Here is a 114,585-nt window from a genome sequence, read left to right as displayed (position 1 = left end):
GCCGGACACCCGCGTCGTGGTGCTGGAGAAGGAGCGCGGCCCGGCGCGCCATCAGACGGGCCACAACAGCGGCGTGATCCACAGCGGGATCTACTACGCCCCCGGCTCGCTGAAGGCGCGGTACGCGGTCAGCGGGTCGGCCGAGATGGTCGCGTTCTGCGCCGAGCACGGCATCGCCCACGAGGTCACCGGCAAGCTGATCGTCGCGACGCGCCGCGACGAGCTGCCGAGGCTGCACGCGCTGGCCCAGCGCGGCAGGGAGAACGGCATTCCGGTGCGCGAGCTGGGCCGCACCCAGATCGGGGCGTTCGAGCCGCGGGTACGGGGCGTCGCGGCGATCCACGTCGGCTCGACGGGCGTGTGCGACTTCGTCGCCGTGGCGGCGCGGCTGGCCCAGGAGGCGGCGGCTGCGGGCGCCTCCGTGCGGTACGGCGCCGATGTGACGGCCGTCGACCGGCGCCCCTGGGGCGTCGCCGTCCGTACGGCGGCGGGCGAGGTCGTCAGGGCCCGCGCGCTGGTGAACTGCGCGGGGTTGCAGAGCGACCGGCTGGCGCGGCTCGCGGGCGACGACCCGGAGATGCGGATCGTCCCGTTCCGCGGGGAGTACTACGAGCTGGCCCGCCCCGAACTGGTCCGCGGGCTGGTCTATCCCGTGCCCGACCCGGCGTTCCCCTTCCTGGGGGTCCATCTGACGCGCGGTGTCGACGGCGGGGTGCACGTCGGGCCGAACGCGGTCCTGGCGCTGGCCCGTGAGGGCTACGGCTGGTCGGTGCTGCGCCCCGGCGAGCTGGCGGACACCCTGAGCTGGCCCGGCTCGTGGCGTACGGCACGGAGGCACTGGCGGTACGGCGCGGGCGAGCTGCACAGGTCGCTGTCGAAGCGCGCCTTCGCGACGGCGGTACGGCGGCTGCTGCCCGCCGTACGGGACGCCGACCTGCTGCCGTCCCCGGCCGGGGTGCGCGCCCAGGCGGTCCTGCGGGACGGCACGCTGGCCGACGACTTCCTGATCCGCGAGGCACCACGCACGGTCCACGTACTGAACGCCCCGTCCCCGGCCGCCACGGCGTCACTCCCGATCGGCCGCGAGGTGGCACGCCGAGCGCTGGCGGCGCTGGCGGACGCCTGACGGCTCGGGTGCGGGCCTGGGTTGCGGCCGTCGCCGGGAGCGGTGTCGCCGTCCGGCGGGGTTCGGGGTTGCGGGCCTGGGTTGCGGTGTCGCCGTCCGGCCGGGTTCGGGGCTGCCGGTCTCGGTCGCGGTGTCGCCGTCCGGCCGGGTTCGGGACTGCCGGTCTCGGTCGCGGTGTCGCCGGGGGCCGTTCCGGGGTCGGGGCTGCGGGCCTGGGTTGCGGTGTCGCCGTCCGGCGGGGTTCGGGGTTGCCGGTCTTGGTCGCGGTTGTCGCCGTCCGGCCGGGTTCGGGGTCGGCGCTGCCGGCCTTGGTCGCGGTGTCGCCGTCCGGCCGGGTTCGGGGCTGCCGGACTTGGTCGCGATGTCGTCGTCCGGCCGGGTTCGGGACTGCCGGTCTCGGTCCCGGTGTAGCCGTCCGGCCGGGTTCGGGGTCGGCGCTGCCGGTCTTGGTCGCGGTGTCGCCGTCCGGTCGGATTCGGGGCTGCCGGACTTGGTCGCGGTGTCGTCGTCCGGCGCGGCTCGGGGCTGCCGGTCTTGGTTGCGGTGGTTGCCGGGTGTCGTTCCGGGGTCGTGTCCTGCGCTGCATGATTTACGGCGCGGTACACGCCCGACGCGGAGCCACCGCCGAGTCGCGCCACAAATCACGCTCTACGCTCCGGACACCACCCCTGCACGACCCCCTTCAGCCCCCGCCCCACGGGCGCTCTCGGGCCACCGGACGGCCGCCAAGGTCGCGGGTTTCTCGGTCGCTTCGGCGCTCCGTAGAATCGACCGCATTGTGTCCGAGCCTGAGAAGACCGAGATGACCCCGCTGATCCCCACCGAGCCGGAGGACCGGCTGCGTGCCGCGAGCCGGATGTTTCCTGACGGGACCGGGCCGGCCGCCGATCCCGCCGGGGCGCACTTCGAGCGGCGGATCCGCAGCTTCCAGCCGCGCCGCAGCCGGGTCACGACAGGTCAGGCCGACGTGCTGCGGCGGCTGTGGGCCGACTGGGGCCTGGACATCGACGGACAGCGGGTCCTCGACCTGCCGGAGATGTTCGGCGGGCTGCCGGTTGTCCTGGAGATCGGCTTCGGCATGGGCGAGGCGACGGCCGCGATGGCCGAGGCCGACCCCGGCACCGGGATCCTCGCCGTGGACGTGCACACCCCGGGACAGGGCAACCTGTTCCGTCTCGCCGAGCAGAACGGCCTGTCCAACATCCGGGTCGCCAACGGTGACGCGGTGATCCTGCTCAGGGAGATGCTGCCGAGCGCCTCGCTCGCCGGGATCCGCGTCTACTTCCCCGACCCGTGGCCCAAGAAGCGGCACCACAAGCGGCGGCTGATCCAGCCCGAGTTCCTCGACCTCGCCGCCGCCCGGCTGAAGCCGGGCGCCGTGCTGCACTGCGCGACCGACTGGGAGCCGTACGCCGAGCAGATGCTGGACGTCATCAGCGCCCATCCCGGCTTCGAGAACACCAGCCCGGACGGCGGCTACGCCCCGCGCCCCGCGTTCCGGCCGCTGACCCGGTTCGAGGGGCAGGGGCTCGACAAGGGGCATGCCGTGCACGACCTGCTGTTCCGCCGCACGGGCACCGACGCGTAACCTCGCCGGCCATATCCGGCCGCACCCGCTCCAGGCACCATCGCGGGTGTCGGCGGCGCTCGTTAGGGTCAACAGGTGCCAGAACCGTCCCCGCAGAGCGTCGAGCCGCAGCCCCCGATCCCCGTCGCCGAGGTGTGGGACCGCAGCGGTGAGCTGTGGGGCGCGGTGCCGGAGCCCGTGCGCCGGCGGCGCTACTGGCCCGGCCGGGCGTTCTGGCACAGCAAGGCGGTACGCGCCGGTGTGGTGATCACCCTGCTGGCGCTCTGCGGTCTGGTGATCCTGACGCTGGTCAGGCACGAGACGGGCACCCAGGGCTTTCTGGTGGGCCTCGGCCTGGCCGTGCTGCCCGTGCCGCTGCTGATGGCGGCCTTCCGCTGGCTGGAGCGGGTCGAGCCGGGCCCGTGGCGCAATCTGCTGTTCGCCTTCGCCTGGGGCGCCTGCGCGGCCGCGCTGGTCGCGATCATCGCGAACTCCTTCGCGACCCACTGGATAGCCACGGCGACAGCCGACCCCGCGGGTGCCGAGTCCCTCGGCGCGACGGTCGTGGCGCCGGTCGTCGAGGAGAGCGCGAAGGCGGCGGCCGTCCTGCTGATCTTCCTCTTCCGAAGACGCGACTTCACCGGCCTGGTGGACGGCGCGGTGGTCGCCGGCTTCACCGCGACCGGCTTCGCCTTCACCGAGAACATCCTCTACCTCGGCAACGCCTTCGGCGAGGACCGGGACTTCGGCCAGACGGGCTTCGCGACGTACACCGTCGCCACGTTCTTCGTACGGATCGTCATGTCACCGTTCGCGCACCCGCTGTTCACGGTCATGACCGGCATCGGCTTCGGGCTCGCCGCGCTGGCGCCCCCGCACCGCAAGCTCCGCCGCCTCGGGCTGCCGCTGCTCGGCCTGCTCCTGGCGATGGGCATGCACGCCCTGTGGAACGTGTCGTCGTCCGCCTTCGGCCCGTACGGCTTCTACGCGGTCTACGGCATGTTCATGTTCCCCGTCTTCGGCCTGGTGACCTGGCTGGTGATCTGGGCCAGACAGCGCGAGCTGCGCACCGTCGCCGCGCAGCTGCCCGCGTACGCGGCGGCGGGCTGGCTGGGGACGGCCGAGCCGGCCGCGCTGTCCTCGATGCGGGCCCGCACCATGGCGCGGGACTACGCGGGCCGTACGTACGGCACGACGGCCGCGCGGGCGGTCACCGAGTACGAGGTGACGGCGACCTCCCTGGCGTTCCTGCGCCACCGCGCCGGGCGCGGTCTCGCCGTCGGCGACTTCGCCGAGCGCGAGCGGGAGCTGCTGGACCGGCTGTGGGAGCGGAAGGAGCTGGCGGGGCCCGCGCTCACCTACGCGGCGCGGGCCACGGGCCGGGTCTGGGTGCCGCCGCCGTACGTCGACTACGACGGCTACAACCCGTACCGCCAGTACTGAGCCCGGATACCCGGGCCGCGGCGCCCCTACGCCGAGGCCGCCGTCAGCTCCGCGAGTTCTTCCGGCGTCAGTTCGAGATCCGCGACCGCCAGCAGCGACGGCAGCTGCTCGACCGTACGCGCGGAGGCGAGCGGCACAGCGACGGTCGGCTGCGCGGCCAGCCAGGCCAGCGCCACGGTCGCGACCTCGGCGCCGTGCGCCCCCGCGACCCGGTCGAGCGCGGCGAGGACCCGGGGACCACGGTCGGTGTTCAGATATTCGGCCGCGCCCTCGCTGCGTACGCTCTCGACGGTCGTGCCGGGCCGGTACTTGCCGGTCAGGAAGCCGCGGGCGAGCGAGAAGAACGGCACGGCGGCCAGCCCGTGCCGGGCGACGACGTCCCGCAGTTCGCCCTCGTAGCTGTCCCGCGAGACGAGGTTGTAGTTGACCTGGAGCGCCGCATAGCGGGCCAGGCCCTCCTTCTCGGCGAAGGTGACGGACTCGGACAGCCGCTCGGGCCCGATCTGGGAGGCGGCCACCGCGCGGACCTTGCCCTCCTTCACCAGCTGGTCGAGGGTCGTGACGATGTCCTCGACGGAGACGCTCGTGTCGTCGACATGCGTGTAGTACAGGTCGATGTAGTCGGTACGCAGTCGGCGCAGCGAGTCCTCGACCGCCGCCTTGATGTTCGCCGGCGCGAGCCCCTTGCGCTTCGGGTGGCTGGCGACCTTGGTGGCGATCAGGACGTCGGAGCGGTTGCCGCGTGAGGCGACCCAGTCGCCGATGATGGTCTCGGACTCGCCGCCCTCGTTGCCGTCGACCCAGGCGGTGTACGAGTCGGCGGTGTCGATGAAGTTGCCGCCCGCCGCCGTGTACGCGTCCAGTACGGCGAAGGACTGTGCCTCGTCGGCGCCCCAGCCGAAGACGTTGCCGCCGAGGGCCAGCGGGGAGACGTGGAGGTCGGAGGTGCCCAGCTTTCGCAGATCGGTCATTCGTCCATTGAACGCCGAAAGACCGACGACTCCGACGTCGGGGGGTGAGCGCCGGAGCCGCCGGGGTCTGGTGGGGTCAGGGGTTGATGCCCCTGGCCTGCAGCCATCCGTTCGGGTCGATACCGGTGCCGTCCGGGGTGTGCACCTCAAGGTGCAGATGCGGCCCGGTCACGTTGCCGGTCGCGCCGACGCGGCCGATCACATCGCCGGTGGTGACCTTCTGGCCCGCTGTGACGGTCATCGAGGACTGGTGGCAGAACCACAGCTCCGTGCCGTCCTCCAGCTCCAGGACCGTGCGGTAGCCGTACGAGCCGGCCCAGCCGGCCGACTTGACGGTAGCGCTGTGGATGGCCTTGATCGGGGTGCCCGTGGGCGCGGCGAAGTCCAGTCCCGTGTGGTAGCCGGAGGCCCACATGGAGCCGGCCTCACCGAAGGTGGAGGTGATCGTGTACGAGGCGACGGGGAGGGTGTAGCTGGAGGCGAGCTTCGCGAGCCGGAGCTCCTCGGCCTTCTTCTTGGCCGCTTCCTCCGCCTTCTGCTTCGCCTCTTCGACCTTCTTCTGGGCCTCGGTCTGCTGCTTCTTCGCCTCGGCCTCGGCCTGCTTCGCCGCGGTGGTCTCGGCGGCCGCCTGGGCCGCCTGGTCGGCCTCCGCCTGCTGGTGCTCGGCCTGCTGGAGGATCCGGGCCCGCAGGGCCTCGCCCGCGTCGCCGCCGGCGGTCGCGCCGTGCTGGACCGCGGAGCTCGCCACCAGGTCCGTGCCGCCGAGGGGGGCGCTGGCCAGGATGTTCGGCTCGGTCTCGTCCGGCAGCAGCGCGCTCACACCGGGCAGCGACTTGGCGTCCGGGATGTGGTCGGTTATCGCGTCCGGCAGCGAGATGGAGACCGCGGGCTTCTCCTGCGCCGTGGCGATACCGCCGGCGCCGACGGCGGCGATGACACCGACACCGAGGACCGTGGAGCTGCGGGCGAGTCCGTTGCGCTGCTTGGCGACGCGATGCCTGCCGCGTACCGGGAGGACGGACTCCTCGGTGGGATTCCACTCACCGGTGGGATTCCAGTCGCCCCAGGCCCCGTCCGGCGGGGCTTCGGTGGCGAGGCCGCCGAAGGGAGATGTTTCGAGGGAGGCCTCGGGGGCAGGCTTGTTGGACGCCACTGGGGCGCTCTCCTTTCCTTCCTTCTCGCCTACCGGGTTAGCTGACGGGTTCGGAGCAGGAAGGTCTCCTACGGGTGCGACTCGCTGCTTTGCGGCAGCAAGAAACTCCCGATTCACCCCAATTGTTGGTTCCCCGGTTCCCTTGCGGGATTCGGCGCGTGCGCACGGCGCCATCTCTGACGACGGCTGGGACGACCGCGCTGCGTTATCGAACGTTAATAGAGACCAGGCCGTTATTCCAAGCTGTTCCCGGTGATCGTTAACAAGTTCGCATCGGACGTAACAGGACACATGCAGGCGCAAGTGGGCGAGTTGACGGGTTTACGGACCCACACGTGTTTCTGATGGTGTGTCAGTAGTTATGCGCAGGGGCGCCGTTCGAACACGGAAGGTAGCGGGACGGGATCCGGACAGGATCCGGCGAGCGATACGCGCGATCTACGGCACGACCAGCGCGGCCCTACGGCACGACCGGCATCGTTCTGCGCCGCTCGGGCTGCCCCTCCGCCGGCCTGCTGACCGCGAGCAGCGCCATGTCGTCGTTGGGGCCGCCGCCCGTGTGCACCCGTACGTCGCCGATCATCGCGTCGAGCAGTTCGTCGGGCCCCGGGAAGATCACCCCGTCCAGCCGGCCGCGCGGGTCGTAGAAGACGCCCTGCCGGTCACGCGCCTCGGAGAGGCCGTCCGTGTAGAAGAGCAGCGTCGCGCCCGTCGGGTAGTCGATCTCGTCGGCGCGGTCCGGCCACCCGCCCAGCTCGGCCATCCCCAGCGGCAGCGCGAACTCGGTCGGCGAGAGCATCAGCGCGGCGCCGTCGGCGAACAGCATCAGCGGCTCGGGGTGCCCCCGGTTGATCAGCCGCACGACGTCCTTGCCGTGCGGGATCTCGGCCAGCACGGCGGTGGTGAACCCCTCGAAGAGATCGATGGTGCCGCGCCGCGCGCCCTCGCGGGTCATGGCGCGCTCCAGCCGCTGCGCGACCCCCTCCAGCGAGCTCTCCTGCTCCGCCGCCTCCCGGAAGGCGCCGATGACCACGGACACCGTCTCGACGGCCCCGAGCCCCTTGCCCCGCACGTCGCCGACGACCAGCCGTACGCCGTGCGGGGTGTCCTGTACGGCGAACAGGTCTCCCCCGATGAACGCGCCCTCCTGCGCCGCCTCGTACCGCGCGGCGATGTGCAGCCCGCCGATCCGGTCGGCGGGCGTCGGCAGGACGGCGCGCTGGGCCGTCTCGGCGATGATCCGGGCAGAGGTCAGCCGCTCGTTGGTGCGGCGGACGATGCGGTTGATGGCGAGCGCGAGGACGGAGACCACCAGGATCGTCAGCAGCTCGGTGAACGCCTGGAGTCTGAAGAGCCCGTCCCCGAAGACGCGCAGCACGATGTCGATCGCCACGGCGGCGGTGCCCGTCAGCAGGGTGCCCGTCAGGGTGAAGAAGGGCGCGGCGACCAGCGGGGCCGCGGCGAAGAAGGGGGACGCGGTGAAGCGGGTGGGGGTCGCCGAGTCGAAGACGACCCCGACGAAGATGACGAAAGCCGGCATACAGCGCACGATCCAGCGCGCGCGGGGGCTCTGGTCGCCGTCCGCGCGTTGCACTCTGCGCGCTGCCGGAGTCTTACGGCTCCCAAGCATCCCCACCAGTTGTCTCTCCTGCCGCTCCGGCTACGGTCGCGGACGGTACCGCGCCCCACCAAGGCTGGCCGCTGCCGCGCCGGGCTGCGACCCGCATCGACCGAGTGGGCTACCGGCACGCCCGGCGAAGATCCGGCCGTCCACTCCGACGATCCGCCCCTCGGCCGGACGACGCAAGCTCTGACAGCGAGCTCTTGCGCCTGGTCGGGCGGCGGAATCACCGAAGGCCCGGATCCAGTGTGGATCCGGGCCTTCGGTGGTGAGTAGCGGGGGCAGGATTTGAACCTACGACCTCTGGGTTATGAGCCCAGCGAGCTACCGAGCTGCTCCACCCCGCGTCGGTAAACCCAACTCTACGGCATCCCGATCAAGATCATCTCCACTCTCGGGCTGCCACGGTTTTCAGGCCGCCGTCACGACCTCGGCCTTCACCGCCGCCGACCACTCCACCAGCAGTCGCTGATAGCGCTCCTGCTCGGCCGGCGAGAGGCCGGCACCTGCCTGCGCCCAGAGGGCGCGGATCTCCGAATTGACGACGGCCGCGGACCGCACGGAACCGCGGGCGCGGGAAGAACGCGAAGAAGCGGACGGATAAGCGAACATGGGAGCAAGGCTACGGCCAGCCACTGACAATCGGCGGAGAGTCGCACCCTAGGGTTGGACCGGTGATTGAAACCATCGTGTTCGACGTCGGCGAGACCCTCGTTCGCGACGACCGCTACTGGGCCTCCTGGGCCGACTGGCTGGGCGTTCCCCGGCACACCATGTCCGCTCTCGCCGGGGCGGTGACCGCGCAGAACAGGGAAGCGACCGACGCCCTGCGCCTGATCAAACCGGGTATGGACGTGGCCGAGGCGTACCGCGCGCGGGAGAGCGCGGGGCGCGGCGAGCATCTGGACGAGTCCGACCTCTACCCCGACGTACGCCCCGCGCTCGCCGGGCTCCAGGCGCTCGGTGTCCGGGTCGTCCTCGCGGGGAACCAGACGGTCAGGGCGGGCGAACTGCTGCGCGGCCTCGACCTGCCCGTCGACCTGGTCGCCACGTCGGCCGAGTGGGGCGCCGCCAAACCGCTGCCGGAGTTCTTCGCGCATGTCGTCGAGGTGGCACAGGCGCCGGCCGACCGGACGCTGTACGTCGGCGACCACCCCGCGTACGACCTGTTCCCCGCCCGCAGGGCCGGGCTGCGCACCGCGCATCTGCGGCGCGGGCCGTGGGGCTTCCTGTGGGCGGACGACCCGGATGTGGTCGAGGCGGCGGACTGGCGCGTCAACGGCCTGACGGAGCTGGCGGCCATCGTGGCGGAGTGAATGCGGAGAGAGACGCAGGCGTCAGCCCGAGGACGTCAGTTCGAGCCGTACTCGTGCGGGAGGCCGCCCTGCCACTCCACCCAGCCCGGATCGTCGAGCAGATCGAAGGCGTCGGGCAGGCCGGCCAGCCGCAGGAACTCGACCAGGTGGTCGTCCGAGTGGGCGAGTCCCATGATCTGCCCGCGGACGGTGACCCGCCGGCCGCCTGTCCCGGACGCCCGGTGTACGACGATCGGTGCATCACTCATAGGCCCAAGAGTGCGACGATCCTGGCCGCTCCGCAGCCTCTCGGGGCTTTTCTTTTCCCCTGGACCCCGCCGATTCCGTCACACCCCACCCGGGGCCGCCCCGCGCTCCACCCCACGTCACGGCGCCGCTACTGAGCGTAGAGCCGCCGCGCCCTGCCGCAGGTCCAGCTGAGGGCGCCGGCCGTCGCCGCCGCCACCAGCGCCGCCGAGACGACGAGCGCGGTCGGGTGCGCCGTACCGCCGGACAGGTAGTACACGGCGGGGGCCAGCGCCGTGCAGATGACCAGCGGCGCCCGTACGTACCAGAGCAGCACCTGCACCGGCGCCGTGTTGCCCATCATCGTGTCGGTCCCGATGAACAGCGCCTGCGGCATGCTCCCCCGGTTCGCCGACACCAGCGCGGCGCCCACCAGCGCGGGCGCCGACACGAGGACGGCGACGCCGGGCATGACCGGCAGCCCGAGCAGGGCCAGTACGCCGCAGCCGACCGCCGCCGTACCGGCCAGGGCGGCCGTCGGCAGCAGCGCGTGGCGCAGCATCAGCGAGGGGTACGGGTACGGCAGCAGCCGGGAGCGGCGCAGATCGTCCGCCTCCGTCCAGGCCGGTTCGACCCAGCGGCCCGCCGCCAGATAGCCGAAGACCAGCGTGGCGGCGAGGGCGCAGAGCCGCGCGGCGGTCGTGTCGGCGGCGACGGCCGTCGAGGAGGCGGCGAAGGCGGCGGTCCACCACGCCAGGCCCCAGCCCGCCTGGGCGGGGGCCGCGGTCAGGGCGACGGCGTCGCGCCAGGGGATCAGCAGGCTGCGGCGGCGTGGCGGCCGTGGGCTCCAGCGGGCCCGGTCCACGTGCGTGTCTCCCGCGCCCGCGCGGGCGGCGAGCCGCAACCGGCGCAGGTCCGCCGTGCCGACCGCGGCGGCGATGCCGTCGGCCGTACGGGCGCGCTCGCGCAGGAACTCGCCGCTGATCAGCGGCGCCTGCCGGCCCGCCCACAGCGCGCAGCCGACGGCCGAGCCGACCAGCAGCACCGCGGCAAGCAGCCAGCCCACCCCGGACACGACGGCGTTGCCGCCCGTCGCGAGGACGAGAGTGTGCGCGGCCCAGCCCCACGGCCCCGACCACAGCGCCACGTTCTCCAGCGGCCCACTGCGGTGTCCGTACCAGGCGAGTACGGCCTGGAGGACGAAGAGCACGGCGAGGGCGCTCAGCAGCAGCGTCCACCAGGCGCTCCCGCGCCCGCCGCGCACGGCGACGAACGCCGAGGCGCTCACGGTCAGTACGCCGAAGGCGCCGCCGGCGAGCGCCCCGGCCAGCAGGTCGACGGGGAACGGGCCGAGCCCCGCCAGGCACAGGCTCAGCCCGCCGAACGCGCCGAGCAGCACACCGCCGACGGCGCCCTTGGCGACGGCGGCCCGGAACTTGGGCCGCAGCAGCCGGTCCCAGCGCACCGGCAGCGGCAGCAGCCAGTCGACGGTGAGCGCGTCGAGCAGGACGGGGCCGCGCCAGCGCGCGGTGCGCAGCACGGCGAGCAGCGCGAGGACGCAGACGGCCGTCGCCGCGTACGGCAGAGCGGCCTGCCAGGGGATGTCGGGCCGGGCGACCTGCGCGTGGAACGTGCCGTCCTGGATGACCTGGATGGTGTAGAAGCCGCCGTACGTGCCGACCATCAGGACCGTGACGTACACGGCGAAGGCGGTGTCCCGGCGCTGCTGGGCCCGCGCGTCGGCTCGTATGCGGCGCAGATGGGCGAGGGTGTCGTCGGTGAGTTCGTCCCAGTACGCGTCGTGGTCAGCGGGCAGTGCCTCGTCGTCGTCCTCGGGCAGGGCGTCGCCGGCCAGCGTTGTCTCGGCCGCGCTCACAGGGTCAGCTCGGCCAGGACGGCGGCGGGGTCGCCGGAGTTGAGCACTCTGCCCTCGTCCAGGACGACCACCCGGTCCGCCGTCCGCAGGGCCAGATCCGTGTGGTGGGTGGCGACGAGCACGGCGACCCCGTCCTCCTTCTCGGCCCGCAGCTGCTCGGCCAGCCGGCCACGGGCGCCGGGGTCGAGGCGCTGTTCCGGCTCGTCGAGGATGAGCAGCTCGCGCGGCCGGACGAAGGCGGTGGCCAGCAGCAGGGACTGGAGCTGGCCCGAGGACAGCGCTGAAGGGTAACTGTCGGCGTGCGCCCCGAGCCCCCGGTCGGCGAGCGCCCGGTCGGCCCACTCCCCCGCCTCGTCGCCGACGCCCTGTGCGATGGCCACCAGCAGCAGATGCGCCCGCGCCGTGAGATCGGGGTAACAGGCGACGGTGTCACCGACCACGGCAACCCGCGCGCGGGTGGTCGGGTCCTCCTCGCGCATCTTCCGCCCGTCGAACTCGACCCGCCCCGCCGTCGGCTGCTCCCGGCCCGACGCCAGCCGCAGCAGGGTGGACTTGCCGGACCCGTTCGCACCGACGAGCGCCACGCACTCACCGCGCTCCAGCGTGAGATCGACGGGCGCGAGCGCCAGCCGGCTCCCGTAACTGCGCGCGGCACCCCGCAGCCGCAGCAGCGGCTGCCGGGCACTGTCGGCGAGGCTCCTGCCCCCTGCTGTCCCGTCGGCCATGAGCCACTTCCCGTCCGGTGGAGAGCGGGCACACGGCGGTCGGCGGCCCCACTGCCCACCAGTGTGCGCCACCGCCCTGCGGCCGCCGGCGGGGCGGGGTCAACCCAGGGCGCCCCCTGTCATCTATCCGGGCCGAAGACACACATAGCCGACGCCTGTTCGCACGTGATCTGAATACTCAGGCCCAGGACGTGCTGAGAGTGACGTGCCGAAAGTCGGGAGGCCCCATGGCGTGCACCAAGTGCGGCGGGCAGATGACGCGTACGCAGGACGGCTGGTACATCTGCTACCCCTGCGGCACCAGCCAGCCCGCCTGAAACGCGGACGGCGCCAGGTCAGACCCGTCTGACCTGGCGCCTCACGTAGGCCGTGTGGGACTTGAACCCACAACCAACGGATTAAAAGTCCGCTGCTCTGACCAATTGAGCTAACGGCCCGCACCCCGAAGCATAGTGGGGCGCGGTCAGAGCTCTTTGCGGAGGGCGGTCAGGATCTGCTTCGTGCGGGCGGCGGTCTCCGCGTGGGCGACCATGCGGTCCATGGCCTCCATGTGTCCCGCGACCTCGTCCGGCTCGTCGAGATAGAGCGCGCCCGTCAGATACTCGATGTACACCATGTCGGGCAATTCGGGCACGGCGAAGCGGAAGAGTACGAAGGGGCTGTACGTCCCCGCGTGGTGGCCGGCGGCGAACTCGGCTATCTGCAGGGTCACATTCGGCAGTTCCGTGGCCTCCAGGAGCCGTTCCACCTGTTCGCGCATGACCGCCGGCGAACCGACCGTCCTGCGCAGGACCGTCTCGTCCAGTACCGCCCAGAACGCGGGCGCGTCCTCGGATCGGGTCAGCAGGGACTGGCGCCGGGTGCGCAGTTCGACATGGCGGTCGACGCGGTCCAGGTCCAGCCGGCCCATCGCGCCGGCGATCAGCACCTCGCGTGCGTACGCCTCGGTCTGGAGCAGTCCCGGCACGAAGTGCGGCTCGTAGCAGCGGATCGTCATCGCGGCCTCTTCGAGGCTGACATAGCCGCTGAACCACTCGGGCAGTACGTCGTAGAACCGCTGCCACCAGCCCGGCTGGTTCGCCTCGTCCGCCAGCCGCAGAAAGGTCTCCATGTCGACGTCGGCGACACCGTAGGCGGGCAGCAAGGTCTGGACATACGGAATCTTCAGCGAGACCTCCGCCATCTCCATCCGGCGCACCGTCCCGACGGTCACCCGCAGCAGCTTGGCCGCCTTCTCACGGCTGAAGCCCGCGTTCTCGCGCAAGGCACGTAACTGCCTGCTGAGCACGAGCTGACCGATCGTCGGAGCCGACCTGGGCTCGCTCACATCACACCCCCGGGCGGTGAAAGATGCGCGCAGTCTGCCACAGCTCAACTCCGCTCAGTACATGGCCTTTTCGGCCGGGGCCGCGCCTTGCCGGGTCCGGGCGTGTGACCTGCTACGGCGTAAGCGGAAGGCGCAGCGAACCGCGCGCGCCGCCCCGTGCGCCGAGGGCGTACGCCGCGCCGTACACCGCCGTGGCCGCCGCCATGACGCCGAAGCTCGGCGGCACGCCGGGCACCGCGTAACTCAGCCCGAGCCCGGCCCACATCTCGGCGACGGCGAGCCCGGCCGACAGGGCGAGCGCGCGGTACGGCCGGTCGGTGAGCCGCTGGGCCGCGCCGGCGGGCGCCGCGAGCATGCCGAGCAGCAGCAGCGAACCGACGGCCTGGGTCGCCTCAGCCGCGCACGCGCCCACCAGCACCAGGAACACGAAGCCCAGCAGCCGTACGGGCACCCCGCGCGCCGCCGCGACCGCCTCGTCCACGGACGCGAACAGCAGCGGCCGGGCGATGGCGACGACGGCCGCGCAGATACCGGCGGCGACCAGGGCAGCGGTCAGTGCCTGCCCCGCGGAGAGCCCGAAGACCGAGCCGAAGAGGACGTTGACCCCGGCGCCGCCGTTCCCCGCGCTGCGCGAGGTCGTGTAGAGGGTGAGGAAGAAGACGCCGAGGCCGAGGATCCAGCTGAAGACGGAGCCGATGGCCACGTCGTCGGCCCGGCCACCGCGCCCCAGGGTCCCGAGCAGCAGCGCGACGGCGATGGTCGCCGCGAACAGGCCGAGCCGCAGGTCGTAGCCGAGGGCGAGCGCGGCGAGCGCGCCCGTGAAGGACACATGGCTGAGCGCGTCGCCGGTGAACACCTGGGCGCGCAGTACGAGGAAGTAGCCGACGAGCCCCGAGGCGGCGGCGATGGCGGTGCCGGCGAGCAGCGCGTGCTGGAAGTACGGGTGCGTCAGCGCCCCGGCCCAGCCGGGCGCGGCGATGACCTGTCCGGCGCTCGTGCCCACGCCCGTGCCCGGCCTCATGTCCGGCCGCCGGCGAAACGCACGGAGCGGGTCATGACGTACGCGACGACATAGCCGGCGAACGCGAACGTCGTCACGTAGAAACCGATCGGATAGGGGGAGTAGTACGCGGTGATCAGCCCGAGCCAGGTCACCGCCACGGCGATGGCCACGGACAGCGCGAGGCTCACGGCGGGCCGGGCGCTCAGGATCTGCGCCGTGGCCGCCGGCATCACGAGCAGCGCGAACACCAGCAGCGAGCCGGTGATCTGGCTCGCCTCCGCCGCCGCGGCGCCGAGCAGCACGAGGAAGGCCGTGGACAGCAGCCGTACCGGTACGCCGCGACCGGCGGCCACGTCCGGGTCGACGGAGGCGAACAGCAGCGGCCTGCCGATGACGGCGAGCACCGCGAGGACGGCGGCGGTCACGGCGAACAGCAGCCACACCTGGGCTGTGGTGATCCCCAGGAAACTGCCGAACAACAGCGAAGTGACCCCGCCGAGCAGCCCCTTGTACAGCGTGGTGAACAGAAACCCGCAGGCCAGCAGGAACGCCTGGACGGTCCCTGTGACGGCCGACTCGTGCCCGCCGGCCGCCCGCCCGGCGCGCGGCAGCGCGGCGATGACGAGCGCGGCGGCGACGCAGAACGTGAAGTACCCGTAGACCGCGCCGACACCGAGCAGCGCGGCGCCCGCGGCGCCGGGGAAGCCGACGGTCGCCACCGTGTGCCCGGCGAAGCTCTGCCGCCGCAGCACCATGAACCAGCCCATCACGGCGGCCCCCACCGCGATCAGGGTGCCGGCCCGGAAGGCGTTGACCATGAAGGGGAACGCCCACATCTGGCGCAGGTCGGTGAGCAGGTTCCAGGACCAGCCGCCGGGCCCGACGGACCACCCGGCGGACAGCCCGGCCGCGCCCGCCGCGCCGTACACGTCAGCCGTCAGCACGGCCGGCCCCCGCGTGCCGGTCGGTGTGGACGGCCGGTGCCTCCGGCTGTCCTACGACCACGAGCCGGCCGTCGGAGGTCCGCAGCACCTCGACGGGCGTGGAGTAGAGCCGGCTCAGCGTCGCGGATGTGATGACCTCCGCCGGAGTACCGGCCACCGCACCGCCCTCGGCGAGATACACCACCCGGTCGAGCCGGGACAGGATCGGGTTGACGTCGTGCGCGACCATGATCACGCTGACCCCCTCCGCCCGGCAGACATGGCCGACGAGCGCGGCGACCGCCGCCTGGTTCGGCAGGTCGAGGCTGTCCAACGGCTCGTCGAGCAGCAGCAGTTCAGGACGGCGTACGAGCGCCTGCGCGATGAGCAGCCGCTGCTGCTCGCCGCCCGAGCAGCGCCCGATCGGCCGGTCCGCGTACGCCTCGGCGCCGACCAGCGCGATCACTTCGGCGATCCGGTCGGCCGCCGCCCGGCCGCGCGCCCGGCCGGCGGCCCGGAGGCCGCCGAACAGTGGCACGCCCCACCGGTCGCCGTCCCAGCCGAGCCGCACGATGTCGGTGCCGCGCATCCGCAGGGACGCGTCGAAGCTGCGCCGCTGCGGCAGACAGCCGACCCGGCGCCCCGCCCGGCCCGGCCGTCCGCCGAGCACGCGTACCTCACCGGCCGCCGGGGGCAGTACCCCGAGGAGGACCTTCACGAGCGTGGACTTGCCGACCCCGTTGGGTCCGAGCACGGCCACGAACTCCCCGGCGCCGACGTCCAGATCGACCCCGGACCACAGGGTCCGCCCGCCGACCCGCACGGCGGCGCCGCGCATCGACACCACAGGGGCGGTCATGGGCGCGCCGCATCGGCCAGCGCCCGCTGGATGCCCTGGAGTTGACGTACCTGCCAGGCCTGGAAGGAGGCACCGGCCGGGGTCAGCGTCTCGGTGACGGTCGCCACCGGAATCCCGTGCGCCTCGGCCGCCTCGACCTGGGCCCGCACGTCGGGGGTCGCGTTCTGGCTGTTGTAGACGTAGACCTTGATCTTCTTATCGGCGATCTGCCGGTCGATGGCCGACTTGTCCTTGGCGGTCGGGTCGGCGCCCTCACTGACCGCGTTCAGGAAGGAGTCGGGCGTCAGCATCTTCAGCCCGAGCCCCTCGGCGAGCGGGCTGACGATCGACTCGGACGCGCCGACGGGCGTGCCGGCGTAGGCGGCCCTGATGTCCGCTATCAGCTTGTTGTACGGGGCGAGGGTCGTCGTCTCGAAGGTCTTCTTGAGCTTGTCGAAGTCGGCCGCGTCCGCCGGGTCCTTCTTCTTGTAGTCGGCGGTGATCCGCTCGACGACCTGGTGGACGTCGTCCGGCGAGTACCAACGGTGCGGATTGCCCCCGGCCTTGACGCCGACCAGCTCGCCGACGGTCAGGTCCGTACGCCCGGACGACGGGCTGGACGCCAGCAACTTGCCCGCCCAGGAGTCGTATCCGACGCCGTTGACGATCGCGTACCGCGCGTCGGCGACGGTACGCGCGTCGGCCGCCGTGGGCTCGTAGTCGTGCGGGTCGGCGTCGGGGTTGTCGATGATGCTGGTCACCTGCACATGGCTGCCGCCCAGTTGGCCGGCGATGCTCCCCCAGAAGTTCTCGGCGGCCACCACCCGGATCGGCCCCCCGCCGTCCTTGACGGCGCCGCCGGACGACGAGGAACTGGAACAGGCGGCGACGCTCGTCGCGGCCAGAACGGCGACACCGCCGACGGCGAGCCGGGTGCGGACAGCATTCATGGAACGGAATCTCCTCAGCGAGACCGGACGGCTCGGCGGGCTGCCGACGCTCCGGACGTCCATGACGCTAGATGGAAACGATTGTCAGAACCAGAGCCGGTACTGGAATATGAAAATCATCACCATTAATTGAGCCCAGCAGCTCACAACCAGGGCGCCGGACCAGAGTCGGTGTCCCGAACCGCTCTCACGCGCCGGAGACGCGGTCCAGCCAGTCGCCGAACAGCGCGCGCTCGTGGGGGGTGAGCGTCGCGAGTTCCGGCAGCGCGGCGCGCAGGGTGACGGCGGCGGCGACCGGACCGGCGGGCGCCCCGGCGGATCCGCCGGTCAGGATCGTCGCGCAGACCGCCTCCCAGGCGAGGTCCGCGAGGCCGCGCCTTCGAGGGCGCCGACCAGCTGCTGCTCGTCTCCGCGAACGAACCGGATCCGGACCGCGCCCTGGCTCTGCACCGCACCGCCGTCGAGGCCGCCGTCACCGCGGGCGCCGGGGGCGCATCCTCTACACCAGCCACCAGGCCGCCGCCTTCGACAGCCCCTTCGGCCCCGCGCACACCCACCACGCTCACCGCCGGCGCCGCGCCGACGTTCGAGGAGATCGCCGAGATCGCCTCGGAACTCACCGGGCACACCGTCGAGCTCGTCGTCACGGACGAGGAAGAGTGGATGGCCGACCAGGTCGCCCAGGGCACGCAAGAGTTCATGGCGCGCTTCCAGCTCGGCTTCTACCGGACCGCACGACAGGGCGGTTTCGCCGGCGTCGACCCCCTGCTCGGCAAGCTTCTGGGCCGGGAGCCGCAGACGGCACGCGACGTACTCTCCCGGCCCACCGGCTGACAGCCGGCAGCCGAAGGGACCTGGTGGGGTAGGCCGTGTGGGACTTGAACCCACAACCAACGGATTAAAAGTCCGCTGCTCTGACCAATTGAGCTAACGGCCCAGGCACAACAACCCGAGCATAGCCCGCCGGGGGGCGCGGGCCGATCGGGTATCCGGTCGTCGGCGGGTCATGAAGCGGGGCAGCACAGCGACAGGGCCTGTGCCCCACCTGGTCGGTGGGGCACAGGCCCTGTCGTCGTGTCAGTCAGCCGTGCCGGTCAGCGGTACGGCCGGACGGTCAGCCGTTGCGCTTCCAGCGCGGCTTGTCGTCGCGGCGGCCGAAGGAGCCGGTGCCGGTGCCCGTCGAGCCACCGCGGTGGTCGTCACGGCGGCCGGTGGGCCGGTCGTGACCGCCGGTGCGGAAGCCGCCGCCGGCCGGACGGTCGTCACGGCGGTCGCGGTTGAACGGACGGTCGCTGCTCCGGTGGTCGCGGTTGAACGGACGGCCACCACGGTCGTCGCCGCCACGGTCGTCACGGCGGTCGCGGTTGAAGCCGCCGCCCGTGCCGCCACCGGTGTTGCTGTCCCTGCGGTCGTCACGGCGGAAGCCGCCGCCCGCCGGACGGTCGTCACGGCGCTGGAACCCGCCACGGTCACCGCCACGGTCACCGCCGCGGTCGTTGCGGTCGCGGTTGAAGCCGCCACCGGTGTTGCTGTCCCGGCGGTCGTCACGGCGGAAGCCGCCACCGGCCGGACGGTCGTCACGGCGCTGGAAGCCGCCGCGGTCGCCGCCGCGGTCGTCCCTGCGGTCGTCACGACGGTCGTCGCGGCGCTGGAAGCCGCCACGGTCGCCGCCGCCCTCACGCGGGGTGTAGCCACGGGCGCCACCACGGCCGCTCCGCTCGCCGCGGTCGTCGCGACGCTCGAAGTTGCCCCGGTCGTCCCGCTTGCGGTCGTCGCGCGGCGCCGACTGCTCGGGTACGGCAGCGGCGGCAGCCGCCGCCTCCACGGCGCGCTCGGCCTCGGCGGCCACCTCGGCCACCGCCTGCTCGGGGTCGTCGCCACGCTCGCGCGCGGCACGGGCGACCAACCGGTCGGCCTCGCCACGCAGTTCGGTGGCGCGACGCTGCACGCGCTCCAGCTGCTTGGTCAGCTCGACGGCCTCGCGCTCGGCCTGCTTGGCCGCGTTGTTGGCGGAGTCGGCCTGGACCTCGGTGAGCGAACGGGCGCCGGTGATCTCGGCGACCTCCGTCTCGAAGACGCCGGTTCCGCCGACGATGTGGCGCGAGGCGTCGACGCCCGCGTCCTCCATCATCCGGAAGATCTGCCGGCGCTGGTGCGGCAGGGCGAGCGACACCACGACGCCCGACTTGCCGGCGCGGGCGGTACGGCCCGAGCGGTGCAGGTAGTCCTTGTGGTCACCGGCCGGGTCCACGTTCAGGACCAGGTCGATGCCGTCGACGTGGATACCGCGCGCGGCGACGTCGGTCGCGACGAGCGCGTTGACGTAGCCCTTCTTGAAGTCCTCAAGAACGCGCGTACGGGCACCCTGCGTCATCCCGCCGTGCAGCGCGTCGGCCTTCACGCCCGAGTCGCTGAGCTGCTCGGCGATACGGTCGGCGCCGAGCTGCGTCCGTACGAAGATGATCGTGCGGCCCTTGCGGGCGGCGATCGCCGCCGTGACGGGCGCCTTGTCCTTGGGCTTCACGACGAGCACGTGGTGGCTCATGGTCGTGACGTTGCCCTGGGCGCTGTCGACCTCGTGGCTGACCGGGTTGGTCAGGTAGCGCTTGACCAGCGTGCCGATCTCGTTCTCCATGGTGGCGGAGAACAGCATCCGCTGGCCGCCGGCCGGCACCAGGTCGAGCAGTTCGGTGACCTCGGGCAGGAAGCCCAGGTCGGACATCTGGTCGGCCTCGTCGATGACCGCGATCTTGACCTCGCTCAGCGAGGCGGCGCCGCGGTTGATGATGTCGCGCAGCCGGCCAGGGGTGGCGACCAGGATGTCCACGCCGCGCTCAAGGGCGTAGATCTGGTTGCTCATCGACGTACCGCCGCAGACGACCTTCATCTTCAGGCCGAGGACGTCGCCGTACGGCTGGAGCGCGTCGGCGACCTGCATGGCCAGCTCACGGGTCGGCGTGAGGATGATGCCGCGCGGCTTCTTCTTCTCGGTGTGGCCGCCGGTGAGGGTGGCCAGCATCGGCAGACCGAAGGAGAGCGTCTTGCCGGAGCCGGTACGGCCACGGCCCAGGATGTCCTTGCCGGCCAGGGCGTCCGGGATGGTCGCCGCCTGGATCGGGAAGGGCGAAGTGACGCCGTTCTGCGCCAGCTTGCGGACGATGCCTTCCGGCAGACCCAGGTCGGTGAAGGTGATGCCCGGGTTCTCGGCGTTGTTGTCCGTGACGGCCGGCGTCTCGGGCGTCACGGCAGCCTGCGGCGCCTCGGCGGCCGGGGTCTGCGTCGCCGGGGTCTCCGTCGCCGGGACCTGCGCGGCAGCGGTCTCGGGCGCCGGGGTCTCGGTCGGCTCGGTGATCAAGGTCTCGGTGTTCGTGGTGTTCACGGTCTCCGTGTTCGTCGTGCTCGTCGTCTGGGGGCCCGAAGCTTCGGCAGCCTCGGGGGCCGTCTCCGTACCCGTGAGGGTCTCTACGGTCTCGACAACCGCTGCGATCTCGGCGATCGCCTCGGGGGACTCGTTGGACTCGTTCTCGGGCATGACGGCGTGGTCAGTACTGGAAATGGACATGCGAAATGCGAAACCTTCCGGAGTCTCGGCACGCGCCCAAACTCCGTGATTCGCAAATCGACCGCCTCAATGCGGTCAGCCACGGCAAGGGAGAGTACGCGCCACGCGGCGCTCTTCTGTGTCGGCGCCAGGCAATGGTCAAACGATCTACTACCATACGCATCCTTCCCCCGCTTAGGCAAACGCCCTCGCTGCGACCCCCGTCACACCGGTCCCACCTGCGGCGATGCCGACGGCTCCCGGCGCAGTCCCGGGCCGCCGGCACCCGCCAGCGCGCCCGTCCGCACATCGGCCGCCGGAGAGGCCGACGGCGGCTCGGCCGGCGGCCCCGGGTCGGGGTCGGTGCCGGGCCCGGGGCCCGGATCGGGATCGGCCGGCTGCGAGGGCTCGGTCGACGGGTCCTGGTGCGGGCGGTGCGGCCGGTGCGGGCGGTGCCACCACGGCGCTACGGACGGTGCGGGCAGCTCCCCCGGCGGCGCGGGGTCGGCCGTGCCCGCCAGACCGCCACCGGGCCGGCTGTCCGGCGACGGGCCGCCCGAGGGGTGCGGCCGCGCCGAAGCCCCTTCGTCCTGCCCGCCCTTGGCGCCCTTCGGCGGTCGCGCCGAGCCGTACACCCCGTCGTCGCCCCGCCAGTCGCCCGACGGGCCGGCCACCGCGCCCGTGCCGCCGTCCGGCTCCGTGCCGGCGCCGTGGTGCCCGGCGGAGTGCGCGGGGGACGGCTTCCGCGCGTCGTGGCCGACGCTCACGCAGCCGGCCGAGGCTGCGACCGCCAGCGAGGTGGCGATCCAGAGAGCGAGACGGCCTGGGGCGGGCAAAGGGCGCACGAGTGGCACCTCCGAGGGGCACGGACGCGGTCCGCCCCGGCGGTGGCGGGGGCGGGATTTCACTGCCCAACGCGCTTTTCCCGTCCGGGGACACGCCCTCGCCCGCCCTGACCGGGCGGGTACGGGAAGCCGTCGCGCCTCAGTGCCCGAAGAACCCCCGGCCCAGCTCCGTCCCGAGGAACACGGCCCCGAGCCCCACGAACAGCGACACCAGCACATTCGCCGCCGAGAAGAACTTCCAGCCGCGCTCGGCCAGCCGCAGCGTCTCGTACGAGAAGGTCGAGTACGTCGTGAGCGTCCCGCACAGGCCCGTACCGATCAGCGCGTACGTCCCCGACGAGACCGCCGCCCCGGACACGACCCCCAGGATCAGGCTCCCGGCCGTGTTGGCCGCCATCGTGCCCCAGGGGAAGACGGAGTCGTGCCGCGCCTGGACCGTACGGTCCGTCAGATACCGCAGCGGGGCACCGACCGCGGCCCCGACGATCACCAGCAGCCAGTTCACCGGGCCGCCTCCGTACGGTGCACCAGCCGGCGGGTCACGGTCGCCGCAGCCCAGACGGCCGCCATGGCGCCCGCGAGCGTCCCTGCCGCGTACGCCAGCGCCCTGCCCGCCTCGTCGCGGGTGAGCAGGTCGGCGAAGCCGGACGCGTACGTCGAGAAGGTCGTGAACCCGCCCAGCACCCCGACCCCGAGGAACGGCCGCACCAGCCGGTGCGCCGATCTGCCCTCCTCGCTGACGAGCACCATCAGCACCCCGATCAGCCCACAGCCCAGCAGGTTGATCCAGAAGACCGTCCAGGGAAACGCGCCGGCCGGTGTCGGCCAGAGCAGGATCGCGCCGTAGCGCGCGGCGGCGCCCACGGCGCCGCCCGCCGAGATGACGGCGAGCACCGGCCCGGGATGACCGGCCGCCAGCTCCGCGCGCTGGGCGGGCATCTGGAGATCGATGTCGGGGTCGACGGGCTCCAGCGCGGCTTCGTGGGAAGCGTCATGCCGGCTGTCGTGCCGGTCGTCGTGCCCGTCGTCGGGGAGATCCTGCCGGTCGTCGTCGCTCATCCGTACCCCAGGGCGTGCAGCCGCTCGTCGTCGATCCCGAAATGGTGCGCGATCTCGTGCACGACGGTGATCTCCGTCTCCGCCACCACGTCCTCGCGCGTCGCGCACATCCGCAGCGTAGGACCGCGGTAGATGGTGATCCGGTCGGGCAGCACCCCGGCGTACCACTCCCCCCGGTCGGTCAGCGGCGTCCCCTCGTACAGCCCGAGCAGCTCACGGTCGGCGGCCTCGGGCTCGTCCTCGACGAACACGGCCACGTTGTCCATCAGCCGGGTCAGCTCCTGCGGGATCCGGTCGAGCGCCTCGGAGACCAGCTCCTCGAACTCCTCACGCGTCATTTCCAGCACGCGGCCATTCTCCCGTAGCGCGGGTACCGGCGTCCGCCAGGCATGGCGGGTACCCGGCGTGGGCATACGCGCCCAATGGTCCGTGAGGTACTCCATGTCCCGATCCGCGCCGCCCGCACCGCCCGCACCGCCCTCGTACGACTGGAACGCCGCCTCAGGCCGCCGGGCAAGGGCCCGGCCGACTCGCTCAGCCACTCGCCGCACGCGCCGCATCCGTACACGCGCTCGTTCGGCCTGGTCGCCGTGGTGCTGCTGGGCGCCTATCTGGGGCTGCTGGTCGTCGGCAGCGTACGGACGCCGGTCGGCCCGATGGACACGCGGATGGCGCTGCGGCCGTCGCTGACCGGCGGTACGAAGATCAACGTCTCGCCGCTCGGCGCGCTCGAACTGGACTCGCACACCGGGCCCCTGCGGCTCGACGTGGACGTCGACCGGCTGGACCCCGTCCGCTCCCAGGCGCTGGTCAACCACCCGGACCGGATCTCCGGGCTCCAGGAGGAGGTCGGCCGCGACGTCGCGAACGGCGCGACCGAACTGGCCGTACGCTCCTGCGTCGCCGTCGTGTCCGGCGCGACCGCCCTGGGCCTGGCCGTCTACCGCAGGCCCCGCCGCGCCCTCGCCGCGGGCGGCCTCGCGCTGACCCTGCTGGCCGCGTCGGCCGGCTGCGCGTACGCCACCTGGAACCCGAAGTCCGTGCTGGAGCCGAAGTTCTCCGGGCTGCTCTCCTCGGCACCGCAGGTGGTCGGCAACGCCCGCTCGATCGTCACTGACTTCGACGTCTACCAGAAGGAGCTGGCCCGGCTCGTCACCAATGTGACCAGGCTGTACGACGCGACGTCCACGCTCCCCGCGTACCAGCCCGACCCGGCGACGCTGCGGGTGCTGCACGTCTCGGACATCCATCTCAACCCCGCGTCCTGGCAGATCATCAGCTCGCTCGTCGACGAGTACAAGATCGATGTCGTGATCGACTCGGGCGACACCATGGACCACGGCACAGCGGCCGAGAACGGCTTCCTCGACCCCGTCGCCGACCTGGGCGTCCCGTACGTCTGGGTGCGCGGCAACCACGACTCGGACGTCACCCAGCGCTATCTGGAACGGATGAAGAACGTCCGGGTCCTCGACAACGGCAAGGCCGTCACGGTGGCGGGCGTACGGGTGGCCGGGATGGGCGACCCGCAGTTCACCCCCGACCGGTCAGTGGCGGCCAAGGGCGACCCGGCCGAGCGGCTGGCGGGCGCGCGACTGGCGTCGGCGCTGCGCGACCAGGCCCAGGCCGGCACCCCGGTGGACATCGCCGTGGCGCACGAACCGACGGCGGCCGAGCAGACCGACGGCGCGGTCCCCCTCGTCCTGGCGGGCCACATCCACCACCGGGAGAACAAGGTGCTGCCGTTCGGTACGCGGCTGAAGGTGGAGGGCTCGACGGGCGGGGGCGGGCTGCGCGCCCTGCAGAACAACAGCCCGGAGAAGGTGAACGCCTCGGTGCTCTATCTGGACCGTACGACGAAGCACCTCCAGGCCTGGGACGAGATCACGCTGGGCGGCCTGGGACTGACCACGGCGGAGGTGAGCCGCCACCTGCCGGCGGAGGCGGGAGCGCCGGGCGCGGGCGCTTCACCGTCGCCCTCCCCGTCGGCGTCCCCGTCCCCGTCCCTCTCGCCGGGCCGGACCCCGCCCACCTCCGGGAACCCCGGTCTACCCGCGCCCACCAGCGCCGTCCCCGCGCCCGCGCGATAAACCGTTTTGGCGATACCTCGGCCGATCCCATATGCTGCTCGCGCCCTAGCCCTCATCGTCTAGTGGCCCAGGACGCCGCCCTTTCAAGGCGGTAGCACGGGTTCGAATCCCGTTGGGGGCACAATTCCAGAACACTCCAGGCCGGGACGGCGTCGCCGTCCCGGCCTGGAGTGCGTTCGGCGGAAAGATCAGCGCGCGAGCGAGGCGGCGTCGCCCATGACGACCACCGGGTGCAGCGCGGGGTCGAGGGTGCGCAGCAGCGTCTTCATGTGCGGCTCGGAGAGGCTGACGCAGCCGTGCGTGGGGCCACCGTGGTCGACGTGGAACCAGATGCCGCCGCCCTTGCCCGCGCCTTCGGGGCGGGTCCAGTCGCGCGGCGAAGTCCCCGGCCGGCGGTTGTAGTTGATGGCGACGACGTAGTCGAAGGACCCGGCGAGGGGTTCACCCGCGAAGCCCGTTCCGCCGATGGAGAAGCCGACGGGCGCGTGGTCGTACGGGAGGCGCGTACCGGGATCGCCGAGCCGGCCGCCCGCGTCGGTGAGGGCGAACACGCCGACGGGCGAACGCAGATCGCCCGCCCGGTGGTCGGCGCGCCAGCCCTCCTTGGCGTTGTGCGCGGCCCATGTGGCGCCCGCGTCCCAGCCGTTGGCGGTGCGCCGGTACAACACCACCTGGGACAGCGGGGAGTTCTTGCCCCGGCCGGTCACGATCACGACCTGGCGGGCGTTGCCGGGCACCTCGGCCAGTGTCCGCGCGCCGAGCCCCGGCAGCTCGCTGGGCAGCGGGCTCACGGTCGCTGTGGCCGTCCCGCCCGTCCCGTCCGCTCCGGAGAGGGGCGAGAGCGGCGCGGCTTGTTGCGTGTGCGGCGCGGCGTCGGTGCCGCTGCCGGACGTACCGCCGGTGCCGCAGCCGGACACCGAGGCCAGTGCGGCAGCCGCCAGCACGAGGGCGACGGGAAGGCGTGAAGGCATCGAAGATCCCTTTCGGAACGGAACGGAACGGAACGGATCGGATCAGTGGTGCGGGTACCCGTCCGGCTCGGCGGACGGGACCGCGGGCAGTACGGCGTCGTCGAGGATGTCCTCGACCTGGGCGAGGGTCGACGACGACGGGCCCCTGAGACAGACGTAGGCGTTGATCACGGGCCTCTTGACCGCGGGTTCGGGGGCGGCGCCCCAGCCCATCAGCTCCTTGTACCCACCGATCGCGCGGCAACCGTCGTCCACCTGATCCGCCGGCCGGACGGTGAACGTCTTCCGCCAGGACCAGTTGTACGGCTGGTCCTCCTGCCTGAGCACCATCAGCGCCTCGCCCGCACCGAGCCGGGAGACGGGCGCGCAGGTGAAGGGGTCGCGGGTCGGCTCGTCGCACGTACTGCCGGTCAGCCGCTGCCCGTTGCCGATGAAGATCGTCACGAGCGACCGCGCGTCGGACGTGGACAGCCGCTGCCACCCGGCGGGCAGCGGCATGACGAGCCCGAGGTCGTCCGCGTCCTTCTCCGTATCCGTACCCGCGCCGCCCGGCGACGACGAGGCGCCGACCGTTCCGACGGCGGCGGGCAGGCGCGCGGGGCGCTGCGGACCCGGGTCCAGGACGCCGGCGCCGGTCAGCGTGCCGACGGCGAGCGCCACCGCCCCGACGCCCGTCACGGCGGTCAGCAGAGCGAGCCGGCGACGCCTGCGCCGTACGACGCGGCGGCGGATCTGCCGCATCCACTGCGGCGACGCGGTGAGTTCGGGGGTGGCGTACTTGAGCAGGATGCGCAGATCGTCCTCCGCCACCCGTACCGTCTCCTCTTCGTCCACCACCATTCACCGCCCTTCCACGAGCACGTTGACGGCCAGCAGGCCGCGCAGGGAGCCCAGCGCCTTCGCGGCCTGGCTCTTGACCGTCCCGGGCCGGCAGCCGAGGATTTCGGCCGTCTCCTCGACGCTGAGGTCTTCGAAATAGCGCAGCACGACCACCGTTCGCTGCCGAGGCGGCAGCGAACGCAGCGCGACCGCGAGCGAACGTTCCAGGTCGACGGCCTCGAAGACGTCGACCCCCGCCGTGTCCCGCGACGCGTCGGGCAGCACGTCGTGCGGCACCTCGCCGCGCCAACGCCGCTGCCACCACGACGCGTACGTGTTCACCAGCGCCTTGCGGGCGTACGCCTCCGGACTCCCGTCCGGGCTCCCGGCCGCGATACGGCGCCACTTGGGCCACATCTTGGCCAGCACCGTCTGCACCAGGTCCTCCGCGAGATGCGCGTCCCCGGTCAGCAGCCAGGCGGCGCGCAGCAGGCGCGGCCCGCGTGCCGTGACGAACTCCTCGAAGTCCGCGAAGTCCGCTTCCGAGTCCGTCACCGCCCTCCTCCGGCACTGCCCCGTCGCGTCAACCCCCCACCGGGTCAACCGGTTGGAGGGAGGATCCGGTTGCCTGGGTCCCGAAAGTATTTTCTACGACCGCCCGGTCGGCCCTACGGCGAGCCGCAGCGCGCGGATCGACCAGTCAAGCGCCGGTGTCACGCGCTCCGGGGCCGGCCAGCCGTTGATCACTGCGAGCAGTTCCAGGTAGCGCTCCCTGCGGGGGTCGTTCGCCGTCTCCAGCCTGGCCAGCAGGCGTCGCAGGCCGCCGTCGTGCGCGTACCGCGCCGTGATCTCCGCCACCACCCCGTCCGCGCCGGGCGACGCCGGGTCGACGCCGGCCGCCAGGGCGGGGCGTACCTGGTCGCGGACCGTCGCCACCGGGTCGCGGCGTACGAACCCGCTTCCTCCCGCGTCGGCCGCGAGCTGCTCGGCCATGCGCCTCAGCGCGGCCCGGAAGTCCGGGTTCTGGGTGAGTTCCGCCAGTTCCACCCAGCTTTCGATCTGTTCGGGTTCCGGGTGGGCGGGCAGTTCCGGGGTCAGGGTCCGGACGAGCCCGGCGATGGCCGGGGCGGTCGCCAGGTCGCCGAACACCGCGTCCAGGAAGTCCGCGATCAGGGCGCGGCGCTCGTCCTCCGACAGCTTGGCCAGCTTGTGCATGAGATCCATCTCCTCGGGTGTGGAGCCGCGTCTGGCCACCGCCGTCAGCACCGCGCGCCGCAGCCGCAGCGTCCCGATCCGGGCCGTCAGCGCCTCGGCCTGCGCCGCCGCGGCCTCCGGGAGGGTCAGCTCACCGGCCAGGACCCGGCCGACCGTGGGCAGGTCGAGGCCCAGCTCGCGTAGCGTCCGTACGAGATCCAGGCGGGCGACGGCGTCGGCGCCGTACAAGCGGTAGCCGGCCGGGCTGCGCTCGGCGGCCGGGACGATGCCTCGGTCGGAGTAGAAGCGGATGGCGGTGACCGTCAGCCCCGTCCGACGGGCCAGCTCACCGATCGAATACAGCGTCTTGCCGTCCATGGGTTCACCCTCCCGTCTCCACCCGGTGGAGACTCAAGGCCGCCCACAGCGCGGACAGGGCATGTGCCGCATTCTGATACGCTCATCTAGCGACATCGGGCCACCCCAGCGTGTCTGTTCGATCACTCAAGGACACCGTGGAAATCCCGTTGGGAGCATGTTTGACCGTGTGCGAGACTTGTCCCGCACATCAGCGAGGTCCTGTGGAGCAGCTTGGAGTGCTCGCCACCCTGTCAAGGTGGAGGCCGCGGGTTCAAATCCCGTCAGGACCGCTGCAATCGCGAGATTGCGTGGCTGGGTAGCTCAGTTGGTACGAGCGATCGCCTGAAAAGCGATAGGTCGCCGGTTCGATCCCGGCCCCAGCCACCTCGGCCCGCAAAGGCCCGAAGCCCCCTACCGAGATCATCGGCGGGGGGCTTTCTCGTGTGCGGGCCGAAATGGTTCGCCACTCTCTCGCCCCGGGTGAGATCCTGGTTCCGGTATGTCTACTTCCCTTGCCGACCTCCAGACCCTGCTGGCCGACGTCTCGCTGCGTGACGCGCAGCGGCTCGGCCGCCGTCTCGAAGGCTCCCGGCGCATCCGCAAGCCCGAGGCACGGCAGGCCGTGCTGGACGAGATCGCCGCCGAGGCCGAGAAGGCCACCGACCGGGTCCGGCGGCGTGGCGCCCGTGTGCCCGCGGTCAGTTATCCCGAGCAGCTTCCCGTCAGCCAGAAGAAGGACACGATCCTGGAGGCGATACGCGACCACCAGGTCGTGATCGTCGCCGGTGAGACCGGGTCCGGCAAGACGACGCAGATCCCCAAGATCTGTCTGGAGCTGGGCCGCGGCGTGCGCGGCATGATCGGGCACACCCAGCCGCGCCGGATCGCGGCCCGTACGGTCGCCGAGCGCGTCGCCGACGAGCTGGACACCCCGCTGGGTGAGGCCGTCGGCTGGAAGGTCCGCTTCACGGACCAGGTGAACCCGGAGTCGACCTTCGTCAAGCTCATGACGGACGGCATCCTGCTCGCCGAGATCCAGACCGACCGCGAGCTGCTCGCCTACGACACGATCATCATCGACGAGGCGCACGAGCGCAGTCTCAACATCGACTTCCTGCTCGGCTATCTCGCCCAGCTGCTGCCCAGACGCCCGGACCTGAAGGTCGTCATCACCTCGGCGACCATCGACCCGGAGCGCTTCTCGCGCCACTTCCGCAACGCCCCGATCGTCGAGGTCTCGGGCCGCACGTACCCCGTCGAGGTCCGCTACCGGCCGCTCCTGGAGGAGGACGGCGAGGAGGGCGACCGCGACCAGATCACCGCGATCTCCGACGCCGTCGACGAGCTCCAGTCGGAGGGGCCTGGCGACATCCTGGTCTTCCTCTCCGGCGAGCGGGAGATCCGGGACACCGCCGACGCCCTGGAGAAACGCAGGATCCGCGGCACCGAAGTCCTCCCGCTCTACGCCCGGCTCTCGCACGCCGAGCAGAACCGCGTCTTCCAGCGGCACAGCGGGCGCAGGATCGTCCTCGCCACGAACGTCGCCGAGACGTCCCTCACCGTCCCCGGCATCAAGTACGTCATCGACCCGGGCAACGCGCGCATCTCCCGCTACAGCCACCGCACCAAGGTCCAGCGGCTGCCGATCGAGCGGATCTCGCAGGCGAGCGCCAACCAGCGCAAGGGCCGCTGCGGCCGTACGTCGGACGGCATCTGCGTCCGGCTCTACTCCGAGGACGACTTCACCTCGCGCCCGGAGTTCACCGACGCCGAGATCCTCCGTACGAACCTGGCGTCGGTCATCCTCCAGATGACGGCGGCCGGGCTCGGCGAGATCGAGAAGTTCCCCTTCATCGACCCGCCGGACCACCGCAACATCCGCGACGGTGTCCAACTCCTCCAGGAACTCGGCGCGTTCGACGCGGCACAGAAAGACACGAAGAAGAAGCTGACGCCCCTCGGGCGCAAGCTCTCCCAGCTTCCCGTCGACCCGCGCCTCGCCCGCATGGTCATCGAGGCCGACCGCAACGGCTGCGTACGGGAGGTGATGGTGATCGCCGCCGCGCTCTCCATCCAGGACCCGCGCGAGCGCCCGGCGGAGAAGCAGACCCAGGCCGATCAGCAGCACGCCCGCTTCAAGGACGAGACGTCCGACTTCCTCGCCTTCCTCAACCTCTGGCGCTATGTACGGGAGCAGCAGAAGGCGCTGTCGTCCTCGGCGTTCCGCCGCATGTGCAAGTCGGAGTACCTGAACTTCCTGCGGATCCGGGAGTGGCAGGACATCTACTCCCAACTGCGCACGGTCGCCAAGCAGATGGGCCTGAAGATCGGCGACGAGGACACGGCGGCCGCCGACCAGTCCGTCCATGTGTCGCTGCTGGCCGGGCTGTTGTCGCACATCGGCATGAAGGACGTGAAGGACGGCGCGAAGAACGAGTATCTGGGGGCGCGCAGCGCGAAGTTCGCGGTCTTCCCCGGCTCGGCACTGTTCAAGAAGCCGCCGCGGTTCATCATGTCGGCCGAGCTGGTCGAGACGTCCCGGCTGTGGGCGCGGGTCAACGCGAAGGTCGAGCCGGAGTGGATCGAGCCGCTGGCCGGCCATCTGCTGAAGCGCACGTACAGCGAGCCGCACTGGGAGAAGGACGCGGCGGCCGTGATGGCGTACGAGAAGGTGACGCTGTACGGCGTCCCGATCATCGACCGGCGCAAGGTCAACTTCGGCCGGATCGACGCGGAGGCCTCCCGCGACCTGTTCATCCGCAACGCGCTCGTCGAGGGCGACTGGCGGACGCACCATCAGTTTTTCCATGACAATCGCAAATTGCTGGGCGAGGTCGAGGAGTTGGAGCACCGCGCCCGGCGCCGCGACATCCTCGTGGACGACGAGACGCTGTACGACTTCTACGACCAGCGGGTGCCCGAAGACATCGTCTCCGGGGCGCACTTCGACTCCTGGTGGAAGGCCAAGCGGCGGGACGAGCCGGAACTGCTCGACTTCGAGCGGTCGATGCTCATCAACGAGAAGGCCGGCTCGGTCACCAAGGACGACTATCCGGACACCTGGCGGCAGGGACAGCTCAGCTTCCGGGTGACGTACCAGTTCGAACCGGGCGCCGACGCGGACGGGGTGACCGTCCACGTACCGCTCCAGGTGCTCAACCAGGTCACTTCGGAAGGGTTCGACTGGCAGATCCCCGGGCTGCGCGCCGACGTGGTGATGGAGCTGATCCGCTCGCTGCCCAAGCCGATCCGCCGGCACTACGTACCGGCGCCGAACTACGCGGAGGCGTTCCTGGACCGCGCCGTACCGCTCCAGGAGCCGCTGCCGGTCACGCTGGCGCGGGAACTCCAGCGGATGGTGGGCGTGCCCGTCACGGGCGACGACTTCGATCTGGGCCGGGTGCCGGACCACCTCAAGATCACGTTCCGGATCGTGGACGAACGACGGCGCAAGATCGCCGAGTCGAAGGATCTGGACGAGCTGAAGCTGCAACTGCGGCCCAAGGCCCGCCAGGCGCTCTCGAAGGCCGCTGCGGCGACCGCCGAGCGCTCGGGCGGCGAGACCATCGAGCGCACGGGCCTGACCGACTGGACCATCGGCACGCTCGTACGGATCTTCGAGACGCGCAGGGCGGGGCAGCCGGTCAAGGCGTACCCGGCGCTGGTCGACCGGGGCGACAGCGTCGCCGTACGGCTCTTCGACACGGAAGCGGAGCAGCAGCAGGCGATGTGGGCGGGGACGCGGCGGCTGATCCTGCTCAACATCCCGGTCAGCCCTGCCAAGTTCGCCTCGGACAAGCTCACCAACCAGCACAAGCTGGCGCTGTCCCGCAATCCGCACGGCTCCGTCCAGGCGCTGTTCGAGGACTGCGCCACGGCGGCGGCGGACAAGCTGATCGCCGACCACGGCGGCCCCGCGTGGGACGAGGAGTCCTTCCGCAAGCTGTACGACAAGGTCCGCGCCGATCTCGTGGACGCGACGGTCCGTACCGTCGGCCAGGTCCAGCAGATCCTGGCGGCCTGGCAGGCGTGCGAGCGCCGGCTGAAGTCCACGAACAGCCTGGTGCTCATCAACAACGCCCAGGACGTCAAGGACCAGCTGGCGGCGCTCATGCCGGCCGGCTTCGTCACCCGCACCGGGCTGCCGAGGCTGCCGGACCTGATGCGCTATCTGGTCGCCGTGGACCGCCGGCTGCAGCAGATGCCGACCAACGTCCAGCGCGACACGACGCGCATGGAGAAGGTCCACGAGATGCAGGACGAGTACGCCTGGCTGCTGGAACAGCTGCCGCAGGGCAGGCCGGTGCCGCGCGAGGTCCTGGACATCCGCTGGATGATCGAGGAGCTGCGGGTGAGCTATTTCGCCCACGCCCTGGGCACGGCCCAGCCGGTCTCGGACAAGCGGATCGTGAAGGCGATCGACGCGGCGGCGCCGTAGGTCGCGCGTAACGCCGCCATCGCCCGGAGTGAGTTCGACCGGACCCTCTGAGCTGCTGTAGAGTCTGTCTTCGCAGCCGCCGCCAAGGGGCAGCGGAACAAGGTCCTGTGGAGCAGCTTGGAGTGCTCGCCACCCTGTCAAGGTGGAGGCCGCGGGTTCAAATCCCGTCAGGACCGCATCACCGAAGAGCCCGCGTTCTCACGAACGCGGGCTCTTCGCATACTCGGAGTCGCCACCCCGCAGACCGCGCAGAAGGGCCCGCATCCGATCGGATGCGGGCTCTTCTGCGTATTGACCGCCCCGGGCCGACCCGAGTAATCAAGCATCTGTAGCCAGTACGGGCGGCTGCGACGACGGCCCGGCCATCCGCCAACCACCCTCTGCCCGACGTTGGCAAGAGGCGTGCAGTGTGACGGTAGTCACCTCAGGTTTTTCTGGAATGGGCGTTCTTACACCCTTCCTACAATCCGGCAATTTAATATGTGCAATTGTACTCACCCACCAAGGGTCCCCACAGGCGCACAAAAAAGATCGCGCTGGACCCGGCGGAGTCCAGCGCGATCGACGACTTACCCATGTTGCTTGGGTACGGAGCCTGTTGGGGCAGGCGCCCGTCGTATGGAGCTGTCAGTCGGGACGACCGTGTTGGGGGAACCCGGCTGTTGTCCCTGCGTGCTTATGGTGCTGGCGGTACTGGTGGAACAAGTGGTGCGTGTGGAACAGGTTGTGCGTGTTGATCCCTAATCTGTTGATCAAGCTTCGCTACGCTGCTGCGGAATACCCGCAAGCAGTGCGCGAACCTCTGCCTCGCGATACCGGCGATGCCCACCGAGCGTGCGGATGGACGTGAGCTTGCCTGCCTTTGCCCAGCGTGTGACCGTCTTCGGATCCACACGGAACATCGTGGCAACCTCAGCCGGGGTCAGCAGCGGCTCGGCATCAGGGGTGCGAGCGGTCATGAGCGGCCTCCTCGGGAGAACCGAACCATCTCGGTTCTTTCCTCTAAATTCTGCACCTTGACCCACGTTGCCCGAAATGGCGGACGCGGGCCGAGTCGGTTATAGGACGAACGGCTTGTCCTCGGCACTACAACTACACCATCCGTCCAGCCACGTCGGCCAAACCGATGGAATTGCCCTCTGAGGTGTTCATCAACGGCGGAAGCCGATGGACCATGCCATAGCGGACAGTCACGGCACAGTAACGATCAGTCACAGAGCGATCAGGAGTCAGCAGAACCCCCGCATAGAGTGCGATACCGAGCATTCCGCCCGTACCGGCACGGAAGGAACCCTCCCCGGACTCCTTGTCCTATTTTGACACGAGGGTGGGCGATGGGCGCAAGGCCCTTGTTAGTGCGGTCCGTCACGCTTAAGGCCCTGTTAAGAAAAAAGCCCGGATCGGGACCTTCAGACGTAGGACCTCTGACGGGCCGTCGGTCTCCGTTGCCCTCAGTTGGCGAACTGGCGGTCACGGACGGCCCGCCAGCGCTCTGTGAGCCGCCCGTAGGCCTCTCCTGCCCGCTCGCCGTCCCCTGATCGCAGCGCGGCGATCCCGGCCGCCACATCGGCCGCTGAGCGGTCCTCCGCCAGCTGCTCCTCGGACAGCACGTGCACGAGCCCGCCGTAGTCCAGCTCGACCAGCGACCGCGGGTGGAACTCCTCCAGCCACCGCCCCACGTCGACGAGACCCTCGATCATCGGACCGTCGTCGATGCTGTCCCGCAGCGCCTTGAGGCCGCGCGCCAGCCGCCGCCGCGCCTGGACCATCGGCGTCCGGTAGCGCAGGACGGGCGCACCCGGGCCGGCGGCGCCGGACTCCCCCGGCTCCCCGGGCTTCGCCGGCTCACCCGGCTCGTACGTCCGCTCGTCGTCAGAGAAGAGCGTGAACCAGCGGACCGGCACCTGCCAGACACCCGTCCTGATCCACGGCCGCGCGTCCGGGTTCCGCTCGCGCCAGCGCTCGTAGTCCGCGCTCGCCTGGACCCGCACCACGGCGGGCAGCACCGCGTCCAGCAGCGGCAGCGGCAGGACGTCGGCCAGCTCCTCCAGGGCGAGCCAGCCGCGCAGCCGGGTCCGCCACGGGCAGACGCAGACCACCCCGTCCACCTCGGTCACGAACGCGTCCGCGCTCTCGTGCACCGGCACGGGCACCGGCGGGGTGGGCAGCAAGTCCGCCAGGGCGCGGCGCAGTTCGTCCTGGACGGTGGGCGTACGGCCGCGCCGGGCGTACTCGGCCCAGTGACTCCTCTCCGGTTCGGGAAAGGCGGCCAGCGGCTCGTACACCCGCAGGTAGGACGTGTAAGGGACGAGAACCGAAGACACCGCTGGCATGCCGGAATCGTCCCACGCCCAGGGCGCACGAGAGGGTGATCCTCCGCACTGCGGCTGATCTACGCCGGGGTAAGACTTACTCTCAACCCCAACTGGTCCCTCCCACACCCACGGAGGGGCCGATCCCCGCCGCTTCGTACTTGGGAGTCACCACCGTGACCGATGTGACCGACGGCGTCCTGCACACCCTGTTCCGATCGGACCAGGGGGGCCATGAGCAGGTCGTGCTCTGCCAGGACCGCGCGAGCGGCCTCAAGGCCGTGATCGCCATCCACTCCACCGCCCTGGGCCCGGCCCTCGGCGGCACCCGCTTCTACCCGTACGCGTCCGAGGAAGCCGCCGTCGCCGACGCGCTGAACCTCTCCCGTGGCATGTCGTACAAGAACGCGCTGGCCGGGCTCGACCACGGCGGCGGCAAGGCCGTGATCATCGGCGATCCCGACCTGGTCAAGAGCGAGGAACTGCTGCTGGCGTACGGCCGGTGCGTGGCGTCGCTCGGCGGCCGGTACGTGACGGCCTGCGACGTGGGCACGTACGTCGCCGACATGGACGTCGTGGCGCGCGAGTGCGCGTGGACGACCGGACGCTCCCCCGAGAACGGCGGCGCGGGCGACTCGTCCGTACTGACCGCCTTCGGGGTCTTCCAGGGCATGCGGGCCAGCGCGGAGCGGCAGTGGGGCGATCCCTCGCTGCGCGGCCGTACGGTCGGCGTCGCCGGCGTCGGCAAGGTCGGTCATCACCTGGTGGAGCACCTGCTGGAGGACGGCGCGCAGGTCGTCGTCACGGACGTACGGGCCGAGTCGGTCGCCCGGATCACCGATCGGCATCCGGAGGTCAGGGTCGTCGTCGACAACGAGGCGCTGATTCGTACCGAGGGTCTCGACGTGTACGCGCCGTGCGCGCTCGGCGGCGCGCTGAACGACGTGTCCGTGCCCGTGCTGACCGCGAAGGTGGTGTGCGGAGCCGCCAACAACCAGCTCGCCCACCCCGGTGTCGAGAAGGACCTCGCCGACCGCGGGATCCTCTACGCGCCGGACTACGTGGTGAACGCGGGCGGGGTGATCCAGGTCGCCGACGAGCTGCACGGCTTCGACTTCGAGCGGTGCCGCGCGAAGGCGGCGAAGATCTTCGACACCACTCTTTCGATCTTCGCACGTGCGAATAGCGATGGCATTCCGCCGGCTGCCGCCGCCGACCGGATCGCCGAGCAGCGGATGGCTGCGGGGCGCGCGGGCTGACCCGGGGAGACGTGACTCACCCCGGCCGGGCGGGTCGCCCTCAAGAAGAGGTTAAAATCGCAGCTGACCAGCGAGGACGGGGCGTCTCGCCGGTCGAGCGCCGAGGCGCGTCATGCGGGCGGCGTACCGTATGGCCGCGGAAGCAGGTACCGTTGAAGCCCTACGGACGGGTCTCTCCGAGGAGAGCTCGTTCTGAAACATGAACGCGTGTCAAGACTCTGGGGCCGTCGAGCCCCGTCACCGAGGGGGTCGAGCCATGGGGCGCGGCCGGGCCAAGGCCAAGCAGACGAAGGTCGCCCGCCAGCTGAAGTACAACAGCGGCGGGACGGATCTGTCGCGTCTGGCCAGCGAGCTGGGCGCATCTCCGACAAGTCAACCGCCGAACGCGGAGCCGTTCGAGGATGACGAAGAGGAAGATGACCCGTACGCACAGTACGCGGATCGTTACAACGACGACGAGGACGAGGACGACGAGTCCGGACCCTCGGCTCAGCGCCGCGGCGCTTGACGTCTGGATACCTCCAGCAGTTCCTCACAGTGGCCCGGTCCGGGGCCGTAGTCCTGGACCGGGTTCTGTGCTGCCCCGCGGCATGACGGGCGCCGTCCCGGAGGACAGCACTCGCTGATCAGCTGCGGTAGTCGCCTGTCAGGGCGGCTCCGGTGGCATGTCCACCGCGCTCGGTGATCTCTCCCGCGACCCAGGCGTCGACCCCGCGGTCGGCGAGGGTGTCCAGCGCCGCGTCCGCCGAGTCGGCCGGCACGACGGCGATCATGCCGACGCCCATGTTCAGCGTCTTCTCCAGCTCCAGGCGCTCGACCTGGCCCGCCGCACCGACGACATCGAAGATCGGACCCGGCTGCCAGGTCGACCGGTCGACGGTCGCGTGCAGCCCGTCCGGCACCACCCGGGCCAGGTTCGCCGCGAGTCCACCGCCCGTGACATGGCTGAAAGCGTGCACCTCGGTGGTCCTGGTCAGCGCCAGACAGTCCAGCGAGTAGATCTTGGTGGGCTCCAGCAGCTCCTCGCCGAGGGTCCTGCCGAACTCCTCGACCTCGCGCTCCAGCGCCCAGCCGGCCCGGTCGAAGACCACATGCCGCACCAGCGAGTACCCGTTCGAGTGAAGACCGGAGGACGCCATGGCGATCACCGCGTCACCCGTGCGGATACGATCCGCGCCGAGCAGCCGGTCCGCCTCGACCACGCCCGTACCCGCGCCCGCGACGTCGAAGTCGTCCTCGCCGAGCAGCCCCGGGTGTTCGGCGGTCTCGCCGCCGACCAGCGCGCAGCCCGCCAGCACACAGCCTTCGGCGATGCCCTTGACGATGGCGGCGACACGCTCGGGATGAACCTTGCCGACGCAGATGTAGTCGGTCATGAAGAGCGGCTCGGCGCCGCAGACCACCAGGTCGTCGACGACCATCCCGACGAGGTCGTGGCCGATCGTGTCGTACACGCCCATCCGGCGGGCGAGGTCGACCTTCGTACCGACACCGTCGGTCGCCGAGGCCAGCAGCGGCCGCTCGTAGCGCTTGAGCGCCGAGGCGTCGAAGAGACCGGCGAAGCCGCCGATGCCACCGAGCACCTCGGGGCGCCGGGTCTTCCTGACCCACTCCTTCATGAGCTCGACGGCGCGGTCACCGGCCTCGATGTCGACGCCAGCGGCGGCATAGCTGGCACCAGTTGTCGTATCGGGCGTGGCAGGCATGGCTGGAAACCTTCGTGTCGTCGTACGGAGCGTCGTACAGGGCGGGAGAGGACGCGGGACCGGGCTCCGCCCAGCCCCGCGGGGTACCGCTACGGGCGGCGCAGGGCGTCGCTCGCCGCCGTGTCGGCCGGCCCTGCGGCCAGCTCGGTCTCCAGGAGCTGCTTGCCGAGCAGTTCCGGGTCGGGGAGATCCATCGGGTACTCGCCGTCGAAGCAGGCCCGGCAGAGATTGGGCTTGTCGATCGTGGTCGCCTCGATCATCCCGTCGATGGAGATGTACGAGAGCGAGTCGGCGCCGAGCGAGGTGCCGATCTCCTCGATGGACATCCCGTTGGCGATCAGCTCGGCGCGGGTGGCGAAGTCGATGCCGAAGAAGCACGGCCACTTCACCGGGGGCGAGGAGATCCTGATGTGGATCTCGGCCGCGCCCGCCTCGCGGAGCATCTTCACCAGCGCGCGCTGGGTGTTGCCGCGGACGATCGAGTCGTCGACGACCACGAGGCGCTTGCCGCGGATGACTTCCTTGAGCGGGTTGAGCTTCAGCCGGATGCCCAGCTGGCGGATGGTCTGTGAGGGCTGGATGAAGGTCCGGCCCACGTACGCGTTCTTCACCAGGCCCGAGCCGTACGGGATCCCGCTGGCCTCGGCATAGCCGATGGCCGCCGGAGTGCCGGATTCCGGTGTCGCTATGACCAGATCCGCCTCGACCGGGGCCTCCCGCGCCAGTTTCCGGCCCATTTCCACCCGGGACAGATAGACGTTCCGGCCGGCGATGTCCGTATCGGGACGCGCCAGATAGACGTACTCGAAAACGCAGCCCTTGGGCTTCGCTTCCGCGAATCGCGACGAGCGCAGACCGTTCTCGTCGATGGCGATGAACTCGCCGGGCTCGATCTCGCGCACGTAGGAGGCGCCGCAGATGTCGAGAGCGGCGCTCTCGGAGGCGACGACCCAGCCGCGCTCGAGACGGCCGAGGACCAGCGGGCGGATGCCCTGCGGGTCACGGGCCGCGTACAGGGTGTGCTCGTCCATGTAGACGAGCGAGAAGGCACCCTTGACCTGGGGCAGCACCTTGGGCGCCGCCTCTTCGACGGTGAGGAACTTGCCGTCCTCGTCCGTCTGGCAGGCCAGCAAAGCCGTGACCAGGTCGGTGTCGTTGGTGGCCGCGACCCGCGTCGCACGGCCGTTCTCCCTGGGGAGTTCGGCGACGAGCTCGGCGAGCTCGGCGGTGTTGACCAGGTTTCCGTTGTGACCGAGCGCGATGGAGCCGTGGGCCGTGGCCCGGAAGGTCGGCTGCGCGTTCTCCCACACCGAGGCTCCGGTGGTGGAGTAGCGGGCATGGCCCACCGCGATATGGCCCTGGAGAGAGCCGAGGGACGTTTCGTCGAAGACCTGTGAGACGAGGCCCATGTCCTTGAAAACCAGGATCTGGGACCCGTTGCTCACTGCGATGCCCGCGGACTCCTGTCCACGGTGCTGCAGGGCATACAGTCCGAAGTAGGTGAGCTTGGCGACCTCTTCACCCGGGGCCCAGACTCCGAAGACGCCGCAGGCGTCTTGGGGGCCCTTCTCACCGGGGAGCAGGTCGTGGTTGAGTCGTCCATCACCACGAGGCACGCCACCGAGTGTAGGCGAGATCGACCACTGGTCCGAATTGGGGACGGGGCGCAGTGGGCGGGATCACTTCGCGGCGGGGGCCGTCTCGGCCCTGACCCCTTGGCCGTCCTGGCCGGTGAGGGTCAGCGAACGGTGAGCCAGCTCATAGCCGACCTTGCCTTCGCGCAGCAGTTCGGACAGCCGCTTCTCGACGGCCGAGGCGGGGGTGTCACAGGCCATTTTGGTCGAGGTGACCTTACCGAACGTGACCGTCGAACCCGCTACGTGCGCCGTGGTCCGCCAGGAGTTGCAGCGCAGTCCTGTGCCCTGCACCGAGCCGTCCTTGGTGAGGGTGAACGAGGGGGCGCCCGCCGCCGTCGCCGCCGGCCGGTCGGTCCTGGAGGTGACGCTGCCGTGGTCGACGAGCGAGGTCACCACCCACTTGGTGCCGGCGAGGGCGGCGTCCTTCTCCGCCGTCAGGGCGATGGTGTCGCCGTCCGCGCCGGTGAGGGTGAGCCGCTGGTCGGCGACCTTGGCGGTCAGCTTCCCCGAGAAGGCGCCGTTGAGGCGCTTCTCGAAGGCGGCCAGTTCCTCCGGGCAGCCGATGAGCGTCGACTCCTTCTTGCCGACGACGACGGTGTCGCCCTTGACGGTGACCTGTGCGCCGATGGTGTTGCAGCCGGTGCTGGCGCTCGCCCGGCCCTTGGAGTCGATCTCGACGCCGGCCCCCGCGGGTGCGGCGGTCCTCGCCCCGTCGACGGTCACGCTGTCCACGCTCCAGTGCACCCCGGTCAGCGCGGGCGCCGACTGTACGGAGCTGTCCGGGGCGGCCGGGTCACCCGGTCCTGAGCCGGTCTCCGTACCGCAGGCTGAGGCGGCCAGCGCGAGCAGGGCACCGGCGGTGATGTAGGTGATCTGCTGATTCCTCATGCGGCTGGGACGTGCCGGGCGGACGGACGGTTCCGCGGTGGCCGTGCCGGCTCAGCCCATGAGCGGCAGCAGCCCGGACAGGTCGGCGCGCTCGCCGCTGGCGCTGACCCGCGCCGCTTCGAGCGCGTCCGCCCAGGTCGTACGGCCGGTCGCGAGCCTGATCCAGGTGAGCGGATCGGTCTCCACGACGTTCGGCGGGGTCCCCCTGGTGTGCCGGGGGCCTTCCACGCACTGCACGACCGCGTACGGCGGGATCCGCACCTCCGTCGAGGCGCCGGGCGCCAGCACGGCGAGGGCGTCGGCGAGCATCCGCGTACAGGCGGCGAGCGCCTGCCGGTCGTACGGGACGGCGAGGCCCGTCGCCCGGTTCAGGTCGTCGGTGTGGACGACCAGCTCGACGGTGCGGGTGACGAGGAAGTCCCCGAGCCGCATCGCGCCGGCCCTGGTGGTGACCAGCCGGTCGTCGGCGGCGCTCGGCAGCAGCGCGGCGATCCGCTCGGCGGCGCGGGCGAACAGCTCGGCCGGCTCGGCCGAGGTGGCGATCGCCTCGGTGTCCTCCGCGATGTCGTCCGCCAGGCCGGCCGTCGCGAACGGCCAGTCGAGCAGGGCGACGACGGGCCCGGCCGGCTCGGGCTGTTCGACGGCGCGGCTGACGGCCTCGACCGCCATCGTCAGGTGCGCGGCCAGCTCCCGTACGGTCCAGCCGCCGAGCCCGGCGGGCAGCGCCAGCTGCGCCGCGGTGAGCGCGCCGGCCGCTTCGCGTACGTGCGCGAACTGGGCCAGCACGGCGGTGCGGGTCTTGGCGTGGTCGTAGCTACGCAGACGCTTCTTGGCCGGGGGCATAGCGGGGAGGCTAGCCGAGCCCACTGACAGTCTGATCGGCCCCCGCACGGTCGACACCGGCCGGCCGGAGGCCGGCCCGACGGCGTAAGGCCGGTGCCGGCCAGGGTCCGCACCGGCCTACTCGGCAGCAGCCTGCCCGGCGGCCGTCCGGTCCGCACCGGGGTCCGCCGCTTCCTCGCCCGCCGTGAACACCTCGCCGTCGGCCGGGACCCCGATGCCGTGCCAGCGGAACGGGAGTCCGCGGGCCACGTCCATGTCGGGGTGGTCCATCAGCTGGAAGTGCACGTGCGGTTCGGTCGAATTGCCGGAGTTGCCGCAGCGCCCGACGACCTGGCCCGCGCGCACCCGGTCGCCCGCCCGTACGGCGAGGGAGCCGCGCTGGACGTGCGCGTACATCGCGTACGTGCCGTCGCCGATGTCGATGATCAGGTGGTTGCCGGTGATCCAGGCGGCTCCCGCCATGTCGCGGACGGCGGCCTCGATGAGCATCAGGTAGACGAGCGCCAGCAGCGAGTTCCTGCTGAGGTGGTCGCGCCGGCTGTCGGAGGCATGCACGACCGTCCCGTCCGCGACGGCGAGCAGCGGCCGGCCGAAGGCGGGAAACGCCTTGCTCCGCCGGGCCACCGGCCAGGCCCAGGCGAAGCCGGGCCGGCTGCCGGGCTCCGGTTCGGCCACGATGTCGATCGCGTACGTCTGCCCGTACGCGTGGGTGCGGTGGCTGGGCACGCGGCTCGCCGGGCTGTTGAGCGCGGACCAGCGGCCGGTGACCGGCGCCGCCACCTCGACGGCCGGCGGCCTGGCGGCCACGTGCGCCCGTGCCGTACGCCGGCCCAGGGCGACGACGAGGGTGACCGCGATGATCTCCGGCACCCAGATCAGCCACCACGCGAACGGCAGGTCGACGAAGGCCCCCACGAAGACCAGCGCGACGAACAGCACGGTGAACAGCCGGTAGAAGATCATGACGAGTTTGCGTACGGACATCGTTCCCCCTGGGTGGATTCGGTATCGCGGTCAGGTCGGCCGGGTCGCCGCCAGCATCACCAGCAGCGGCACCACCCGGCCGCCGGGGACCTCGTACTTGCCGCGCCCGACGGTGTGCAGCCAGCCGACCGAGGTGAGCTGGCGCAGGTGGTGGTAGATCTGGCCCGTCGTGCCGAGTTCGGCCAGCTCGGCGAGTTCGGCGGCGGTACGGCGGCCACCGAGGATCTCGCGCAGCAGCCGCAGCCGTACGGGGTGGCCGAGCGCGCCGAAGGACTCGGCCGCCGCAGGCCAGTCGGTGTCCAGGACGGCGTCGGTCACCGTGCCGTACTGCCACTCGTACCGTTCGTCGGTCGGCAGCCGGACCGCGCCGGTGAAGAGCACTCCCCCGGTCGCGGCCCCCGCCTCGGCGAGCTGGTCCTTCAGCCCGTGCAGAGCCCAGAATTCGCCGCCGTCCAGCGCGGGCGCGGCCGCGGGTACGGGCGCGGTCGGCGCGGTCGGCGCCGTCTGCTCCAGCGCGGCGAGCCGGCGTTCCAGCTCGGCGACGCGTTCCTCAAGCTCCATGACATTCAATTTACGTAATTACGTAATCCCGCACAAGAGGAGGAGCGATTCGGCGCGCTGTGCATACCAGTAGGTACAATCCGGTGCGTGAGCAGCACACCGGAACGTCTCATCGAGACCACCCGCGAACTCCTCTGGGAGCGCGGTTACGTCGGCACCAGCCCCAAGGCCATCCAGCAGCGCTCCGGAGTGGGCCAGGGCAGCATGTACCACCACTTCGACGGCAAGCCCGATCTGGCGCTGGCCGCCATCACCCGCAGCGCGGAGGAACGGCTGAGCACGGCGGAGGCCCTGTTCGGCGGGCCCGGCACGGCGACCGAGCGGATCGCCGGCTATCTGCGCGGCGAGCGTGACGTGCTGAAGGGGTGCCCGATCGGCGGACTCACCCAGGATCCCGAGGTGATGGGCGACCCGGCGCTGCGCCGGCCGGTGGAGGAGACCTTCAGCACGCTCAGGGCCCGGATCGCGGGGCTGCTCGGGGAGGGGGTGGCACGCGGCGAGTTCGGAGCGGGACTCGACCCGGTGAGCACGGCGTCCACGGTCGTCGCCGTACTGCAGGGCGGTTACGTCCTGGCCCGCGCCGCGGACTCCGTCGAGCCGTTCACGGAGGCGGTCGACGGCGTACTGGACCTGCTCGCGGCGCACGCACCAGCGGCGAAGTAACACCGATCCCCCGGTGAACGCCTCGCCCGGTGAACGCCGATCGCCCGGCCGGTGTTCGCGAACACCGGCCGGGCGATCGTACCGGCGGGATCAAGCCTGCCGGGGGCGTTCCAGCGTGAGCAGCAGACCCTCGACGGCACCGGGACCTATCCGGCCCTTCACGTCGGCGGCGGTGATGGCCTTGAGGGCCCAGCCGTCGGCGGCGTGCTTGTTGAGCGTCTTCTCCAGCTTGTCGCTGTCCAGGGCGTCGCCGATGAGCGACTCCCTGAACGTCACGACCTTGTACTCGTAGGACATCGGGCGTTCCCCTCGTTCAGGCCGGCACGCACGGCGGATCCCGTGCGGGCACAGCCAATCACGCGAGGCCCGCGCCGATCACGGCGAGGCTCAGGCCAGCAGCGCCGGGATCGTCGCCTCGTGCGCCGTGCGCAGTTCGTCGAGACCGATCGTGAACTCGCCCTGGACCTCGACCTCTTGGCCGTCCACCACACCGATACGGGTGGCCGGCAGGCCGCGCGCCCCGCACATGTCAGTGAACCGCAGCTCCTCGCTGCGCGGCACCGCCACGACAGCGCGGCCCGCCGACTCGCTGAACAGGAGCGTGAACGCGTCGAGGCCGTCCGGCACGATCAGCCGGGCGCCGGTGCCGCCGCGCAGGCAGGACTCGGTGACCGCCTGGATCAGACCGCCGTCGCTCAGGTCGTGCGCCGCGTCGATCATGCCGTCGCGCGAGGCCGAGATCAGGATCTCGCCCAGCAGGATCTCCCTGTCCAGGTCGACCTTGGGCGGCAGCCCGCCGAGATGGCCGTGGATCGTGCCCGACCAGGCGGACCCGCCGAACTCCTCGTCCGTGTCGCCCAGCAGGTACAGCAGCTGGCCCTCCTCGGCGAAGGCCATCGGCGTACGCCGCGCCACGTCGTCGATCACACCGAGCACCGCGACGACCGGCGTCGGGTGGATCGCGCGCTCGCCCGTCTGGTTGTAGAGCGAGACGTTGCCGCCGGTCACCGGGGTGCCCAGCTTCTGGCAGCCGTCGGCGAGACCGCGGATGGCCTCCACGAACTGCCACATGACGGCCGGGTCCTCGGGCGAACCGAAGTTCAGACAGTCCGAGACGGCGAGCGGCTTCGCGCCCGTCGCCGCGACATTGCGGTACGCCTCGGCCAGCGCGAGCTGCGCCCCGGTGTACGGGTCGAGCTGCGCGAACCGGCCGTTGCCGTCCGTCGCGATGGCGACCCCGAGGCCGGTCTCCTCGTTGACCCGGATCATCCCGGCGTCCTCGGGCTGGGCGAGGACGGTGTTGCCCTGCACGAACCGGTCGTACTGGTCGGTGACCCAGGACTTCGACGCCTGGTTCGGCGCCGAGACCACCCGCAGCACCTGCTCGCGCAACTCGGCGGCCGTCACCGGACGGGCCAGCTTGTTCGCGTCGTCGGCCTGGAGGGCGTCCTGCCACTCGGGCCTGGCGTACGGGCGCTGGTAGACCGGGCCGTCGTGCGCGACCGTGCGCGGGTCGACGTCCACGATCTTCTCGCCGTGCCAGAAGATCTCCAGCCGGTCGCCGTCGGTGACCTCACCGACGACCGTCGCGATGACGTCCCACTTCTCGCAGATCTCCATGAAGCGCTCGACCTTCGCCGGCTCCACGATCGCGCACATGCGCTCCTGCGACTCGCTCATGAGGATTTCCTCGGGCGAGAGCGTGTGGTCGCGCAGCGGTACGTCGTCCAGCTCGACCCGCATGCCGCCGGAGCCGTTGGACGCCAGCTCGCTCGTCGCACAGGACAGGCCGGCGGCGCCGAGGTCGGAGATGCCGTCGACCAGCTTCTCGGCGAAGACCTCCAGCGTGCACTCGATGAGCAGCTTCTCCTGGAAGGGGTCACCGACCTGCACGGCGGGGCGCTTCGACGGCTTCGTCGCGTCGAAGGTCTCGGAGGCCAGGATCGAGGCGCCGCCGATGCCGTCACCGCCGGTGCGGGCCCCGTACAGAATGACCTTGTTGCCGGGGCCGGACGCCTTGGCCAGGTGGATGTCCTCATGCCGCATCACGCCGATGGCACCAGCGTTGACCAGCGGGTTTCCCTGGTAGCAGGCGTCGAAGACCAGCTCGCCGCCGATGTTCGGCAGGCCGAGCGAGTTGCCGTAGCCGCCGATGCCCGCGACGACGCCCGGCAGGACGCGCTTGGTGTCGGGGTGGTCGGCAGCGCCCATCCGCAGCGGGTCCACAACCGCGACCGGGCGTGCGCCCATCGCGATGATGTCGCGGACGATCCCGCCGACACCGGTGGCCGCGCCCTGGTACGGCTCGACGTACGACGGGTGGTTGTGCGACTCGACCTTGAAGGTGACCGCGTAGCCCTGCCCGACGTCCACGACGCCCGCGTTCTCGCCGATGCCCACGAGCATCGCGTCGCTCGAAGGGGCCTTCTCGCCGAACTGGCGCAGATGCGCCTTGCTGCTCTTGTACGAGCAGTGCTCCGACCACATGACGGAGTACATGGCCAGCTCGGCGCCGGTCGGGCGGCGGCCGAGGATCTCGCGCACCCGGGCGTACTCGTCCTCCTTGAGGCCGAGCTCCTTCCAGGGCAGCTCGATGTCCGGGGTCCCGGACGCGTGCTCGACTGTGTCCAGAGTCATGAGGCGGCTACCAGCTTCTTCAGGATCGAGGTGAAGAATCCGAGGCCGTCGGTACCTCCGGTACCGATCAGCGGCTCCACGGCGTGCTCGGGGTGCGGCATGAGTCCGACGACGTTCCCCGCGGCATTCGAGATTCCGGCGATGTCACGGAGCGAGCCGTTGGGGTTGCCGTCCGCGTAACGGAACGCGACGCGGCCCTCGGCCTCCAGCTCGTCGAGGACGTGCTCGTCGGCGACATACCTGCCGTCGATGTTCTTGAGGGGGACGGAGATTTCCTGGCCTTCGGAATAGTCGGCGGTCCAGGCGGTGTCCGCGCGCTCCACCCGAAGTTTCTGATCGCGGCAGACAAAGTGGAGATGGTTGTTGCGCAGCATCGCGCCCGGCAGCAGATGGGACTCGGTCAGGATCTGGAATCCGTTGCAGATCCCGAGGACCGGCAGCCCGGCCCGCGCCTGCTCGATGATCGTGCCCATCACGGGCGAGAAGCGGGAGATGGCGCCGGCCCGCAGATAATCGCCGTAGCTGAAACCGCCGGCCAGCACGACGGCGTCGACCTGCTTGATGTCCTTGTCGCGGTGCCACAGCGGTACGGGCTCGGCACCGGCGATACGGGCAGCGCGCAGCGCGTCCCTGTCGTCCAGGGTGCCGGGGAAGGTGACGACGCCGATACGAGCCGTCACGACTCCACCTTCACGACGAAGTCCTCGATGACGGTGTTGGCGAGAAACGTCTCCGCCATCTCGTGGATACGGGCGAGCGCGGCCTCGTCGACCGGTCCCGCCACCTCCAGCTCGAAACGCTTTCCCTGACGGACGTCGGCGATCCCCTCGAAGCCAAGACGCGGCAGCGCGCGCTGCACTGCCTGTCCCTGCGGGTCGAGGATCTCCGGCTTGAGCATGACGTCGACTACGACGCGTGCCACTGGCACTCCCGGTGGTGTGGTGCGGCTGTGTTCTCCAGGGGAATCCCCCTCGACCCCCCGAGCTTCCGTGCTTGACTCAGGGTACCCGGCTCAGAAATCTACGCGGGTAGATATCCCAGGTCACAGATCACCCGGCGATATCCTCCACCGAGAACAACCGAAAAGTCCGCGAAAAAAATCAGCGTCAGCTATTGCCCGGGGACACGCTGATGCAATTGGCTGGGCTTCACAATGCGAGGTCTTCCGCTGTACAAAGGAATACAGCGGAAAACAGCATTGCCCATTGACAGCCGGAAGGCCGGTGCCGCCGCACGTCAACCGCGATTCCCGTGCGAGCGGGGACCGGGCACGGCAGGCGGCGCCGCAGGAAAGGACCGATATCCGTGGCGCAGCGCGTAGTGGTCACGCTCTCCGACGACATCGACGGCGGAGAAGCGGCGGAAACGGTCACGTTCGGCTTGGACGGGAAGACGTACGAGATCGACCTGAACCCCGCCAACGCGAAGAAACTGCGGAAGGCCCTGGCCCCGTACCAGGCAGCGGCCAGGAAGCAGACGAACGCGGCCAGGAACGGCAAGGCCCGCACGACGTACCACCACACCTCACTCGAACCGGCTCCGGCGGCCGTCCGCGCCTGGGCGCAGTCCCACAAGATGGAGGTGCCGGCCCGCGGCAGGATCCCCAAGCGGGTCTACGAGGCGTTCCGCGAGGCCAGTTGAGCGACCCGGGCGTGTCCCGAGTTGCGGACCACCCCTGCCGATCGGCTAGAGTCTGGAGCACGCCGAGGGGCGAGGCCGAAAGGCCGGACCTCAAGCAGCGTGCGGGTGTAGTTCAGTAGTAGAACGCCCCCTTTCCAAGGGGGAGGCGCAGTGTGCGATTCCTGTCACCCGCTCGCGGACGTAGCTCAGTTGGTAGAGCGCAACCTTGCCAAGGTTGAGGTCGCCAGTTCGAACCTGGTCGTCCGCTCAGAGTGAAGGCCCTGATCCACTGGATCAGGGCCTTCGTCGTGTCACGCCCGGGAAGCGCCGATGACATGTGTCATGAGCGGCGATGACAGCGCGGTGTGAGGGTCGCCACATCGAGCCGGGGCGAACGGTCCGACTGCCGCCTCAAGCGGCGGTATAGTGGTTCTCGCGCTTCGGCGCTTGCGGACGTAGCTCAGTTGGTAGAGCGCAACCTTGCCAAGGTTGAGGTCGCCAGTTCGAACCTGGTCGTCCGCTCATAGTTCAGAAGTCACAGAAACCCCCGGCCGACGCGGCCGGGGGTTTCCTCGTGTGCGGCTACTGCCGGCCTACTGCTGCCAGGGGGTGCCGGTCAGGCGCTCGTACGCCTCCACGTACTTGGCCCGGGTCTCGTCCACGACATGCTGCGGCAGCTCGGGCGGCGGCAGCTCGCCGTGCCGGTCCCAGCCCGAGGTGTCGGACGTCAGGTAGTCGCGGACGAACTGCTTGTCGTAGGAGGGCTGGCTGTGTCCCGGCTCCCAGGACTCGGCGGGCCAGAACCGCGAGGAGTCGGGGGTCAGCGCCTCGTCGGCGATGACCAGCCGGTCACCGTCGAAGCCGAACTCGAACTTCGTGTCGGCGAGGATGATGCCGCGCTCACGGGCGATGTCCCGGGCCCTGCCGTAGACGTCGAGCGTCGCCCTGCGCAGCTGCGCGGCGGTCTCCGCGCCCACCTGGCGGGCGACTTCCTCGTAGCTCACGTTCTCGTCGTGGTCACCGACGGCCGCCTTCGTGGCGGGCGTGAAGATCGGCGCGGGGAGTTCGGAGCCGTCCACGAGCCCTTCGGGCAGGGCGAGTCCGCAGACGGTGCGGTGCTCGTCGTACTCGACCAGACCTGACCCGGTCAGATAGCCGCGGGCGACGCACTCCACGGGGACCATCCGCAGCGACGTACAGACGAGGGTGCGGCCCGCCCAGTCGGCGGGGGCGCCTTCGGGCACGTCGGTGGAGATCACATGGTTGGGGACGAGATCGGCGAACTGGTCGAACCACCAGAGCGAGAGCTGGGTCAGCACGCGGCCCTTGTCGGGGATCGCGGTGGGCAGCACCCAGTCGTACACGGAGATACGGTCGCTGGCGACCATGACGAGGTCGCCCGCCTCGTTCCGGTACAGGTCCCGCACCTTGCCTGTGTGCAGATGCACAAGGCCCGGCACCTCAAGGGGTTCGGGTTTTTCGACGAATCCGGGCACGGTTCCTCCGCGTCGTTCGATTCGATCCAAGAGATCCGAGAGTTGGGTCCTGGAGTTCGGTCCTGGAAGTCGCCTTTATTCTCCCGTATGCCCGGTGCGGAAGAAGTGGAGGGGTGCCGTTCCGGATCGGCGTGGCGAGTCGGTGACCGCCGTGGCGGACGGCTCAGTCCCGTTTGCAGATGCGGTCGAGGAGATTCGCCGTGGCGCGCTGGATACGGGCGTCGACGTGGCCGGGCCGGTCGAGCGCGGGGGACCAGGCGAAGGTGCCCGAGGCGAAGACGAGCGCGCCTGACGGGGCGCGGTAGAGCGAAGTCTCCTGATGGCGCTTGGCGTTCTCGGTGTCGCGGTACGGGGAGTGCGCGAGCAGGATGCGGTCCTGGTGGTCGGGCAGTGCCGTACGGGGGAAGTAGCGGTCGGCCTCACCGGCGACGAGCCCCGCGATCTCCTCACCGTCCACGGCGCCGGTGGAATCCCACAGCCAGTGATCGGCGTTGCGCACGATCAACGGGTGCGGCTCGGGGACGCGGCCGGCGTACTGAATGCCGAGGAGCTGCTGCTCGGGCCGGTCCACCTCGCGCCAGAGAGCGGGCTTTCCGGGGCCGTGCCGCTTGCGGCAGTGCAGCATCCGGTCGGGGACGCCGGAGGCCGAAGGCCCCAACTCCACCTGCCAGTACATGGTGTTGGCGGAGAGGAAGACGAGCGACGTGCCGTGCTCACGGGCCAGCTCGACGTTGCGGCGCATCGGCACCGACCAGTACTCGTCGTGGCCGGGGAAGACGAGGCCGCGGTAGCGGGTGGGGTCGACGCGGCCCGCGTGCAGGTCGCGGGTCTCGGCGTACGCCAGGTCGTACCCGTAACGCTCGGCCCAGCGGATGAAGTCGTAGGCATGGCCCACGTGGAGGGGCAGCCCGGCGCCGGCGTACGGGCGGTCGAAGGAGACGGTCGTGGCCGCGTCCTCCTCGCCGAGGAGCGTGCCCTGCTCGTCCCAGGCGTGGTAGAGGCTGGCGCCGGTGCGGCCGTCCTCGGGGTAGAGGTTGTACGCCTGCCAGGTGATGTCGGGCAGCAGGAGGAGCAGGTCGGCGGGGTGGGTGTCGCGGACCGTGAAGGGGATGTGGGACCGGTAGCCGTCGACGGTGGTGAGCACGGCCACGTACGCGCCGATCGCCCAGTGCGCGGGGATCTGGAGCCGCCAGGAGAGCCACCAGTGGTGGCAGGAGACCGTGCGGTCGGCGGCGAGCGGCGGCGGCTGGACGAGGCCGGAGATGCGCGGGCTGGTGATGATCTTCCGGGCGCCCTCGCCGTTGTAGTGCCCGATCCGGTAGATGTCGATGAAGAACTGCTGCGGCGGGTCGACGGTGACGTGGAAGTCGATCGCCTCGCCGGGGGCGGCGGCGCCGGTCGAGACGAAGCCCTTGATCTGCCGCCCGACATCGTCAGCGGTACGCGGCCCGCCGCTGCGCCCGCCGCCGGTGAGGGTCTCGTCGGCGTACCAGGGCACGAGATGGCCGGTGTCGTCGAAGTAGTTCTCACTGCCGCGCAGCCAGGGCAACGGGCCCTGGCCGAAGGGGTCGGAGACGGCATGGGCGAGAGCGCCCGAATCCCAACGCCGGATCGGCTCAGCCCCCATGGTGCGACCCTCCTTCGAACCTCCGGCTCCGGGCTGTCGATTGGCGACGGCCGGAACACCGGTGGCGCGATCGTTCAAACGCCGGCTGTCAGCGCCGGTCCCCAGCACATCACATAACGCACGCACTCCGTCACCGTTCGTCGCGAATTGGCGTTAACGGAAGGGGTAGTTCCGGCTCTTGGGTGGGATTGTCGGGGTTGTTGGTGACCAGGGTCACAGAGGGAAGGGCGGGCGGAGGACGGGAGTTGGGGGCGCGACGGGTTTTTCGGCGGCGCGGCGGGGGTGGCGGGTGCGGCTCGGCTGGCCGCGTCGGCGGCACGTGTCGGCTGCCGCAGCGGGGGCGGCACGCGTCGGCTGCCGCGGTGCGGCGGTACGTGTGGGCCGTGAGGACCGCGGGACGAGCCGGCCCGTAGCGCCGAAACCGGCCGCTACAGGTCGGCCGGTACGTATCGAGCCGGCCGCCACGGGGCGGCCGCCAGGCCCGTCAGACAGGTCCGGGCCGACGGACGGAGCCGTCCAGGGCGTACGGACCGGCCGTCACGGACCGGGCGGTTGGCCCGGGACCCGCGACCACCGGCCCCACTAAGGCCTGACGTTCGGATCAGGCCGGATCAGGGAGCGCGCCCGCCCGCGGACGCGGCGTGTGTCGCGTTGGTGCCGTGGATCGCGCGGCGGACCGGTCCTAGGGGCCGGGCGGTCCGGGCCGGGCGTGCGGACCGGACGGTCCGAGCCAGCCGTTACCGAGCCGGGCAGTGCAAACAGGGCCGGCCGTCGCGCGCCCGGCCGTTCGGGGCCGGCTGCCGGGCCGGGCGGCCGCGTACGGGCAGGCCGTCAGGCCCGTCAGACAGGACGGGCCGAGCGGTGCAGACCACGCCGTGGGCGTCGGCCACTACGGACGGGGCCGTCCAGGACGTACGGACCGGCCGTCACGGACCGGGCGGTTGGCCCGGGACCCGCGACCACCGGCCCCACTAAGGCCTGACGTTCGGATCAGGCCGGATCAGGGAGCGCGCCCGCCCGCGGACGCGGCCGGTGTCGCGTTGGTGCCGTGGATCGCACGGCGGACCGGTCCTAGGGGCCGGGCGGTCCGGACCGGGCGTGCGGACCGGACGGCGCGAGCCAGCCGTTACCGAGCCGGGCAGTGCGAAGAGGGCCGGCCGACACAGACCGGCCGCCACCCCGCCCGGCCGTTCGAGCCGACCGCCACGGGTCGGCCGCCAGGGCCGTCAGACAGGGCCGGGCCGACGGGCGGGGCCGTCCGGGACGACCGGCACAGGCGAGCGTCAGACGAGGCGGACCGGTTTCTCCGGGCGTACGCCCAGCGCCGCCAGCCACGCGCGCAGGGGCTCGGGGTCGCCTTCCTCCACCAGACTCAGTACGTGGCCGCCCAGGTCCGCGCGGCGGCGGCCGTCGACGATGAGGGCCGGGCCGTCCAGCCAGTCGAGGCCGGGGACGGCGCCCGCCGTGTCGACGGCGGAGCAGCAGACCATCGCCGTCACGTGATCCGCGAGCAGATCACGGCCCGTGCGGGGCGGCTGGAGCGGGAGGAGCGGCAGCGGGTCGGTCCCCCACGGGGGCGCCGACGTCTCGCCGCCCGCAGCGGCAGGCGTCGCCGCCTCCTCGCGGGCCACCTCGGCGCTGATCCCCGCGGCCAGCATCGCTCCCCACCCGTCGCCATCGTCATCGCCATCGGCGTGGCTGCCGCCACCCTCATCCGCCCGGCCCGCCTGGGACAGGTGCTCCATGACCCGGCTGAGCGTGGGGCCGCCGGGGCCTGTGGGGCCCACGGGGCGGCGTACGCCCATGTCGTCCAGTACGCGATGCAGCCTGGACGCTTCCGTACGCCACTTACGGTCGACAACCTCTTCCGGGTACTGCTGCCAGTCCACCGGGGCCCAGTCAGGGCCCGCGCCGGCCGGACCGCCGTGGAACAGCCGGGCCGCGAGCAGCGACGTGGCCTCGTCCATCGCGCCCGGCTCTTCGAGCAGGTCGCAGGCGGGCCGCTCGCCGAGCCGGGACGTGAACCCGTCGGCCAGGCGGTCGCGGCGGGACAGCTCGGTCAGGGCCGAGACCACGCCCGCGTCCAGCCGGGACGGCCAGCGGCCCATCCGCCAGGCGGGCAGCGCCACGCGCGTCAGCAGCCGGTCCCAGCCCGCGTAGGCGAGGCCGACCTGCTCCTGGGCGACGATCCGCAGTCCGTAATCCACAGCCTGTGCACGCTCCGAGGCGGCCGAGGCCACCCCCCGCTCCATCAGGGCCGCATGCTCACCGCAGCCACGCAGCAGCAGCCGGGCGACCCGGCCGACGACCCGGAGCGGTGCGCGGCGTATCGGCCCCAGGTCCGTCCTGCCGCCGAGCGCGACGGCCGCGTCCAGCCCGCGCACGAAGCGGCGGGCGGCGGCTATGTCGGGCTGCGCGGCCGGACCCGTACCGGCGACGACGGGGGCGAGCACCGCGCGCAGCTCGGCGACCCGCATCCACCACAGGAAGGGCGAGCCGATGACGAGAACGGGGGCGGCGGGTGCCTTGCGGCCCCGCCCGCCGGCCCGCACATCGGGTCCGGTCTGCGCGGTCGGTACGCCCTGCGCGTGCGCCGGGTGCGTACGGTCCTCCAGCCAGCTGTCGCAGTCGGGGGTGAGCGCTATCGCCGAGGGCGCCGGCACGTTGAGCCGGTCCGCCAGGTCTCTGACCAGGCGGTAGAGGTCCGGCGCCGACCGCTCATCGACCTCGACCGTGGGGCTCAGGGCGGGCCTCGCCCTCGCCACCACGACGGCGACGGCCGCCGCGAGCAGCAGTACGAGCACCGCGCAGGCCGACACGGCCCAGCGCGCCGCGTCCCAGCCCGCACCGGTCAGATGCCCGGTCGCACCGCCGACGAGCAGCACGACGGCGACCGCCGCGGGCAGCAGCGCGACGGCGAGCGCCCGGCTACGGACGCGCAGCACGCCGAGCGCCCGGGAACGGGCACCCTGAGCGCCCATCTCGACGCCGATGTCTGAGCCGGCGGAACCCGTGGAACCAGCGGAACCGAACATGGTCGACCTCACCCCCTCTGCCCTGCGGCGGCGTTGCTCACTCCCCCACTGTGGCACCCGCCACCGACATCGCAATGCCGGTGGGCCATGTGCCCGAATGCTTGCGCCGCACCCTAGTTGGGGCCCTCGCGGCAGTCATCCGGATGGCCTAGCCGTCACCCGATGGAATGGCTTTGGCTAAAGCTGCTGACGCGGCGGGGTTGAGGAGTTCGGGGTTCTACGGGGGTCCGAGGACGCGTGCCCGGGGGCTGGTCCGAGGACGCGTGCCAGGGGAGCTGGTCCGGCGACGCGTGCCCGGAGGTAGCTGGTCCAGGAACGCGTGCCCGGAGGAGGTAGCCGGTCCGGGAACGCGTACCCGAGGGGGAGCCGGTGCCGCAGGCTCAAGCCCGCGCGTCAGCCCCGGCGCCCGAACGGGCCCCGGCCCCGGCCCCCGCCTCAGCCTCCGACTCCGCGGCGCGGCGAGCGATGTCCGTACGGTGCTGGGCACCGTCCAGCCGGATCCGGTCCACGGCGGCGTACGCGCGCTCCCTGGCCTGCGCCAGGCTCTTGCCCGTACCGGTCACGGACAGGACGCGACCGCCCGCGCTGACGACCGCGCCGTCCGCGAGGCGGGTGCCGGCGTGCAGGACGTACGCGTCGGGTCCATCCTGCGCCGCGATCTCGTCGAGGCCCAGGATCGGGTCGCCGGTGCGCGGGGTGTCGGGGTAGTTGTGCGAGGCGACGACCACGGTGACCGCGGCGTCGTCGCGCCAGTTGAGCGGGAGCAACCCGGCGAGCGTGCCCTCGGCCGCCGCCAGCAGGACACCGGCGAGCGGGGTCTTCAGCCGGGCCAGCACCACCTGCGTCTCGGGGTCGCCGAAGCGCGCGTTGAACTCGATGACCCGTACGCCGCGGCTGGTGATCGCGAGACCCGCGTACAGCAGCCCGGCGAAGGGCGTGCCGCGCCGGCGCAGCTCGTCGACGGTCGGCTGGAGGACGGTCTCCAGGACCTCGTCGACCAGCTTGGGATCGGCCCACGGGAGCGGCGAATAGGCGCCCATGCCACCGGTGTTGGGGCCTTCGTCGTTGTCGAGGGCGCGCTTGAAGTCCTGCGCGGGCTGGAGCGGGAGGACCGTACGGCCGTCGGTGACGGCGAAGAGGGAGACCTCGGGACCGTCGAGGAACTCCTCGATGACGACCCGGCCGCAGGCGAGCGCGTGCGCGCGGGCGGCGGCGAGATCGTCGGTGACGACGACGCCCTTGCCCGCGGCGAGCGCGTCGTCCTTGACGACGTACGGGGCGCCGAACGCGTCGAGCGCGTCGTCGATCTGCTGCGGTGTCGTACAGACGTAGCTACGGGACGTGGGGACGTTCGCCGTGGCCATCACGTCCTTGGCGAAGGCCTTGGAGCCTTCGAGCATGGCCGCTTCCGCCGACGGGCCGAAGCAGGGGATGCCCGCTTCCCGTACGGCGTCGGCGACCCCGGCGACCAGCGGCGCCTCGGGCCCGACGACGACGAGCCCGACCGCCAGCTCCGTGGCGAGCCGGGCGACGGCGGCGCCGTCCATGGCGTCGACCGGGTGCAGCTCCGCGACCTCGGCGATGCCGGCGTTGCCGGGGGCGCAGAAGAGGGAGGTGACGTCGGGGTCGAGGGAGAGAGAGCGGCACAGGGCGTGTTCGCGGGCACCGCCGCCGATAACAAGGACCTTCACGGGAGGCAGCCTAGCCGGGCGGCCCGGAGGCCATTGCCGCTGCCCGAGCCGGGCAGACGAGCCGGCCAAGATCCAAAGGGGCGGCCCGAGCCGGTCAAGCGCCCCTGGTCGTTGGTGTACTCGTCAGTCGTTGGTGTACTCCTCCACGACCGTGGCACCCAGCTCGCGCACGATCAGATCGTGCCCGGAGAGGGCGGAGTCGACGAGATCGGGATCGTCCGCCTCGGCGGTGTCGTCCTCGGGGGCGACCGGGGGGCGGGCCGAGGGTCTGGACGGCTCCGGGGGCGGCGGGGTGCGCTGCGCCTGTCCGTTCTGTTGCGAGGGCGAAGGCGAGGACGAGGACGGGGGCGGCGAGGACGGGGGGCGTTGCTGCTGCTGTCCCGGCTGCCCCTGCTGTTGCTGCGGAGCCGGCCCGCCGGGGGCGGGCGCTGACGAGGGGCCCCCGCCGAACGCACCTCCGCCGAACCCTCCGCCACCGGCACCACCCGGCCCGGGGGCTCCTCCCCCGCCGTTCCCGCCTCCGTATCCGCCCGGAGGGGGCTGCGGGGTGCCGCCCGACGGGTCGACGATCGCTTCGATCTTCCACTGGACGCTGAAGTTCTCCGACAGCGCCTGCTTGAGCACGTCCTCGCTGCCGCTGCTCACGAAGGTGTCGCGGGCGCCGGCGTTGATGAAGCCGACCTGCAGCGTCGTCCCGTCGAACCCCGCCACCTGCGCGTTCTGACTGAGCAGGATCCAGGTGAAGCGCCGGCGGCCCTTGACGGCCTCCAGGACGTCCGGCCACATGTTCCGCACCTGGCCGGCGCCCTGCGCGGCGCCGGGACTGGGGGCAGCGGCAGGCCCGGCGGGCGCGGCAGCGGGCTGGGGTGTGGCCGCCGGTGCGGCGCCGGGCGCGGAGGCGGTGGGCCACCCGCCGGGACGCCGGCTGCCGGGGTCGGCGGAGGCGGCGGGCGCGGCGGAGGCAGCGCCGGGCCAGGCACCGGGCCGCGAGGGCTCGGGAGCGGGGGACGGCGACGGTGTCTCCTGTACGGGAGCCGGAGACGGAGCCGGGGCGGGCGCGGGCGCGACAGGAGGCGCGGGGGCAGGCGCCGGTGCGGGCGCGGGGGCATGGGCCTCGGGCCCGGGAACGTACCCGACGGCGGGCCCGGCGGCCGGCCCCGGACCGCCGACCGAGAACGCGGCGGTGGCGACCCCACGCTCCAGCCGGTCGAGCCGGGCCTGCACGGACCGCTCGTCGTCGAAGGCGGCGGGCAGCAGCACCCGCGCGCAGATCAGCTCCAGCTGAAGCCGCGGCGAGGTGGCGCCGCGCATCTCGGTCAGCCCGGTGTTGACGAGATCGGCGGCGCGGCTCAGCTCGGCGGCGCCGAGGACCGAGGCCTGGGCCTGCATCCGCTCGACGACATCGGCCGGGGCATCGATGAGCCCCTTCTCCGCGGCGTCGGGCACGGCGGCCAGAATCACCAGGTCCCGCAGCCGCTCCAGCAGGTCGGCCACGAACCGCCGCGGGTCGTTGCCGCCCTCGATGACCTGCTCCACGACCTCGAACGCCGCTGCCCCGTCACCTGCCGCGAAGGCGTCAACGGCAGTGTCGAGCAGCGACGCGTCGGTGTATCCGAGCAGGCCCGTGGCCATGGCGTACGTCACACCGTCCTCGGCGGCGCCGGCGAGGAGCTGGTCCATGACGGACATCGAGTCACGCACGGACCCGGCCCCGGCCCGTACGACCAGCGGCAGCACCCCGTCGGCGACGGGGATCTGCTCCTGGGCACACACCTGCCCCAGATAGTCCCGCAGCGTCCCCGGCGGCACGAGCCGGAACGGATAGTGGTGCGTACGCGACCGGATCGTCCCGATGACCTTCTCGGGCTCGGTGGTCGCGAAGATGAACTTCAAATGCTCCGGCGGCTCCTCGACCACCTTCAGCAGGGCGTTGAACCCCGCCGGGGTGACCATGTGCGCCTCGTCGATGATGTAGATCTTGTACCGACTGCTCGCTGGCCCGAAGAACGCCTTCTCGCGCAGATCACGGGCATCGTCCACACCTCCGTGGGACGCGGCGTCGATCTCGATGACATCGATCGACCCCGGCCCATTCCTGGCCAGGTCCTGACAGGACTGGCATACCCCACAGGGCGTCGGCGTGGGCCCCTGCTCACAGTTCAGACACCGGGCGAGGATCCGCGCGCTGGTCGTCTTCCCACAGCCTCGCGGCCCGCTGAACAGGTAGGCGTGATTGACCCGGTTGTTCCGCAGGGCCTGCTGCAGCGGGTCAGTGACATGCTCCTGCCCGATGACCTCGGCGAAGGACTCGGGGCGATAACGGCGGTACAGCGCAAGGGACGACACACCTACGACGATATCGGCCCCCACCGACAACGCACCCGAACCGCCCCCACAACGCAGACGCCCCCCACGCACCCGCCAGAGCCAACCTACCCTTGCTGCCTTCCGGCCCTGGGGGAGTTCAGTCAGATAGCGCCACGTGAGGGGCTCCGCACACAGTACCTGATCCCCACCCCCACGAACGAGTTCGCGAGCACCGCTCCCCATCTTGTATGGTTCGTCGCGGAGGATTCGCCTAGTGGCCTAGGGCGCACGCTTGGAAAGCGTGTTGGGGGCAACCCCTCACGAGTTCGAATCTCGTATCCTCCGCCATTGCTCTCACCGGGCAATACGTCGAAGGCCCCCGCAGCTCGCTGCGGGGGCCTTCGACGTTGGTGGTCTCAGTTTTGGTCTCAGTTGCTCCGAGGCGACGCGTCGGCTCGGTTGCCGGTCCGCTCTCCTCCGCCGCGCACCCCCTCACGGCCGACGAGCCGGAGCGCGCTCCCGTTGATCATGGGTACGAGTGGATGTCGATCCCACGGGCCCGATGCTCCGCAGATGGAACAGATCACTCCGTTGAGCACGAGCGCCCCTGTGGATAACTCTCGTGGCCGAAATCCTCCCTAGTAGTGTCAAGACGTGGCCACTCCCCTGTTCTTCGACACCGCCCTCCACACCCTCCCCTCAGTCCCCGAGGAGGCCGTGGAGCACGGCGAGGTGTTCACGCGGCGTTGGGTCGTCGATCTGATCCTCGACCTTGTGGGCTACACCTCTGACAAAGCCCTCTGCGACCTGAAGCTCGTGGAGCCGGCCTGCGGTTCAGGAGCCTTTCTAGGAGCCGTGGCTTCGCGGATCAGCGCATCCTGCCGCGAGCAAAACCGTCCCATCAGTGACGCAAGCCATGCCGTGCGTGCGCTCGATCTACTGGAACGCAACGTCCGCAGGAGCCGCGAAGTCGTCGAGCAGCACTTGGTCGACGACGGCTGGAACCCCACAGATGCCCAGCAGGTGGCGGCGGCCTGGGTCGAGCAGGGTGACTACCTACTCCAGCCCGAAGGGACCCAGCACGCGGACTACGTGGTCGGCAACCCGCCCTACATCCGCCTGGAGGACGTTCCCGCGGACAGGATGGCGGTCTACCGTCGTGCGTGCCCCACCATGGGCGGCCGCGCAGACATCTACGTTGGCTTCTTCGAAGTCGCACTCCGAAGCCTCGGGGCAGGCGGACAGCTGGGCTTCATCTGCGCGGACCGTTGGATGCGCAATCAGTACGGTCGGCAGTTGCGCCAGCTGGTGACCAAGAGCTTCAGCATGGACCTGGCACTGGTCATGCACGATGTGGACGCCTTCGACGACCAGGTCTCCGCGTACCCCGCCATCACCCTGATCAGCAAGCGACCCCAAGGCACCGCTGTGGCAGCGGACACCACGCGAGCCTTCGGTGCTCCTGAGGCCACCGCCTTCGCACGCTGGTACGCGACTGCCCAGACGGAGTCGGTCACGACACCAGCGTTCCAGGCCGCTCGGATGCCGCACTGGTTCCCGGACGAGGACTCCTGGCCGAGTGCTTCACCTGCACGACTGGCAGTCCTCGAGGAGCTGACAGAGCGCTTCCACCTGCTTGAGAGCAAGAAGTCCGGTACCCGAGTCGGCATCGGCATCGCCACGGGAGCGGACAAGGTCTTCCTCACCGACGACGGCACGTTGATCGAAGACGACCGGCTCCTGCCGATGGCCATGGTCCGCGACACCACGAGCGGCACGCTCAACTGGAACGGCACCTACCTGGTCAACCCCTGGACGGACAAAGGCGATCTGGTCGACCTCGCCGCGTATCCCCGGCTTGCCAGGTATCTCGACGAACACGGAGCCGCGTTGCGTAAGCGCTACGTGGCGGTCAAGCAGCCACACCGCTGGTACAAAACCATCGACAAGGTCGATCACGCGCTGACTCGGCGGCCCAAGCTGCTGCTCCCGGACATGAAGCTGACGATCCATCCGGTACTCGACGAGGGCGGACTGTACCCTCACCACAACCTGTACTTCATCGTCTCGGACGTCTGGGACATGCGCGTGCTGGGTGGTCTCCTACTCTCCAAGGTCGCGGAAGCATTCGTGGAGGCGTACGCGGTCAAGATGCGAGGGGGGACCCTCCGCTTCCAGGCTCAGTACCTCCGCAAGATCCGGGTCCCAGACCCGGAAGCGATCAGCGAGCGCGACCGAGAAGCCCTGGCGGCAGCTTTCGACAAGCGAGACGTGAGGGCCGCCACGGAGGCCGCCCTGCGCGTCTATGGACTTGCCGAGCTTCCTGACTAGGAGAGCGGATCTTGACGGTCACCCGCCAGGACTTCGAGGACGCGATAGCGACCTATTGGGGCGCCAAGCAGCTGCAGCGGGAGCAGTCCGCGATCAAGGCCGCGGTCGGCGCCGGCACCGCCGGATCCGTGCGCGGTGGTAAGCACTTCGACGCGATCGCGATCCTCCTGTCGAAGTTCTTCCTCGAAGCCGGCTACCCGCCCGAGAGCATCCGGGTCACCAAGAAACAAGGGCTGGAACTCCCCGGTTACTACCGCCCCCAGAAGCAGTGGGACCTCGTGGTGGTCCACGAGGGCGTGCTCGTTGCGGCTTTCGAACTGAAGGCCCTCGGTGGGCCGTCGTTCGGAAACAACTACAACAACCGGGTTGAGGAAGCACTCGGCAGCGCGGTGGATCTGCGACGGGCCGCCTTGGCCGAGCTGTATCCGAAGGAGAAGCCCTGGCTCGGCTACTTCTTCATCATGGAGGACGGCAGCGGCTCTCGGAGGCCGGTCAGTATCGCGAAGGGCGCGCTGCCTGCCGATTCAATCTGGCACGGCACCTCGTATCAGGACCGGTTCGGGATGTTCTGCGAGCGCCTTGTGGCCGAGCAGCTGTACGACGCCGCTTGCTATGTCACATCCTCAGCCGAGGACCCCAAGCCCGTCGAACTGGTGAACAGCCTTGACTGGCGGCACTTCTCGGCTGCCATAAACGCCCGACTCACGTACCTGAAGGAGCTCGGGATCCCCGGCTAGGAAAGACGAACGGGGCCCCGACCGATCCGGTCGAGGCCCCACATTCGGGTGCCTTCGTAGGGGCGAGGACCCTTACCTCTGCCCCTCGCCGTACGCGCCGGGGTTCCGCGCCCGGTCCACAGCCTGTGCACACGCCTCCACGTAGGCAGACGAGACCGCGTCCTCGTCCGTGCCACGCACGTGGGCCTCGATCTCCTGGCCGGGCCGACGCGAAGTGTGCCAGCGCACCGGCAGGTCCGTGTACAGGTCGGGCTCGAAGTCCCATGCCCACGTCGACCATCGGGCAGGACTTCCGACATTGAGCCGTTCGCCGCCTGCCAGGAACACGGCGTGGGCGTGGTGCACCATCCGGCGGTCAGGGATCGCGTGGCGGATCGACTGGGTGCCGCCACCCGCCCCGACCTCCCACTGCTCCCGCTCCATCTCCTCGACCCGAGCCGCTCGACCGGGCCGGTCCTCGCCCCACTGCGCAGCCACCTGCTCCGCGTGCTCTCGGGAGGCGAAGGCCAGACGTCGGCCACCGAGGTCGGCGAGGTAGACCGCTGAGTCGACCGAGGCAGAGCCGGAGCTCCCGGCGGACCCGAGTTCGGCCTGCACCGCCACGTCCGCAGGCGCGGCCCACAGCAGGGCTCCAATCTTGGCGGCGGTCTGCTGCAGGACGGGACCGGTCATGTGCTGGTAACGGCGGTGCATCCGAGCGGACTTACCGGGCTCCCAGCCCATGATGCTGTCGACGACAGCATCGGAGATCCCGAGAATGAGCAGAACCGTGGCCGCCGTGTGACGGGCGTCGTGAAGACGGCCGTCGCGCACCCCCGCTGCCTTCAGCAGGTCCTTCCACCGGTGAAAGTCGGTGTTCGGGTTCAGGGGTTCGCCGACCGGCGAGGTGAAGACGTACCCCTTCTCCGTCCAGAGGTCCCGAGCGAGAGTGCGCTCTCGGCCCTGTTCCTCCTTGTGCCGGCGGAGCAGGGTCATGAGCTCGTCCGGAACGCCGATGGGCCGCTGACCGGCCCGTGACTTCACGCTCTTGGTCTCGCGTCGGACGTTGATCTTCTGCGGGCAGAAGCCGGGCTTGCGCCCGCAGCGGTTGCCGCAGCCGTGCTCGTAGCGGGGCCGCAGGCGGCCTCGTCGGACGCGGATGACTCCGAGTTCGAAGTCGACGTCGGTCCACTGCATGCCGAGGACCTCGCCCTGCCGGAGACCGAGGGCCAGGGCGATGACCCAGCGGGCCGCATTGCGGTGTTTCCCTGCCTCCGCCAAGAGGCGCTGGACCTCCTCGACGGAGTACGGCTCGACTTCGTCTTCTTCGAGGCGCGGGGCCTTCGCGATCGTCGCCGGGTTCCGGATGGCGTGCCCCCGGCGCACGGCCTCGTTGAGAGCGGCACGGAGAGTGCGGTGCACCTGATGGGCCGTGCCGGCGGCGCTGCCGGTCTCCTGCATCTTCTTGTAGAAGCGCTCCAGGTGTTCCGGCTCCAGCTTCTCCAGGCGGTGGGCGCCCAGGCCGGGGACGAGGTGGTGGTGCACCGCGACGCGGTAGCCGTCGATGGTGTTCTCGGAGACGTTCGGCGCTGCAATGTTCTCGACCCAGTGGGCGAGCCAGGTCTCGATCGTCCAGCTCTGGCCAGCCTTGCGTACCGCACCCTTGTCGCGCTGCCGCTCCAGCTCCCTGACGGTTTTGGTGACCTCCGCGCGGGTCTTGCGGCTGACGTGGCGCCGGTCCGGCGTGCCGTCGTCCTTGACGCCGACGGTGACGCGGCCGTGCCAGCGACCGTCCTTGCCGAGGTAGATGGATGAGGCGCCATTGGGCTGACGGCCTTTCGCCATCCCGCCCCCGGTCATGCTGCGGCCCGGAAGTCGCGGGCCGTGAGGCGCCGGGCCAGGAAGTCGTTCACCGCCTCCGCTGGGATTCGACGCAAGCTGCCGATCTTCACCGAGGCGATCTCGCCGGAGGTGACGTACTCGTACAACTTCGTGCGGCCGACACCGATGCGTCGCGCCGCTTCGGTGACGGTGAGTGCGACGAGGGTGGTGTCCCCCTCGGGGAGACGGCGTCCGGACAGCAGGTCCCGCAGGTCGCCCTCAGGGACGTCCAGCAGGTCGGCTATCTGGGCAAGCGGAAGATCGTTTCGGCGCAAGGGAGGGTCCTCTCCTGGCGGGCCATGGGACGGCGAATCCCGGTTGGCCGGCGCGTCGTTCAGGGATGGGCGTGAAGAGATGGAGCTGGACACGACGAGTCCTCGCTGTTCGTAGCAGCGAGGGGTCGCGTCAGCTCTGTTCGGTCGGCGCGTCCATGCGCTCGCCGAGGTAACTGCGGAGCCGTGTCGGGGCACCGAGGTGGTGATGGAACTCGCCGTTCGAGGCGACGGCCAACTCGTGGGTCAGCAGGGCCTTGACCATGTCTTCCTGGTTGGGGTTGGCATCCGTGTACGCCGCGAGTTCGTCCTGGATGCGCTGCATGTCCTTACCCAGGGCCCGCCACTCTCTCCATCTCGCGACGTACTCGCCAACCAAGCGGCGGACCAGCGGATTGGCGAGCTGGCCGGGCGGGCTGGTCAGCTCGTCGAAGGTCAGATCGAAGACCTTGCAGAAGCCGAGCGCTTCGTCGAGGTTGACCCGGCGGCGGGGCTTGCCGCTCTCGATGCGCCAGATCGCGGACTGGTTGACCGGGTGGCCGGCGTCTGCCATTCGCTCGGCCAGGGTGACCGTGCTCCATCCGCGAGCCTCGCGTTCGAGCTTGATGCGCTCCGCGACGTGATCTTCGGCCAGCGGCCGCTCCGGCCCCGCGCGGGAGGCGCCTTCGTCACTGCTCATCACTGCACCTCCTTGCCGGGGCCCGACGGACAGCCGGGGCGATGGTGAAAACTAAACACCATTCCGGAGCCGAATGCAACCGTTGCGCTTCCGAAAACGTCGGGTACTGTAGACGTCCGCCCTCGAACGGCGGTGAACGCAAAAAGCCCCCGACGCTACGAACGTCGGGGGCCAAGCACGAACTCTCGTAACCGCCCATCCCTGAACGATTGACCCGCGTGGCCTGGGATTCGCCGTCCCGTACGGCCCGCAAGTTGAGGAGCTCAATGTCCAGTATGGACGAACCCCGGCCGAATGCGCCACACCTCGCGGGAAGCGGCCGCCAGCCCACGCCGGGCGACCTCACCGCGGTTCCGCCGCACGATGTCGACGCCGAAGCCGCCGTGCTGGGGGCGTGCATGCACAAGGCCGCGGTGATCGACGAAGTACGCCAACTGCTCGACGCAGCCGACTTCTACCGCCCCGCGCACGAGACGGTCTGGCGCGCCATCCTCGCCCTGCACGGCGAGGACAAGCCGACCGACCCCATCGTCCTGTCGCACCAGCTGCGTGCCCAGGACGACCTGGAGCGGGTCGGCGGCGTGGTGTACGTCCACCAGCTGGCCGACGCCGTGCCCTCGACGAGCGGCGCCGCCTACTACGCCGGCATCGTGCGCAAGCTGGCCGACCTGCGCCGCTTGCGTGCCTCCGGCATCCGCACCGCCCAGCGCGCGATGGCGCCGGGCGCCGACCCGGACGCCATCCGCAGCGAGGTGGAGTCGGAGATCCGGATCGAACGCGAGCGTGCACTCGCTTCGGGACAGGGTCGGCTCTCCCGGTTCATCACCGACGGATGGCGCTTCGTCACCGAGACCGGCGCCGACACCGAGCCGCTGTGGGGCACGCGGGAGCAGACGGCCTGGTCATCCGGCGAGAGCCTGATGATCGTCGGAGCGCCCGGCGTAGGAAAGACCACACTGGCTCACCAGGTGATCCTCGCCCGCCTGGGTCTGGCCGACAGCGTCCTGGACATGCCGGTCGCACCGAGCCGACGAGTGCTGTACCTGGCGCTGGACCGGTACAAGCAGATCGCCCGCGCCATGGCCCGCAGCGTCGGGCCCGAACACGAGCAGCGCTTGCGCGACGGGCTCGCTGTCTGGCAGGGGCCTCTGCCCGCCAGCCTGGACAAGGAGCCCGACCTCCTGGCAGACCTCGCCGCCGCTCACCAGGCCGACACCATCGTGATCGACAGCCTCAAGGACGCGGTGAGCACCCTGGTCGACGACGCGCTTGGCGTCGCCTACAACAACGCCCGCCAGCGAGCCATGCGCAACGGCGTCGAGATCATGGAACTCCACCACCAGCGCAAGGCCACCGAGGGCGCCCCACGCGCCCAGAAGCCCACCCTGGACCGGGTCTACGGCTCCACCTGGATCACCTCCGGCGCGGGCAGCGTCCTCTTCATCGCCGGGGAAGCGGGCGACCTCGCTGTCACCCTGCACCACCTCAAAACTCCCACCGGCGAGATCGGCCCCCTCCAGGTCATCCACGACCACGAACGCGGCACCTCGACACTCGACCCAGCCCTCGACCCGGTCGCCATCCTGCGCCAGCGCCCCGACGGACTGACCGTGCGCGAGCTCGCCATGATCCAAAGCGGCCAGAACAACCCCGAGCGCTCGGCCACCGAGAAAGCCAGGCGCACCCTGGACCGGCTCGTCAGGGCTGGCCTCGCAGACAAGGCCGAAGGAGCCGCAGGCGGAACCGGAGGCGGCCAGCAAGCCCGCTACCGCGCCTCCCTCCGCCACATTGGCGCAGTCTCCTGACCCCACCGCCGGACACCGGGACCGTACACGAGGGCGTACACGCACCCCTCCCCCGCGCACCGGCGCACGCCTCACCGCAGGCGTACACGCCAAGCACAAAACCCCAGGTCAGACGATCACGCGATCGTTCACGCCGTACACGCACGCCAGCGTTCACGCGTGAGCCCCCCTTTAGAAGGGGGCTCACGTGTACGCCCCCTCCGTGAACGCCGTGATCGCCTCCGCAGAACCATCCCGGAGAACCCCGCATGACCACACCCGCCACACCCCACGACACCCCCCGGCACACTCATGCGACGCCCCGCGCCCAGGACAGGAAGCGACAAGCAACGCCCCAGCACGCTGCCGAGCGATACGCCCTCGCCGCGGCCGGAACCGTCATCATCGCCCTCACCGCCGGCGGCTTCTGGCTCTCCTACGCCCACCTCGCCCAGGTCGCCGGACAACATGGACTGGGAAGCTCCCCGGTCCGGCAATGGGCCTGGCCCGCAACCTTGGACGCCTTCATCGTCGCGGGCGAACTGCTGATGCTCCGCGCCGGCCTTCGCCGGGTGACCGACTGGTGGGCGGTCGGTCTGACCGCCATCGGGTCGGCCGGATCCATTGCGCTCAACGTGGCCGGCGTGAGCGGCACGGGCAACGAGCGCGTCGCACCCCTACTCGACTACGTGGTCGCGGCGGTTCCCCCGACCGCAGCCCTGCTGGCGTTCGGCGTGCTGATGCGGCAGATCCACCAACTGGTCGACCGGGCTTCCGACCGGCCCGCCACCGGTTCCGTCGAGACGCCGGATTCGCCTGCCGTACCGCCCGCGCACATCGGACAATCACAAGCCACCGCATCCGGCCCCCAGAACGCGCTGCCCCGAATCTCGAAGAGCCTTCCTCGAGGCGGCCGACCGGTCAGCGCAACGGTCGAGGAACTGGTCGAGATCGGGCGGATCGCCGCGGCGGAGAAGCGCAAGCTCACACGGGGCATCGTCCAACAGGCCATACGGGACAAAGGACACACGGTCGGCGGCCAGAGGCTGACCGAAGTCATGGAAATCCTCCGGTCGGAACCCGGCGCCGATCGGAACGTCAGCTGATCGCCCGCCATCCGGTGGCCGGAACTCCTCCGGCCACCGGTCAGAGCGTGCCCCACCCCTCCGCCTGATCGCTCGTTACCGCCTACGGCCGTAGCCGTGCCCCCGCATGCCGCCATCCCTCCCGCGCTACTCCGGAGCAATATCCGTGGCCCACGACCCGCACCACCCCGACTCCGAAATCGGATCGCCGCTGACACTGACGAAGTCGCCTACGCTGTCGGAACGTTTGTGGCGGGCGTTCGGACGGGCTGCTCCTGGCGGAGCCAGTAGTACCCCGAGTCCGACTCGTGGCCGGTCTTCGGGGGTCTCCGCCCCGGGGGTGGCGGAGACGGCCCAGCGCCAGGGGGCGCCGGACCAGGTGGTCGAGACCGAGTGCGGCTCTGCCCCGGACACGCTTCACACAGCCCAGCGAGCGATCCTCCACCCGACGCACACCGACGCGCCCGCCGCCAGCGAATCCGCCGTGCAGAGCGTCCAGCCAACGATCCGTCGGTTCACCGGCGACAAGCGCACCAAGCGCGTCGGCCCCATGCGCTTCACCGACGACGAGCACACCAGCCTGCGCGAGGCCGCAGCCGAGCACGGCTACAAGGGCGAATCCGGCTTCGCCGCCGACATCGTCCTCGCTTTCCTCGACGGCCGGTTCACCGCGAACCTCCCCCTGTCCGAGGACCGCCGCCGTACCCACATGTTCCGCGCCCAGGTCTTGCGCGCCCTCAACCGCACCGGCGTCAACGTCAACCAGATCGCCCGCGCCCTCAACAGCGACTACACCCCGCCCGACATCCGCCAGCGCCTCGATGAACTCCACCGCCTGCTCACCCTCATCGCCGACGCCCTGCGCCAGCCCACCGACGGAAGGGAGGGCTGATCCGCGTGATCGCCGCCATCAAAGCGGCCGGATCCAACACCCGTGGTCTGCTCGCCTACCTCTACGGCCCCGGCCGTCATGACGAACACCTCGACCCGCACCTCGTCGGCGGATTCTCCATGCTCGGCATGCCCGACCCCGGCCGCGACGAAAACGCCACTCTCACCCAGCTCGCCCGCCACCTCGACGAGCCCGTTCAACTTCGGAACAGCGAGTTCGGCAAGCCTGTCACCGACCATGTCTGGCACTGCCCCGTGCGCGCCGCACCAGAAGACCGCTACCTCTCGGACACCGAGTGGGGCGAGATCGCCCAGCGCATCGTCCAGGCCGCCGGCATTGCCCCCGACGGCGACGATCTGGCCTGCCGCTGGATCGCCGTACGCCACGCCGACGACCACATCCACATCCTGGCCACCACCGTTCGCGAGGACGGCCGTCGCCCCAAGCTCCACGGCAGCGGCATCCGCGTCGGCAATGAGTGCCGGGAGATCGAGAAGGAGTACGGGCTGCGCCGCCTGAAGAAGGGCGACCGCACCGCCAGCCGGCGCCCCACCCAGTCCGAGATGCACAAAGCTGAGCGCCTCTGCTGGGAGCAGACCAGCCGCGAATGGCTCCAGGACCAGATCCGCGCCGCAATCCCGCACACCGCCAGCGCCGAACAACTCCTTGCCTACCTCGAAGCCGACGACATCCTGGTCAAGCCCCGGCGTGGCCCGTCCGGGGACCTCCTCGGCTACGCAGTCGGCCGGCCCGGCGACCTGAACAAGGACGGCGAGCAGATCTACCACCCCGGCGGGAAGATCGCCCCCGACCTGTCCTTGCCCAGGCTGAAAGCCCGCTTGGAGACCAGCGCCCCCGAGGAACACCCCACCGCCCGTCGCAATCGGTCCACCACTGCCTGGCATCAGGCCACTGACGCCCTCGACACCCTCCACGCAGAGATCACCGACAAGAGCCCCGATGACGGCGGGGACGCACGAGCACAGGCGCACATCATGGCCTTGGGCGAACTCATCGAAGCCACCGCCCAGATGGCCCCCATCGACCTTCGCCCCCAACTGCAAGCGGCCAGCAGGGCATTTGCCCGTGCCCAGCGCTCCCAAGTACGGGCCGAAGACCGCGCCGCCCACGCTCTGAGGACCGCAGCCCGCGACATCGTGAACACCGCCACCGGCCCCGACGGCAGCGCGCTCGCAGCCTTGGTCGCGGCACTCGTCTGGGCCGCCGTCCTCGCCGGACGCTGGCATGAAGCGAACGGGCATGCCCACCAGGCCGACGCGTCCCGCCAAGCCGTCTGGCACCTCCAGTCAGCAGCTGACGACGCACTCGCTCCGACGCTCACCGAACTCGAAACCCGCCGCACCACGGAGGAGACCCGCCGCACCCTGGCCAGCGACGTACGCGCCGCCGTTCCCGAACACGCCGAGCGGATCCTCGCCGACCCCGGCTGGCCCGCCCTCGCCACCGTCCTCGCCGACGCTGAAGCCGGCGGCCACAAACCCCACCAGCTCCTCAAGGAAGCCGCAGCCCGACGAGAACTCGGCACCGCCCACAGCCCCGCCCGCGTCCTGATCACCCGCATCCAGCACACCAGCCGCAACCCCGCACCCAACCGCCGCGCGGAAGCAGCCCGCCTGCGAAGCACCACCGCATCAGCCTTCAGCGTGCCGTACGCCGATACCCAGCCGCCCACGGCACCCTCAGCCCCCACGAACAGGCTCAGCCGCCCACGCCGCTGACCCCAGCAAGGAGAGCTCGCTCCCAGAGCCCGCCCGCAGCACGAGCCCGCCCCACCACACTCCTGTCCGATCCATCAGGAGTCCTGCAGCCCTGGACCGCAATCCGCCGGATCGACTTCAAGTACCGCCTTGGCCCCGCTTGCGACGCTCCAGTGGCGCGTCTCACCAGGAGCTTCCTCTCCCCGCCCGGAAAACGATTCCTTAGGGAGAAGATTCCCTTCTTGGAAAAAATGAGAGAGATCATCGAAATTTGATCTTGGCCTGTATTCAACATCGATGCGATCACACCTGTTGAGCGAGGAACTAGTTCCCGCCATTCGGATCTTGGCGAAATTTCCCCCGTGGGTAATGGCTTACAAGGCGCTCTTGTTGGCCCGAAAGGCCGGTTCTACGATCGCCCACTCGTGTTACCGAAAGCTACCGGGCGTTTCACCTGCCGCTGGGGCGGCTTGAACTAAGTGGGGGTCGCTGGTGAGTTGGGGAAGTGCTGAGTCAAACGAGATTTCCGAGGCTGATGAGGCTCGACGCCAAGAGGAATACCGGAGCAGTGTCAAGAGATTCGATGAGATCGAAGATGACCTGCGGACATCGCGAACCTTTCAAAGGATATACGTTCTCTGCCTGCTGGGCGGCATAATCCTTACGTTCCTTCTCGGCTACACGGTTATCGTGGGTCTCTGGAAGTCGCAGCCTGTCTTTACTAGATGGGCAGGGCTCATCATCGTCAACTGCCTCTGGGTGGCGATGGGGTGGGCGATATGGAAGAACCGAAAGAAGGTTGTTGCTCGAACTGGCGCGCTGCGCAACGCACTTCAGGATCGACAAACTGCCGCTGCCAAGCTACCTCTCGATTCCCCTTCCGGACTTCGCATCTACCGCGAAGCGTCGCTTGACCTGATTGATCAGTACCGAACTTCAGCGAACAAAAATCGCCGAATTCACAACGTCTTTCAGGGCATCATCATCACTGGGTCAATTGTCACTTCGACGCTTGCGGCCATGAATGAGGGCAGTAGTCAAGTGCTGCGCCTTTCTGCGGCTTCCCTCAGTGCACTCGTCGGAATTTCGGCAGGCGTCACCGGATACTTCAAGTTTCGCGAACGAGGATACAATCTGCAATCCACGGCCGATGATATCGAGAAGCACTATAACGCATCGCAATTCATGCTCGATGAATACGCTGGGCGGGATGGCGAACCGCCTCTCCCTGAAGCTGAACGGCTTCGGATATTTGCGCGTTATGTGGAACGGCTGAAGGAAGAGCAGCGCAAGCGCGAGCTTCAGCTCGAAACATCCAGCTCCGGGAATGAGGAGCGCGCGAGCTGATGTTTGCCCTGTGCAACCCTGCGTACTCCGTCGCGATGAGACGCTTGACGGGGCCTTCTGGAGTCCGGAAATGAGGGCGCGGCAAACCAGGTGGCTCCTCGCTCCGCTCTGGCAATGGAGGGCTCGACGCCTCGTAGACGCTCATGGCCTATCTATGTCTGACTCGACGGCTTGGTGTCTTGTCGCTCTCGCGCGAGACCCAGTGGAATACATTCCGCTCGTTCGGCACGTAGTGCTTCAGCGATCGCTGGGTGCATCCATTACTCCAGGGGTGGTCCTCGATTCGTGGCGGGACCTTGATTCGTGCGAGAAAACGAGACGCGTTGCTTGGCTCAACCGGTATGGAGCTACACCTCTGTACCGATTGGGCGTGCCCGAAGAAATCATCGAGTTGGCGGGCCTGCACGTAATTGAGTGGCAGCTCCCGCCGGGGCGAGACGCGGCTTCCTTGGTTGCTCAGAAACGCCCTCACTTTCCGGGAGATGTCCAGTAGAGCGTTTGTGAGAGGCCGACAGACACTGGCTATCTTTTTATGCCCCCCGAGGAAGTGGAATTATTTATGTGGCCGTTCCAACGCGAGGTGAGAAGCATGATATTTCCTTCCTCCGGCGATGGGCGCTCTTTTACTCGGTGCTCGCAGACTCTCCGATGCTGATTGAATTGGAAAGCGGTCATGGTGCAAGCCTTCAGGCCAGAGCCCGCGTCGGAGGCCCCTGCCACAGCCGCAGATCGGTAACGCCGGCATCGTCATTAGAAGCCCGCGGCAAGACGCCGCAGCAACAACGACTGCTGGGCCGGTCACCATGCGTGGTGACCGGCCCAGCAGTCGGCGTACTTCTGATTGCGGATCCTTCGCTGTGAAGAGACGTCACGGGGCTATTTAGTTCTGCCGTCGTCCTCACCCACGACGCAGCACGCTGCCCCGCGCGCGATGCTTACCAACGCGGCGTCCGCCAGGTTGCTCGGCCGTCGCGAACGTTCTCAACGGGGCCGGACACGACGGTGCATCGTGGAGGAGGATGGCCTGCCAGACCTGCTCTTGCAGGGCCCGGATGCACGGGCCACAGGCGTGCATGGCGGCCTGGGCGCCGGCCACGCTAACGGGGCCGATCCACAGAACGCGGGTCCAACCCTGACCGCAGTAGAGCCAGCAGTGCCCATCGGTCCAGGTGTTGCCGTCGTCGGTGTCCGCCGCTGCCGGCAGACCGCCGCGGGCGAACTCGGCGACGCCGGGTACGACCCGCGGCGTCACGGCCAGTTCCATAAACACGCTCGGTCCTCAAGATCAATCGCTCGGTGCAGCCGCCCCGGCCTGCTCCTGCTTGCCTGCGTCGGCGAAGAGGAGCGTCGGTTCAGCGAGGATGTCCCGGCTGGACTCGCTCTTGTAGATCTCGTCGACGCTGCCGAACCGGGCCTGTGCGTAGTCAAGGTCGAGCAGGTCTGCAGCCTGTCGGACGGATGCTTCGTCGGGTCCTTCGATTTCGACGAAGGTGGGGAGGTCCGGCCAGGTATCGAAGTCGAAGGCGACTTCGCCCAGGCACCACTCCTCCCGGTAGTTCTCCTGGTAGCGCACCTCACGCAGGCCGACGTTGCGGAGGATCTCGGCCATGGCGTGCAGGTCGGACACCTCGGTCTCGATCTCGGTGGTGCCGTCGATCGTCGTGGAGTCGGTGACCTGCTTCAGCGTGAGCGTGGAGCGGGTGCCCTCGTCCCTCAGGCGGACCCAGGCGCCGCCTTCGAGGGCGTCGTTCTCGAAGATTTTCCGGGTGAGGAGGGTGCGCGGAAATGCCTGGACGGCTCCGAGCGCCGTCAGTTTGGCCTGGAGGCCGTCGACGTCGACGGCGAGGAACTTGGCCTCGTACTCGTGCTTCATCGGTCCTTCTTCCCGTAGCTCTAGGAGGGGGTGGCCGCACGGGCGGCGAGGAGGAGGCCCATGCGGTGGTTGTGATCCTGCAACTGTCCGACATGCGCCTGCTCTGTGAACTCGTTGGTCCGCAGAGTGAGCAGGACGCCCCAGTCCCCGATGAAGTAACGCCGCAGCTTCTCGGGGGATGTGTAGTGCTCCAGCACGTGGTGGCGTTGCGTGAGGGGCATCATGAACTCCGCGCCGAACAGACCGCCGGGCCGGACCAGGCGCTGCATGCGGTCGACGAACTCGCCCAACGGGCGGTGGTGGTTGGCACTGTAGTGCCACGAGCAACTCGTCCAGACGGCATCACAGGGGGCGGTGATGGGTTCGGAGGCGAGGAAGTCCTCCTCCACGACCTGGACACGGTCGTGAAGCCCTTCCTGCTTCAGCCGCTCGATCATGCCCATCGCGTGACCGGTTCTGTCACCCGGAAGCTCGACCTCGCCACCGTGGAGGGCGAGCGGGTCGCGCTCGATGGCGATGACGCGGTAGCCGGCCGCGGCCAGCGGCACGACGAGTCTGCCGTCGCTCGCACCGATGACCGTAACGGTGGAGTCAGGCTCCGTACGCTCCTTCAGCGCGGCGAGGAACTGAGGGAAGAACGTGAGGGTGTGCCGCCACATGCTGGGTGTCTGCACTGGCTTGCTCTCCTTGCGGGTCGGTGCTCAGGACGGCTTGGAGTACCTCGTCAGGGGTGAGACCGGTGGTGTTCACGCGGTGCATCGGGAACGAGGCGTAGCCGTCGGTGATCTTGTCGGCGGTAATTTCAGCGAGGGCGTCCCAACGCGACACAGGCTTGTCGCGCTTGGCGAGTCGGCGTTGACGCTCGTCCTCCGCGCAGACGAGGTAGTAGGTGATGGGACGCGGGATGCCCGGCGGCAGGGACACGGAGAGGTTGGCTCCGAAAGCGCGGTGGTTGGCCAGGCACCGAGCGAAGTAGCTTTCGACGACGACCGGGATACCGGCGGACAGATACCGTTGGATCTGATCGGCTGCGGCGAACAGAGCCGAGAGGTAGAAACACATGCGTGCCTCTGCATTTCCCAGCCGGTCGACCTCCTGCCGTAGTGCCTGGTAGGTGGGCGGCACGGTCGGGACCAGCGCCGCGCCACGGGCGGCCGCAAGCATGGGAGCGAGCGTCGATTTTCCGGTGCCGCGGAGCCCTTCGACGCTCTCGAAGGACGCCGGGTCAGACACGTCCGTACACCACGTCCGGCACCGCGAGGGTGAGTTCGTCGGTGGCGGAGGGCCGGTGGTCGATGTGGTCGGCGAGCTTGTCGTACCAGAAGGCGTGCGAGTCCTTGCCGACGGCCTTGCAGGACATGGTGAGCGCGCCGCGCGGGTCGGCCTCGATCCGCTCGATCTCCACGGGACCCCCGGCGGGGAGGCAGGCGTCCGGCGCACCGAGCTCGGACAGGTCCTCGTCGAGGATCACCTCGATGCCCAGCTCGGCCGAGGCCAGGCGCTCCCGCAGACGGGTGTAGGCCGTGGCGTCGCTGACGAGGAGCTCGGGGTGGTCCGCTGCGTTGCCGACCGGCCGGAGGCAGTGGAGTTTCAGCTGCTCCACCCCGTAGTGCTGCAGTGTGCGGGCGAGCGGCAGGACCTCGTCGATGTTGCGTGAGGTGACCGTCATGGTCGCGCCGGCGCGGACGCCGAGCTGCTGGGCGATTTCGAGTGCGCTCAGGGCACTGCGGTAACTTCCGAACTTCCGGATCTTGTCGTTGGTCGTACCGATGCCCTCCAGCGACACCCGGAGCAGGTCCAGGTCGGGGGCGATCTCGGTCAGCCGGCGCTCGATGCGGTAGCCGTTGGTGCAGATCTCGACCTGCATGCCCAGGTCCCGCTTGGCGTACCGGACGACCTGGGCGAGGTCCCGATAGACGAACGGCTCACCGCCCAGCAGGGTGACGGCCTCGGTGCCGTACTCGTCGCGCATCAGCGTAAGGAGGTTGACCGCCTCGTCCGTGGTGAAGGCGTCGGCGTGCTGAAGCCGTTTGCCGTGGAAGCAGTGCAGGCATTCGAAGTTGCAGCGGTAGAGCAGCTGCAGGTACAGCATCCGGATCCTGCGGATCCCGGTGACTTCGCTGATCACGAGGGTCTCCTTCGAGGCGCTTGCCTGGTGGGAGACCTGATATTGGCGGGACAGGTACGGACCTCGTCACCGCGTATCGGGACGCTGTAAGGACGTCCTGGGACGTTTTCAGCGTGCGGAGAGCCCCTCCAGGATCCCGAGTACACGGCCGGTGTCCGTGAGATCGGGCAGGACCGTATGGGCACCGGCGTCTGCCAGCTCCTGGGCGCTGTGTACGCCGGAGGCGACCGCGATGATCTCGGAGCCCGTGGAGAGTGCGGCTTCCACGTCCCTTGGGGTGTCTCCGACGAGCACGACGGGCACGCCATCCTGGGCGCCCCGCAGTCGCTGGGCCCGCTCCCGGGCGACAGCGACCAGGTCGGGGCGCTGGAGGGCATCGGCCCCGTAGGCACCGACCGGCAGGTCGAGGAGTGGATCAAGGCCGAAGGCCGCGACCTTCACGCGAGCGTTGTCCGCGATATTGCCGGTGAGCACCGACGACACCCAACTGCTGCGTACAGAGACCTCCTTCAGGACTTCCCGTACGCCGGGCAAGGCTGTTCCCCGACGGCTGAGGTCCTGGAGACGCACCTCCCCTGCGTCGGACAGCGCCCCCTCGACCGCTGCCCAGTCCGGCTCGGCCAAGCCGTTCCGCTCGAACATGTCGCGCATGATCAGCCGGTCCGTACGCCCTTCCGTCCGCGCCGGCCCTGCGGGCGCCCTTCCCGCCAGGGCCGTGAAGGCGGCGGCGTAGATCTCCTTGCTGACCCCGGCGTTCTCGATGAGGGTGTGGTCGATGTCCCACAGGACGATGAGCTCCATGCATCCAGCGTAAATACAGCAGCCATGCCCCCCCTCCTTCCGTGGAACGTCCCGAAACGTCCTTGCCGCTCCTGACCGGTCTCGGCTTGTATGGCGTCTGTGAACGAGCGATTGCACTCCGTGCTCGCCCAGCGTGGCATCCCACCCGAATCACTCGCCGAAGTCTGCGAGGTGGACCCCAAGACCGTTGGCCGGTGGCTCGGCGGACGCGTTCCCCATCCTCGCCACCGCTTCCGCGTGGCCAAGCACTTACGGGTGGAGGAACTGTTCCTCTGGCCCGCACCGGCGCCGAGCACGCAGCAGCAGCTCACTGGTTCAGGACAGGAGCTGATCGGGACCTACCAGAACCGGGCGAGCGTCCCGCGCGACACGTGGCTGTCGCTGCTCAACGGCGCCCAGGAGCAGATCAGCGTCCTCGTCTTCTCCGGCACCTTCTTCGCTCAGTCCAACCCGCACGTGGCCAAGATGCTCGCCGAACGTGCGTCGAGCGGGGTGCGAGTGCGGCTCTGCTTCGGCGACTCGAAGGGCCGGGCTGCAGCAATCCGTGGCCACGAAGAGGGAATCGGCGACACACTCGCCGCCAAGATCCGCGCCTCCCTGACCTACTACCGCCCCCTGTTGTCCGAGGCCGGATGCGAGGTGAGACTGCACGACACCACGCTCTACACCTCCATGTTCCGGTACGACGATGATCTTCTGATCAACCCGCATGTCTGGGGCCAGCCCGCCAGTGCCAACCCCCTCCTCCATCTCCGCAGAGCAGACACGGCGGGCTGGTTCGACAACTACGCTCAGAGTTTCGACGCTGTCTGGGCCACCGCACGGCCCTGGACACCAGACCAGGAGGAGCCCTCGCCACATGGGCAGGACTGAGTACTACAACGACCCCAAGGCCCCCAAGGCGAACACGCTCATCCCCGCCAACAACCTGCTCGTCGTCGACGACAACGGCGCCATACTCCTCCAGCGCCGCCGGGACACCGGCCAGTGGGCCCTGCCGGGGGGCGCGCAGGACATCGGCGAGACTGCGGCCCAGTGCGCAGTGCGTGAATGCCTTGAAGAGACCGGGATCATCGCCGAGATCACGGGCTTCTTGGGGGTCTACACGAACCCGAACCACATCGTGGCCTACACCGACGGCGAGATCCGCCAGCAGTACGAGAACACCTACATCGGCCGCCCCGTAGGCGGCGAGCCCACCATTAACGACGAGGCCGACGGGGTCCGCTACGTACAGCCAGACGACCTGGACCGGTACGACATCCACCCCAGCATGCGCCAACAGATCGGCGACTACCTCGCTGGCACCTACCCCTATCTGGGCTGAGCCGCCAGCGCCGCCTCCACGCGCCCCACGGCCGCGAGCATGTCCGACGACGCTCGACGGATGAACCGCCCCACCACGCTGTCTGCACCGTAACGATCCATGATCTCCTCCAGCCGGCCCTCGGCAGACGTGCCCTTCCCGTCAGGCGTCGTCGTCATGTCGCAATACACCAAGGCATCCACGAGCCAGCGGTCGTCGAGCAGCGGAAATTCGGCTTCCAGATCGCCCCGAAGCCCGCGCTCGTCGGCTTCCAGCAACGCCAACGAGTGGTTCGCCACCAACCGCACCAGCCGCTCATCCGCTGCATGGTCGTCACGAAGAAAACGGGCACCATCCAACGGATGAAAGCCTGTCGCTGCCAGCCGCGGTGCGTAGCCCACGTCGTGAAGCACGGCGGCAGAGGCCAGCAGGTCCGCGTCAGCGCCCAGGAGTTCCGTCAGTTCGGCCGCGCGCCGCGCGACCCCTTGCGAGTGCATCCATCGACGAGGAAGGGGCTCATGCAGCTCCGCCTCGGCCACCGACCATGCCCACTTCGCCATCGATCCGTTCATGCTCATTACGTGCCCTAGCGGAATCCCGCTCAGTCTCAACTGAATCGATCGGACGTGCTCGGCCACGGCGCTCATGAGAAAACGGCAACACCAGCACGCATCAGTCATGCAGCCTGGTCCTGGTGGCGGTGTGGCCACGCGCTTCTCGGATGGTGTTCTCGACGGTGGCGGGCGGCCGCGCGGTGGCGGCGCCTGGTGCGGCAGAAGCCGGTGACCCATATCGCGATCTTCGGCCTCGCTTCCGCCCGGGTGGCGAAGCGGTGCCGGCGAAGAGTTCGGCGATCCGGTTGGCCGGCTTGCTGGGGCCGGAGATGGAGCGTCGGGTGCTTGCCGCCCATCTGAGGCGATCCGACTACGGCGGCATCGATGACCGGCGTCGGGTCCAAGTCCTGCCATCGCTGACCGCCAATGCACAGCGCCTAGAAATTATCGGCAGCGCCAGAAAAAGTCGCAGCAAAGTGTGGGGTCTCGAGTCTTCGCATCCATATGAGTCGCCAGACTTAAAACTACGGCGCGAGGATTGGTGTTGCTCAAAATGATCAGCAGTGGCGACGAAGCCGAGCTGAAGGTGAAGATCCCATTCGAGGACGGGGACGATCCGCCTCCCCCGACCCTCGTGCAGGACCGGAAACTGTACGACGAGTTGCTGCGGGTGGAGTTCCGCGGCCCCCGCTACGACGTCTTCGCCCAGGAGCTGTGGACCTACGCCATCCGCACCCTGACGGCATGGATGCGATCGGGCGCCATCTCCCATCACTGCCACCGCTACAACGTGGCCTTCGACACCTCAGAGGTCGAACTGTCCATCCTCGCTCGAACCTCAGAGGTGCGCGAAGCCCTGGCCGTGGACAGCGTCACGGCGGCCGCACCCCGCTTCCTGGAGCGCTCGCTGCGCGGCGGCGAATGGAACCCGGACAAGGGCGCCAGCATGTTCACCTTCTTCGTGGGCGGATGCGTCATGGCCTTCGGCGACGTCTTCAAGACCTGGTCCCGGAAGCGGCGCCGGGAAGTGAACATGAGGGCTTACGGGCTCCTCAACCTCACTGATATCGAAGCCGTGTTCCCCGGCCAGCTCAGTCTGTTCGACGACCCTGCCGAAACGGTCGCCTCGCGTGACACGCTGCGACGGATACTGAGCGAGGCCACCCCGGAGGCTGCTGCCATCTGCACGCTGATGCTGCGCCGCCCGGAGCTGAACCAGCGCGAGATCGGTGCTCTGCTGGGCGGTATGAGCGCCCGCGCGGTCGAGGGACAGCTGCACCGGCTCCGCGGAACCGCTCGGGTGCTCGCGGCGAGCGGGAAAATCAGTCGGCCGCAGTTCTTCGAGGCAAACCAGCGATGACCGTACAGATCTCCTCCGAAGCCGTGATGCTCCTCGTCATCGGCTGCGTCGTCGGGCTCGCCGTCTACAAGCACACCACGCAGACCCATACCGGTGCCTCCACCCGAGGAGACCTGGTGGGCGCGATCGGAGCGGCAGTGGGCGTCATGACCGTCCTGACGCTTCTCTTCAGCCTAGGAGACGCCGGCGAGACGTTGCAGCGGCCAGGCCCGGCATCCGGGCCGACGACGATGACGAGCGCAGAAACCCGAGCTCCGTGAAGCACGCGGTCTCAGCTACCTGTTCGGCGTGCATGGTGGCCATCAGGCAATTCCTTGCTGGCCTCGCGCGGCAAGTGAAGGGCCGGACGCCTCCCGCCCGGCCCTTCACCGTTGTTGGGCACCCTCGCGACCGCGAGCTGCCGCAAAGGCCGAGGTCCGGGATGGGATGTGGTCTCAGTTCGGGTCTCGTTCACCCCCGTCCAGCACCGTCCACTGGGTGCCCCGCCTCTCATTCCGGCGCAGGTCAGGACGCCGATGACTCACCCCGAACCCCCAGGCGAACATTTGGAAAGCGTGTTGGGGGCAACCCCTCACGAGTTCGAATCTCGTATCCTCCGCCATTGCTCTCACCGGGCAATACGTCGAAGGGCCCCACCGGTCGCGGTGGGGCCCTTCTTCGTGTGTGGTTGCAGTTTTGGTTGCAGTTCGTGTGGCGGGCGTAGCCGGAGGGCCCGGCAGACGGTCCGCTATCGGCACCGGGGCATCCCTCGCAACTTCGACCGGGTTTGTCAGTGGTGCGTGGTAACCCTGTTCTCCTACCGATCGGCTCCTCGGGTGAAGGGTGAACAGCCATGGCGGGGGAGAGCTACGTCGACCACGAGGTCCTCAAGGCATTCGCGAAGAACAAGGTGAACGTGCCGAAGGAGGAGGCGAAGGACCGCCGCCGTCAGGTGAACTACCTGCGGGAGCGGCTGGAGGACTACATCGCCGCCCACCCGGACTTCGACCTGGTGAAGCTCCGCGCGTCCGGCAGCACGGCCAAGCACACAGCGATCTGTCGCAGGCGCGGCACAGGGTCCGACGCGGACGTCGCCGCGTACCTGTGCGTCGGTGACCCCGGCATCGACGTCTCGACGATATTGGCCTGGCTGGAGGAGCGCTGCAAAGAGGTCTACGGCAAGACGAAGATCGCGGAGGACTTCAAGCCCTCCGATCACGCGGTCGGTATCACTATGCGGGGCTCCGGCTTGAAGATCGACGTGGTGCCGGTGCTCTACACCGGCGAGCCGGACGACCGGGGCTACCTGGTCACCAGCGGCGGCATCAAGGTACTCACCTCGGTCACGCTGCACCTGCGCTTCATCGAAAAGCGCAAAGGGGAGGCCGGCGACGGCTACCGGGAGCTGATCCGCCTGCTGAAGGCGTGGATCCGCGAGAGCAAGGAGGGCGATCCGCAGCTGCGCTGCAAGTCCTTCCTGATCGAACTCTTGGTCGCGCACCTCTGGGACGTCGGCTGGAACGGAAAGCCGCTGCAGGTCGACGACTATCCGCAGGCGATCGAGCAGGTCCTCTCCTACATCGTCCGCACCGGCCTGAAGACACCGGTCGTCTTCACCGACTACTACACGGCCGACGAGGTGAGTGCGACGACAGACCCTATCCAGGTCTGGGACCCGGTCAACCCGGAAAACAACGTCGCTCGCGGCTACACCGAGTTCGACCGCCAGCGGTTGGTCAACCACGCCAAGACGACCCTCGACACCCTCACGACGGCCGCTTACGCGACCACGAAGAGCGAGGCGCTCGACCTCTGGCGCGAGCTGTTCGGCCCCACCTTCTCGGGAGAGTGACCATGACCGGCTCGTACTCCAGATCCACTTCCGGTTCGTTCACGATCACCGATGCCCGCTACGTCGGAGGCAGAGTCGCCGCCGACCTGCGCCTGCTGTACAACCTCTACGGCGAGCCCTCCCTCGAGAGAATCGAGAAGTTCGCCGAGGAGGTGGCCCTGCTCCTGCGCGACGGCTATCTCGACACCGTCGACTACGGCTTCCGCGACACCGCCACCAACGCCTGGAAGTTCCGCCTGCGCTACAAGGCCACGGCCGGCGGCCAGCTCATCGACTCCCGACCGGGCAGCTTCCCGGACCCGCTCGACCTCACCGGCTACACCTTTCACAGCTTCCTGACCTACAGCTCTTCCTTCGCGCTTTTGACCAGCAGCCAGCAGGCCGAGGTCAAGGAGGATCTGCCGATCTCCCGGACGACCGGCACCGCCCCGAGCGCCCTCGCGGGCACCAGCACAACGGGGCACGGCTACGCCCGCAACGGCACTGGCGTCTCACGCGACGTCTATGTCGCCTACTAGTCCAGCGCCATCCGCAGGAGGAACGAGCACGTGACCAGCCAGGACGACCTGTTCCACCCCGTCATCGAGTTGCCCGAGCCCACTCGACGCGCCCGCTACGACCGTCTGGTCGGCCTGGACGAGACGAAGCTGCGCCTACGCAAAGAAGCCGCGCTCCTCGCGGACCCGCGCCGACTCCGGTCCTGGGCCGCTCAGTACCACGGCGGCAACGTCGCCGCTCTTGCCCTGTTCACAGATAGGGCGCCGCTGTTCGTTTTCGCCGGCGACGTCGGCTCCGGCAAGTCCGCACTGGCCGAATCTTTCGGCTGTGACCTCGCCGACTGGCTCGATCTGCCGGTGTACCTGTACCGGCTCAAGCTCGCCACCCGCGGTAGCGGCCTGGTCGGCGAGATGACCTCCCTCATTGGAGACGCCTTTACCCACATGCACACGGTAGGCAAGCGCGCGTCGGGCGCTGAGCGAGCACGCCCGGTGCAGATTCTTGTCGTCGATGAGGCCGACGCCCTGGTGCAGTCCCGCGAGGCCCAACAGATGCACCATGAGGATCGGGCCGGCGTCGACGCGTTCTTGGCCGGCATCGACGGCTTGGCCGGCGCCGCGCTCCCAGTCGTCGTCGTGCTGTGCACCAACCGGGTCGGCGCCCTCGACCCGGCCGTCATGCGCCGCGCCGCGGCCACATTCACCTTCACCCGCCCCGGCGACGAGCAGCGCCACGCGGTCCTCACCCAAGCACTCGACGGACTCGGCATCCGGCCGGAGACCGTCCGCAAGGTCGTCGAGCTCACCGGCCCTACCGAGGGCCGCCCCGGCTACACCTTCTCCGACCTCACCCAGCGCCTTGTCCCGGCAGCGGTCTTCCGAGCCTTCCCCGACCGCCCCGTCATGGACGAGGACCTCCTCGTCCTTGCCGAGAACCTTGAGCCCACCCCCGTCTTCACCGAGGAGCGCTGATGGCCCACCTCCCCGCCCCCGGTCCCACCAGTGTCCGTACCACTGGCGACTACTACCAATGGCTCGTCGCCTGGGAAGCCTGCCTGACCCTCTTGCGCGAGAACGCCGCCCGCTCGCACAATCCCGTCCGCGCTGTCGGCGTCGAGCTCGACGGCGCGGGCAACCTCGACGACGTCGTCCTGCTGCGCGACGTTCCACCGAACACCTACAAGCAGGTCAAGTACGCGGTCGACAGCACCACGCCGGTCAACGCGGGATATCTGACCAAGCCCAGCAACAGCGGCGGCCCGTCGATCCTCAAGAAGATCGCCAGGACGTGGAAGCAGTTGACCGCAGACGGCGGCAGCGTCGAACTGCACTTGGTCACCAACAGGGCGGCCGACCCCGCTGATGATCTGGTGAAGGTCTGCGACGCCCGCACCGGGCTCCTGATGCCGAAGGCAGGTATCGGCGGAGACAAGTCGGATCGCGGCAAGGCCCGTGCCCGGTGGGCCGAGGAAGCAGGTCTGACCGAGGCCGAGCTCCTCGACCTACTGTCGGTTCTGCACTTCGACCTGTCGGTGAACATGGTCAAGTACCAGCAACATCTGCAGCTGTTAATGGCCGTCACGGGTCTACACAACGACCAGCGGGCGTTGGAGGCGGGAGCCGGATGGGTCGCCAAGATGGTCCGCGACGGCCAGCGCGAGCTCACGCTGGCAATGGTCGAGAGCGCCGTCGCCGAGTTGGGCCTGAAGGCCGGCCCCGCTCGGGCCGTCCTGTCGATCGCCACCCTTAAGCCAGACCCGATGGCCCCGGACGCCGACCACGCAATTGATTGGGTCGACCGCTTCGAAAGCGACTCCGAATACACCAAGCGTCGGCCCTTGTCGCCGAATACCTGGGCCCAGCTGCAGGCGGACATTGAGGCCGCGCCCGGACGCCTCCCCGCCGGTACGACCGCCGTCTCTGTCACGGGCAGCATCCGTCTAGCGCCAGCCTTCCTGGTTGGTACCACCTTCCGCATGGTCACCGGGACCGACCTCGCAGCGCTGCAGCGGGGTAGGGCCGGCAGCGAGCTCTGGTCCACCAACGACCCGTTCGAGACCGCCTTGGTCCCGGAAGTCGCTGAGTACGAGATTGGCCAAGGCCAAGAGATCGCTGTCGCCATCGCGGTCGCGACGGAGATCACCAGGGATGTCCTGGAGTACCTGCGCGAGCAGGACCTCCCGGTCGGTAAGCTCATCGTCTTCGCCCCGCCGAGCGGTAAAGCGAACGACGGCTCCGTCTCCGGCAGCACCGCCGCCAACGCCTTGGCAGTGGGCATCCGGGATCATCTCCGCCGCTCCACTCGCCGAGTTCAGCGCATGCACCTCTTCCTCGCCTGCCCGATGGGACTTGCTGTTCTACTGGGCAACCGATGGAACCGGCTGTGTCAGACCGTCGTTTATGAGGACATCAAGATCGGAGACGGATACGAAGCAGCATTCACCGTAGAGGCATAAGAGGCTCAAACCCAAGGGCGCCGGACCTCGAAGTTCGGAGGGTTGCGGGCACGCTTCGCAAAGTGCGGACTCCGCGTTTGACGGTCGGAGTCCGCATGGCCCACCTGCAACGGTGGGATCAGGCCGTGGGTGGCTCGCAAGCCTAGGTCCCAAGCACCCCGCCGACCTGTGGATAACTCTCGTGGCCGAGATCCTCCCTAGTAGTGTCGAGACGTGGCCACTCCTCTGTTCCCTGACACCGATCTGCACGGTCTCCCTGCTCTTCCCGCGGACGCCGTGGAGCACGGCGAGGTCTTCACCCGACGCTGGGTGGTCGACCTGATCCTCGACGCCCTCGGCTACACGGCCGACAAGGATCTCTGCGACGTGAAGCTCGTGGAGCCAGCGTGCGGATCGGGAGCCTTTCTGACGGCTGTGGCATCGCGGATCAGCGCCTCCTGCCGCACTCACAATCGGCCCCTCGGAGACGCACTCGCAGCGGTTCGTGCTCTAGACCTACTGGAGCGCAACGTGAAACAAAGCCGTGCCGTCGTCGAAAAGCAGTTGGTAGACGAGGGATGGCAAGCTGAGGAAGCCCAGCAAATGGCAGCAGCGTGGGTCGAAGAAGGCGACTACCTACTGCAGTCCGACGCCGATCACCGTGCCGACTACGTGGTGGGCAACCCTCCGTACATTCGTCTTGAACATGTCCCCGACCATCGGATGGCCGCCTATCGCAGCGCCTGTCCCACGATGGGCGGCCGAGCTGACATTTACATCGGCTTCTACGAGACCGCGCTGCAGAGTCTCAAGCCCGGAGGTCAGCTGGGCTTCATCTGCGCGGACCGCTGGATGCGGAACCAGTACGGCCGTCAGCTCCGGCAGTTGGTGAAGCGTCGCTTCAGCATGGATCTGGCGCTCGTCATGCACGACGTGGACGCCTTCGATGATCAAGTTTCGGCCTATCCGGCAATCACGATCATCTCAAACCGTGCCCAAGGTGAGGCAGTGGCAGCAGACACCACGCGCGCGTTCGGAAGCACTCAGGCCCACGACTTCGCCGACTGGTACACGAAGGGCACGTCGGAGTCGATCACTACCGCCGCCTTCCAGGCCGCGCGCATGCCGCACTGGTTCCCGGACGAGGACTCGTGGCCGGCAGCGTCCCCAGCCAGGCTGGCGACCCTGGAGGAACTGACCGAACGTTTTCGGCTGCTGGAGGACGGCAAGACCGGAACGCGCGTCGGCATCGGCATTGCCACCGGCGCCGACAAGGTCTTCCTCACGGACGACGACAGCCTCGTCGAACGTGACCGGCTATTGCCGATGGCTATGGTCCGTGACACCACCAGCGGGACGCTGAACTGGCACGGCACCTATTTGGTCAACCCATGGACTACCGACGGCGACCTCGTAAACCTCACCGCACACCCCCGGCTCTTCAAGTACTTCGAAGAGCACGGTGCCGCCCTGCGTAAGCGCTACATCGCGGTCAAGCAGCCCCAACGCTGGTACAAGACCATCGACAAGGTCGATCACCGTCTGGCAGGGCGCCCCAAGCTGCTGTTTCCGGACATGAAGCTGACGATCCATCCGGTTCTCGACGAAGGTGAGCTGTACCCTCACCACAACCTGTACTTCATCGTCTCGGACGTCTGGGACATGCGCGTACTCGGTGGTCTGCTGCTCTCCAAGGTCGCGGAAGCGTTCGTGGAGGCGTACGCGGTCAAGATGCGAGGGGGGACTCTCCGGTTCCAGGCGCAGTACCTCCGCAAGATCCGCGTGCCCGACCCCGCAGCGATCAGCGAGAGCGACCGGGTTGCCCTTGCAGAGGCTTTCGACAAGCGCGACGTGAAGGCCGCCACGGAGGCCGCGCTTCGCGTCTACGGACTCGCCGAGCTGCCTGACTAGGGAGGAACGGATCTTGACGGTCACCCGCCAAGACTTCGAAGACGCCATTGCGGCCTACTGGGGTGCGAAACAGCTCCAGAACGAGCAGTCCGCGATCAAAGCCGCGGTTGGCGCCGGCACAGCCGGATCGGTACGCGGCGGCAAGCACTTCGATGTGATCGCGACCCTCTTGGCGAAGTTCTTCCTGGATGCAGGCTTCCCGCCCGAGAGCATCCGCGTCAGCAAGTCCCAGGGCCTGGAGCTGCCCGGCTACTACCGGCCGCAGAAACAGTGGGACCTCGTAGTCGTTCACCAGGGCGTACTCGTCGCAGCCTTCGAGATGAAGGCGCTCGGAGGGCCGTCGTTCGGCAACAACTACAACAACCGGGTAGAGGAAGCACTCGGCAGCGCTGTGGACCTCCGCCGCGCAGCCCTCGCCGAGCTGTACCCGAAGGAGAAGCCCTGGCTCGGCTACTTCTTCATAATGCAGGACGGCGAAGGCTCCCGGAGGCCGGTCAAGACCGCGAAGGGCGCCCTGCCCTCCGACGAGATCTGGCACGGCACCTCATACCAGGATCGGTTCGGGATCTTCTGCGAGCGCCTCATGGCCGAACAGCTCTACGACGCCGCGTGCTACGTCACGTCCTCGGCCGAGAACCCCAAGCCCATCGAGCTGGTGGAAAGCCTCGACTGGCGGCACTTCTCAGCGGCGATAAACGCCCGTCTCACCTACCTGAAGGACCTTGGGCTTCCCGGTTAGAGCCGTCCACAGCTCTCCGGAACAGACGCGCGTACGCCCCTTTCCTCCAGGTCTCCTCTGGAGGAAAGGGGCGTACGACTCACTCACCAAGCATGGCCTTCACCAGCTTGACTCGGCCTTCGATGGCCACCTGCAAGGTTCGCGCAGTCGCCGTCGGTAGAGGCTCCTTGTAGGTGATGTTGCCGTTCTCCGCCCGCTGGGTAGTGATGAACCACCCGATGTCATAGACGTTCTCGCCCACGAAGCGGCTGATCATTTCCTGGTAACGTTGGGTGTACGACATCCCTTTGAAAGCCGGATCGGTCTCGAACAGCGCGTGAGACTGCCTGTTCAGCTTCTCGGTCTCTTCCGTCTCTTCAAGCACGAAAACGTAACCAATCCACGGCGGTACGGCGCCGAATGGCCCGTTCTTCTTCTGGGCAGCCCCCAGATCAGTGGCGCTACCCAACGCCTCCTCAAAGCGATTGTTGAAGTTCTTCCCGACGCTACCGACCTGCGACTTGAACTCAAGGGCAGCTACGAGGACTTGCTTGTACAGGACGACCAAATCCCATTGCTTGCGGACACGGTAATAGCCCGGCAGGTAGGGCCTTCCCGTTCGGATATCTCCCGCAGGGATACCGCAGTCGAGGAAGACCTCCTTCACGACGTCCTCGAAGCCCTTGATGTGTCCATTGGCGCGAGCCTCTCCGCCGGCCCTCCCGCCGTCCTCCTGGCTCTCCCTCTGCTCACCCCGCTTGGACCAGAAGTCCTCGACCGCTTGCTGAATCGCCTCGGGCTTCACGTCACCCATCCTCACTCGGTATACGCCACAGGCTCGAACTCACGAACCTCAGTCGGCCCAAGTCTGAGGGGTAGCACTGACAGCCGACGCGGAGGCTACGTCGATGCACCGCCGCCTCAAGCGCAGACAAGGGGGTTACACATGGAAGCTGGCCGATCCCCGGTCGTCGGGACTGCCTGTCCGAACGCAGGTTCCGGGCAGTAGGGGCAGATGACACGGAGGCGAGCAGACAGGCATAGGCAGGCAGGTGGAGCATTGATGGACGTTTCGTCTGTCTCTGCATAGATCGGAACCGGACGATCGCTCACCCCTGGTGCGACGACTCTATAGGTAGGCTCCTCCAGGGTAGGAGACACTCGATAAGGGGGAGTAGATGGCAGGGGCGTTGACAGCTGCGGTGCGGAACTACTGGGTTGATTCCGATAGCTGGGCCAGTAGAGGTCAACGCATGGAGCCCATCGTCAGCTCCACCATCGATGCACTCGTTGAACGCGGCATCGACCGCTCCTGGATTCAGACGGGGCGTGAGGCTTCTCTACCGGCATCCTTCGGCTTGAGGGATACACGGTGGGACATTGTCGTCATCAAGGATGAAATTCCGCTGGGAGCAATCGAGTTCACCGCACAGTCCGGGCCATCAGCCGCAAACAACTTGGCTAACCGGATCCACGAGGCGACCTCACGGGCCCTCGCGGTACGAACCTCTGACCACAGCGGCGGGCTGCAGCCACAGCTCGGGCTGTTCATCATGTGGGAGCAAGGAAGAAGTGCCTCTGTCCAGCCAAGACTTGAAGCGGCGCTGAACCAATTCCTCGACGACGAGCTCTATGACGAGGTTGCCTACACCTGTTACTCCGAGGCGGGACTGCAGGAGCCATCGGAAGCCATGTCGGTGCAACGATTCGTCGACCGGTTCAGCCGTCGACTGCTCGCACGAGCTGTGGGTCCGCTAGGAGAAATTACGCCAAACCTGGAGCGCTACCGAGAAGTCATCGAGGCCGCACGGGGCGAGAAGAAGGACTATTCCCTGGAACGCGTACCAAAGCGGGGCGGGCAAGCAGAAGTGCTCCGGGGGGGTGCACAAAGCGTCAGGGATCGAGATTGCTTTCAAGCGGAGACTATCTCAGTGGACGAAGGCGGGTGCCCGGATGGGGCGCGAGATCGAGATCGCCCGCATCCTGAGCGCACACCCACATGTCATGCCAGTCCTCGACTTTGAGGCACAGCACCACTGGTTCATCATGCCTCTGGCCGACGCAACTGCTGAAGAACAGTTCCTCCACCTGAAGGAGCCGAAGCATCTCCACAGGATGATCAAGGCGGTGGCATCCGCCCTAGCAGAAGCGCACCGTCACGGTTGGCGTCATCGCGACGTCAAGCCACAGAACATTCTTCTGCTGGACGGGCGTTGGACCTTGGCCGACTGGGGCACCGTCCGCCGGCCACGCGGCCAAACGACCTTTGCCGGCCGTACCGGCGCCCACCTAGGCACTCCCGGCTTCGCTCCCCCTGAGCTTTCCTCCGGGCCACATGACCTCTCTGTACCGGCGACAGACATCTACAGCCTCGGCCGAGTAGCTGCCTGGGCTCTCACTGGGGAGTGGCCACAAGCAAATATCCCCCTCCTGCCGGCGGAGGAGCCTTGGCGAACCATCGTCAAGTAAGCAACACAGCAGGAGATCGAGAGACGCCCCCAGAGCATCGACGAGTTCCTGGCCGTCATCGACCGCGAGTACGACATGGCAAGACGATCCTGATGCTGAGCGTTTGATCCTCCATAGGCCCGACATTGCACCTAAGGGCTGTCCCGTAAATGATCTCTGAGTCGCCGAGGGCAGGGTGGGTCGCTGTCCGGCCCGGTGGGTTATCCGGCGAGGGCGAGGTTGTGCATCCGGGCGATGCCGAGCATGGCGTGGTAAACACCATCGCCTTTGAGGCGGCAGTCGCGGAGGATCTTCCAGTTCTTCATGCGAGCGAAAACATGCTCGACGCGCGCGCGGACCTGTTTGTGGGACTTGTTGTGCGCTTGCGTCCAGTCGGGCAGTTCCTCGCCCGCGCGGCGTCGGTGGGGCATCACGAGACCGGTGCCCGGATAGCCGCCGTCGGCGATCGTCTTGGTATGGCCGACGGCGGCCTTCGCGCCGGACTCCTCCCACGCCTTGCAGTCGTTGCGGTTGCCGGGCAGAGGCCGGCCGACCACTACGACGATGCGGGTGTCGGCGTCGATGACCACCTGGTGTTTGGTGGAGTACCGGTAGTTTTTCGACTGCTCGGCGATGCTGTGGTCGCGGGTGGGCACGAGGGTGCCGTCCACGATGAGCACGGTGTCTTTCGCGAATCGCTTGCAGGGCTGGAGAGCGAGCATCGGCCCGAGGTGATCGATGATGCGGTCTGCGGCCGACTTGGAGACCCCGAACAGCGGGGCCAGTTGGCGCATGGTCAGGTTCGTACGCCAGTAGGCCGCGACCAGTAAAGCCCGGTCCTCCAGAGGTAGGCTCCACGGCCGGCCCTTGCGGACCGCGTCCACACCCTCGCGCCGCAGTGCCGTTACCAGCTTCCCGAACAGCCGGGGGCTCAGCCCGGTGAACGGGACTATCCAGGACGACTCCGACGCCGTGATCACACTAGCCACAACAAGATCATCTCACCTGCGACCAGCAGTTACAGGACAGGTCTTTGGCGCCCAGCAGATCGCGCAGTTCACGGCTCGCCGGCCGAACTAGGCAAAGCGCAAAGTGCCGTTGCCAGTCGGCCACTGTCACTGCTCACCCTTACCCTCAACTGCACACACCCGACAACGCGCGAGAGGCCGCCTGGCATGGCTAACGACGACGGCATGTCCCCTGAGGTGCAGCGCATGATTCAAGAAGCGCAGGCCATGATGACCGACGAGGTCATGGAGGAGACGCTTCGCAGCAAGGCCGGCGTTGACCCCAGCCACCTGGCCACATTGTTGGATCTCGTGGCGATCGGCATCACCAACGGCACCTGGCGGAACAGCTGCGTCGAGAATTGGCACGCCGAAGGCCGACTGTCGGACGGCGACATGATGCGCATCAACAGCTACACCACGGATGCCGTACGTCGACGTCTGAAGGGTTGGTGCATCGAGTCCGGAATCATTTCGGCGAGCAGCAGCGCGCTGGAAGGGATCGACGTGGAGGATGTGGACGTCCTTGTCGGTCGTATCTTCCGATGGCTGACGAATGCTGAGCGCAGGCTCCCCACCGGCATGGCTCTCGGCGAGTTGGCTCGTTCCAGGGAAGACCTCGAAGAGTACGAGGACCACGCGGATCGGGCCCTCAGCGGCTTTACCGGACAGATGGAGGACAAGGGCGTCCGATTCGGCCTCCTCCGCACCGCCTGCCACGGTGCCCTGGCCTGCTCCCAGTGGTGGGCGCATCCCACATGGCCCGACCGCGTCGAACGCTTCATTCGCGTCCTTGACGATGCGACCGAGCCCCATTGGGGTTCTAACGGGGAGCGCAGGGAGAGACTGGGCGTCGAGCCGCCCTCCGTGGAGGACCGCGATATTCTGCGTTCCACGCTGCTGGAGAGCCCGTGGAAACTCGATCCCACGGCTGCCGAGTGGATCGTGGATGCCAGGATCGGCTACCTGACGCCCGAAACAGGGCTCTCGGCCGCAACCGCGTCCGATCAGAAGTAGCCAGTGGGAAGTAACCCGGTCACCGCGCTCACCGCTGCCTGGTCTCAGAGCGGGGAGTAAAAAGGCGATTCCCCGCTGACCAGGAACCACGAGCAGAAGCTGGCACGCTCACGCGGCTCCACTTCCGTGGTTGCAGTTCTGGTTGCATTCACCGGCGCACAGCACCGTTCAGAAGCCCCACCCGGACCAGCTGCACCGCAGGTCAGGACGTTGCCGTACGCCCCAGAACCCCCAGACGAACATTTGGAAAGCGTGTTGGGGGCAACCCCTCACGAGTTCGAATCTCGTATCCTCCGCCATTGCTCTCACCGGGCAATACGTCGAAGGGCCCCACCGGTCGCGGTGGGGCCCTTCGGCGTTCTCTCAACCTCCGTTGTCCTGAGTCTTTGTCCACAGAGGCCGTTCCCGGTGCACCCCGGATCGCCGTTCCGATCTTCCGGGCCACATCCTTCAGGAGGTGGTCGGGCACGTGCAGGTACCGCGCTCGCATCCGCGCGGCGCCGCCCGGCTCGCATCCCATGATCACTGGATGCGCACAGGGCCACGGCGCATCTCGCGTTTCCACTGCCGGAACGGATGAACGCGGCCGTCGTACCCGGACAACACACTGTGGGAGAGAGCCCATTCGAACCCTGCCCGGCGGATCCGGATCGCCAGCACGCGGTCCTGTCCCATCGCGGAACCCCAGGAACTGCGGTACATGATCCACAGAAACGACGGCTTGATCCATGTCCAACAAAGGAGGGGCTCTCGCCGGCCACCTTGCCAACATTCGACTAAGGGCGGGACATCGAGATCGAACCGGAGGTCCGGCAGTGGCTGGACAACCTGTCCGATCGTGACTATCTGCAGGCGGAGCACGTCGTGGAACGCCTGCTCGATGCCCCGACGACGCTTGGCGAGCCATACTCCCGCCACCTGGGTGAGGGCCTACGCGAGCTGCGATTCGCACTGGGACACGACGGCAACGCCATTCGGCTGACGTACTGGCTCGCACAGAACCGCCGGATCGTGCTGCTCACCGCGTTTCGCAAGACGCGGATGCGCGAGGATGCCGAGGTGGCGCGCGCGAAGCAAGCCATGAAGGTCTGCGAGACCGAGCGCCACACAGCCCATGACGAGTTCAGCCGGGATGTCACGAAGGGAGAGGGCTGATGAATCACTCTCGATGGAAGCTCGCCCGCGAACGTGCCACTGCGGAGGGCAGCAAGGAAGCACCTGACGTCGAAGCGATGCGCACCGAGATCCGCATGGCCTTCGACCTCGGGCAGGCCGTCCACGACCGCAGAACCGAACTGGGTATCTCCCAGACCGAGCTCGCCCGACGCGCGAACATGACCCAGCCACAGATCTCGAAACTCGAACTAGGCGGCACGGTCCCAACGCTCCCACTCCTGGCCCGCCTCACCAAAGCCCTCGACGCGTCGCTCAACATCGCACTCGACGGCGACACCTCATCCGTTGCGTTCACCGCACACGCCGCCTGACTGACTCATTGCAGGCTGTGGAGGCAGCTCCGAGTCGACATCGACTCCTACCAAAGGCACCACCTGCTCCTTCCGCGTGCCGGCACCGCGCCATTCGGACGGGATCCCCTGCTGTCTCTGCAAGGGTGAGTGGCCTGGACGGGAGGGTTGCATTTTGGGTTGCATTCAGCCCCGTTCAGCGATGTCCGTTGACCACCGGTAACGGCACATAAACCCAGCCCAGGACGTATCCGAACCCGCGCGAACCCCAGGACGAACAGTTGGAAAGCGTGTTGGGGGCAACCCCTCACGAGTTCGAATCTCGTATCCTCCGCCACTGCTCTCACCGGGCAATACGTCGAAGGCCCCCGCAGCTCTTGCAGCGGGGGCCTTCGACGTTGAGGGTTGCAGTCGTCACAGTCACCGCCGATCCGACCCTTGCCGCACGCACGGCGGAGATGGTCCCCGCGCCAGCGACCGGCGGCCACGTCCTGCGACCAGGACGTCCCGGCCGGTTTCGGTAGGGCCTCGTCCCATTCACTGAGATGTGACGCACCAGATTTCGCCATCCTTCGCTCCCGCCGACGATGTCGATAAACGCGGTATGACACGTTCTGTGGTGAAAAAATATAGCCATGGCACCGTGAATTGTTCCGGAATGTTCCATTCCTGCCGACGGTCACCTGGGGGTATCCACGGAACTTTTCCGTCCGCTCCGAACGGGTCCGCGCAAGGTCGTTTTGCGCCAGCCAAAAGAGCTCACTCGTCGAACCTCCGTACCCGACCTAGGGTCATCGACGGACCACTGAGGTCCAACTCGATCTCACCGAGAGGGAGTTCTATGAGACTCAAACACCTGGCAGCTGTCGGCGCGGTCGCTCTGGCGACCACCGCGGGCAGCCTCGTCCTCGCTTCGCCGGCCAGTGCGGCCGTCTCCTGCAGCGTCGACTACGCCTGCCTGCACTACAACTCCAACAACGAGGGCGCCCTGTACAAGCAGTACTACGCGATCCCGGACTACGCCGGCCTCAAGTTCTCCGCCAGCACCAGCGTCAACGGCGCGAACGGCGCCGGGCAGCCGGTCAAGAACAACGCCGCGTCCGTCGACAACTGGGACTTCGACCTCGGTATCCGCATCTACTACAACTCGAACTACAACTCCAGCTTCGCTTCGCAGGCCATCGGCAAGGGCGGCTTCGCGAACCTGAACTCCACGATGAAGAACAACAACGCGTCCGGCGACTGGTACTGAGCAAGCCCATCCGCAGAACCGCGTGACAAGAACCGTGCCCCGAAGCGTCCTCAGGACGTGGACGAGATTCTCCGCACGGTGCACGGGCACTCCGCTCGCCGGAATCGGGCGGAGTGCCCTTCTTCCTGCTCAGCTCCCAGACGCCCACTCATCAACAAGGAAGTGCCGCTCGTGAAGCAGGTCCGCTCCCGCTCCCTCCAGGGCGCAGCCGTTCTGACCGTTCTGGCTGCCGCGCTGGCCACTGGTTGTTCCGGTTCATCGTCGGAGCCCGCGGCGTCCGACGCCGCGGGCTCCGACGCCGCCCCCGAGGTCTCGTCGATCCCCAAGATCACCACCCGGGTGGAGACGCCGGTTCCGGTCGAGGCCTACCTCCTCACCGACGAGCAGTCGGCTGCGCTCGGCAAGGCCGAGAACACCTTGCGCGAGCGCTGCATGCAGCGGTTCGGCATCCAGTTCCACGAGCCCACGACGGAGCTGAAGGGCCCGAAGTACGTCATCTCGCAGTACCGGTACGGAAAACTCGACCCTGCCGTCACCGCCCAGTACGGGTTCCAGGTTCCCGGCCAGCACACCGCGTCCGACCTGGCCAAGGCGAAGAACGCGGGGACCGACTCCCGGTCGAACCTGTCGACGGCCCAGCTCGGTGTCCTCAGGGGCACCACCGATCCCTCGGTCAAGTCCGGTCCTGGCGGCCAGGACTACAACGGCCAGAAGGTCCCCGCGGGCGGCTGCTACGGCGAGGCGAAGAAGAAGCTGGGCAACTACCAGGACGCCCCGGTCGCCGTCGACGTCAACATCAACAGCTTCCAGAAGTCGACGGAGGACAAACGGGTCAGGGCGGCCTTCACCAAGTGGTCCGGCTGCATGAAGAAGGAGGGCTTCGACTACCCGACGCCGATCAAGGCCGACGGTGACCCGAAGTGGGCGGGCACGACCGTGAGCGCCGAGGAGAAGCAGGTGGCGACGGCCAGTGCCACCTGCATGGAGAAGTACAACGTGGCGGGCATCTGGAACGCGGTCGACGTCGCCTACCAGAAGCAGGCCATCGAGAAGAACGCGCAGCAGCTGGACGACGTCAAGAAGGACATCGAGCACGACGTCAAGCTGGCCGCGCAGGTCACGGCTGAGTGACATGACGACGACCGGTGACATGACGACGGCCGAGGACGACAACGCGTCCGTACTCGCCAGGCGGCGGCGCTGGGTGGCCCTCGTCGCCGCCGGGGCGGTGCTGCTGGCCGGGGCCGGCGTCGGCGCCTCCCTGCTGATCAAATCCCCGGCGCAGGCCGCCGCCGACGCGCGGGCCCCCTCTCCGGACATCCTGACCTCACCGGTCGAGAACCGGGTACTGAAGGACTCGGTGATCCTGCGGGGCACGGTCACCGCCGGACAGTCCGTCGACGTGACCCCGGCCACCGCGGGCGGAGAGGACGGCGGCCGCCCGGTCGTCACCAAACTGCCGTTGCGCCAGGGGCAGACCGTCTCCGCGGGCCAGGTCGTGATGGAGGTGTCCGGTCGCCCGGTGTTCGCGCTCAAGGGCTCGGTGCCGGTGTACCGGGACCTCAAGCCGGGCACCGAGGGCGACGACGTCAAGCAGCTCCAGGAGGCGCTGACCTCACTCGGACACCGCACAGGGAACGACCGCGCAGGACACTTCGGAGCGGGTACCAAGAGCGCCCTCAGCGCCTACTACGCCTCCATCGGTTACGACCCGCTGCCCGCGTCCTCCGACGAGGCCGACCAGATATCGGCAGCGGAGAGCGCGGTGACGGCAGCGGAACGCGCCCACGAGGACGCGCTGGACACCCTGCACGAAGCGACGGCGGCCACAGCGCCCTCGACTGCCTCGGCGTCCACAGCCGCACCGAGCCCCTCGGCTTCCGCGACACTCTCGGCGGCCGACCTGGCCGACGGCAAGACGGTTCCCGGCTCCGCCGGTTCGGGCGGCGGCGACGGCACGTCCGGTGGCGCGGACACCCGTGCGCTGCGGAAGGGTGTCAACCGCGCCGCGGAGGACCTCGCCACGGCCCGGGAAGCCCTCAGCAAGGTCAAGCAGAAGGCCGGGCCGATGCTGCCGTCCGGCGAAGTGGTGTTCATCCGCAGCTTCCCCGCCCGGGTCACCCAGGTCTCCGCGGTGGTGGGCTCCGGCGCCGACGGTGCGGCGATGAAGATATCGGCCGGTCAACTGGTGGTGGACGGCTACCTGCAGGAACAGCAGAAGGGCCTGATCAGATCCGGGCAGAAAGTGCAGATCGACATCGAGTCGGCCGGCCTCACCGTGCCCGCCACGGTCACTTCGGTGGCCGACTCCCAGGACAACAGCCAACAGGCGACCGGGCAGAGCGGCACCGACGGTTCCACCGCGGGTGACACCGCGGGCAGCGACACGGGCGGCAGCCCCGCTTCCGTCCCTCAGGGCTATCTGATGGTGGTCCACCCGAACCGGCCACTGCCGTCGAAATCCGCCGGCGAGGACGTACGGCTGACCATCGAGGCGGCCTCCACATCGGGCGCCGCACTGGTTGTTCCGGTCACCGCCCTGTCGTCGGGAGCCGACGGAAAGAGCGTCGTCACCGTCCTGGAGGCCGGTGACGGGCAACAGGGCGGCAGACAGCGCAGGGTCGCGGTGCGGCCCGGCACCTCCGGTGACGGGTTCGTGGCCGTGACGCCCGAAGCGGGCGCATCCCTCAAGGAGGGCGATCTGGTGATCACCGGCGTCAAAAAGGGCGCGGGGAGCGGTTCGTGACGCTGACCCAGCAGGACGCCGTACCGCGGGCTCCCGGCGTACCGCCTCCGGTCATCGAGTTCCGGCAGGCGGGCCTCACCTATCCGGGACCGCCGCCGGTACCGGCGTTCAGACCGTGCGACCTGATGATCCGCCGCGGTGAGTTCGTGTCCGTCGTCGGCCCCTCCGGGTCCGGCAAGTCGACGTTCCTGAACATCGCGGGGCTGCTCGACGCACCGACCGACGGCAGCTATCTGCTGGACGGCATCGACACCGGCGCCCTGCGGGACGCGGACCGCACCGCGCTGCGCGGACGCCGTATCGGATTCGTTTTCCAGTCCTTCCACCTGCTGCCGCACCGCTCGTCGCAGGAGAACGTGGTCCTGGGCATGACGTACAACGGCGTCGCCCGCGCGGAGCGCTCCGCGCGGGCGCGCGACGCGCTGGTACGGGTCGGGCTCGGCCACCGGCTCAACGCGCTGCCCACCCGGCTGTCCGGCGGTGAACGCCAGCGCGTCGCCATCGCCCGCGCCGTGGCGTGCCGTCCCTCGCTGCTGCTGTGCGACGAGCCGACCGGCAACCTCGACACCCGTAACGCCGAAGCGGTGCTGGAACTCCTGGACGAACTGCACGCCGACGGCATGACGGTGGTCGTCATCACCCATGACCCGCTGGTCGCCGGCCGCGGCGCCCGTACCGTCGCGATCCGCGACGGCGTGCTGCACGAGGACCGGGAGAGCACCGCGTGAGCGACACCGAACGGCCGGGCCGGGCCGTCGAACCGTCCTCCTTCAGCGTGCGTGACCTGCTCGCCGAATCGCTGGCCGGACTGCTCCAGCGACCGGCCCGTTCCGCCCTGACCGCGCTGGGTACCGTCCTCGGTGTCGGCACCTTCGTCGCGATCCTCGGCCTGACCGCCACCACCTCCTCGCAGATCGATGCCCGGTTCTCCGTACTCACCGCCACCGAGGTCACGGTCGAGGACGTGGCACGGGAGCAGGACCCGTACGCGTCGATGGCCTTTCCCCACAACGCCGACCAGCGGATCGGGCGACTCGCCGGGGTGGAGCACGCCGGGGTGTTCTGGACCGTGCGCACCGGCCCCGACATGCGGGTACGGGCCTCCCTGGGCGGCGGTTCGGCCGACGGGACCGGCGAGGACGCCGCCCTGGTGGCGGCCTCCCCCGGGGTCCTCGAAGCCGCCGTACCGCACCTGTCCCAGGGCAGGATCTTCGATGCCTACCACGAGAAGCACGCCGCTGACGTGGCCGTAATCGGCTCCGGCCTGGCCGAGCGACTCGGCGTCACCACCCTGGAGACGCATCCGGCGATCTTCGTCGGCGAGCAGCCGTTCACCGTCATCGGCATCATCGACGACGTCCGGCGCAAGGCCGATCTGCTCTCGTCGGTCGTCATCCCGCGCTCCACCGCGCTCGGGCTGTACGGCGAGCCGCAGGACACCCCGGCGAAGATGCTCATCTCCACCCGCCTCGGCGCCGCCCAGCAGATCGCCGCCGAGGCGCCGACCGCCCTACGCCCGGACCATCCCGGTTACCTCAAGGCCGTGCCACCGCCGGATCCCAAGTCGCTGCGCTCCCACGTGACCAACGACCTCAGTCAGCTCTTCCTGCTGCTCGCCTCGATCTGTCTGGTCATCGGCGCGGTCGGTATCGCGAACACCACGCTGGTCGCCGTCCTCGAGCGCACCGGAGAGATCGGTCTGCGCCGGGCGCTGGGCGCTCGCGGCCGCCACATCACCGTGCAGTTCCTCGCCGAGTCCGCCGCCCTGGGCGCACTCGGCGGCCTGATAGGAACCAGTCTCGGGACCGTGACCGTGGTGGCTGTCGCCGCGGCCCGCGACTGGACGCCGGTGGTGCACCCGTCGACCGTCGCGGCCGCCCCGGTGATCGGCCTGGTCACCGGCCTGGTGGCCGGTCTCTATCCGGCGCTGCGGGCATCCCGCATCCAGCCGGCGGAAGCACTGCGACGCTGAGATCGGTATGTCGACGCTGAGATCGGTATTTCTTTTCCCGACGCCGTGACAGGATCCGCACCCCGCGGCGTCCTTAAGGATGTGGAAGCACTCCGATCGGCTGAAGGGCTGGGGCACAGTGGCGTCTTCGGAGGACCTCGGGCAGTTCGAGGAGTTCGCCCGTGCCGGCAGCCCGCGCCTGTTCCGTACCGCCCTGCTGCTCTGCGGGGACTGGCACCTCGCCGAAGACCTGGTACAGACGGCCCTGGGCAAGGCGTACGCCTCCTGGCACCGGGTGCGACGGGCCGACAACCCGGAGGCGTACGTACGGACCATGCTGATGCGCAGCTTCATCTCGCACACCCGGCTGCGCCGCTCCACCGAGCGCCCGGTCTCGGCCGTGCCCGAAGGCACGGCCATGGATTCGGACGCCGCACTGCGGGTCACGCTCCTTGCCGCGCTCGCGGAGCTCCCGGTGCGTGAGAGAGCCGTGGTCATCCTGCGGTACTGGGAGGACAGGAGCGTGGCCGAGACGGCACGTGAACTCGGCCTCAGCCAGGGATCCGTCCGCAACCGGAGCGCGCGCGGCCTGTCCCGGCTGCGCAAGCTCATCGGTGGCGAGCACGCCTCGTACTCTCCGCACTGATCATGGCAGTCCAACCGAACCACCCTGCCCGCCAGCGAGAAGGACGGTGCTCCGATGCCGCTGCACGAACACGATGACCCAGCCGCAGACCTTTTCGGACCCGAGCTGTCCCGCACCATGAGCTCGACGCTCAGCGACCTTCCGGTGCAGACCGAGACCCTGGTGAGCGGCGCCGTGACCCGGGGCCGCCGCACCCGGCGCCGCCGGCGGGCGGTGGCCTGGAGCACGGCGGGCACCGCGCTCTCCGCACTCACCGCCTTCGCCGTCGTCACCGTGCTGCCGGGCAGCCACGCCGACGACACCACCGCGACCAGCGTCAGGATCCCCGACTTCGCGGCCGTCGGGGCGCAGACCTCCCCGCCCGCGGGCAAGGAGGCCCTGACCGGAGCCGCGACCGTGGACATCCTGCGGGACCTGCTCCCCGGCGGGGCGGGCGCACAGCCCACCGTCCGCTGGCAGAACACCGATCCGCGCTTCGCATCCGTCCAGACCACGGGAAGCATCACCACCCGCCCCGACAAGAACGTCGTCGACGTCCGGTTCATGGGCGACTTCGTCTTCAGCCCCGCGGAGGCCGAGGCCGCTCCCGGCACCGCCCCCGGTGCGGACAAGGCATCGCCGGGGACGGACAGCGGCGGCACCGTCGCACCCGACAAGGAGGCCGGCAAGAAGGACGCCGCCCGCCGCAGGCACGAATCGGACATCGCCAAACAGCGCCACGACACCAGCAGGAGTCAGCTGCAGCACCTCTACACCTGCGACGTCCGGAGCACCACGCCCCTCACCGACTGCCACCTGAGCAGCCTCGAAGGCGGCGCCATGCTGCTCGCGTACACCACCACCACCGACGGTGTCCGCACCCGTACCGCCGACCTGCTGCGCCCCGACGGCACCAGGGTCCTCGTCACCGCCACCTCGCTCACCGAAGCCCAGTTGCGTACCATCGCGGCCAGCCCGCGCTGGCAGCAGTGGGTCGACCCGGCCGTGAACGACAAAGCCGCCGGGAAGACCCCATAGGTGTACCGACGGGCCCACCGACGCCGTGGCCCCGCCCTATTCCGGAGGGCGGGGCCACGGTTCTGGTCGTTGGGGTGGCAGCCATGAGCTCATCCGTCCGCCTCGGCCGCGGCCACACCGGCGCAGTGGCCGGATCGCAGCACATCGGAACAGTGGAACGCGGTGTCCATCCGCGCCGACGGGACCGTGATCGCGATCCGACTCCGTGACGAGCGAACCAAAGGGCGGCGGCAGCTGCTGACCGGTCCCGGTGTCGCCTACCCGGAGACACACAAAGCTGAAGCCTTGACGGTCAGAAGCGGCAGTGGCGACCCCCCAGCATCGGCTGCGGGGTCGCGACGGTCTCAGTTCCCTGGTCTCATTCGCTCCCGTCCGGCCCCGTCCGAACCAGCCAGCACCGATCGCCGCATCCCAGGTCAGAATGTCCCCGCTTCCTCGTGCACGGCCTCGTGCGCCCCCAGGGACCACGGGCCGCCCGCCGCCGCAACGGCGGTACCCACGGGCGGGTTGGCTCACCAGGGGCGGGTGATGGTGTTGGTGTCCAGGGTCACGGAGCCGTCGCGGGCCAGGGTCTGGCCGGCGACGGTCACACCGGCGTTCACCGTGATCGATGTCGCGGCCAGGATCCTGCCGGCGAACGCGGTGTCGGGGCCGAGGGTGGCGGAACTTCCGATCTGCCAGATGACGTTGCGGGCTGCGGCGCCATGGGCGAGAAGTACGCGGCTTGCTGTTGCCGTCGTCAGAGTCGATCCGATCTGGAAGATCCACTGGGCGTTGCGGTTGCTCTGAGCATCCAGCGTGAGGGTGCCGGTGAGCGCGATGGAAGAGGTCGCGTTGTAGACGCCGGGAGTCAGCGTCAGGCCGCCGAGGTCTCCGGAGATGCCGGCGTCCGGGATCCGGCCGGCGGCGTTGTCGTACGCCGCGGCGAGATCGGCGTGGGCTTCCAGAGCAGCTGCGTCCGAGATGTGGATGGTTCCGTCCACCTGGCCGGGCGGGAATCCGGTGACGGAAACCCCCGGGCTGACTCCGAGGTCTCCCGTGATGGTGGACAAGCCGGTGTTGGTGACGGACTGTCCGCCCAGCACCGCGAAACGCCCCAGATAGGTGTAGGCGTCCGAGGCCGTGGTCGTACCGCCGAGGGTGGTGACGGAGACATCGACCGGGCCGCGCGCTCCGGCGGGTACCAGGGCGTCGATCTCGGTGTCGGAGGCGACCCGGTAGGAGGTGGCGGGTATCGCGCCGAAGGTGACGGCGGTGGTGTGGGAGAACGCGGTGCCGGTGATGACGACGAGGTTGCCGCCGTCCTCTGGTCCCGAATCGGGGGTGACGACGGTGATGACAGGGAGGCCGAGGTAGGTGTAGGTGACCGCGCCGGCGATCCCTCCCCGGGTGCGTACGGTGACTGCGACCGGGCCCGCCGAGAGCGCCGAGGGGACGATCGCGGTGAGTTGACCGTCGGAGTCGACGGTGAACCGGGCGGCTTGCGTTCCGAAGCTGACCTGGCTCGTGGTGGACAGGCCGAGGCCGGTGAGGGTCACCGTGTTGCCGCCTGCCAGGGGTCCGGCGGGAGGCGGGACGAGGCGGAAAGAGGGCGGTGGCAGGTAGTAGAAGGTTCCGACCACTCCCGTTCCCCCGGGGGTTGTCACCGAGACGGGCACGGGGCCGTGGCCGGAGGGGGTGATGGTTTCGGTGGTGGTGTCGCTGACGACCGTGAAGCTCACGGCTTGGCGGGAGGCGTAGCGCACGCCGGTGGTGCCGGTGAAGTGGCTGCCCGTGAGGGTCACCGCGTCGCCGCCGCCGGTGGATCCCTGGTTCGGTGAAACCGCCATGGGGGACTCCTCGAATCCATGGGTCGACGAACCTGGAGTACCGCGGACCGGCCTGTCGACCAACACAGCTGTTTGTTAGGCGAAGTAGCCCAGTGGCTAGCGGCGGTGGCAATGCCCGGGGCGCTTTTTCACCCGAACGGGGGGGGGAGCGCGGCACGAGGGGGCGGCGAGTGCCCTGCGGGGCGGCGGTGAGTGGTGGTGAGGTCACCGATCGGTCGCGAGAGGAGGCGGACCGCTCAATTCCGGTCTCAAAAATACTATAAAATCAATATCTTTTATTCACAAATACGCCCTCAGGGCGCCGTGTTTCACTCTTGAGCGCTCGACCGAATGGCTGGCGTTTTGGCATAGGCCTTGTGGTCATGCCACCCGGATGGCCTACTCGAAGTGTCCGTTTCGACGGATGTGTAACCTTCGGGCCAGATGCGAGCAGGTCGCTGATTCGAGCGTCGGCCGACGCCGGAATCACGGTGTTCCTCGATAGCCCCGCGTATCACGCAGGCGGCCGACACCGCCAAGCGCGCGCCATCGCAGGGCCACCGAATGACCACCTGGCCAGTGGACATGAGATCCGATTCGCACCCGGTCGAGGCACCCGAGAAATCCGAACGCCCCATCACTGCTCGTAATGTACCGCATTGCGAGCGAGGAAGAAGCTCTCATGCCAATCAGCCCGAATCAAGGATCAAGTGGCGGCGGCACACTCGTCACCATCACCGGTACCGGTCTCAGCGGCACCACCGCCGTGCGCTTCGGCACCCGGGCCGCCACCGCCGTCACCAACGTCTCGCCCACCCAGGTCACCGCCGTCTCCCCCTCGGGTAACGGGTCGGTCGGCGTCACCGTGACCACGCCGGGAGGGACGAGCAACCCCCTCCCGTTCTTCTACGTCGGGGCACCGTTCAAGCAGTCCCTGAGCCCGACCTCCGGGTCGACGGCGGGCGGCGAGACCGTGACCATCAACGGGACCGGCCTGTCCACCGCCAGCAGCGTCGCCTTCGGCGCCAACAACGCGGTCCCGACGGTCGTGTCCGACGGCAGGATCACCGTCGCCGCACCGGCGGGCACCGCAGGGTCGGTAGGAGTCAGCGTCACCACTGCGGGCGGCACCAACAACGGGCTGTCGTACACCTACGTCGCCGCTCCGACGGTGACTACGGTCACCCCCGCGGAGGGGCCGACGACGGGCGGCACGACCGTGACCGTGGCCGGTACCGGCCTCACCAGTACCAACCAGGTCACCTTCGACGGGAACCCGGCGCCCTTCACCGTGCTCTCCGACACCGCGGTGTCGGCCGTCACGCCTCCCGGGGCGGCCGGCGCCGTCGACGTCGTCGTCACCAACGACGCGGCCAGCGCGACCGCCGCGGACGCGTACACCTATCTCGCGGGGCCCGGCATCTGACCGCCCCGGAGGGGACCGGCCACCGCCGGCGATCGTCGTCCCACCCATAGCGGACGCGCCGACCACACAGGGCGCCGTGCCCGCCTCACAAGCCCCCGGTTCGGAAGTCATCCCCGGGCCGGGGGCCCGAGCCGTCCAACCCCGCGCCACGTCAAGACCAGGCCGCGAGCGTTCTCCCGACGTCGCCGGAGCCCGCGTGACGGGTGGTGGTGGCGGGCGGGATCCGATCAGTAGTCCCCGACCTTCCCGGGCGGGGAGGCACACCTACGGAGACACCGTGGAAAACAGTGATCCAACGGCGCGAGCGGTACAACCCAGCGTCGCGGCCGCCGCCCCCGTCCTCAGTTCCGTCGTCCCCAACACCGGGTCCGCCGCAGGCGGCAGCACGGTCACCTTGAACGGCAGCGGCTTCACCGGAGCCACGTCGGTCACCTTCGGCGCCAACCCCGCCCTCAGCTACACGGTCGACACCTCCGCGAAGATCACCGCGGTGACACCGTCCGGCACCGGGGCCGTCGCGGTCACCGTGCGATCCCCCAGCGGGACGAGCAACTCCGTCACCTACACCTACGCGGCCACGCCGGCCCTCACCGCCATCGCGCCCAACCAGGGTCCGGCGTCGGGCGGTACAACGGTCACCCTCACCGGCACCGGCCTGTCCGGAGCCACGGCGGTGGCCTTCGGCGGCAACGCCGCCACCACGTTCACCGTCAACTCCGCGACCCAGATCACCGCCGTGGCACCCGCCGGAACAGGAGCGGTGCCCGTCACCGCCACCACCGTCGGCGGCACCACCGGCCCCGTCTATTTCTTCTACCTGAACGCGCCCTCCCTCATCGCCGTCTCCCCCAACCAGGGTCCGGCGTCGGGCGGTACAACGGTCACCCTCACCGGCACCGGCCTGTCCGGAGCCACGGCGGTGGCCTTCGGCGGCAACGCCGCCACCACGTTCACCGTCAACTCCGCGACCCAGATCACCGCCGTGGCACCCGCCGGAACAGGAGCGGTGCCCGTCACCGCCACCGGGCCGGGCGGGACCAGCAACACCGTGGTCTACACCTACGTGGCGGCCCCGGTGCTCACCGCCCTCTCGCCGGCTCTGGGGCCGACGGACGCGGGGGCCGGCATCACCCTCACTGGCACCGCGATGACCACCACGACCACCGTCTCCTTCGGTGCCGTACCCGCCGCGTTCACCGTGTTGTCCGACACCACCATCGTCGCCCAAGCGCCCGCGGGACCGGCGGGGCCTGTCTCCGTCAACGTCACCACGGCCGGCGGCGTCAGCAACTCCCGCACGTACACGCGCGTTTCACCACCCGGGATCTAGGCGCGCCGACCCCGAACCGCGTCGAGGGGTGCGGCGGCCTGCCTGGCGCCGCGTGGGGGGTGTGGGCGCCTGCCCGGCGTGATGCCGGGCAGGCGCCACCCGTGTGATGCCCAGGTCCCGCCCATCCGGGGGAACCTCCGTGATCAGATCCGCCGATCGCCCATTTTTGTCATGTAATGGCAGGATTAGCGCCTTACTGTGTCGCTACTGCAGTACCGCGTCGACCTCGGCACGTGACCGAACAGGGAGTCGAACAGTGACACGTTGGAACGATCGGGCAGCCTGGAACCTGGTCCCCCTCGCCGCCTTGACGGCGGTAGTGGCCTTCTCCTCGCCAGCAGCGGCGGCGGAGGCGTCGACGACCACGGCCCAGGCGTCACCATCGGCCGCGACGATCGGCCAACCGGTGAATCTGACCGCGATGGTGGCCTGCCCGGATGATCCCAGCGGCGGCCTGGGCATGACGTTTTTCGACGGCGGCGACATTCTGGCCACCGTCCCCGTCACCGCCGCCGGGGCCGCGGCGTACACGGCCAACCTGTCCACCGTAGGCACGCACACGATCACCGCCGCCTACAACGGCAACGACAACTGCAGCGCCTCGAACGCCGAAACGACAGTGCTGATCTCAGCGGCGCCGACGCCTCCCACAACCCCGACCGGTTTCTGCCTCCTCGCCTGCGGCGGCCTGATCAAGTTCAACGTCGGCGACATCCACAACGAGGTCAACATCTACCGCGGGAGTCGGGCGCCCTTGGTGCGCCACCACGGCTAGCCCGATCGCCGCGAGCACGAGCGCCGCCGCACCGCCATGACGGGCAGCGCCGCGGAGTCTGCGTGAAGAAGCGGAGCGGTGAGCACAGACCCACGGCGGTGGGGCCCTTCGGCGTTCGTGATCACAGCGTGCCTCAGGTGGGGTCACGATCGACGCCGAAGAGGGCGCGCCAGACTGGGTCAGCGACGAGGCAGAGGGTTTTGGGGGCGCCCCCGGCGATGGTTTCGATGGCTTCCGTGACGTCGAACTGCTCGCCGGGCCCCGGCGGGGGCGTCTCGTCGCAGATCAACGGTTTTTTGGGCTTGCCCAGGTGGGACAGGGTCGAGCGGGCCGCCCGTGTGCGTTCGGTGTCGCCGACCGCGGTACAGGCGGCCACGGCCCGTTCCAGTACCGGGCGGGCGCCGGCGCGGTCACCTGTGTGTGCGAGGAAGCTGCCGAGTTGGTGCAGAGCCTGGGCGGTGAGTGCCTGGTCTGTGCCCGCTTCGGCGAGTGCGAGTCCTTCCCGGGTCCATCGGACGGCATCCGAGCCGTGGCAGACCATGCACCGCGCCCCGTAGGCAGCGCCGAGCTTGATGGAGGCGACCGCTACTTTCGCCTGCGAGCCCGTTGTCCGGAAGTCGCGGACTGCGCAGGCCAGGAGAGTCAGCGCGGCTATCGGTGTGCGGCCGTCGTACAGCAGGGTCTGTGCATGGCTCAGCGCCACCATGGCACTTCCGTGCACGTCGGCCGTTTCGCGGACCAGGTGTGCGGCTCGGACCGTAGCCGAGACGGCGTCCTGGGGGGCGCCGCTCGCGCGGTGGGTATCCGCGAGAGCGACCAGTGCCATGGCTTCGCCCCGCCGGTCGCCGCAGCTCCGCGAGAGTTCCACGTCCAAGCGGTGGACATGTTCGGCGCTGGCCCAGTCACCGCGCCGAGCGTGGACCAGGCCCAGGTTGTGGAGCGCCGAGCTGAGCGCACCCGGACGACCGGCGTTCCCTGCCACGCCCACGGCTTCGGTCAGCCGTTCAACTCCCTCGTCCAGACGGCCTGTCAGGCGACAGGCGTTGCCGACGAAGGAAAGCGCGGCCGCCAGATCAGCCGGCGTCAGATGTCTCGCTGCTTCCACCGCGTGCGTGCCGCACTGATAGGCGTCGGCGCCGTACCAGCCCTCCTCCAGATAGTGGTGAAGGTTGGAAGTGACGGTGAGAGCCGACCGCCAGCGGCCGGCTTGCCGGGCGGCGGCGACCAGGGCGACGAGATTGGCCCGTTCGGCATCGAGCCAGGCCAGCACCTGTGTGGCGCTGCCGAATTCGTGAGCAGCCGGAGCTGGGGCGGGGCCCGGTGCTGGGGTCGCTGTGCTGCCCAGACAGTCGCGCGCGGCTGCGGTCAACTCCGTAAAACGTACGTCGAGTCTCCGCGCCGCAGCCGCGACCTCGGGTGGGTGCCGGTCGGCCTGCTCGGTCCCGTAGAGCCGTACCAGGTCGTGCAGGGACCACCGTTCGGCATCTTCAGGGGACAGCACGGCGTCCGCACCCGCGTTACTCAAGTCGGCACGGGTGAGCAGATGATGGCGCGCCAGGCCGGCGAGATGACGGCGGGCATCAGGCCGGGGGAGGTCAAGTACAGCGGCAGCAGTGGCCGTTGAGACATCCGGGCCCGGGATGGTGGCGAGCAGACTCAGGGCGCGGGCCGATTCCGCCGTCAGGTGCCGGTACGACAGGTCAAGGCTGGCCCGGACCGCCAGCGGCCGGCCCTCGGCGTCTTCCTCGTCGAGTTCCAGCGCGTCCAGTCGGCTGCGGACCTCGCGTAAGTCTGCGGCGTGAGCCGCCAACGGCCGCTCGGAGTCCGCCCGCAGCAGCGCGGCCGTGATGCGCAACGCGAGCGGCAGTCGGCCGCACAGCTCGGCCAGGTCCAGAGCTCCGACCGGGTCGGCGGCGCAGCGTACGTCGTCGGTCTCCCCGGCCCGCAGCGCTGTGTTCAGTACGGCCACCGCCTCGTCCGGTGGCAGCGGTGCAAGGCTCACGCGGTGGGCGGGCAGCGACGACAACGCCTGCCGTGAGGTGACCAGGGCCCGGTGCGGGGACCTGGGCAGCAGCGCGCCGACCTGGCCCAGATCACGGACGTTGTCCAGCACCACCAACAGTGAGGTTCCCTCAACTGCCAAGGAATTCAGCAGGCGTTGCCAGGCATCCACCGAGCCGTCGTCCGTGCCGGGTAACTGTCGCGCCGGTACGCCCATGGCGCGCAGCAGCCTGTCCGCGACAGCGCCCGCACCCACGGGGTCCTGCGCGCTGTACCCGCGCAGGTCCGCGAAGACGGCGCCTCCCGGAAACCGCCCGCGCCCGTGTGCCTGATGGGCCGCGTGCAGGGCGAGTGCGGTCTTGCCGATCCCGCCCATCCCCGCCACCGCCGAGACGACAACCGCGGTCGCGGTCGCGGTCGCGGAACCGTCGGCTTCCGGGTCCAAACAGCGCAGAACTTCGTCGAGTTCGGCGGTGCGGCCCGCGAAGTCGTCGGGCGGTGGCGGCAGGGTTACCGGCCCGGACACCGGCCGTACTTCTCGTTCGCGGGCTCGCGGCCGGCCACCAGGCCGTTCCGCCGCCCGCTCCTTACGTGCGGCACGCACCATGCTCAGCCATAGCGCCCTGTCGGCGTGGACGCGCACGGGGACGCCAGAACGCCCGCTCTCGGGGAGCGCGGCCCGCTGATGAAGGTAGGCGACCAGGTCCAGGAGGAAGCCTTCGCTCGCCTTCGCAGGCACCGAGACACCGCCCAGCCACTCACTGAGGCTCGAACTCCCCAGCACCGGGGCTGTCGTTGACCGGCCGCCCCCCAGACGCTGCATCGCATCCAGCGTCGGTTCACCGGCAGCCTCGTACGCCTTCCTCAGCTCGGCGAAGAACCGCTCGATCTCACGTCCCACCCCTGTACCGCCCTCCGGCCTGTGTTCCGATCCCGGCCTCGGTTCCGGCCCGGGACCGGATCCGGGACCGGATCCGGATCCGGATCTCTCCGGAATACCCGCCGCGCCCCTCCTGGCCAGGCTAGCGACGGCCCTGCTCCTGGACGGCCGGTCGCCGGAAACCCTCCGGATGCTGCTCCATCGGCATCCCAACCGGCACCAAGGAGATGGAGAACGTCATGGACGTCACACCCACAACGCCACAGGAGCGGCAAGTCCCCTCAACCGCTGGCGCACTGTGGAGCCGCACTTCCCGGCATTTCGCCCTCGCACTGGCCACCGGCGCGGCCAACGCCCTGGTCAGTGCCGTACTACGCCTGCTCCACTCGCTCATGAGCTGAGGGCGGCAGACGCGCGCCGGGTTAGGTCACGGAGCCGGACGATTCCACGGGGCCACCCGGGGGCGGATGATGGGGACTGACGCGGGGACGGCGGATGTGAGGGGCGAGGCAGTGGCAGACAGCGAATCCACCCGGGTGGAGACGGACGTTCGGCCGGACGAGGGCGGGAGTCCGCGTCCTCGGCGGTCTGTGCGGCGGCGGCTGGGCGGGGTCGTTGTCTTTCTTGTCCTCGGGCTGTTGTTCTTCGTGCCGTGGTGGACGCTGTTCGCCTCCGGGGTCGACTGGCCGTTCCCGGTCTTCCTGGCCGGCACGGTCGTCTTCGCCGCATGGCTGGTCTCCTTCCCGTTCCTCATGGTCGCGGGCCATGGAGGCCGGAGGGCCGACCGGGCGGCTCGCTTCGCGGACAGCACCCTCGGGATGGTCTGGGTGCTGTTCACCTGGTCGCTGCTGGGCGGGCTGGTGCATCTCGTGCTGATCGGGCTCGGTGTCGGCGGAGACGGCGGACCCGACCGGGCCAGGATCGTCGCCGTGGCCGTCGCTGTGGTCTCCGCCGGGCTGCTGGCCTGGGGGCATTACGAAGCCATGCGCGTCCCCCGGGTGAAGCGGCTGGACGTCCACGTGCCCCGGCTCGGCGGCGGTCTGGACGGCACTCAGGTCGTCGTGCTCGCCGACACCCACTACGGGCCGATCGACCGGGCCCGCTGGTCGCAGCGCGTCACCGAGGCCGTCAACGCGCTCGACGCGGACGTCGTGGTCCACGCCGGCGACATCGCCGACGGCACCCCTGTACAACGCCGGGAGCAGTCCGCGCCGCTCGGGACCATCCGGTCGCGGCTGGCGAAGGTCTACGTCACGGGCAACCACGAGTACTTCGGCGAAGCCCAAGGCTGGCTGGACCGCATGGCCGAACTGGGCTGGGAACCGCTCCACAACCGCCACGTCGTCGTGGAGCGCGGCGGCGACTCCCTGGTCCTCGCGGGCGTGGACGACGTGACCGCGGAGTCCTCCGGCCTCGCCGGGCACCGCGCGAACCTGGCCGGCGCGCTGGCGGAGGCAGACCCGGACCTCCCGGTCCTGCTCGTCGCCCACCAGCCGAAGTACGTCGCCCAGGCCGCCGCCGGCGGCATCGACCTCCAGGTCTCCGGACACACCCACGGCGGCCAGATCTGGCCGTTCAACTTCCTCGTCCGGATCGACCAGCCGGTGGTCCACGGCCTGAGCCGACACGGCGAGCGGACCCAGCTCTACACCAGCCGCGGCACCGGCTTCTGGGGCCCGCCCTTCCGGGTCTTCGCCCCGAGCGAGATCACCCTGCTGACGCTGCGATCGGGCCCCGCCGCCGGCTGATCGGTGCGACGGTCTTGTAGGCGTCGATCAGCAGGGTTGGACGGCGTAGGACTCCGGTGTGCATTCGGGGTCGAGGTTCCCTTTGGTGTCGGCGTCGTGCACGATCCACCAGATGAGAGCCAAGAACAGCAGGAGAACGACCCCGGCGCGCCGTCTGTTGTTGAGTCGCCTTCGGTAGAGGCAGGTCGTGCAGAGCGGTTCCAGTTCACGCTGCGGGCTCGTCGCCTTCTGAGCCTCGCGCAGTTCGGCCGAGGTCAACTGTCGCTCGCAGCGTGTGCAACCGCGTTGTCTTACGTCTGACATCCGCCCCCCTGAAAGGGGGCTGAGCATACAGCGGGTTGGTGCGTGCGCCGAGCCGCCTCGGTCCCGCGTCGCTGGTTCGCGGCGCGGGACCGGGGTTTCTTCGGACGGTCAGGCCGCCGTTTTTGTGATCAGGTGGTCTGCCGGGATGCCGGCCTTGTCCGGGGCGTAGTAGTCCCTGATTGCCTCGTCCCACGTCTGGACCGCGACGCGGTCGTCGGGGGTTGGGTCGAATGCGTCGAAGAGGGCGTCGATGTTGGGGCGTTGGAAGCCGATCGCCGTCATCAGGTCGATGAACAGGGGGCGTTCGACGAAGCCGGTGCCGTCCGGGTCTCCCAGGGTGGAGAGGGCCTTGGCGAATTGCGCGATCGTCGGCTCGAACCGCTCCGGGGACAGGACGCAGGCGGTGAATTCCTCGAAGCTGATCTCGCCGTCCCCGTTGGCGTCCAGTTCGGTGAGCAGGGTCGTCCAATAGCGGGCGAAGGCCGCGCGGATCGCTTCCTTGGCCCGTCCGTCGGAGCGGGGTGCCGCGGCGATGACGTTGTCGGTCATCAGTGTGAAGTCCTCTGCGTCGAGAACTCCGTTCCCGTTCGCGTCGAACAGTGAAAAGATCAGTGCGACCCGCTGGATGGCCTCTGTGCGCATGATTCCGACCCCTTTTCCGCGCCGGGTCCCCGGCGCCCGTAATGGCTGTCCACCTGGCCGGCGGGCATTCCGGCACGCGTCGCTGTTCCCCTGAAAGGGGGAATCCGACGCGACGTGTTCACGCGCCCGCGAGCAGTGGGTCGAATGCCGTCGAGGAGCGGCGGCCGGACATGAAGGAGAGGAAGTCCTGCACGAACTCGCTGCGGGAGTAGCGGGCTTCGGCGCCGGGCAGTGTGCGGCGGAAGGCGGTACGGAACAGCGCGCGGTACTCCTCCGCGTCGATGAAGTCGTTGCCGTCCGCGTCCGTTACGTCAAAGAGCACCTCGGCGACCCTGATCAGCGCGGGGCCCGCCAGGGACGGGACGGCGGCGGCGTACTCGTCCTTGCTGACGCGGCCGTCGCCGTCGATGTCCAGGGCCGCCTGGAGCTCTCGCCACCATGCCGCGTACGCGTTGTAGAGCTTGGTCTCCTCCGGTTCGTCCAGATCGAGGCGGGAGGCCAACTCGCGGGCCATGGCGGCGAGGTCGGGCCAGTCGAGATAGCCGTCCCCCGTCTGGTCCAGCACCGCGGTGAAGAAGTCCCCCGCGCTGCGCAGGGGCGTTGTTCCATCGGCGGGCTCGCGTTGCGCGGGAAAGGGCGTGACCAGCCGGAACAGTGCGCCTGCCCGCTTCATCCGGCCGCGCAGCGCGGTCAGCGTCGCGGCGTGGGAGTCGCCGTCCGGGGACGGATCCGGGGTCAGGTAGAGCAAGTTGGTGAGGCTCTCGGTCTTGAGCCAGTTGTCGGGCAGGAAGCGCGCCAGGCCTGCCGTCAGGTAGATGCTCTGCATCAGGGTCTGGGCGCCGGGGACTTCGGGCAGGCCCGCCCGGCGGCGGAAGGGCTCCGGGAGGGACGCGACGGTGATCGTGCCGATCACCGGTCCGGCGAGCGCCCGGCTCGCGGCCCATACGGTCGGCAGGCCGTCCAGCAGGGGCGGCGCCGGGAGATGGTCGAAGAGCCGGTAGAGGATGATGCGCAGCGCCTCCGTGTTCTCCAACTCCTCCTCCACCATGCGGTCGTAGTACACCCAGAACTCGGGCACCGTGGGCGGCAGATGGCCCGCGTCGCTGCCCAAGGCCGCCAGGAACGCGCGGAATTCGGCGTAGAGCTGCTCCATGGTGTCCTGGTCGAGCGGCTGTCCGCTCAGCCGGCACATGGTGACGGAGCTTTCGAAGAGCGTCGCGACGACCCAGGCGCGCACCTCGGGGTCCATCGCGTCGTACGGCCGGTTCTGCACGTCGGCGCCACTCAGCCGGGCGTGCAGCCGGTTGAGCCGGGCCGCTTCCCTTTCCCTGACCGCGTCGTCGGTCCCGAACATGCGCTGCAGACTGACGAGCGTGTTACGCAGCCGGCGCCACGGGTGGGCGACGAACGTCGAGTTGTCGAGCAGCGCCGCACCGATCTGCGGGTGGGCCGCCTCCAGCACCGTGGCTCTGAGCATCGCGAGCGCCCAGCGCGGGTCGTTGAAGAACCGGTGGAACTGGGAGTCCGCGCCGAAGAGCGAGCCGATCTCCACCGCCGGAGTCGCGGGCGGGGGCGGGGGGCCGGGGGTCGCGTCGGGGTGGGGGTTCGCCTTGGGCTTGGTCTTCTTCGTCACGGGTGGTGTTCTCCGATCACTTGCGGCGGCACGCCGCCGAAGCGGCGGTTGCGTTGCTGATAGGTGTGCAGGCACTCCAGGAAGTGCGGCCCGCGGAAGTCGGGCCAGAGCACCGGCGGGAAGATCCACTCGGCGTAAGCCACCTGCCAGAGCATGAAGTTGGAGATCCGCTGTTCACCCGAGGTCCGGATGACGAGATCGACGTCCGGGGTGTCGGGGAAGGGCAGATGAGCCGCGAAGTGCCGCTCGTCCACGGCGTCGGCCCGCACCCCGCTCCGGATGAGGGATCTGGCCGCCTCGACGATGTCCCCGCGCCCGCCGTGATCGAACGCCACCGTCAGCGTCATGCCACGGTTTCCGCTGGTCAGCGTCATCAGATCGGCGAAGTCCTGGGCCAGCGGCGCGGGGATCCTCGGGTCGGCCACACCGAGGAACCGGCAGCGGATGCCGCGCGCGTGCAGCAGCGTGGCGTGTTTGCGTACGACGCGGCGTACGAGCCGCATGAGGAAGTCGACCTCGTCGGTGGGCCGTCGCCAGTTCTCGGTGGAGAACGCGTACAGGCTCAGCCACCGCACTCCCGCCGTGCGCGCCGCCTCGATGACGTCGATCACCGTGGTCTCGGCCGCCCGGTGACCTGACGTACGCGGCTGGGACCGTAGCGCCGCCCACCGGCCATTCCCGTCCATCACGCACGCGACGTGGTGCGGGACGCTTCTCCGTTCTCCGGCCACACGTGCTCCCCCGGCTGTCACCGCACTCGGATCGACATGCAGCAGCGTGCCGGTAGCCGCAGGCGAACACACCGTGATCCCGGCATATTCATCCGCCGCACGCCTGTCCGAATCACAGCTGGGCGGGGCCTCAGTCGGCCGTCAACGCCCTCTCCCAGGGCGCCAGTTCGTCCTCCGACGGGAGCTTCCGCGTGGCGGTGTAGCGCTTCATCCCCACGGACACCTTCAGCACCTGGACCGGGATGAGCAGCAGGGAGCGTCTGGTCCTGAGGGTCGCCTCGGTCACCCCGGTCGCCCCCGCGGAGAAGATCCCCTGGAGCACCTTGCCCGCGTGGTCGTCGATGACGTCGTCGAAGATCCAGTCGTCGAGCAGCAGCCGCACCTTGCGCGCGTCCGGCGACTTGCCGGTGAACGCCACATACACGTCGGAGTCGGCCAGCTTGCCCGCCCAGTCGGCGAACCACCGGCCGCGCCCCACGGGCCGCTGGTTGAACGAGGCGCGCACGCCCAGGGAGCGCAGGGCCGTCTCCGCCTGCGCCACGGCGGGCGACTTGTTCATCCGATGCGAGGCCATACCTCCACCGTACGGCGATGTCAGCCGGCGCGGTCAGCCCCTGCCCGCCCCGCGCCGACCCGACCCGGCGCGCGGGCGGACGGCGTACGAACCCCAGGGGGGTCAGTCGCCCGGGCCGCCTGCGCCCAGCTCCCCCGGCGGCCAGTGTTGCGCCGCCTTTCCCGGCGCGAGGTTCTCCACCACCTCGGCCAGGTCCACACACACCTGCTCGATCTTCCGGTGCACGTTGCGCTGCTCCGTCACGATCGCCGCGAGCAGCAGTGCGGTCAGCGCGACCGACCCGTTGAGCGCCTGGAGCGCGATCATCGTCCCGGTCAGGCTGTGGTGGACGAAGGGGCCTGTGCCGTCCGTCGCCGCCACGATCGTCAGCACGGAGATGAACAGCGCGATCGGCACGGCCCCCGCGAGCTGGAAGCGCAGGGCCGCCCAGATCAGGACGGGGAAGACCAGGAAGAGCAGCGGCACGGTGCTGTGCGTGACCAGCGGTACGACGACGAGGACGGCCACCACCAGCGCCGCCACCTCCATCGTGCGGTACGTGTCACGGAGCGGCCGGCCGTCGCCTGGACCCCGCGCCGCGCGGGCCAGCCACGCCTTGCGGATGAGCAGGAACAGCGGGGTGACCACGAGCACCCCCATGGCGTCGCCGGTCCACCACGCCGTCCAGACCGGCCAGAAGCCGTACTCCGGCAGCGTCCCGTCGACCACCAGCACGGCGGTGCCCACCGTGGGACTGATCAGCATTCCGGCGAGCGCGCCGACGACGACCAGGCTGAAGCCGTCCCGCAGCCGTTCCAGCTCCAGCTGGAAGCCGAGCCGCCGGAGTACGAGGTACGCGCAGACCGGGGCGAGGGTGTTCCCCGCGAGGATCACGAAGCTCGACCATCCCAGCGGGCCGAGGGTCAGTACGGTGCCGAGCGCGCCGAGCGCGATGCCCGGCCAGATCCGCAGTCCCATGAAGAGCAGCGCGGCCAGGGCGACACCGGTGGGTGGCCACAGTGGCGTGCAGGTGGCGCCGTCGATGTAGAGCCGCTTGATCAGACCGAGGCGTCCCGCCCCGTAGTAGGCGGCAGCGACGACGACGATCCCCAGAGCGGTCACAGCAAGGCGTCGGAGTTCCTGGGTACGCACCACAGCAGTCATCAGACAACGTCACCGGCTCAGGCCCGGCCGTGACACGCGCTACGGAGGCGGCGCCGCGTCGTGGCGCAGGACCAGTACGGCCGCGTCGTCCGAGTGCCCGGTCAGCTCGGCCACCTTCAGCACCTCGGCTGCCAGCTCGCCGGGCTCGGCGTCCGCGCCCTCCCTGACCAGCCGGGCCACCTGGTCGAGGCCCTGGTCGAGCGGGAAGGTGGGGCCCTCGATCACCCCGTCCGTGAGCAGGACGTACGCGCCGGCCCGCGTCAGCCGGTGCCGAG

The 114,585-nt window shown here is 69.5% G+C and carries 104 protein-coding genes, 11 tRNA genes, 1 other RNA gene, 1 pseudogene and 1 riboswitch (2 of these 118 only partly in view); of the genes and pseudogenes, 53 read left to right on the top strand and 64 right to left on the bottom strand.

Going from position 1 to position 114,585, the window contains the following annotated elements; translation table 11 throughout:
- The 3 genes from lhgO to OHS57_RS20675 all read left to right on the top strand — a co-directional run.
- Window positions 1–1,126, top strand: the 3' portion of a protein-coding gene (gene lhgO, locus OHS57_RS20685) for an L-2-hydroxyglutarate oxidase (protein ID WP_041986795.1). It extends 98 nt beyond the left edge of the window; 1,126 of the gene's 1,224 nt are visible here — the last part of the coding sequence; its start codon lies off the left edge, out of view; its stop codon occupies window positions 1,124–1,126.
- An 802-nt stretch (window positions 1,127–1,928) separates the two neighbouring features.
- Window positions 1,929–2,714: a tRNA (guanosine(46)-N7)-methyltransferase TrmB gene (trmB, locus tag OHS57_RS20680; RefSeq protein ID WP_443043086.1), complete on the top strand. Its 786-nt coding sequence runs from the start codon at window positions 1,929–1,931 to the stop codon at window positions 2,712–2,714.
- A gap of 75 nt (window positions 2,715–2,789) precedes the next feature.
- The gene (locus tag OHS57_RS20675) at window positions 2,790–4,136 is read left to right on the top strand and encodes a PrsW family intramembrane metalloprotease (RefSeq protein ID WP_078863501.1); all 1,347 of its coding nucleotides are present in this window, start codon (window positions 2,790–2,792) and stop codon (window positions 4,134–4,136) included.
- 26 nt (window positions 4,137–4,162) lie between these two features.
- On the opposite strand, the gene OHS57_RS20670 is transcribed toward OHS57_RS20675, so the two are convergent.
- The 5 genes from OHS57_RS20670 to OHS57_RS20650 all read right to left on the bottom strand — a co-directional run bounded on the left by OHS57_RS20670 (window position 4,163) and on the right by OHS57_RS20650 (window position 8,493).
- Window positions 4,163–5,107 (bottom strand): aldo/keto reductase, encoded by a 945-nt coding sequence (locus OHS57_RS20670; RefSeq protein ID WP_328582956.1) that lies wholly within the window; start codon window positions 5,105–5,107, stop codon window positions 4,163–4,165.
- Between the two features lie 76 nt (window positions 5,108–5,183).
- Entirely contained in the window at window positions 5,184–6,260 is a 1,077-nt protein-coding gene (locus OHS57_RS20665) for a M23 family metallopeptidase (protein ID WP_041986805.1), read from the bottom strand.
- 11 nt (window positions 6,261–6,271) lie between these two features.
- A riboswitch (cyclic di-AMP (ydaO/yuaA leader) is annotated at window positions 6,272–6,427 on the bottom strand.
- Between the two features lie 293 nt (window positions 6,428–6,720).
- The gene (locus OHS57_RS20660; RefSeq protein ID WP_443043085.1) at window positions 6,721–7,890 is read right to left on the bottom strand and encodes a PP2C family protein-serine/threonine phosphatase; all 1,170 of its coding nucleotides are present in this window, start codon (window positions 7,888–7,890) and stop codon (window positions 6,721–6,723) included.
- Window positions 7,891–8,154: 264 nt separating this feature from the next.
- Window positions 8,155–8,228, bottom strand: a tRNA-Met gene (locus tag OHS57_RS20655).
- A gap of 64 nt (window positions 8,229–8,292) precedes the next feature.
- On the bottom strand, window positions 8,293–8,493 hold the full coding sequence (locus OHS57_RS20650; protein ID WP_063779629.1) for a hypothetical protein: 201 nt from the start codon (window positions 8,491–8,493) through the stop codon (window positions 8,293–8,295).
- 65 nt (window positions 8,494–8,558) lie between these two features.
- Between OHS57_RS20650 and OHS57_RS20645 the strand changes: the two genes are divergently transcribed.
- Window positions 8,559–9,197, top strand: coding sequence for an HAD family hydrolase (locus tag OHS57_RS20645; RefSeq protein ID WP_041995498.1), 639 nt, complete (start codon window positions 8,559–8,561; stop codon window positions 9,195–9,197).
- Window positions 9,198–9,232: 35 nt separating this feature from the next.
- Here OHS57_RS20645 and OHS57_RS20640 read toward each other — a convergent pair whose 3' ends face one another.
- From OHS57_RS20640 to OHS57_RS20600, 9 genes are all read right to left on the bottom strand, one after another.
- A complete protein-coding gene (locus OHS57_RS20640; RefSeq protein ID WP_041986810.1) occupies window positions 9,233–9,445 on the bottom strand; it encodes a hypothetical protein in 213 nt (70 codons plus the stop codon).
- Between the two features lie 128 nt (window positions 9,446–9,573).
- Window positions 9,574–11,298 carry a hypothetical protein gene (locus OHS57_RS20635; RefSeq protein WP_328582955.1) on the bottom strand — a complete coding sequence of 575 codons (1,725 nt, stop codon included), beginning with the start codon at window positions 11,296–11,298 and terminating at the stop codon, window positions 9,574–9,576.
- A complete protein-coding gene (locus OHS57_RS20630; RefSeq protein ID WP_041986815.1) occupies window positions 11,295–12,023 on the bottom strand; it encodes an ABC transporter ATP-binding protein in 729 nt (242 codons plus the stop codon). Before OHS57_RS20630 ends, OHS57_RS20635 begins: the two co-directional genes overlap by 4 nt.
- A gap of 363 nt (window positions 12,024–12,386) precedes the next feature.
- Window positions 12,387–12,460 (bottom strand) — tRNA-Lys (locus tag OHS57_RS20625).
- 26 nt (window positions 12,461–12,486) lie between these two features.
- Complete coding sequence (locus tag OHS57_RS20620; RefSeq protein WP_328582954.1) at window positions 12,487–13,350, bottom strand: helix-turn-helix domain-containing protein; 864 nt, start codon at window positions 13,348–13,350, stop codon at window positions 12,487–12,489.
- Between the two features lie 112 nt (window positions 13,351–13,462).
- Window positions 13,463–14,353, bottom strand: coding sequence for a metal ABC transporter permease (locus OHS57_RS20615; protein WP_241778509.1), 891 nt, complete (start codon window positions 14,351–14,353; stop codon window positions 13,463–13,465).
- 14 nt (window positions 14,354–14,367) lie between these two features.
- Complete coding sequence (locus tag OHS57_RS20610; RefSeq protein WP_328582953.1) at window positions 14,368–15,297, bottom strand: metal ABC transporter permease; 930 nt, start codon at window positions 15,295–15,297, stop codon at window positions 14,368–14,370.
- Complete coding sequence (locus OHS57_RS20605; protein ID WP_328582952.1) at window positions 15,284–16,135, bottom strand: metal ABC transporter ATP-binding protein; 852 nt, start codon at window positions 16,133–16,135, stop codon at window positions 15,284–15,286. The genes OHS57_RS20610 and OHS57_RS20605 overlap by 14 nt, the downstream gene beginning before the upstream one ends.
- Window positions 16,132–17,064 (bottom strand): metal ABC transporter solute-binding protein, Zn/Mn family, encoded by a 933-nt coding sequence (locus OHS57_RS20600; RefSeq protein WP_328582951.1) that lies wholly within the window; start codon window positions 17,062–17,064, stop codon window positions 16,132–16,134. Before OHS57_RS20600 ends, OHS57_RS20605 begins: the two co-directional genes overlap by 4 nt.
- A 663-nt stretch (window positions 17,065–17,727) precedes the next feature.
- On the opposite strand from OHS57_RS20600, the gene OHS57_RS20595 reads away from it, so the two are divergent.
- The gene (locus OHS57_RS20595) at window positions 17,728–17,898 is read left to right on the top strand and encodes a hypothetical protein (RefSeq protein ID WP_328582950.1); all 171 of its coding nucleotides are present in this window, start codon (window positions 17,728–17,730) and stop codon (window positions 17,896–17,898) included.
- A gap of 29 nt (window positions 17,899–17,927) precedes the next feature.
- Here the strand turns inward: OHS57_RS20595 and OHS57_RS20590 are convergent.
- The 6 genes from OHS57_RS20590 to OHS57_RS20565 all read right to left on the bottom strand — a co-directional run bounded on the left by OHS57_RS20590 (window position 17,928) and on the right by OHS57_RS20565 (window position 22,856).
- Window positions 17,928–18,001: transfer RNA gene (locus OHS57_RS20590), tRNA-Lys, on the bottom strand.
- A 177-nt stretch (window positions 18,002–18,178) separates the two neighbouring features.
- A complete protein-coding gene (locus OHS57_RS20585; protein ID WP_328582949.1) occupies window positions 18,179–20,626 on the bottom strand; it encodes a DEAD/DEAH box helicase in 2,448 nt (815 codons plus the stop codon).
- Between the two features lie 203 nt (window positions 20,627–20,829).
- A complete protein-coding gene (locus OHS57_RS20580; protein WP_328582948.1) occupies window positions 20,830–21,450 on the bottom strand; it encodes a hypothetical protein in 621 nt (206 codons plus the stop codon).
- Window positions 21,451–21,589: 139 nt separating this feature from the next.
- Window positions 21,590–21,955 (bottom strand): fluoride efflux transporter FluC, encoded by a 366-nt coding sequence (locus OHS57_RS20575; RefSeq protein ID WP_328582947.1) that lies wholly within the window; start codon window positions 21,953–21,955, stop codon window positions 21,590–21,592.
- On the bottom strand, window positions 21,952–22,389 hold the full coding sequence (locus tag OHS57_RS20570; protein WP_041995508.1) for a FluC/FEX family fluoride channel: 438 nt from the start codon (window positions 22,387–22,389) through the stop codon (window positions 21,952–21,954). The genes OHS57_RS20575 and OHS57_RS20570 overlap by 4 nt, the downstream gene beginning before the upstream one ends.
- A gap of 116 nt (window positions 22,390–22,505) precedes the next feature.
- The gene (locus OHS57_RS20565; protein WP_041986830.1) at window positions 22,506–22,856 is read right to left on the bottom strand and encodes a metallopeptidase family protein; all 351 of its coding nucleotides are present in this window, start codon (window positions 22,854–22,856) and stop codon (window positions 22,506–22,508) included.
- A gap of 75 nt (window positions 22,857–22,931) precedes the next feature.
- On the opposite strand from OHS57_RS20565, the gene OHS57_RS20560 reads away from it, so the two are divergent.
- Window positions 22,932–24,599, top strand: coding sequence for a metallophosphoesterase family protein (locus OHS57_RS20560; RefSeq protein ID WP_107070067.1), 1,668 nt, complete (start codon window positions 22,932–22,934; stop codon window positions 24,597–24,599).
- A 48-nt stretch (window positions 24,600–24,647) separates the two neighbouring features.
- Window positions 24,648–24,720: transfer RNA gene (locus tag OHS57_RS20555), tRNA-Glu, on the top strand.
- 67 nt (window positions 24,721–24,787) lie between these two features.
- Here OHS57_RS20555 and OHS57_RS20550 read toward each other — a convergent pair.
- From OHS57_RS20550 to OHS57_RS20535, 4 genes are all read right to left on the bottom strand, one after another.
- Window positions 24,788–25,570 carry a L,D-transpeptidase family protein gene (locus OHS57_RS20550; protein ID WP_328582946.1) on the bottom strand — a complete coding sequence of 261 codons (783 nt, stop codon included), beginning with the start codon at window positions 25,568–25,570 and terminating at the stop codon, window positions 24,788–24,790.
- A gap of 42 nt (window positions 25,571–25,612) precedes the next feature.
- Window positions 25,613–26,410 carry a hypothetical protein gene (locus OHS57_RS20545; RefSeq protein ID WP_328582945.1) on the bottom strand — a complete coding sequence of 266 codons (798 nt, stop codon included), beginning with the start codon at window positions 26,408–26,410 and terminating at the stop codon, window positions 25,613–25,615.
- On the bottom strand, window positions 26,411–26,944 hold the full coding sequence (locus tag OHS57_RS20540; protein WP_041986845.1) for a SigE family RNA polymerase sigma factor: 534 nt from the start codon (window positions 26,942–26,944) through the stop codon (window positions 26,411–26,413). It abuts the gene before it with no gap.
- A 93-nt stretch (window positions 26,945–27,037) separates the two neighbouring features.
- The gene (locus OHS57_RS20535; RefSeq protein ID WP_328582944.1) at window positions 27,038–27,961 is read right to left on the bottom strand and encodes a MerR family transcriptional regulator; all 924 of its coding nucleotides are present in this window, start codon (window positions 27,959–27,961) and stop codon (window positions 27,038–27,040) included.
- A gap of 197 nt (window positions 27,962–28,158) precedes the next feature.
- Between OHS57_RS20535 and OHS57_RS20530 the strand changes: the two genes are divergently transcribed.
- The 4 genes from OHS57_RS20530 (at window position 28,159) to OHS57_RS20515 (ending at window position 32,557) form a co-directional block, all read left to right on the top strand.
- Window positions 28,159–28,233 (top strand) — tRNA-Asp (locus OHS57_RS20530).
- A gap of 20 nt (window positions 28,234–28,253) precedes the next feature.
- Window positions 28,254–28,327, top strand: a tRNA-Phe gene (locus OHS57_RS20525).
- Between the two features lie 115 nt (window positions 28,328–28,442).
- Window positions 28,443–32,381, top strand: coding sequence for an ATP-dependent RNA helicase HrpA (hrpA, locus tag OHS57_RS20520; RefSeq protein ID WP_328582943.1), 3,939 nt, complete (start codon window positions 28,443–28,445; stop codon window positions 32,379–32,381).
- Window positions 32,382–32,482: 101 nt separating this feature from the next.
- Window positions 32,483–32,557: transfer RNA gene (locus OHS57_RS20515), tRNA-Asp, on the top strand.
- A gap of 576 nt (window positions 32,558–33,133) precedes the next feature.
- Here the strand turns inward: OHS57_RS20515 and bldC are convergent.
- Both bldC and OHS57_RS20505 read right to left on the bottom strand, forming a co-directional pair.
- Entirely contained in the window at window positions 33,134–33,340 is a 207-nt protein-coding gene (gene bldC, locus OHS57_RS20510; RefSeq protein ID WP_003949541.1) for a developmental transcriptional regulator BldC, read from the bottom strand.
- 492 nt (window positions 33,341–33,832) lie between these two features.
- The gene (locus OHS57_RS20505; RefSeq protein ID WP_041986895.1) at window positions 33,833–34,714 is read right to left on the bottom strand and encodes a hypothetical protein; all 882 of its coding nucleotides are present in this window, start codon (window positions 34,712–34,714) and stop codon (window positions 33,833–33,835) included.
- A gap of 155 nt (window positions 34,715–34,869) precedes the next feature.
- Here OHS57_RS20505 and OHS57_RS20500 point away from each other — a divergent pair, with 155 nt between their 5' ends.
- On the top strand, window positions 34,870–35,952 hold the full coding sequence (locus OHS57_RS20500) for a Leu/Phe/Val dehydrogenase (RefSeq protein ID WP_041995512.1): 1,083 nt from the start codon (window positions 34,870–34,872) through the stop codon (window positions 35,950–35,952).
- Between the two features lie 256 nt (window positions 35,953–36,208).
- Window positions 36,209–36,460, top strand: coding sequence for a DUF3073 domain-containing protein (locus OHS57_RS20495; RefSeq protein WP_041986897.1), 252 nt, complete (start codon window positions 36,209–36,211; stop codon window positions 36,458–36,460).
- 118 nt (window positions 36,461–36,578) lie between these two features.
- Here the strand turns inward: OHS57_RS20495 and purM are convergent, their stop codons facing one another.
- The 6 genes from purM to OHS57_RS20465 all read right to left on the bottom strand — a co-directional run bounded on the left by purM (window position 36,579) and on the right by OHS57_RS20465 (window position 42,571).
- Window positions 36,579–37,658, bottom strand: coding sequence for a phosphoribosylformylglycinamidine cyclo-ligase (gene purM / locus OHS57_RS20490; protein WP_041986900.1), 1,080 nt, complete (start codon window positions 37,656–37,658; stop codon window positions 36,579–36,581).
- Between the two features lie 89 nt (window positions 37,659–37,747).
- Entirely contained in the window at window positions 37,748–39,274 is a 1,527-nt protein-coding gene (gene purF / locus OHS57_RS20485; protein WP_328582942.1) for an amidophosphoribosyltransferase, read from the bottom strand.
- 63 nt (window positions 39,275–39,337) lie between these two features.
- Window positions 39,338–40,183, bottom strand: coding sequence for an META domain-containing protein (locus OHS57_RS20480; RefSeq protein WP_041986906.1), 846 nt, complete (start codon window positions 40,181–40,183; stop codon window positions 39,338–39,340).
- 51 nt (window positions 40,184–40,234) lie between these two features.
- The gene (locus OHS57_RS20475) at window positions 40,235–41,026 is read right to left on the bottom strand and encodes a maleylpyruvate isomerase family mycothiol-dependent enzyme (protein WP_041986909.1); all 792 of its coding nucleotides are present in this window, start codon (window positions 41,024–41,026) and stop codon (window positions 40,235–40,237) included.
- 117 nt (window positions 41,027–41,143) lie between these two features.
- Window positions 41,144–42,010, bottom strand: coding sequence for a M23 family metallopeptidase (locus OHS57_RS20470; protein ID WP_041986913.1), 867 nt, complete (start codon window positions 42,008–42,010; stop codon window positions 41,144–41,146).
- Window positions 42,011–42,040: 30 nt separating this feature from the next.
- Entirely contained in the window at window positions 42,041–42,571 is a 531-nt protein-coding gene (locus OHS57_RS20465) for a winged helix-turn-helix domain-containing protein (protein WP_041986915.1), read from the bottom strand.
- An 87-nt stretch (window positions 42,572–42,658) separates the two neighbouring features.
- Between OHS57_RS20465 and OHS57_RS20460 the strand changes: the two genes are divergently transcribed.
- Window positions 42,659–43,234 carry a TetR/AcrR family transcriptional regulator gene (locus tag OHS57_RS20460; protein WP_328582941.1) on the top strand — a complete coding sequence of 192 codons (576 nt, stop codon included), beginning with the start codon at window positions 42,659–42,661 and terminating at the stop codon, window positions 43,232–43,234.
- A 90-nt stretch (window positions 43,235–43,324) separates the two neighbouring features.
- On the opposite strand, the gene OHS57_RS20455 is transcribed toward OHS57_RS20460, so the two are convergent.
- The 4 genes from OHS57_RS20455 to purS form a co-directional block, all read right to left on the bottom strand.
- Window positions 43,325–43,531 (bottom strand): DUF4177 domain-containing protein, encoded by a 207-nt coding sequence (locus tag OHS57_RS20455; protein ID WP_041986919.1) that lies wholly within the window; start codon window positions 43,529–43,531, stop codon window positions 43,325–43,327.
- Window positions 43,532–43,621: 90 nt separating this feature from the next.
- Window positions 43,622–45,871, bottom strand: a complete 2,250-nt coding sequence (purL, locus tag OHS57_RS20450) for a phosphoribosylformylglycinamidine synthase subunit PurL (RefSeq protein ID WP_328582940.1) — start codon at window positions 45,869–45,871, stop codon at window positions 43,622–43,624.
- A complete protein-coding gene (gene purQ, locus OHS57_RS20445; protein WP_328582939.1) occupies window positions 45,868–46,551 on the bottom strand; it encodes a phosphoribosylformylglycinamidine synthase subunit PurQ in 684 nt (227 codons plus the stop codon). The genes purL and purQ overlap by 4 nt, the downstream gene beginning before the upstream one ends.
- Window positions 46,548–46,793, bottom strand: coding sequence for a phosphoribosylformylglycinamidine synthase subunit PurS (gene purS / locus OHS57_RS20440; protein WP_041986925.1), 246 nt, complete (start codon window positions 46,791–46,793; stop codon window positions 46,548–46,550). Before purS ends, purQ begins: the two co-directional genes overlap by 4 nt.
- A 383-nt stretch (window positions 46,794–47,176) precedes the next feature.
- Here purS and OHS57_RS20435 point away from each other — a divergent pair, with 383 nt between their 5' ends.
- The 4 genes from OHS57_RS20435 (at window position 47,177) to OHS57_RS20420 (ending at window position 48,013) form a co-directional block, all read left to right on the top strand.
- Window positions 47,177–47,512: a histone-like nucleoid-structuring protein Lsr2 gene (locus OHS57_RS20435; protein ID WP_078863508.1), complete on the top strand. Its 336-nt coding sequence runs from the start codon at window positions 47,177–47,179 to the stop codon at window positions 47,510–47,512.
- A 101-nt stretch (window positions 47,513–47,613) separates the two neighbouring features.
- Window positions 47,614–47,685: transfer RNA gene (locus tag OHS57_RS20430), tRNA-Gly, on the top strand.
- Between the two features lies 1 nt (window position 47,686).
- Window positions 47,687–47,759 (top strand) — tRNA-Gly (locus OHS57_RS20425).
- A gap of 181 nt (window positions 47,760–47,940) precedes the next feature.
- Window positions 47,941–48,013 (top strand) — tRNA-Gly (locus OHS57_RS20420).
- 71 nt (window positions 48,014–48,084) lie between these two features.
- On the opposite strand, the gene OHS57_RS20415 is transcribed toward OHS57_RS20420, so the two are convergent.
- The 6 genes from OHS57_RS20415 to ffs all read right to left on the bottom strand — a co-directional run bounded on the left by OHS57_RS20415 (window position 48,085) and on the right by ffs (window position 57,834).
- Window positions 48,085–48,987 carry a phosphoribosylaminoimidazolesuccinocarboxamide synthase gene (locus OHS57_RS20415; protein ID WP_041986929.1) on the bottom strand — a complete coding sequence of 301 codons (903 nt, stop codon included), beginning with the start codon at window positions 48,985–48,987 and terminating at the stop codon, window positions 48,085–48,087.
- Window positions 48,988–49,150: 163 nt separating this feature from the next.
- Window positions 49,151–50,614, bottom strand: a complete 1,464-nt coding sequence (locus tag OHS57_RS20410) for a N,N-dimethylformamidase beta subunit family domain-containing protein (RefSeq protein WP_041986931.1) — start codon at window positions 50,612–50,614, stop codon at window positions 49,151–49,153.
- 1,283 nt (window positions 50,615–51,897) lie between these two features.
- Complete coding sequence (locus tag OHS57_RS20405) at window positions 51,898–53,595, bottom strand: hypothetical protein (protein WP_328582938.1); 1,698 nt, start codon at window positions 53,593–53,595, stop codon at window positions 51,898–51,900.
- A gap of 434 nt (window positions 53,596–54,029) precedes the next feature.
- Complete coding sequence (purD, locus tag OHS57_RS20400) at window positions 54,030–55,340, bottom strand: phosphoribosylamine--glycine ligase (protein WP_328582937.1); 1,311 nt, start codon at window positions 55,338–55,340, stop codon at window positions 54,030–54,032.
- Window positions 55,341–55,463: 123 nt separating this feature from the next.
- A complete protein-coding gene (locus OHS57_RS20395; protein WP_328582936.1) occupies window positions 55,464–57,686 on the bottom strand; it encodes a DNA polymerase III subunit gamma and tau in 2,223 nt (740 codons plus the stop codon).
- 53 nt (window positions 57,687–57,739) lie between these two features.
- Window positions 57,740–57,834, bottom strand: an RNA gene (ffs, locus tag OHS57_RS20390) — signal recognition particle sRNA small type.
- Window positions 57,835–57,907: 73 nt separating this feature from the next.
- Here ffs and OHS57_RS20385 point away from each other — a divergent pair.
- From OHS57_RS20385 to OHS57_RS20375, 3 genes are all read left to right on the top strand, one after another.
- A tRNA-Ser gene (locus OHS57_RS20385) sits at window positions 57,908–57,995 on the top strand.
- A gap of 306 nt (window positions 57,996–58,301) precedes the next feature.
- Window positions 58,302–59,978 carry an Eco57I restriction-modification methylase domain-containing protein gene (locus OHS57_RS20380; protein WP_328582935.1) on the top strand — a complete coding sequence of 559 codons (1,677 nt, stop codon included), beginning with the start codon at window positions 58,302–58,304 and terminating at the stop codon, window positions 59,976–59,978.
- Between the two features lie 11 nt (window positions 59,979–59,989).
- Window positions 59,990–60,715 carry a PaeR7I family type II restriction endonuclease gene (locus tag OHS57_RS20375; protein WP_328582934.1) on the top strand — a complete coding sequence of 242 codons (726 nt, stop codon included), beginning with the start codon at window positions 59,990–59,992 and terminating at the stop codon, window positions 60,713–60,715.
- Between the two features lie 72 nt (window positions 60,716–60,787).
- Here OHS57_RS20375 and OHS57_RS20370 read toward each other — a convergent pair whose 3' ends face one another.
- The 3 genes from OHS57_RS20370 to OHS57_RS20360 all read right to left on the bottom strand — a co-directional run bounded on the left by OHS57_RS20370 (window position 60,788) and on the right by OHS57_RS20360 (window position 63,526).
- Window positions 60,788–62,539 carry a tyrosine-type recombinase/integrase gene (locus OHS57_RS20370; RefSeq protein ID WP_328582933.1) on the bottom strand — a complete coding sequence of 584 codons (1,752 nt, stop codon included), beginning with the start codon at window positions 62,537–62,539 and terminating at the stop codon, window positions 60,788–60,790.
- 11 nt (window positions 62,540–62,550) lie between these two features.
- Window positions 62,551–62,850: a helix-turn-helix domain-containing protein gene (locus OHS57_RS20365; protein WP_328582932.1), complete on the bottom strand. Its 300-nt coding sequence runs from the start codon at window positions 62,848–62,850 to the stop codon at window positions 62,551–62,553.
- Between the two features lie 130 nt (window positions 62,851–62,980).
- On the bottom strand, window positions 62,981–63,526 hold the full coding sequence (locus OHS57_RS20360; protein ID WP_328582931.1) for a helix-turn-helix transcriptional regulator: 546 nt from the start codon (window positions 63,524–63,526) through the stop codon (window positions 62,981–62,983).
- Window positions 63,527–63,801: 275 nt separating this feature from the next.
- Here OHS57_RS20360 and OHS57_RS20355 point away from each other — a divergent pair, with 275 nt between their 5' ends.
- From OHS57_RS20355 to OHS57_RS20335, 5 genes are all read left to right on the top strand, one after another.
- On the top strand, window positions 63,802–65,331 hold the full coding sequence (locus OHS57_RS20355) for a DnaB-like helicase N-terminal domain-containing protein (protein WP_443043084.1): 1,530 nt from the start codon (window positions 63,802–63,804) through the stop codon (window positions 65,329–65,331).
- A 248-nt stretch (window positions 65,332–65,579) separates the two neighbouring features.
- Entirely contained in the window at window positions 65,580–66,416 is an 837-nt protein-coding gene (locus OHS57_RS20350) for a DUF2637 domain-containing protein (RefSeq protein WP_328582929.1), read from the top strand.
- A 319-nt stretch (window positions 66,417–66,735) separates the two neighbouring features.
- Window positions 66,736–67,287 (top strand): MobC family plasmid mobilization relaxosome protein, encoded by a 552-nt coding sequence (locus OHS57_RS20345; RefSeq protein WP_328582928.1) that lies wholly within the window; start codon window positions 66,736–66,738, stop codon window positions 67,285–67,287.
- 5 nt (window positions 67,288–67,292) lie between these two features.
- Window positions 67,293–69,026, top strand: coding sequence for a relaxase/mobilization nuclease domain-containing protein (locus tag OHS57_RS20340; protein WP_328582927.1), 1,734 nt, complete (start codon window positions 67,293–67,295; stop codon window positions 69,024–69,026).
- Window positions 69,027–69,695: 669 nt separating this feature from the next.
- On the top strand, window positions 69,696–70,352 hold the full coding sequence (locus OHS57_RS20335) for a DUF4231 domain-containing protein (protein WP_250306322.1): 657 nt from the start codon (window positions 69,696–69,698) through the stop codon (window positions 70,350–70,352).
- A gap of 898 nt (window positions 70,353–71,250) precedes the next feature.
- On the opposite strand, the gene OHS57_RS20330 is transcribed toward OHS57_RS20335, so the two are convergent.
- From OHS57_RS20330 to OHS57_RS20305, 6 genes are all read right to left on the bottom strand, one after another.
- A complete protein-coding gene (locus OHS57_RS20330) occupies window positions 71,251–71,616 on the bottom strand; it encodes a hypothetical protein (protein WP_250306373.1) in 366 nt (121 codons plus the stop codon).
- A 21-nt stretch (window positions 71,617–71,637) separates the two neighbouring features.
- Window positions 71,638–72,225 carry a class IV adenylate cyclase gene (locus OHS57_RS20325; RefSeq protein WP_328582926.1) on the bottom strand — a complete coding sequence of 196 codons (588 nt, stop codon included), beginning with the start codon at window positions 72,223–72,225 and terminating at the stop codon, window positions 71,638–71,640.
- A 20-nt stretch (window positions 72,226–72,245) separates the two neighbouring features.
- The gene (locus OHS57_RS20320) at window positions 72,246–72,899 is read right to left on the bottom strand and encodes a class I SAM-dependent methyltransferase (RefSeq protein ID WP_328582925.1); all 654 of its coding nucleotides are present in this window, start codon (window positions 72,897–72,899) and stop codon (window positions 72,246–72,248) included.
- Window positions 72,817–73,458 carry an AAA family ATPase gene (locus OHS57_RS20315; protein ID WP_328582924.1) on the bottom strand — a complete coding sequence of 214 codons (642 nt, stop codon included), beginning with the start codon at window positions 73,456–73,458 and terminating at the stop codon, window positions 72,817–72,819. The genes OHS57_RS20320 and OHS57_RS20315 overlap by 83 nt, the downstream gene beginning before the upstream one ends.
- Window positions 73,451–74,353: a radical SAM protein gene (locus OHS57_RS20310; protein ID WP_327709898.1), complete on the bottom strand. Its 903-nt coding sequence runs from the start codon at window positions 74,351–74,353 to the stop codon at window positions 73,451–73,453. The genes OHS57_RS20315 and OHS57_RS20310 overlap by 8 nt, the downstream gene beginning before the upstream one ends.
- Window positions 74,354–74,461: 108 nt before the next feature.
- Entirely contained in the window at window positions 74,462–75,154 is a 693-nt protein-coding gene (locus tag OHS57_RS20305) for an HAD family hydrolase (protein ID WP_328582923.1), read from the bottom strand.
- A gap of 99 nt (window positions 75,155–75,253) precedes the next feature.
- Between OHS57_RS20305 and OHS57_RS20300 the strand changes: the two genes are divergently transcribed.
- Window positions 75,254–76,027 carry an XRE family transcriptional regulator gene (locus OHS57_RS20300; protein ID WP_328582922.1) on the top strand — a complete coding sequence of 258 codons (774 nt, stop codon included), beginning with the start codon at window positions 75,254–75,256 and terminating at the stop codon, window positions 76,025–76,027.
- A complete protein-coding gene (locus OHS57_RS20295; protein ID WP_306055799.1) occupies window positions 76,014–76,481 on the top strand; it encodes an NUDIX hydrolase in 468 nt (155 codons plus the stop codon). The genes OHS57_RS20300 and OHS57_RS20295 overlap by 14 nt, the downstream gene beginning before the upstream one ends.
- On the opposite strand, the gene OHS57_RS20290 is transcribed toward OHS57_RS20295, so the two are convergent.
- The gene (locus OHS57_RS20290; RefSeq protein ID WP_328585117.1) at window positions 76,469–77,032 is read right to left on the bottom strand and encodes an HD domain-containing protein; all 564 of its coding nucleotides are present in this window, start codon (window positions 77,030–77,032) and stop codon (window positions 76,469–76,471) included. The genes OHS57_RS20295 and OHS57_RS20290 overlap by 13 nt on opposite strands.
- Window positions 77,033–77,181: 149 nt before the next feature.
- On the opposite strand from OHS57_RS20290, the gene OHS57_RS20285 reads away from it, so the two are divergent.
- The 9 genes from OHS57_RS20285 (at window position 77,182) to OHS57_RS20245 (ending at window position 85,787) form a co-directional block, all read left to right on the top strand.
- A complete protein-coding gene (locus OHS57_RS20285) occupies window positions 77,182–77,571 on the top strand; it encodes a hypothetical protein (protein WP_328582921.1) in 390 nt (129 codons plus the stop codon).
- Window positions 77,568–78,374: a hypothetical protein gene (locus OHS57_RS20280; RefSeq protein ID WP_328582920.1), complete on the top strand. Its 807-nt coding sequence runs from the start codon at window positions 77,568–77,570 to the stop codon at window positions 78,372–78,374. The genes OHS57_RS20285 and OHS57_RS20280 overlap by 4 nt, the downstream gene beginning before the upstream one ends.
- Window positions 78,371–78,634 carry a hypothetical protein gene (locus OHS57_RS20275; protein ID WP_328582919.1) on the top strand — a complete coding sequence of 88 codons (264 nt, stop codon included), beginning with the start codon at window positions 78,371–78,373 and terminating at the stop codon, window positions 78,632–78,634. The genes OHS57_RS20280 and OHS57_RS20275 overlap by 4 nt, the downstream gene beginning before the upstream one ends.
- A gap of 572 nt (window positions 78,635–79,206) precedes the next feature.
- On the top strand, window positions 79,207–80,205 hold the full coding sequence (locus OHS57_RS20270) for a CBASS oligonucleotide cyclase (protein WP_328582918.1): 999 nt from the start codon (window positions 79,207–79,209) through the stop codon (window positions 80,203–80,205).
- A gap of 2 nt (window positions 80,206–80,207) precedes the next feature.
- Entirely contained in the window at window positions 80,208–80,723 is a 516-nt protein-coding gene (locus OHS57_RS20265; protein ID WP_328582917.1) for an HORMA-1 domain-containing protein, read from the top strand.
- Window positions 80,724–80,753: 30 nt separating this feature from the next.
- On the top strand, window positions 80,754–81,674 hold the full coding sequence (locus OHS57_RS20260; RefSeq protein ID WP_328582916.1) for an AAA family ATPase: 921 nt from the start codon (window positions 80,754–80,756) through the stop codon (window positions 81,672–81,674).
- On the top strand, window positions 81,674–83,158 hold the full coding sequence (locus OHS57_RS20255; protein WP_328582915.1) for an SAVED domain-containing protein: 1,485 nt from the start codon (window positions 81,674–81,676) through the stop codon (window positions 83,156–83,158). Before OHS57_RS20260 ends, OHS57_RS20255 begins: the two co-directional genes overlap by 1 nt.
- A 213-nt stretch (window positions 83,159–83,371) precedes the next feature.
- On the top strand, window positions 83,372–85,048 hold the full coding sequence (locus tag OHS57_RS20250) for an Eco57I restriction-modification methylase domain-containing protein (protein ID WP_328582914.1): 1,677 nt from the start codon (window positions 83,372–83,374) through the stop codon (window positions 85,046–85,048).
- Window positions 85,049–85,061: 13 nt separating this feature from the next.
- On the top strand, window positions 85,062–85,787 hold the full coding sequence (locus OHS57_RS20245) for a PaeR7I family type II restriction endonuclease (protein WP_328582913.1): 726 nt from the start codon (window positions 85,062–85,064) through the stop codon (window positions 85,785–85,787).
- A gap of 79 nt (window positions 85,788–85,866) precedes the next feature.
- Here the strand turns inward: OHS57_RS20245 and OHS57_RS20240 are convergent, their stop codons facing one another.
- Complete coding sequence (locus OHS57_RS20240; protein ID WP_328582912.1) at window positions 85,867–86,580, bottom strand: PaeR7I family type II restriction endonuclease; 714 nt, start codon at window positions 86,578–86,580, stop codon at window positions 85,867–85,869.
- A gap of 439 nt (window positions 86,581–87,019) precedes the next feature.
- Between OHS57_RS20240 and OHS57_RS20235 the strand changes: the two genes are divergently transcribed.
- Window positions 87,020–87,790, top strand: coding sequence for a PaeR7I family type II restriction endonuclease (locus OHS57_RS20235; protein WP_328582911.1), 771 nt, complete (start codon window positions 87,020–87,022; stop codon window positions 87,788–87,790).
- Window positions 87,672–88,235 (top strand): protein kinase domain-containing protein, encoded by a 564-nt coding sequence (locus OHS57_RS37795; RefSeq protein WP_443043083.1) that lies wholly within the window; start codon window positions 87,672–87,674, stop codon window positions 88,233–88,235. The genes OHS57_RS20235 and OHS57_RS37795 overlap by 119 nt, the downstream gene beginning before the upstream one ends.
- 200 nt (window positions 88,236–88,435) lie before the next feature.
- Here the strand turns inward: OHS57_RS37795 and OHS57_RS20230 are convergent, their stop codons facing one another.
- Window positions 88,436–89,203: a transposase gene (locus OHS57_RS20230; RefSeq protein ID WP_328582910.1), complete on the bottom strand. Its 768-nt coding sequence runs from the start codon at window positions 89,201–89,203 to the stop codon at window positions 88,436–88,438.
- Between the two features lie 186 nt (window positions 89,204–89,389).
- Between OHS57_RS20230 and OHS57_RS20225 the strand changes: the two genes are divergently transcribed.
- Window positions 89,390–90,238 carry a hypothetical protein gene (locus OHS57_RS20225; RefSeq protein WP_328582909.1) on the top strand — a complete coding sequence of 283 codons (849 nt, stop codon included), beginning with the start codon at window positions 89,390–89,392 and terminating at the stop codon, window positions 90,236–90,238.
- A gap of 363 nt (window positions 90,239–90,601) precedes the next feature.
- Here OHS57_RS20225 and OHS57_RS20220 read toward each other — a convergent pair.
- Window positions 90,602–90,761 (bottom strand): annotated as a pseudogene (locus OHS57_RS20220) (site-specific integrase); the annotation flags it as partial.
- On the bottom strand, window positions 90,761–90,913 hold the full coding sequence (locus OHS57_RS20215) for a DUF4291 family protein (RefSeq protein ID WP_328582908.1): 153 nt from the start codon (window positions 90,911–90,913) through the stop codon (window positions 90,761–90,763). The gene OHS57_RS20215 and the pseudogene OHS57_RS20220, both read right to left, overlap by 1 nt.
- Before the next feature lie 114 nt (window positions 90,914–91,027).
- Here OHS57_RS20215 and OHS57_RS20210 point away from each other — a divergent pair, with 114 nt between their 5' ends.
- The 9 genes from OHS57_RS20210 to OHS57_RS20170 all read left to right on the top strand — a co-directional run bounded on the left by OHS57_RS20210 (window position 91,028) and on the right by OHS57_RS20170 (window position 99,316).
- Window positions 91,028–91,393, top strand: a complete 366-nt coding sequence (locus tag OHS57_RS20210) for a type II toxin-antitoxin system RelE/ParE family toxin (RefSeq protein ID WP_328585116.1) — start codon at window positions 91,028–91,030, stop codon at window positions 91,391–91,393.
- Window positions 91,393–91,725: a helix-turn-helix domain-containing protein gene (locus tag OHS57_RS20205; protein ID WP_328582907.1), complete on the top strand. Its 333-nt coding sequence runs from the start codon at window positions 91,393–91,395 to the stop codon at window positions 91,723–91,725. The genes OHS57_RS20210 and OHS57_RS20205 overlap by 1 nt, the downstream gene beginning before the upstream one ends.
- A gap of 820 nt (window positions 91,726–92,545) precedes the next feature.
- The gene (locus tag OHS57_RS20200; RefSeq protein ID WP_041986936.1) at window positions 92,546–92,956 is read left to right on the top strand and encodes a hypothetical protein; all 411 of its coding nucleotides are present in this window, start codon (window positions 92,546–92,548) and stop codon (window positions 92,954–92,956) included.
- Window positions 92,957–93,127: 171 nt separating this feature from the next.
- Window positions 93,128–94,087, top strand: coding sequence for a hypothetical protein (locus OHS57_RS20195; RefSeq protein WP_328582906.1), 960 nt, complete (start codon window positions 93,128–93,130; stop codon window positions 94,085–94,087).
- Window position 94,088: 1 nt separating this feature from the next.
- The gene (locus tag OHS57_RS20190; RefSeq protein WP_328582905.1) at window positions 94,089–95,702 is read left to right on the top strand and encodes a peptidoglycan-binding domain-containing protein; all 1,614 of its coding nucleotides are present in this window, start codon (window positions 94,089–94,091) and stop codon (window positions 95,700–95,702) included.
- The gene (locus OHS57_RS20185; protein WP_328582904.1) at window positions 95,699–96,430 is read left to right on the top strand and encodes an ABC transporter ATP-binding protein; all 732 of its coding nucleotides are present in this window, start codon (window positions 95,699–95,701) and stop codon (window positions 96,428–96,430) included. Before OHS57_RS20190 ends, OHS57_RS20185 begins: the two co-directional genes overlap by 4 nt.
- Window positions 96,427–97,674, top strand: a complete 1,248-nt coding sequence (locus OHS57_RS20180; RefSeq protein ID WP_328582903.1) for an ABC transporter permease — start codon at window positions 96,427–96,429, stop codon at window positions 97,672–97,674. The genes OHS57_RS20185 and OHS57_RS20180 overlap by 4 nt, the downstream gene beginning before the upstream one ends.
- A 118-nt stretch (window positions 97,675–97,792) precedes the next feature.
- Window positions 97,793–98,299, top strand: coding sequence for a SigE family RNA polymerase sigma factor (locus tag OHS57_RS20175; RefSeq protein WP_328582902.1), 507 nt, complete (start codon window positions 97,793–97,795; stop codon window positions 98,297–98,299).
- 117 nt (window positions 98,300–98,416) lie between these two features.
- Entirely contained in the window at window positions 98,417–99,316 is a 900-nt protein-coding gene (locus OHS57_RS20170; RefSeq protein ID WP_328582901.1) for a hypothetical protein, read from the top strand.
- Between the two features lie 512 nt (window positions 99,317–99,828).
- Here OHS57_RS20170 and OHS57_RS20165 read toward each other — a convergent pair.
- Window positions 99,829–101,145 (bottom strand): ice-binding family protein, encoded by a 1,317-nt coding sequence (locus OHS57_RS20165; RefSeq protein WP_328582900.1) that lies wholly within the window; start codon window positions 101,143–101,145, stop codon window positions 99,829–99,831.
- A 661-nt stretch (window positions 101,146–101,806) separates the two neighbouring features.
- Between OHS57_RS20165 and OHS57_RS20160 the strand changes: the two genes are divergently transcribed.
- The 3 genes from OHS57_RS20160 (at window position 101,807) to OHS57_RS20150 (ending at window position 104,655) form a co-directional block, all read left to right on the top strand.
- Window positions 101,807–102,550, top strand: coding sequence for an IPT/TIG domain-containing protein (locus OHS57_RS20160; protein ID WP_041986942.1), 744 nt, complete (start codon window positions 101,807–101,809; stop codon window positions 102,548–102,550).
- Between the two features lie 277 nt (window positions 102,551–102,827).
- Window positions 102,828–103,880 (top strand): IPT/TIG domain-containing protein, encoded by a 1,053-nt coding sequence (locus tag OHS57_RS20155; protein ID WP_328582899.1) that lies wholly within the window; start codon window positions 102,828–102,830, stop codon window positions 103,878–103,880.
- 307 nt (window positions 103,881–104,187) lie between these two features.
- Window positions 104,188–104,655 carry an Ig-like domain-containing protein gene (locus tag OHS57_RS20150; protein WP_328582898.1) on the top strand — a complete coding sequence of 156 codons (468 nt, stop codon included), beginning with the start codon at window positions 104,188–104,190 and terminating at the stop codon, window positions 104,653–104,655.
- A gap of 133 nt (window positions 104,656–104,788) precedes the next feature.
- On the opposite strand, the gene OHS57_RS20145 is transcribed toward OHS57_RS20150, so the two are convergent.
- Window positions 104,789–107,557 (bottom strand): tetratricopeptide repeat protein, encoded by a 2,769-nt coding sequence (locus tag OHS57_RS20145; RefSeq protein WP_328582897.1) that lies wholly within the window; start codon window positions 107,555–107,557, stop codon window positions 104,789–104,791.
- Window positions 107,558–108,048: 491 nt separating this feature from the next.
- Between OHS57_RS20145 and OHS57_RS20140 the strand changes: the two genes are divergently transcribed.
- Window positions 108,049–109,284 (top strand): metallophosphoesterase, encoded by a 1,236-nt coding sequence (locus OHS57_RS20140; RefSeq protein WP_443042925.1) that lies wholly within the window; start codon window positions 108,049–108,051, stop codon window positions 109,282–109,284.
- A 411-nt stretch (window positions 109,285–109,695) separates the two neighbouring features.
- Here OHS57_RS20140 and OHS57_RS20135 read toward each other — a convergent pair whose 3' ends face one another.
- From OHS57_RS20135 to OHS57_RS20110, 6 genes are all read right to left on the bottom strand, one after another.
- On the bottom strand, window positions 109,696–110,229 hold the full coding sequence (locus OHS57_RS20135) for an EF-hand domain-containing protein (protein WP_041986950.1): 534 nt from the start codon (window positions 110,227–110,229) through the stop codon (window positions 109,696–109,698).
- 118 nt (window positions 110,230–110,347) lie between these two features.
- A complete protein-coding gene (locus OHS57_RS20130) occupies window positions 110,348–111,781 on the bottom strand; it encodes an oxygenase MpaB family protein (RefSeq protein WP_328585115.1) in 1,434 nt (477 codons plus the stop codon).
- A gap of 77 nt (window positions 111,782–111,858) precedes the next feature.
- Window positions 111,859–112,614 carry a polyprenyl diphosphate synthase gene (uppS, locus tag OHS57_RS20125; RefSeq protein WP_328582896.1) on the bottom strand — a complete coding sequence of 252 codons (756 nt, stop codon included), beginning with the start codon at window positions 112,612–112,614 and terminating at the stop codon, window positions 111,859–111,861.
- Between the two features lie 109 nt (window positions 112,615–112,723).
- Window positions 112,724–113,167 carry a hypothetical protein gene (locus OHS57_RS20120; protein WP_328582895.1) on the bottom strand — a complete coding sequence of 148 codons (444 nt, stop codon included), beginning with the start codon at window positions 113,165–113,167 and terminating at the stop codon, window positions 112,724–112,726.
- A 102-nt stretch (window positions 113,168–113,269) separates the two neighbouring features.
- On the bottom strand, window positions 113,270–114,301 hold the full coding sequence (locus OHS57_RS20115; protein WP_443043082.1) for an MASE1 domain-containing protein: 1,032 nt from the start codon (window positions 114,299–114,301) through the stop codon (window positions 113,270–113,272).
- A 48-nt stretch (window positions 114,302–114,349) separates the two neighbouring features.
- A protein-coding gene (locus tag OHS57_RS20110) for a PP2C family protein-serine/threonine phosphatase (RefSeq protein WP_328582893.1) crosses the window boundary here: on the bottom strand, window positions 114,350–114,585 show its 3' end. It continues 592 nt past the right edge of the window; the window shows 236 of its 828 coding nt (coding positions 593–828); the start codon falls outside the window, past its right edge; it ends in the stop codon at window positions 114,350–114,352.

The sequence above is a fragment of the Streptomyces sp. NBC_00370 genome, from assembly GCF_036084755.1.
GTDB lineage: Bacteria > Actinomycetota > Actinomycetes > Streptomycetales > Streptomycetaceae > Streptomyces.
Note: the sequence above shows the minus strand (reverse complement) of the source record. Positions and strands in the feature narration are given on the sequence as shown.

Bases quoted from the DNA above. Each gene is read 5' to 3' on its own strand.
- OHS57_RS20550 (WP_328582946.1), bottom strand. From the start codon at position 25,570: ATGCCTTCACGCCTTCCCGTCGCCCTCGTGCTGGCGGCTGCCGCACTG.
- OHS57_RS20275 (WP_328582919.1), top strand. From the start codon at position 78,371: ATGACCGTACAGATCTCCTCCGAAGCCGTGATGCTCCTCGTCATCGGC.
- OHS57_RS20350 (WP_328582929.1), top strand. From the start codon at position 65,580: ATGACCACACCCGCCACACCCCACGACACCCCCCGGCACACTCATGCG.
- OHS57_RS20480 (WP_041986906.1), bottom strand. From the start codon at position 40,183: ATGAGGAATCAGCAGATCACCTACATCACCGCCGGTGCCCTGCTCGCG.
- OHS57_RS20325 (WP_328582926.1), bottom strand. From the start codon at position 72,225: ATGAAGCACGAGTACGAGGCCAAGTTCCTCGCCGTCGACGTCGACGGC.
- OHS57_RS20305 (WP_328582923.1), bottom strand. From the start codon at position 75,154: ATGGAGCTCATCGTCCTGTGGGACATCGACCACACCCTCATCGAGAAC.
- OHS57_RS20410 (WP_041986931.1), bottom strand. From the start codon at position 50,614: ATGGGGGCTGAGCCGATCCGGCGTTGGGATTCGGGCGCTCTCGCCCAT.
- OHS57_RS20200 (WP_041986936.1), top strand. From the start codon at position 92,546: ATGAGACTCAAACACCTGGCAGCTGTCGGCGCGGTCGCTCTGGCGACC.
- OHS57_RS20135 (WP_041986950.1), bottom strand. From the start codon at position 110,229: ATGCGCACAGAGGCCATCCAGCGGGTCGCACTGATCTTTTCACTGTTC.
- trmB (WP_443043086.1), top strand. From the start codon at position 1,929: ATGACCCCGCTGATCCCCACCGAGCCGGAGGACCGGCTGCGTGCCGCG.
- OHS57_RS20270 (WP_328582918.1), top strand. From the start codon at position 79,207: ATGGCGGGGGAGAGCTACGTCGACCACGAGGTCCTCAAGGCATTCGCG.
- OHS57_RS20355 (WP_443043084.1), top strand. From the start codon at position 63,802: ATGGACGAACCCCGGCCGAATGCGCCACACCTCGCGGGAAGCGGCCGC.
- OHS57_RS20290 (WP_328585117.1), bottom strand. From the start codon at position 77,032: ATGAACGGATCGATGGCGAAGTGGGCATGGTCGGTGGCCGAGGCGGAG.
- OHS57_RS20370 (WP_328582933.1), bottom strand. From the start codon at position 62,539: ATGGCGAAAGGCCGTCAGCCCAATGGCGCCTCATCCATCTACCTCGGC.
- OHS57_RS20585 (WP_328582949.1), bottom strand. From the start codon at position 20,626: ATGTCCATTTCCAGTACTGACCACGCCGTCATGCCCGAGAACGAGTCC.
- OHS57_RS20215 (WP_328582908.1), bottom strand. From the start codon at position 90,913: ATGGGACAGGACCGCGTGCTGGCGATCCGGATCCGCCGGGCAGGGTTC.
- OHS57_RS20170 (WP_328582901.1), top strand. From the start codon at position 98,417: ATGAGCTCGACGCTCAGCGACCTTCCGGTGCAGACCGAGACCCTGGTG.
- OHS57_RS20280 (WP_328582920.1), top strand. From the start codon at position 77,568: ATGATCAGCAGTGGCGACGAAGCCGAGCTGAAGGTGAAGATCCCATTC.
- OHS57_RS20600 (WP_328582951.1), bottom strand. From the start codon at position 17,064: ATGAATGCTGTCCGCACCCGGCTCGCCGTCGGCGGTGTCGCCGTTCTG.
- OHS57_RS20190 (WP_328582905.1), top strand. From the start codon at position 94,089: ATGACGACGACCGGTGACATGACGACGGCCGAGGACGACAACGCGTCC.
- OHS57_RS20545 (WP_328582945.1), bottom strand. From the start codon at position 26,410: ATGGTGGTGGACGAAGAGGAGACGGTACGGGTGGCGGAGGACGATCTG.
- hrpA (WP_328582943.1), top strand. From the start codon at position 28,443: ATGTCTACTTCCCTTGCCGACCTCCAGACCCTGCTGGCCGACGTCTCG.
- OHS57_RS20570 (WP_041995508.1), bottom strand. From the start codon at position 22,389: ATGCCCGCCCAGCGCGCGGAGCTGGCGGCCGGTCATCCCGGGCCGGTG.
- OHS57_RS20165 (WP_328582900.1), bottom strand. From the start codon at position 101,145: ATGGCGGTTTCACCGAACCAGGGATCCACCGGCGGCGGCGACGCGGTG.
- OHS57_RS20225 (WP_328582909.1), top strand. From the start codon at position 89,390: ATGGCTAACGACGACGGCATGTCCCCTGAGGTGCAGCGCATGATTCAA.
- OHS57_RS20240 (WP_328582912.1), bottom strand. From the start codon at position 86,580: ATGGGTGACGTGAAGCCCGAGGCGATTCAGCAAGCGGTCGAGGACTTC.
- OHS57_RS20255 (WP_328582915.1), top strand. From the start codon at position 81,674: ATGGCCCACCTCCCCGCCCCCGGTCCCACCAGTGTCCGTACCACTGGC.
- OHS57_RS20650 (WP_063779629.1), bottom strand. From the start codon at position 8,493: ATGTTCGCTTATCCGTCCGCTTCTTCGCGTTCTTCCCGCGCCCGCGGT.
- OHS57_RS20630 (WP_041986815.1), bottom strand. From the start codon at position 12,023: ATGGCCGACGGGACAGCAGGGGGCAGGAGCCTCGCCGACAGTGCCCGG.
- OHS57_RS20360 (WP_328582931.1), bottom strand. From the start codon at position 63,526: ATGAGCAGTGACGAAGGCGCCTCCCGCGCGGGGCCGGAGCGGCCGCTG.
- OHS57_RS20660 (WP_443043085.1), bottom strand. From the start codon at position 7,890: ATGCTTGGGAGCCGTAAGACTCCGGCAGCGCGCAGAGTGCAACGCGCG.
- OHS57_RS20595 (WP_328582950.1), top strand. From the start codon at position 17,728: ATGGCCGACCAGGTCGCCCAGGGCACGCAAGAGTTCATGGCGCGCTTC.
- OHS57_RS20330 (WP_250306373.1), bottom strand. From the start codon at position 71,616: ATGGAACTGGCCGTGACGCCGCGGGTCGTACCCGGCGTCGCCGAGTTC.
- OHS57_RS20205 (WP_328582907.1), top strand. From the start codon at position 91,393: ATGAATCACTCTCGATGGAAGCTCGCCCGCGAACGTGCCACTGCGGAG.
- OHS57_RS20470 (WP_041986913.1), bottom strand. From the start codon at position 42,010: ATGTCCGTACGCAAACTCGTCATGATCTTCTACCGGCTGTTCACCGTG.
- OHS57_RS20495 (WP_041986897.1), top strand. From the start codon at position 36,209: ATGGGGCGCGGCCGGGCCAAGGCCAAGCAGACGAAGGTCGCCCGCCAG.
- OHS57_RS20505 (WP_041986895.1), bottom strand. From the start codon at position 34,714: ATGCCAGCGGTGTCTTCGGTTCTCGTCCCTTACACGTCCTACCTGCGG.
- OHS57_RS20265 (WP_328582917.1), top strand. From the start codon at position 80,208: ATGACCGGCTCGTACTCCAGATCCACTTCCGGTTCGTTCACGATCACC.
- OHS57_RS20285 (WP_328582921.1), top strand. From the start codon at position 77,182: ATGGTGTTCTCGACGGTGGCGGGCGGCCGCGCGGTGGCGGCGCCTGGT.
- OHS57_RS20535 (WP_328582944.1), bottom strand. From the start codon at position 27,961: ATGGACGGCAAGACGCTGTATTCGATCGGTGAGCTGGCCCGTCGGACG.
- OHS57_RS20295 (WP_306055799.1), top strand. From the start codon at position 76,014: ATGGGCAGGACTGAGTACTACAACGACCCCAAGGCCCCCAAGGCGAAC.
- OHS57_RS20465 (WP_041986915.1), bottom strand. From the start codon at position 42,571: ATGGAGCTTGAGGAACGCGTCGCCGAGCTGGAACGCCGGCTCGCCGCG.
- OHS57_RS20475 (WP_041986909.1), bottom strand. From the start codon at position 41,026: ATGCCCCCGGCCAAGAAGCGTCTGCGTAGCTACGACCACGCCAAGACC.
- OHS57_RS20120 (WP_328582895.1), bottom strand. From the start codon at position 113,167: ATGGCCTCGCATCGGATGAACAAGTCGCCCGCCGTGGCGCAGGCGGAG.
- OHS57_RS20405 (WP_328582938.1), bottom strand. From the start codon at position 53,595: ATGGGCGCTCAGGGTGCCCGTTCCCGGGCGCTCGGCGTGCTGCGCGTC.
- OHS57_RS20160 (WP_041986942.1), top strand. From the start codon at position 101,807: ATGCCAATCAGCCCGAATCAAGGATCAAGTGGCGGCGGCACACTCGTC.
- purL (WP_328582940.1), bottom strand. From the start codon at position 45,871: ATGACTCTGGACACAGTCGAGCACGCGTCCGGGACCCCGGACATCGAG.
- OHS57_RS20560 (WP_107070067.1), top strand. From the start codon at position 22,932: ATGGTCCGTGAGGTACTCCATGTCCCGATCCGCGCCGCCCGCACCGCC.
- OHS57_RS20670 (WP_328582956.1), bottom strand. From the start codon at position 5,107: ATGACCGATCTGCGAAAGCTGGGCACCTCCGACCTCCACGTCTCCCCG.
- OHS57_RS20640 (WP_041986810.1), bottom strand. From the start codon at position 9,445: ATGAGTGATGCACCGATCGTCGTACACCGGGCGTCCGGGACAGGCGGC.
- bldC (WP_003949541.1), bottom strand. From the start codon at position 33,340: ATGACCGCTCGCACCCCTGATGCCGAGCCGCTGCTGACCCCGGCTGAG.
- purM (WP_041986900.1), bottom strand. From the start codon at position 37,658: ATGCCTGCCACGCCCGATACGACAACTGGTGCCAGCTATGCCGCCGCT.
- OHS57_RS20455 (WP_041986919.1), bottom strand. From the start codon at position 43,531: ATGTCCTACGAGTACAAGGTCGTGACGTTCAGGGAGTCGCTCATCGGC.
- OHS57_RS20605 (WP_328582952.1), bottom strand. From the start codon at position 16,135: ATGACCGCCCCTGTGGTGTCGATGCGCGGCGCCGCCGTGCGGGTCGGC.
- OHS57_RS20235 (WP_328582911.1), top strand. From the start codon at position 87,020: ATGGAGCCCATCGTCAGCTCCACCATCGATGCACTCGTTGAACGCGGC.